Origin of the sequence: Bacillus sp. AR13-1 (assembly GCF_008042285.1) — a bacterium.
In the GTDB taxonomy this organism is placed as follows: domain Bacteria; phylum Bacillota; class Bacilli; order Bacillales; family Bacillaceae_G; genus Bacillus_A; species Bacillus_A mycoides.
Window position 1 is genome coordinate 1 of sequence record NZ_QNUA01000036.1, and the last position, 99,842, is coordinate 99,842.

The following is a 99,842-nucleotide window of genomic DNA, read 5'->3' on the forward strand; positions in this document are numbered from 1 at the left end:
CATCGCTATCAAGCTAAGCTTATGCAAAGTCAATTTTAGGCGAGATTGTTTCTTTTTCTAAAGGGCAAGTGTAGGTGATTGAAAGATTTGCATACGAAATAAACCCTAACGGGTTTCACTTTTTTGAATTAAGCGGCTTGATTATCAGACATGGTACAATTGTAAACGACACCTAATATATCAAAGACCGTTTTTTTCTCATATCGATGAGATTTCCGCCCGTTTTGCTGTAGGAGATTGAACAGGCGGAGTAACACCTTTGATAGCTCTTGGGTGTTTTTTTGTATAGTTTGGAATAGAAGAAGAAAATAGTCTTTAATCATATATATGGCTTTATACTCACTAAGCTCTCGTTTTTTCTTCATGAGGAGCAATTGGCGCATTTGAAACATGATAGAAGAACAGAGTAGAATGGCAATCAATTGGCCATATAAATGGCACTCCAATCGTTCTGATTTTATCTTTTTACAATGATGGATTTGAAAGAATGACTTCCACGTTTTAAATAAAATTTCGATTTGCCAACGCAAAGAATACCAGTCATGTACCTGTCCCATCGGGACAATATCTGTAGAAGTGTTTGTCATATATACATTGATACCACTGAGTCGTTTACTACGAGGAGAATACTTCATTCCTTTCTTTTTTTCTCTTACAGCTTGATCTTGTAATCGTTTTTGTTGCTGTTGTTTTGTTAATCGATGGACAATTACACGAGCTGACACTTTATCAATCATTCCTACATAAGCATTAGCTATTTCCCATGTTTGTCCTGGCTGAAGGGAGTTCATTACCGTCTCCATATCTAACTGTATATACTCTGTACCTTTCTTAATTCTTCCATCTTGAAAATAATCAGGGTTAGGATTTTTTTGATAAATACGTGTATTCGACTTGATACGAGAAATATAGTAGGCCTCTTGATCTTGTATATATTGAAGGTCTTTTAAATGAAAATAACCTAAATCTCGGATACATAAATCATTCGCTGCCACAGTTGGGGCACACAGAGAGCCGTAAGTGCGATCATGTTGTTTACCTGGACCTGTATGAATATGTAGGAACTGTCCGCTTAACAAATCATACTCAAGCTGAATTTTTATCCCAGCTGTATGGCTGCATCCTCCTGCACCTGGATAAACCGATGAAAATATATCCGGGAGTTGAAATGCAGTTGAATCTAAGATACGAATACGCTTGAAAATAGAAGTATATGGAGAAGAAATTAGCTTAGCTGAAGATAACTTTTGGTTTAGAAGTTTGGCTAAAACTTGTTGTAGAAACTGGACGGCTGCGGCGTTAAATCTTTGATTTAGTCCTTCAGGACTGATGAGTACTTCTGTTGATACTTCTAAACAACTACATAACTGGGTTAAGGAAGTTTTTGCTACACTTTGGCTTAGCCATACGCATAAAGCTACTAACTCTTGTGCTTGATACTTACTTGTTCGCTGTACAAATCCAACATCTCTAGCTAGATTCTGTAAGGTATTTGGGGATAAAAGACTCTTTATCTCCTGTGCAAATAATTGTAAGTCGTCAGATACAGAATTAGACATACAAAAAACGCCATCCTTTCCTATAATTCTACAGTAAGAATAACGTCTTTTTTGCTTAATGAATAGTGTGAAACCTTAGCTTTATGGTAATGTGACCGTACCTCATGTAGTCACAGTTTTTATTTGTATTAAGACATTCGAAATGATTTGCCACGTAAAGCTGCTATGTAGCAAATAATAACTACTAAGCATAGGCTAACCATCACCAAATACAATTGTGGTGCAAAATGGATAATCAACCAGCCACCAAGCACTGGGCCTAAGAAGCCACCTAAGTTTTGAAATTGCATAAAACCAAGATATGTTGCTTTTTGATGCGCGGGTGCAATCATTTCGACTATAGCACTCGTCATTGGGAAAACAAAAATTTCACCAAGTGAGAACACAACCATACCGACAATAAAAAGTGTCCAATTATCAGCGAAGTGGAAGATTAACATACCAAGTGCTAATAGTCCGCCCCCGAAAATAAGACTTGTTTTGATTGCTACTTTTTCGCTTAAAATGCCGAGTGGCAATTGAAGAATTACGATTGTTGCAGCATTAATCACAATTAGAACTGAATATAATGCTACTCCGTCTGCCATAGTTAAATTAAGCAATTGTGGCATTGTTGCCTCTGTTTGCATATATACGAAATTGCAAATAACACTCGCAATAATGAGCAACATAAGTGTGCTATCTTGTAAAAGAACACGCATCAAGTCGCCAATATCTTGCGTAACATTGACCGTATTCTGCTCCTCTATACGTCGTAAAGTGATGACTAAGAAAATCGCATACAATAAGTACATCGTTGCAGTAATAAGGAATGGAAAACTTATTGATGATGCTTTTGAAATGACAATACCGAGCAAAAGGCCGATCACAGCTGATAAATTGATGGCAGTATATCGAATTGAAAATAGGCGACGACGCCTATCTTCGTCAGTATAGTCAATCATCAAAGCTTGTGAAGCTGGTTCAAAAAATGCACGACAGATACCGTTGAGAGCATTGCATAGAACGAATATCCAAACAGAGTTTGCGAATGCAAAGCCATAAAAGACTATACTCCAACAGAACATCGATATGATGATAATTTTTTTTCGGCCAAACCGGTCAGTAAAGAAACCACCGAAGAAGCCACCAAATGTCGCAGTCAATTGTGAAATACCGACTGCTAAACCAATCATAATTGGTGAGGCATGTAAATCATTTTGTAAATAAAGTGCTAAAAATGGTATCGTCATAAAGCTAGCTGTGCGGGCGAAGGTCGTACCACCGAGCAGCTGCCAGACGAGGGGGTGAAAATAATCCATAATAAAAACCTCCTGTATTAACATGCGTTTGCTTATGCTAGTATGAAGTGTGGAGTTAGTCTATAGTCAAGAGGAGTTTTTAACTTGGAGAGAAAAAACCTTAAAACCTTAAGTACAGGAGAATTTGCTAGTTATTTTGGGGTGAAAAAAGACACCTTGTTTTATTATGATAGAATCAATCTTTTTAAACCTGCCGGTAAACTTCCCAATGGTTATCGATATTATACCTACGATCAAATTAATACATTCTCAACACTCCAATCTCTTCGGAAAGTGGGAGTTTCGATTGAGGAACTAAAAGAATATCTTAATTCTCCCAACACTTACAAACTTGTTGAAATGGCAAAACAGCAGACAGTTCTGGTGGAAGAAGAAATTGAGAAATTAATTCAAATTCGTCGTTTCTTTAAGGGTATTATTTCAATGGAAGAAGAAAGAAAAAACGTTGAAGTTGGGAAGGTTTATATCCAAAAGACACAGAAAAAATCTATTTTCTTAAGCGATGTAAATTCGAAAAATAGCATGACCGATTTCGATTGGGTAAAACATTTTAGCAAGCAAATAGGCTTGTTTGTTCCTGCTCCTATTGGATCTGTGATAACAAGAGAGAGCCTGATTCAAGAAAGATATGAGGAGGTAGATCACTTATTTTGTTATAGTGATTTAGAAACAGGTCAATCAAAACCAGGAGGAATTTATGTCATATATTATCACCAAGGATCTTATAAAGATATTGAATCCGCATACCACAATATCACGGAATTTATCAAATCAGAGGGCTATGTTATTGAAGGAAATGCCTATGAAGATTACTTCTACAATCCATTAAGAACTAATAATAAGGAGGAATATCTTACTAAAATTAGTATACAGGTAACAAAGTGTTTAAAGAGTTAAAGCTATAATGTTATCTTTGTTTAGTAAAAATTAAAAATAGGAAAAACAATTGCAGCGAGTACTTTTAAAAAAAGTGATAAAAAGAGAATCGAACTTTATGTTTAGTAGGGCATACCCCATCATCAAGTTGAAATTTTAAAATACCCCCAAAACGAGAAAATTGTACGTTTTAATCTGGAGACGTCAATTTTCTCATTTTCGGGTATTTGCTTTTCTTAGCTTGATGGTGATGGGGTACCGCCACATGTCCATCAACTTAAGAATTCCGAATTACCCCAAAATAAAAAAATGAGCTTTTTTGCTACAAGTTAGCACAAAATTTCGTTCTGGGGGTATTTACTTTTCTTAGCTTGATAGCGATGGGCTTGTACCAGCTCAAGAGTTACCAAGTGGATCTTATATTCTTCATATGAAAGAATGGATTTTGAATAAACAAATAGGCTTTTATAAAAATGAAACTATTAATACCATTGTCAGTGTTTGGACATCGGTACTTATGATTCATTTTATATGGGCGATGTCTTACATTCTTTTTCCGAAAAAGAAACGTAGCTCTTCAAAACAAGAAATGCGACAAGAGGTAAAAGAAGAAGTGAAAAAGAAAAAGGAGATTAGTACAAATAGGGCGTGGCTGTATTTAGTATTTGGAGGCTTAATCGAAATATATTGGGCAACAGGATTAAAAACAAATTCGATGAGTATTTTGACACTTATTGCAATTTTATCTAGCTTTCATCTATTAATTGAAGCAACTAAAAGAATCCCAATTGGAACGGCATATGCAGTATTTACTGGAATTGGGACAGTGGGAACGATAGTAGTAGATATTTTATATTTTAAAGAGCCATTTTCGTTTATTAAAATTTTCCTTGTTTGTTTATTAGCATTATTTATTATCGGATTGAAATTTAGTGGCGACAAGGAAGAGGTGAAATAAAATGGCATGGATGTATTTAATTATAGCTGGGCTCTTTGAAATTGTCGGTGTAATTGGGATAAAGAAAGTAGCAAAAAATAATAGTTGGACGAATAATATTATTTTAATAGGTGGTTTTATTATTAGTTTTCAATTTTTAACGATGGCGCTTCAAGAAATTCAGTTATCCATCGCATATGCAGTTTGGACTGGAATCGGAACGCTCGGGGCAGCAGTTGTCGGTATTTTATTCTTTCAAGAACCTAAAAACGCTTTTCGGATTATTTGTATCGTTGGGATTATGGGGACGATTATTGGATTGAAAGTAGTGAGTTAAAGAAGAGCAAAATCTGCTCTTCTTTTTTTATGAAAGTAGACTAGACACCCCAACATATAAAATAAAGGCAGAACCGAGAAAATAAACAAATGCTTTTGCTTTTTGCCGCTCTTTTATTTCATCAATTCCAAAAAGGATAAACATAATACTTAAAAGGATAAATACGAATGGTAAAAGCATAGAGAAGTTTGAAAAGAGGCTAAATAGGGCGAGAATAAGAGCGATAGTCGCTAGTATAATTCGAATGTTTTTTAACATGAAATCCTCCTTTAGAAGAACAGTATAAATGGAATGACAAAAATAATGGTAAACATACTTAAACCGATGCTAATAGCTCCAATTTGCTTTTACTGCTTTTGAATCATCTCAATTCCTACTAAAATGCCATACAAATGGTAGGTGAAAAGATTTGTATGGCATTGTAAATGTACTGTATAAACATAGAATCAAAGTAATAAAAACGATGATTAGTTGTATTTGTTTTATGTGCATTTTAGCCCCTTTTAAGTAGAAAGAGTTAGTTACCTGGAGATAATAATTATAATAGCGACGATTAAAGTAAATACGCCAGAAAAGAAGGAGAGTGTACTATGTACTTTCTTTCCTTTCTGTTTTTCTTCTGCGCTCATGATGAAAGTCATAATAGATAAGGCAATAAGCATATAGGGCATCGTAACAAGCGGGTTTGTAGATATTCCATATAGAGCGAGAGAGATGACAATAAGAGCGGATATGATGCGAAATGTTTTTAGCATACTACCACCTATCTTCTTGTAGTTTTAAATTAGCCTTCAATGTAATAACAGTTCGTAGTTGGTATTTAAAGTTTCATTCTACATGTAACGAAGGTAGTTCGATATTACAATGAAGAGCATAAGAATAGAAACGAAAAAATGCGAGATACCCATTGATTTTCTTCCGGATTTCAGTTCATTAATTCCTAGAAGAATAAAGAAACAACTGAGAGCAAATTGCATGTATGGGAGAAGTGTGAAATTATCGGTAGCAAGAGAATAAGTGCAAAGAGAGATTGTGAGAAGCATGAAAAAATAGCGTATTCCAGTTAGCATCGAATTCCTCCTTTAAAGAGACTATTTATCGAAATATTTCTGAGAAGCCAAGAAATAAAGCAACAGCTCCTGCTAACAGAGCAAGTATGCTACCACCTTTTTGCTGTTTTAAGATTTCCTCTATACTAATAATGAAAGCCATCCCCCCTAAAAAGATGAACATATAAGGCATGATTTCCCGATTACCAGTAAAAAAGCTATAGATTGCTATAGATAAAGCAATAAGTGATAAAGTAATCCGTAATCCTTTCAGCATAAAAGACCCTCCTCTATTTTATGTAGGTAATGATAAAAACAAGCCAAATGAAAGCACCAGCAACAATGCAAATAAATCCGGTTCCTGAATCCTTCTTTTTTATTTGCTCAATTGCGATGAGAAACATTAAAGCTCCTAATAGAAATTGTGAAAGTGGTAGAAAGTTATTTTGACCTGTCAGTAAACTAATAGCGGATATGATGATGACACTGAGTGCGATTAAAATGCGTAGTATATTATGAATGCTCTTTACTGTTTTTTGTATAAGGGTTATCTTCTGGTTTATCAATCGAATGTTTGTAAGAATAGCCTTTATTAATCGTCATAACGGAGAGTACTAATACGATCAGTACGATTATAATGCCGATAATTAATATTTTGAGCATGAAATCCCTCCTTTTCTTTATTTTACATAATTTTGTAATTGATGAAAACAATAGAAATTAAAAGGATGAAAGAAGGGTGTTACATGGAGAATAAAAAAACATATTATATATCAGTTGGAAATGGTCAAATTTCGCAAGTGAAGACGGCGGATACGTATAATTTTGAAATTTATGCAAATGACGAAGAGATTACGGAGTTAAGAGAGTATTTTGATCAAGCGTATGAAGAGGACTTAGGTTCGTATGTACGCTCTCACGTTCCATTCGTTGAGTATCATCACGATTCGAATAATGATCGATATGATGAACAACTACAAAAAGCATATAAAATGATTTATGATCTAGGGAATCATGAAACGAAAGAATTAGTCGCACAAATGGGAATAATCAATGGATTGTAATTGGATAATATTATGCAGAAAAGCGAGAATATGCTACAATTTGTGGTAGGAAAAACTTGTAATCATCAATAGGGGAGTAATGGCATGTACAAATTTAAAGATTATTACCACAACACTGTACAATTATCGTTTGAACGTTACCCATTTTCTCCTGAGCCAAAGCATGTTTGGGTTGTATGCCGGTACGGGGATCAATGGTTATTAACGCATCATTTACGCCGTGGTCTTGAATTTCCAGGTGGTAAAGTAGAACTCGGGGAAACACCGGAAGAAGCGGCAGTTCGAGAAGTTCATGAGGAAACCGGCGGCATAGTTTCTGATTTAACTTACTTAGGGCAATACAAAGTATCCGGAAAAGACAAAATAATCATTAAAAACATTTATTTTGCAACAATTAGTGCGGTAGAGCAACATACGCATTACGAAGAAACGAAAGGGTCTGTGTTATTAAAAGACATTCCTGATAATATTAAAACTGATAGAAAATTTAGCTTTATTATGCGCGATGATGTATTAGCGCGTACGATGAAACATATAGAAGAAATCGGCTGTTTTACGAAGTAAAATGGCCGGTTTCTTTTTTTATGTTCAAAATGTAAATATATCTTTATATTATTTTGGGTATATTATACAATTTTGTAAAGATATATTTACATTTTAGGAGGTGAAAAGGTGGATAACAGAAAAGAAACAACTGTCTCTGTTTCAATGGTTAAATTAAATATTTATTCATTTTTTATAATATTTGCTCTGGCGATTGGAATTGGTTATTTACATGCGCTTTTTTCAGGTGAGTTTCAAATTGAAATTACATTGCCGATTATGTTTCTTTTGATTATTGGAATGATTATTCTCGTTTGTATTCATGAGGCAATACATTTAATTGGATTTCGTTATATCGGAGGTGTTCCGTGGAGTGAACTAAAATGGGGCGTCAATTGGAAATTAGGTGCTGCATATGCTCATTCTAAACAGGTGATTACAGTAAAGAAAATGAAGACAGTGTTAATGCTTCCGTTTTTACCAACTGGAATTTTACCAATTGTATTGGGATTAGCTATGAATCTGGAGCCACTCTCATTTTTAGGGATTCTACTAACAGCAGGTTGTATCGGTGACATTGCTTTATATAAAAAAGTTTCAAAGTTTCCAGATGATGCGCTAGTTAAAGATCATCCGAGCAAACCGCAGTTTACAGTATATGAATAATAAAGGAAGAGGAGGCATTTTTGAAAAATGGCCTCTTTTTTGTTTGTCAGCTTTTGTCGGTAAGCCGATGTTTCTTGTTGAATCGCTGATAAAGTGAAATTTCATTTACTATCGTCTTGTTTTTCTCTCCACCTCTAAAAACGAAAGCACCTCTAACAAATCATCCACCACACGTGAATGTTCAAAGTCACCCCAAAATGAATCTCTCTTCCAAACGCCAAGAATCCCTACTTGTTCAGAACCAAGCACATCATTTTCTGGATGGTCCCCAACGTAAAGGCATTCTTCTGCTTTTACGTTTAGCTTTTGTAAAGCCCGTTCGAAAATTTCAGGGTGAGGCTTTTTAATTCCTTCTGCTTCTGAAACAAGAATCGTGCTTGTATACGTATGTATGTTTAGTGCTCGAAGGTTGCTCATCTGAAATTTAGTAAAGCCGTTTGTAATAATACCAATTTTAATGTTTCGCTGTTTTAATTGTTGAAGTAGTTCATGCATGTTTTGGAAAGGAATACAATGATGTTGGAAGTTTGTAATGTAGTCGTGCAGCAGTTGCTCTTGCGTTAAAGTGGTAATGTTGTATTCGCAAAGGAGAGTGGAATATACCTTATCTTTCCACGTGTAACCATTATTGTCGAGTTCGAGAAAACGAGAGCAATACTCGAATTTTTCTATGTTTATCAAATGAAAGGCGAAGCGATTATATTGATCACGAATAAATTGCTCTAAAGATTGACGACGATCTAATAGTGTTCCATCTAAGTCAAATAAGACTGCTCGAATCATGGGAAACCTCCATACAGTTTTTATAATTAATTATCGCATATTCGTTAAAAAATGATTATGATATTTTTGTAGAATGGAATAATGGAGGGACGTATGAAGAAACTGTATGGCAAGTTAATGTGTTTTATGATTTCAATGGGCTTAGTAGCTGGATGTGATATGTCGGAGCAAACTTCGAAAAGAGAGAAAAAAGATGTGTGCGAAACGACAGAAGAATGCACACAAATAGGTGATAAAACACTTCAAAAAGTATATAAAAAGATAGATGGACTTTCAGAACTTGAAGTACTAGAGGATTATGATTTAGAAGGACATTCAAGTAACGATATGAAAGAAGCAGAAATGAAAAAAAAGGATGATGAAAATTATTTCTTTTTAGCTTCTTATTATATTGATGGTGATGAAATTGTAGATCCTTATTTCGATAAACTAGATCGCAAACGATTGAATAAGGCTTTTGCGGAGGATAAGGACGCGAAAGAAGAAGTATTAAAGCAACGTCAAGATAGGGATTATCATGAATCGTTATGGGAGATGTATAGCACGCTTATTCCTGCTAAGTATCGCACTGACATAAAAGAGTTTGATATGGTAACAGATGGATACGATGGAATTGTCGCTCATGTTATGCCGAGTATGGAGTATCCGAAAGAGTGGACCATTAGCTTAGATACGCTTGATTCTGCAGTAAATATCGATCAAGTGATGAAAACATTAATACATGAGACGGCTCACGTATTGACACTGGGACATAAACAAATACCAGTAAATGAAAAGTACTTAAAGGCTTTTGAAGAAGATAAAGATATTTCATCATACCAAAATAAATGTAAATCTCTTTTCTTACAAGAAGGATGTGCGAAGGAGAGCTCTTATATAAATCAATTTTATAATTCTTTCTGGAAACCAATTGACCAGGAGTGGACAGAAAAGAAAGTGGAAGAAAGCGAAGAAGCTCAAATTGAATTTTTTAAGGAAAAGCATGGTGAGTTTGTTTCACTGTATGGGACGACAAATGTAGCAGAGGATATTGCGGATACATTTACAGCGTTTATTTTACAAGATTCAAAAAAGGTGAAAGAAGGAACAGAATTAAAATATAAAAAAATTGCCTTCTTCTATCAATTCTCCGAGCTTGTAAAAATGAGAGCGGAAGTGTTAGCTGGGTTATATAATGTGTCGAAAACGATGGAACAACCAAGTGGACACTAATGCGAATTATGTGTTCGATATATTTTAGCCAAGGGAAAACGTGAAGAATTGTAGTTCTTTGCGTTTCTTCATGTTGATAAAATTGAAAATTCTGTCTTTTTTAAAAAAAGAAGAAGGAACTGAATCATTAAAATAGAATTAGTATAAAAACGTCACAAATTAGACACAATTATAATGCGCATAGTATAGGGGCTATAAGTTTACTCTCGAGGAGGTAATGAAACGTATGAAAACGATTCTTGCTGTTGCTGGTCTCATTTGGGTAATGTCTCACGGTTTTCCGATTTTTGAAGGGGAGCAAATTCGTAGTGCATTAAATAAAGAGTTTAATGATTATCATATTATTGATCGAAAAGATAATGTCGTTACGGTGCGTGTGAAAGATTGTTTCCATACAGTTACGGTTGCTAATGGGAATATTGCAGATGATTCGAAAATGTGTGATAAAAGGTAGAAGAAAGAAGCTGACTCTAGCATATCGCTCTAAGTCAGCTTTTTTTTCGTTTTCCAATAAGGAGTTTTTCAAATGCCTCGACAAATACATACATAAGAGTTGCGAGGACGCAAGTGAGCAATACACTGAGCAAGACGAGTGTGAAGTTAAAGACTTGGAATCCGTAGCTAATTAAATAGCCAAGTCCTTGTTTAGAAACGAGGAGTTCCCCGAAAATAACACCGACCCATGATAAGCCAACATTCACTTTTAACGTTGAAATAATTGCAGGGAAAGATGAAGGGAGAATAACGTGCTTATAGCATTGCCATTTATTTGCGCCAAATGTGTCCATGACCTTAATATAGTTGGAATCGACTTCTTGAAATGCGCTGTAAATAACGAGAATGGTAATGATGATAGAGATGATTACCCCCATTGCGATAGAGGATGAAATATTTGGACCGAAAATAACAATGATGATTGGACCGAGTGCAACTTTTGGCATTGCATTTAGGACGACGAGATAAGGATCAAGTACGCGGGCCAAAAGTGGCATCCACCAAAGGAGAGTAGCAATAATAGCTCCAAGTACAGTTCCGAGAATAAAACCTACTCCTGTTTCAAGTAATGTCGTCCATATGTGGACCAAAAGTGAACCGTCAATCCATTTCGTTAAAAAGAGATCCCAAATACTTGAAGGAGAACTAAAGAGTAAAGGATCAATCCATTCTTTTTTACTAGCTATTTCCCATAGTGCAAAGAAAAGAACAAGAAGTACAAGTTGTAAAGAGCGAGCTAACCATGCATGTTGTCTTTCTTTTTTTCGAAACTGTTCATGTAGTTGTTTTATATTATCCAAGTCGTTCCAGCTCCTTCCATATTTCTTGGAAGAGGGATGGGAAGTCATGGTGGTGGCGTGCTTCTAACGGCGATAAGGAACGGATACTTTCTGGGACGATGAATGTTTTTGCGATTTTTCCAGGGTTCGCCTGCAGTAAATAAATACGATCACTCATCGCAATTGCTTCTTCAATATCATGTGTCACAAGTAGGGATGTTTTCTTATAGTTACGTAGTAATGTGAAGACGAGATCTTCTAGTTTTAATTTTGTTTGATAATCAAGAGCGGAAAATGGTTCATCTAACAATAAAATTTTTGGGTCGGTCGCTAATGTTCGAACGAGTGCAGCACGTTGGCGCATACCACCGGATAGTTCACGAGGGTATTGCTGTTCTATATCATATAGGCCGACTTGTTTTAAAAGCTTTAATGTATGTTCTTTCGTATTTTCATCATAAACCTTCCGAATATGAAGTCCGAGCATAATATTTTCTTCAATTGTTTTCCACGGAAACAAGTAATCTTGCTGGAGCATATAGCCCATAGAGGGGGTCTTACTTGTAATCGGTTCACCATCTAAAAATACGATACCTTCAATTGGATCGAGTAGACCTGCGATGATGGAGAGGAGCGTTGTTTTTCCGCAACCACTTGGACCAAGGATTGAAATAAATTCGCCTTCGTCTACTTGCAAACTCATATCTTCAAGAATAAGTTTGGCATTTTCTTTTGCAAAAAAGCAGTGAGAAACGTTACGTATTTGTAAAAAGCTCATACACTTCGCCTCTATTTCTTAATAACGCTTTCGGCAATTTTTGTATTGACGAGCGCTTCATGTGGAACTTCTTTTTGTAATTCACCAGATTCTTTCATAATCGTTTGGAGTTGTTTCCATTCTGCATCATCTAATAATGGATTTGTCGCATAAGAATGTTGTTTTTTGTAGCGCTCAATTACTTTTACTGAAATGTCTTTTGAAGTGTCTTTAAATAGTGGTGAAACGGCATCGGCAATCTCTTCTGGACTATGTGTATCAACCCATTGCTGTGCTTTATATAGTGCGCGCGTGAATTTTTCTGCAGCAGCTTTATCTTTCTTTAAGAAACTTTCTTTTGCCATAAACGTTGTATAAGGGACAGTACCAGATTCAGCTCCGAAAGACGCGACGATATAACCTTTTCCTTCTTTTTCAAGTATACTTGCAGTCGGTTCAAAGAGCTGTACAAATTCTCCCGTACCAGATGCAAAGGCATTTGCAATATTAGCAAACTCGATATTTTGAATTAAGTTCGTATCTTTGCGAGGGTCAATGCCATTTTTCTTTAAAACGTATTCACCAACCATTTGCGGCATGCCGCCTTTACGCTGTCCTAAAAACGTAACGCCTTTTACGTCGTTCCAATTAAAAGAGTCTAATTTTTTACGGGAAACTAAAAATGTGCCATCTGTTTGTGTAAGCTGTGCAAAATTAATGACAGGATCTTTTGCTCCTTGTTGATGAACATAAATAGACGTTTCTGAACCAACGAGAGCAATATCAATTCCGCCAGATAAAAGGGTGGTCATCGTTTTATCTCCGCCAGCTGTTGTTTGTAAGTCAATATTTAAGCCTTCATCTTTAAAAAATCCTTTTTCAATTCCAACATATAATGGTGCGTAGAAAAGAGAGTGTGTAACTTCGCCAACGCGAATTTTTTGAGCTTGTTCTTTCGTACTTTCCTTTGTACTACTACAAGCAGCGAATGTGAAAACAGCTAGTAACATGATGCAAAAAACGGTTATTAATTTTTTCACTATATGACACCTCCTAGAAGTCAATCTACAAGCATAATATGTAGGTAAGTGCCCATATGTGAGTATATATAGCAGGAATTTTTTGGGTAGTAAAGAAGTACAAATATAAGGGGTGATAAAATGGATTACGAATACGATGATAGCGTACATTTACATCTTGATTATTTCGGAACTGAATGTGATATGGAATCGATTGCTTATAAGAGGAAGCATGAAGACGTGTGGGATGTGTATTTTAATTTTGGAGTATACGGTCTTCAGAAAGAGGAGATAGAGACAGGTCGGTTTATGGACGAATATGCTGGTTATTACGTTTTTTCTGTACATGCTCGTGATTTGAGCTGGGAATTTGGAAGTGCTCAGTTTGAGGAATGGGTTTTGAAGAACCGTATAGTAGAAAGAACGCTTCAAAAATAGGGAGGAATTTTGTATTTGAATTTCTCATCTTATTGCTTATTTGCGTAATTGGAATTTACATCATGCGAGTGCTTACTTACCGATTCGCAAAGAAAAATATTCATAAATATAAGGAAATGAAATGGATTTATATGTGGCTAGACATGACTATGAAAAAGGGTCCGAGATTAGATTTGTTTGATTTTGTACTTATAGTAATCGTAAGTATCATATGGAAAATATGGATGCTTCCTCTTGTATAGTAAACATGCTAATCATCGTATCCTAATAAATAACGAGAAGAACCTGTCACACGACAGGTTCTTCTCTATTTGGAGCATGTAGTGTTACATGGAAAATCCAATATATACGACAAATTACGACAAAGGGATTCATACATATTTGTTATTCTATTAAAGGTCATTATTTGTAATGTATATATAGGAGGATTTTTTAATGTTAAAAAAATTATTATTATTTTTACTTACGGGCTTATGTGTAGTTGTTTTAACAGCTTGTAAAGATGAAGAGGAAAAGCTGAAGGTAGCGGAAGAACAGAAAATAGATGAGAAGAAAGTTGAAGAAGATAAGAAGGTAGAAGAGGAAAGCAAACAAGAAGAGCAGCAAAAGGAAGAGGAAGAAAAACGTAAGCAGGAAGAGCAGCAAAGAGTAGAGGAAGAGAAACGTAAGCAAGAAGAGCAACAAAAAATAGAAGAAGAAAAGCGTAAGCAAGAAGAGCAACAAAGAGTAGAGGAAGAAAAACGTAAGCAAGAAGAGCAGCAAAGAGTAGAGGAAGAGAAACGTAAGCAAGAAGAGCAGAAGGCTCAGCAACAGCAGTCGGCACAACAAGAGAGAACACAGAAACAAGAAAAAACAACAGAAGCAAGAGGTGGGAAACCGACAAGATCACAAATTTCGGTTGGTTCACATGTAGTTATTCAATTAGATAAAGATTATAGTAAAACAGTGAGCGGTGTTGTGAAAGATATTTTAACAAACACGGAAACACATACGTACGGAATTAAAGTCCGATTACAAGATGGACAAATAGGACGTGTTCAAAGTGTTATTGGACGACCTCTTTTTTTATTATGCTTGACTAGTGCGGAAAAATGGAAGCTTCTGCACAGCGTAAACTAACCCGTATGCAAGAATTAAGCACATAAGAGGGTTAATGAAAAATCCGTAGCGATTAATCGCTAAGAATAAGTTTGAGAAGATGATGTAAATAACAGAACTTGCTACTAGCATCATAACGCGTTTATGTTTAAATGAATTTAGCATGCAGCAGAAACTGCTCAAGAATGTGCCTATGATGAAGACTTTATGACACATTTGCATAAATTTATGAATATGGTATTGGTCTACAGCAGGAGCTGTTTTGAATAATTCAATTGTTTTACCAACAGTGAACCACGAGAACCAATATGTGAAGTCCGTTTTAAATCCATTTTTGATTAAATCTTTTGCGTATGCATTTTTATCTTCTAAACCCTGGGCCTTCATTTGGTTAACTACATTTTCATAGCCGATTTTGTTAAATGGATCCGCACCGGCAATTAATGGGTCCGCACCTTGCGTTGAGAATAAGATAAATTGATTGAACGCTAAATAGTTACGAACAACCCAGGCACCGATAATAAAGAACGGGCCAATGAGCCATAATAATCCAATTCGAATTGAGTCTTTAAATCCATATGTGAACAAGACGACAAGAACAGGAATGAGCATCATTGGAGCTGGATTTGGACGGAACATAAGTAAAATGGAAACGACAATTCCGAACCATATATGGAATTTCACTTTATTATATTTCCATGCGAGAACAAATACATATATACTTAACGTTAATAAGAATATTGAAGGAACTTCGGTTAATAACGTACGGAAGTATGTATAGTTACTTGGATAAATAGCATATAAAATACTTGCGACAATTCCATAAATATTCTTTTCAAATAACTCTTTTCCTATTAAGAATACTAATAACACTGTGCCGAGGTTCAGTATCATATTAATGACGGTTGCCACGTAATAGTAAGGAAGTGATGTAACATCAGAAATAATCATAGCGCCAGCTAATAATAGTGGCTGACCTGGTGTGATGTATGCATTTTTTCCAGGAACTTCACTAGGCTCCAAATAAACATATCCAAAGACACCGTGTTTTAATAGCTGTTCAGCTGTTAACGAATAGTTGAACGCATCATATGCACCATATGTTACTTTGACTACTTCTCCATTTAATCCTGGCTGTTTTACTAGACAAAAAACATGCAACAGGAAAGAAAGTGCCAAAATTACATATACCGCTTTAGGCAAATTTTTAAACTTATTTAACAAAAATGAGCATCTCCCTTTTTATTATTTCCTTCGTATTTTCATGATAAAACCATATTAGTATTAAGGTTTTCCAAAACATAGTTATTATATCATAAAGTGGAATGAAGGAATTTAGTTTTTTAAGAATGAATAGTTGGTATTCCAAAAATTAACTGTTGATTAAGGGAGAATTAAGAAACTACAGTTATAGTAGAATCCAGTGTGAAGACGAAATGCATGAAGTATGTTATCTTAATAGCAACTGTTTTTACGGTGCGGGGTGAAATTAATAAACAGAAAAGAGGGAGTGAATTGAGGGATAATTATTCATTTCATCAGCCAAGAAGAAGTATATTAATTTCAGCGGTTTTAAGTGGTTTAGTAACCTTATATGTTGTACCCACACTTTTCTTGATTTTAAAATATTTTAGTTTAGATGCGATGAAAGATATGTTAAATCAAAAAATTGTTTTAAGTATAATGACAATTTTGATGTGGGTTGCACTACTATATGTTGCGTATTTAAATAAAGGTATAGTTAATAAATTTAAACCGATTATTCGGATTTATATTAGAATGTTTTTAGTAGCTCATGCGGTTACTTTTCTTTTTATTTTTATGCAAAATAATATGAATCTCGTAAATACACTGAATTGGATTTACAATTATAACGCACAGTTTATATTTAGTTTAATTGTAATTTATGCAATATATGTTTTGGTGTACAACGTACTTGGAAAAGTTTTTTTGAGTACTATTTTGACAAGCATTTTGCTAATCATTTTGGCTATTGTAAATCACTTCAAAATTGTTTTTAGGGGAGACCCACTATATCCTTCTGATTTTACACAGATTGGACATATGCAATCTGTTATACCGATGGTGATGGAATATTTTAGTTGGAGTTATATTTTTGTCGTTATCGTAAGTATTGTAGCTTGTATTATAGCGGGGATATATATTAGAAAATATATTCAAAGTGTAAAGATTCATCCAGGAGTAAGAGCCTTATTAGTAGTAGGATCCGTTTTTATATTATATGTGTATGGTAATTTTACGAATACGTTTATGAATAAATGGTTTCAAAAGTCAGGTATAGAGTTCGTTTTGTGGAATCAAAATGAAAATTATGCTTCAAATGGTTTTGTGCTAGGATTTATAAGTAATTTAGATACGACAGTCATTGAAAAGCCGAAAGATTATTCAAAAGAAAATATGCTTCAAATAGCAAACGATATAAAGAAACAATATAGTAGCAATATAGGGGCGCAGAAGCAAAAAGAGAAACCGAATATTATTTTTGTAATGAGTGAATCGTTTTGGGATCCAACGAAGTTAACGAACCTGTCCTTTAGTGAAGATCCTTTACCTAATTTGCATCATTATATAGAAAGTTTTCCTGGTGGACAAACTATTTCTCCTGCATTTGGAGGAAATACTGCAAACGTTGAATTTGAGGCATTAACGAGTTATTCAATGAGTTTGTTAAAACCAGGCTCTATACCATATCAGCAAGTCGTTACAAATAAGAAAGAAATTCCATCAATTCCTCGAGCATTGAAAAAAGAAGGGTATTATACAAGTGCAATTCATTCGTTCGGTCGCTCATTCTTTAAACGGGATGATGTATATAAAGTGTTAGGATTTGATAAGTTTAATGCACAAGATACGATGGAAAATGTAGAAGTTGATGGAGATTATATTAGCGATCTATCTATGAGTAAAGAGATAATAGCTGAATTAGAGAAGCAAAAGAAACCTACGTTTGTTCATGCAGTTACGATGCAAAATCATTTTCCATTTACAGAAGGAAGATTTGGTGAAAATCAAATAGAGATTAGTGGATTAGAAAATGAAGAGTCGAAGGCTGAATTAGAGACTTATACAGAAGGGTTAAGACGTTCAGATGAAGCTCTTCAATATTTAATAGAGGAGCTAGATAATTTAGATAGACCTACATTATTAGTATTCTTTGGGGACCATCTCCCATCACTAGGAACAAATAAATCTCTTTATAAAGAGACTGGTTATATAACAAATGAAAAAACGCCAAGTGAACGATTAGCGATGGCGCAAACGCCGTTATTAATGTATGCAAATTTTGATATGCCAAATGACAATTTAGGTTTAGTAAGTCCAATCTATTTTTCAAATCTTGTCTTTGATTATGCTGGATTAAATAAGGTACCGTTCTATCAATTTTTATCGAAGTTATATGGAGAAATTCCCGTACTTCGTGATGAATTGAAGATAGGAAAAGACGGAGAAGCAATAAAAAGTTTAACAGAAAAACAAAAAGAAATGTTAAAGCAATATGAGTTTATTCAATATGACTTACTCATCGGAAAGCAATATAGTAAGGATATATTATTTAAATAGGCGACAAAAAAGAACTTGTATACGATACAAGTTCTTTTTTCATAGTATTTAACGGGATAACCAGACAAGCTAGGTTTAGGGAGTATTACTTGTACATTTAGTATAAATTAAAATAGAGTCGTTTTAATAATTGATTTGTGAGAAGTATGTGAATTTTTCATCTAGTATATAATTGGACAATTTGTTTAATTTTAATAGAATCAGTTCCAGATTTGTTATTAATTTTTAGTTTGCAATTATTTGTTGTATGGATTTATAAACAAACAAGATTTCGAGTTGTTAGTATTTATACGTTTAACGATGAGCGTGTTTATTTTTTATCTATTCTTTGTATGACTATTGTTCCAACTCTTCATTTTTTCCGCATTATCGTTTTATTTTTAATGGAAGAGAAGAATAAGTCATATGTGGAATTTGCTCGTGCAAAAGGTAGTTAAGAAAAAAGAATTTGCCGTAAGGGAAAATTCTTTTTTTACTGTAAAGGAACTATGAATTTAAAAATTTTATCAGTTCCTTATTTAATTCATCCGCTTGATCGATTGGAGAGCCGTGGCCACTATTTGTAAGAGGATATAGTTCAGAGTTTTTAATTCGCTCTTTTGTTAGCTCAGCACTTTTATAAGGGATGAGTTGGTCGTGAACACCGTGGAATATTTTTGTTGGGACGTTAATTTTACTTAAGTCTTTCGTTACGTCTTCGTTTGCAGCAGCTTGCAAAATTTTGATGAGAGCATAAGAAGCGGACTGCATACCGAGATAAGAAAACCATTCTAACGTGGCAGCGCCTAAGTTTCTATTAAAAAATGATAAAGATACATCACTTAGAAACTTAGGTAAATTTACATACATTTGAGCAATCAGAGCATCTGCTTGTTCTTTCGTTACGCCGTAAGGGGATTCTTGGTTTTTCACGAAAGAAGGAGAGACAGCATCCACTAATGCAAGTTTGGAAATACGACGCCCATTATATCGTGACATATACCGAATAGAGAGAGCGCCACCGACTGAGAAGCCGACTAACGTAGCATTTTCTATTTGAAGTGCATCTAATACAATTGCGATATCATCAGCTAAACGATCATAAGTGTAACCAGTCCATGGTTTATCAGACTGTCCGTTTCCTCGTATATCCATGGCGATGCAGCGGAAACCATGTTGTGGTAAGATATTAAATTGATATTGGTACATTTGATGATTTAAAGGCCAGCCATGAACGAAGAAGACAGGTTTACTTCCAGGGCCTGGGTTAATATCCTCAACAAAAATGTGTACATCTTTTTCCACTGTAACGAACATGATGTATCCTCCTCATGCATTTTAGTAGGCTCTCTCCCAAAATCGCTGTTTTGTCATTGCCTGAATAAATTCATTCGCAAGTAAGATAGGATTTTGTTCTGTTATAACGCCAGGTTTTCCTTCGATGTTTAAAGATTGAACAATAGTAGTTCCATTTTGGAAAGCGCCAATTGGCTTAAAGTGATTATACGATTCTACGACGAATGAACTTGCCTTGTTAAGAAAATGATCATTAATATTTCCGCCAATAAGAAGTAGCCCATCATAAAGAAGTGGTGATCCTGTTAAGAAAGTATCATTCACTTCCCACTGTCCATTTTGAGAGCCTTGCACAAAACCTAATCGTTCGGAAATAATAACGGGCTGAAGACCGGCTTGTTTGAATTGATTTATAATATATTGTGCGTTTTGACCGTCATATCCGTTTGCGACAATGACGCCTACTCGTAATGTATTTGGGCTGAATGTTGTATGTTCCATACTTAGTGCTGGTGAAGATTTTGTAACATTTGATTCTTGAACATTTGGCACTGTTGCCCCGACTGCTTCAGCTACTAAAGTAGCTAATTCTGTACTTATATGACCAATCATACCTACGACTTGTTGGCGAACTGATTTACTTTTTACTTTTCCTAATTCAAAGGAAAAGGCCTGCATAATATGGATTTTTTCGACGTGGCTCATACTATTCCAAAATAAACGGGCTTGTGAGAAATGGTCTTTAAAACTAGCGGCTGTTTCTCTTGTTTTATGTCCAGAAACAGTAGAAGGATATGTAACGAAACCGCCTTTCGTACCAGGTACAGTAAAGGGAGAGTTATTAGCTAAAGAGTTATTATGGTAAGCGACTTTTCCTTTATCAATTATATATTTAGACGCACCATCTCTTTGATTGTTATGAAAAGGACATACCGGACGATTAATCGGTAACTCTTGATAGTTTGTACCGACGCGTGCTAATTGTGTATCTGTATAAGAAAAGAGTCTACCTTGTAAGAGAGGATCATTTGTAAAATCGATACCGCGGACGATGCTTCCAGGGTGCAGTGCGACTTGTTCTGTTTCCGCAAATACGTTATCAACGTTTCGGTTTAACGTCATTTTTCCGATGATCTTAACAGGGAAGTCTTCTTCCGGCCAAATTTTTGTTGCATCTAATATATCGAAATCGTATTTAAATTCATCCTCTTCTTCTAAAATTTGAACGCCAAGTTCGTACTCAGGGTAGTTTCCGGCATTAATATTTTCCCATAAATCACGGCGATGATAATCTGGATCAGCGCCGCCTAGTTTTTGAGCTTCATCCCAAATTAACGAGTGAACGCCAAGCTTTGGCTTCCAGTGGAATTTTACGAATCGTGACTTCCCATGTTTATTAACTAAACGAAATGTATGAACGCCGAACCCTTGCATCATTCGAAAACTTCTCGGAATTGTGCGATCCGACATAATCCACATCATCATCGCAGCTGATTCTTGATTATTGGCGATAAAGTCCCAAAAAGTATCGTGTGCTGTTTGTCCTTGGGGAATCTCATTATGTGGCTCTGGTTTAAGAGCATGAATAAGATCCGGAAATTTAATACCATCTTGAATGAAGAAAATCGGAATGTTATTACCCACTAAATCGAAATTTCCTTCCTCTGTATAAAACTTAACAGCGAATCCTCGTACATCTCGGTTCGTTTCATTTGCACCTTTTGATCCAGCAACTTCAGAAAAACGAATAAAAATAGGTGTCTTTTTAGATGGGTCTTGTAAAAAATGAGCCATTGTTAAGTCTTCTAAAGAATCATATAGCTCAAAAACACCATGTGCTCCGTAACCGCGGGCATGAACGACTCTTTCAGGAATTCGTTCACGGTCAAAATGAGCGAGTTTTTCTCGCATCAGGAAATCTTCTAAAAGTGTAGGACCACGATCGCCGGCGGTTAAAGAGTTTTCATCATTTGAAATTTTGACACCCGTATTCGTTGTCATCTCTTTTCCTTCATTGTTTTTCGTAAAGGATTGTAACTGTTCTATCTTCTTATTTTCACGACCGTCCATATAAAGCACCTCCCATATTATACGTATTATTGTTCATGGTTTTTATGCTTACATATGGTATGGGGAAGTATATTATCTATGGATTGATTTTCCTCATTTGTTCAATTTATCTTTGTTTGTCTATGAAAATCATTTATTATAATAAATGGTATTCTTTTGAAGGGGTGTTGAAGTGGAAGAGAGTTTTCTATCAGCTAAAGAAGAAAAGAAAAACGCTAAGATTTTCTTATGGGTAATACATGTTATTTTAATTGTATACGAGGTTGCATACGCGATTATATTAGAAGATACAATGCCTTTAGCAAATTGGCATAAAGGGATATGGAAGCTTGCATATATTATGGCTATATTAGGTATTAGTGTTTACTTATTTGAGAGAGAAAAAGCATATTTAGTTAAATATACATATTTATTTGCATACATGATCGCAGAGACTTTTAATATTGGATGGTATGCTTTTCATAATACAATAGCATTTGATGAAGGGAATGTAATTGAATATATTTTCATTTTCTTCGTACCGATCTTTTTGAGTAAAAGATATTTATTTGTCTTAGCGCCATTCCTTATAGGGAAATATATGATATACCTATTTGTATTTGGAGAACTTAACCTGTTTATGTCTCTTGTTATAAATATGGTGTTACTTTTCGTGTCATTTATTATTTTAAATCGATTTTTACAATATCTTTCAGCAGTAAAGGGACGTATTGCAGAGGCAAGTCAGTCACAAAAATTGGCGGTTATCGGAAAAATGGCAGCGACAGTCGGACATGAAATTAAAAACCCACTTGCTTCATTAAAAGGGTTTACGCAATTACAAAAAGAGAAACATGAAAAAGATGCAACATATGAACAAATGATTCTCGAAATCGAAAATATGAATAATATGATTAGTGAATTAATGGAGGTTGCTGCATGTAAACCTTCTGTTTATGAAAAACACATTGTAAGTGATGTTTTAGTACAAGCGGTAGAAAACATGCGCGGAAAAATGAACGAGTTAAATATAAATTGTACCTTTAATGAAGAGCAAAATAGAAGCGAAATTGAATGTGATAAACGCAAATTAAAAGGAGTATTTTTGTATATTATTAAAAATGCTTTAGAGGCAATGGAACATGGCGGAACATTAAAAATACAAGTTGAAAATAAAAAAAGAGATTATGTAATAGTAAGTATAGTAGATAGTGGTTTTGGGATAAAAAAGGATAATTTAGGACGAGTTAAGGATGCTTTTTATACAACGAAGCAAGATAGAATTGGATTAGGTCTTACGGTAGCAGAGCGAATTGTGACAGAGCACCTTGGAGAATTACACATTTCTAGTGAAGTAAAGAAAGGAACGAGAGTAGAAATACTGCTCCCGAAAAAATGTGAGCGCAATGTGACACAAGATTAAGAGGTGTTGTTAAAGGAGTTATCATATGGAAAAAGGAAATATATTTGAAAAAGAAGAGATAAAGGCATTAATAATATTTTTAAGCTTATTCTTCGTTATATTTTTTGCGTATGATTTTGCTGAAAAAGCTATTGTCCTTTTATCAGATAAAAATCAAAAACTAGCAGATGCTTTTGGAGAAGGATTAGGTTTATGGCTATATAGTTTTATGGTTGGATTATTCTTTATAGGACTTTATTTTATGAAATGGAAAAAGCCGTATATTGTGAAGTATATTATTTTAATTGGCTATAATATATTGGATTTTATTAATAACTTCATTATTTATTACGGAAGTGATGCGGAATTTGATGGTGGGAATATAGTAGAAGGATTCTTTATTTTATTTGCACCAATATTTGTGAATAAGAGGTACTTTTGGTTAGTTGCGGGAACTATTGTTGGAAAATATGCACTTATGGGATTCGTTGTTCAATCCTTTATTGTTCTTATCCCAATAGCATTATATAGCGTGTTTGTTATTATATGTTGGATTATATTTTTAAGATTCCAATCTTACGTTCGTACACTTGAAATGATGGATAAAGAAATACGAAATGTAGAGAAATTAGCAATGGTTGGAAAAATGGCGACAGTAATTGGCGATAAGATTAGAAGACCGTTAGAAAAATTGAAAAAACTTGTGAATAAGCAAGCGAAAAAATATCCAGAAGATAAAATTTATAGTGAAATTATGAGACAGGAAGTAGAGCGAATTCATACAATTGCTACAGAACTAAATGGGTTTGAGAAATCTAAATCGGTAGAATCCGAAACGTATAATATTAAAGAAATCATCTCTTATGTTATCAGGGTTATGGAAAAGCCAGCTTTAGAACAAGGAATAAAAATGCATGCTATTTATAGTAAAGATATACCATCAATTACATGTGAGGAAAAACGATTGAAACAAGTATTTTTTAATTTAATAAAAAATGCGATTGAAGCAATGTCAGTTGGCGGAACTATTACTGTAAAAGTTATAGTGGAAGATGTGATCATTGTTCAAATTATAGATGAGGGATGCGGCATTCCGAAAGATAAAATTCCGAAGCTAAATGAAGCTTTTTACACAACGAAAGAAACTGGAACAGGCTTAGGATTAGTAGTTACGGAAAAAATTATTAAAGATCACCACGGTAAATTGAACTTTGAAAGTGAAGTTGGAGTTGGAACGACTGTTGAGATTATGTTGCCGATTTAATTATAGTGGGATATTTTAAAAAGGGGAAATCACTTTCTTTAGAGTGATTTCCCTTTTCAGTGTGGAAGGAAGTACGGAATTTTAATAAACGGGATGTTTACAACATTGACAAACTGTACAAATTCACAATCCAAAATATGGGTGTTTTAAAGCGAGAGTATATAATAAATTTGTCTGTTATTTGTTTTAATTTATTTGCAATTTTTTTGGCCTCGGCATCGAGGTCCTTTTTGTAAATGAATGATTTGTAAGTGTGGATTATATATCAGTGATTAGAAAAATAGAATATACAGAACTTGCCGTAATCCCGGGGGTAATATAAAGAGATATCGCATCCCCCCTCGAAAACAGGTTTCCGGTTGTAATACTAGTCCAAGTTACAGTGGCAGGTCCAGGTGCTGGAGTAGGGTTATACACTTGAGGTTGTCTAGAGCCAATATCCGTAGGTTTAATTGAAAATGTCATAGTTCCCGTAATTTTATCTGTAGTAGTTAAAGTAATAGTAGATAGGATGTAACTAGAGGTCGGGGCAGAGAGGTTTGTTGGGACATTCCTGCAAATATCAATCGTATAAACAGCAGCGGGTAAGTTATTAATATTTATAGATGTAGCAAAACCAACTATATTTCCAGCTCCAGCAGTTACATATGGAATAACGTTAGAATCAATTCCTGGAGAACCTGCTATACGTTGAAACCCAGCATTCGTCCCTTGAAAAACAATACTTTTCGCTGTTGAACTACCAGCAGGTCCAGTAGTCCCGGTAGAACCAGTGGCACCAATAGTTCCGGTAGCTCCGGTAGAACCAGTGACTCCAGTAGAACCAGTAGCTCCGGTAGAACCAGTGACTCCGGTAGAACCAGTGACTCCAGTAGTTCCGGTAGAACCAGTAGTTCCGGTAGCTCCGGTAGAACCGGTAGAACCAGTAGTTCCGGTAGAACCGGTAGAACCAGTAGAACCAGTAGAACCAGTAGAACCAGTAGATCCGGTAGGACCACCTTCTACCAATACGATATAATCTTGAGACACATTCGGAAATCCTTGAGGTGCATCTTTTTTTACAACATAGCCGCTACTCGTGTAAGTGACAACTTGTCCCTTTTTATAGTTAGGAGCGGCTGCTAGACTAAAAGCGGTAGTACTTTGCAAACCGGCCCCGGTAGGCCCGGCATTGCCAGTAGGTCCAGTAGCACCAGTGGGTCCAGTAGCACCAGTGGGTCCAGTAGCTCCAGTAGGTCCAGTACTGCCGATAGAACCGCTGTTGCGTCTACCGTCACAACTAAAGCAATTGCGTTGGTACATATATTATCTCCTTTCTATATTTTTGAAAATCTAGTTTTAAAAGTAGAACTACTATATATATATTGTAGATTCTATATTTTGTGTGGTGGATCGTATTGTGTATATAGATTTTAAAAATAGGGGAGGTGTTATTAGTTTTATAACCACCAGGTCTCCTGCGGAATCAACTACATCAAAATTCTCTTTAAACCAATCATACATCAATGTCTCTTTCACTAAATATTCAGAGGCAGAGTGTGACAAACCGATGAGTGACATATTTGTTTCTTCGCATAATCCATAATGAGTGAGTATTTATGCCTACCATAATCATTGTCGATATGGCAATGGATTTCTCCTGTAATAAATGATTAAGTTATTGTTCTATTTCTTTTAAGGCTGGCATATTTGATAATCCTCCTTAAGATAGTTCTTACTTTGTTAGTTGTTTTTGTTTTTTATGGAAAAATAAGAAGCGGATAGGAAACAAATAAAACCTAGAATCCAGCCAATAGAAGGAGAATAGGGAAGTATATGTTGTAATACCATTCCGCTAGAAATAAAAAAGCTACCTAATAGACCTAAGAAAATGAGATATCGTTGTAGTTTGAACATCAGTGATACAACCTCCTTTATCACGCATTAACTACCCGTAAAAGCCTGATTGGCGAGGGCTAATAATCAGAAGGGGATGGATACCTCCCTGATTAAAGTTTCACTTTATCACATATATTTTATAGTAGTCTTAATTTTCCGCATATAAAATTCAAGAAAAATGGTGGTACAATATATAAATGATACGAGAAGAGAGGATGTAGGTTAACACATGTACGTTACTGTAACAGAGGCAGCATATAAAAAGATTATGGATACGATTCCAAGTGAAACGAAATATATAAAGTTATTTTATGATAATGAAGGTTGCGGTTGTGTTATGAGCGGGATTATTGATTTAGTAGCCGTTTCAGAGAAAGATGAGCGCGATGTAGATATCGAATCAAGCGTACTAAACTTTATTGCAGATCGCACAAAGCTTGTATTTATGGATGATAAATTAACAGTTGATTGGCATGAAGTTGGAGGAACTTTCCAGCTGAAGAGCCCAAGCCAGTTTTATAATCCGAATATGAAGTTACATGTTCGAGTATAATGAAGAGAGAAGGAGTATATAATATGCTCCTTTTTCTTATGGATTTTTTCACATAATGAAATGTACATATAGTTGAATTTTCTGTATAATTCTCTTTGCGGAGGGGGTTGCGCATGAAAAGATGGGGAATTGAGTTATCAATTTTAAGTGTCGTTATTATTTGGGGGATTAACTATACGATTGCGAAATATGGACTTTTAGAATTTACAGCAATTGAGTTTACTGCAGTTCGAATGATGACAGCAGCACCACTACTGTTATTACTTACGTTCTTTATCGAAAAGTCACTTTATATGGAGCGAAAAGATATACCAAGATTAATCATCGTTAGCGTTGTAGGTATTGTACTGTATCAAACGTTATTTATGGAAACTGTAAAATACACATCCGCTACAAATGCTTCTTTACTCATATCTATTTCACCTATTTTTACAACTTTATTTGCGATTTTCTTGAAACAAGAAAAATTTTCTTCTCGAAAGTTAGTTGGTTCCATGATTGCCTTTATTGGTGCTACATTAGTTTTAGTAGCGGGGCATTCACTCGCTAGTTCTTTCTACGGAAATGGGATTGGACTTATTACATCAATATGTTGGGGACTTTATCCCGTTTTAGCAGGGCCGCTTATTAAAAAATACTCAGCATTACGTGTTACTGCATGGTCGACATTAGTTGGAGCGATTCCGCTCTTATTGTTAAGTGGTCCACATGTATTTGTCATGCCATTTCACATTACACACGGAATGACATTGTTTGCTTTACTATATTCTATTTTCTTTGTAACAGTATTCGGTTTAGTCATGTGGTATGTAGGTGTTCAAAAAATTGGTGCGTCACATACGATGGTATATATGTATATTACGCCGCTTGTAGCTGTTTTATTTGCAGCTGTATGGGCAAATGAATATGTATCGTTTCAACAAATAATTGGTGGAATCATCATTTTCTTCGGTCTATGGTTTGTGAAATCAGAGAAAGTAGAAGCTAATTCTATCGTGCAAGAACCTATATCAAAATAGGAAAACAGATCACCTATGATCTGCTTTCCTATTTTTTTATTTTTGGTAAAAATACGAGGAATAAAATGGCAGTAATAAGTGGGATTAAATTAAGAAAAGGAATGCGGAAGAGTGTAATTAGAATAATTCCTGGAAGAAGAACACCGAGGACAGCATAGAAAATACTATGTTTTTTCATGTACCAATATAATGAAAGTCCAATAAGTGCAGGAACAATGAGATGAATGAGAGCCATTAAAAAATAAATCATTAGACGCCCCCTTTATTTATGTGCTTATTACATCATATCCGTATGTTCATAGATTGATATCAATTTTTTCATAATTGGACGAAAATGTTTTGAAAAACGTCACATTTACGAGGGATTCTATATTAGAAATCTTGTATAATATTATTTCCTAAAAGCATTTAAAAAACATAAACATACTGTTTATGTTTTTTAAATTTAAGTGAAATGAATTTTTAGTAGTATGGACTCGAAAGAAATGAGTTATATAGCTTTGGTTGGATAGATAAAAACTATTGAAGGGGAGTACAACATGATTAGTATGTCATTAAGGTCGTTTAAAATTCAATCGTATTATCTACTAGGTATTCTGTTATTAGGCTGGATGTTAACACCGTTTTCAGCACATTTTCTAGGTGCAGGAATTGGACTTATTGTAAGCATGTATTGTGTTTGGATTTTAGGAAGGCGTATCGAAAAGCTTGGAGATAGTATAGTAAAGAAGACGAAAGCGCCGACGCTTGGTATGTTTAATCGCTTTGCAGCTGCAATTTTGGGTGCTATTATCATGTACGAAATTGAGCATCATATGGTAATGTGGGCATTTGCAGTAGGTATTCTGGGTGGTTATTTCTTAATCGTTATTAATTTAGGGTATTATAGTATGAAGGATGAGGAAGAATTAACGAAGGGCTGAGAAAGATAAAAAGATGAAAAGCCTCTTTTTAGATGGAATAGAGGATCCAGCGGTGGATAGAAGCGGTCAGAGCCTTTTTTAGCCCCATGCGGTGTGAAACCAGAGCGAGGTAGTGAGCAGGAATATAATTTATATGTTCGAAGCCGTAATTTGTATATATGAAAATCTGGTTATTTAAATTGAAAATTGGCTTACTCTGGAATAAGGGATCCGGCGATGGATAGTACAACAGGAAGCGTAACTTTGTATAAAATATAGGTTTCCGCTTCCAATAAGTTAATATGAAATCACTTAGTAGTATGACTCTTAGGTTCTTTAAAAAGTTGGATATAATACAACAAACTATTCCGGTAATTAGAATAATGTATTTTATCGTTTCACTTGTATGCTCAAATAAATTAACGTTAAGCATTACAAGTCCCCAAAACATTTGAATCGCTCCATAACTGAATAAAATTTTTCCTGTACGAGAAAAATTTTTCATGGGTCTCACCCTTTCCTTTATATGTAAAATATATCATAGGAAACTACAAACGAATGATTATAAAATGAATTTTCTGTAAGTTTATGGGTATTGGTATGCAATAGATGAAGAGATTAAAGTTTCACTTTATATAAGATATAGAAAGAAGCTTACGTTTTTAACGTAAGCTTCTTTTTTATGTAAGTGTGTGTAACCGTTAAGCCGCATTGGGTTTTGTCGGTGAGTACGCGGAACTTTACGGTTACACGACACTTATTCATATGAGTAAAAGGGTTATTCCAACAGAAAATTTGTAATTAAGCGATTGGACCGCCTAAGTTAATAATAGCTTCAGAAACGCTGTCGAATTTTTTGAAGTTTTCTTTAAATTCGTTTGCAAGCTCAATTGCTTTCGCCTTGTAAGCATCTTTATCAGCCCAAGTTTGTTCAGGCATTAATACTTCATCAGGTACACCTGGAACATGACGAGGTACTTCAAGGCCAAAGATGTCGTGTTTTGCAGTTTCAGCTTTAGCAAGTTCACCGCTTAGTGCTGCTTGAATCATTGCACGAGTGTAACCTAAGTTCATACGTTTACCAACGCCGTATTCGCCACCAGTCCAGCCAGTGTTTACTAAGAATACTTTCGCATCATGTTTCTCGATTTTTTCACCAAGCATTTCAGCATAACGAGATGCATCAAGCGGTAAGAACGGTGAACCGAAGCAAGTAGAGAATGTAGCTTGCGGAGATGTAACACCGCGCTCTGTTCCTGCTAGCTTACTAGTGTAACCGCTTAAGAAATGGTACATGGCTTGCTCTTTTGATAACTTACTGATTGGAGGCAATACGCCAGATGCATCAGCAGTTAAGAAAATAATTGTATTTGGATGTCCTGCAACACTTGGCAGTACGATATTGTCAATCGCATGCATAGGGTATGCAGCACGTGTATTTTCTGTTAAAGTAGTATCGTTATAGTCAGCGATGCGTGTTTGACCATCAATGACAACGTTTTCTAAAACTGAACCAAATTTGATTGCATCGAAGATTTGTGGTTCTTTCTCATGAGAAAGGTTTACACATTTTGCATAGCAACCGCCTTCAATATTGAATACACCGTTATCAGACCAACCGTGCTCATCGTCACCGATTAATTTACGGTTTGGATCAGCAGATAATGTTGTTTTGCCTGTTCCAGATAAACCGAAGAATAGTGCTACGTCGCCTTCTTCGCCTACGTTTGAAGAGCAGTGCATAGAAAGAATGTCTTGTTCAGGTAGTAAGAAGTTCATAATAGAGAAGATTGATTTTTTCATTTCTCCAGCATATTCTGTACCACCGATTAGTACGATACGTTTTTCGAATGAAACCATAATGAATGCTTCAGAATTTGTACCGTCAATTGCTGGATCTGCTTTGAAGTTTGGTGCAGAAACAATTGTGAACTCTGATTCGTGAGTTGCTAATTCTTCTTCATTTGGACGAATAAATAATTGATGTACGAACAAATTATGCCATGCATATTCGTTAACAACTTGAATTGGTAGGCGATAGTTGCGATCAGCGCCAGCAAATCCTTTGAAGATGAATAACTCTTCTTTTTCTTTTAAGTATTCTAAAACTTTTATATATAATTTATTAAAATGTTCTTCAGAGATCGGTTGGTTCACGGCTCCCCAAGCAATTTTGTCAGCAACCGATGCTTCCTTCACAATAAATTTATCCTTAGGAGAACGTCCTGTGTATTTTCCTGTTGAAGCAGAAACGGCACCAGTAGAAGTTAATTTCCCTTCGTTTCGCATTAATACTTTTTCCACTAATTGCGGAACACTTAATTGAATCTGTGCATTGCTTCCGTTCAATAATTCATGTAAACCAATTTGGACATTCACAGTACTCATATTTATATACCATCCTTTTCATTTAATGAAATATTTCTCGTAATCCCCATCAATAGTATAACACAATTATATAAATAATGTATACTATTTATTTATTTTTGTTTGTGTGAATGTATCATTTCCCTATTAATATTTCATTCTATGGGTATTGAGAAAAACTTTCAGGAAAATGTGAATATTAATTGACAAATGAATATCATTTCTTTAGTATAGGTTGGGACGGATACTCTCTTATCCCGAGCTGGCGGAGGGACAGGCCCGATGAAGCCCAGCAACCTCATTTGTAGTGGTAAATACAGGTGAATAGGTGCTAAAACCTGTGCGAGGCTAACGGTCTCGAACGATAAGAGCAAAGGGCAAAAAGCAGTATGCAAGTAGCAAATTAAACCTTTCCTCTATGTTAAGTAGGAAAGGTTTTTCTGTATGCTTGTGTGGGAGAATAAATGTATGTCGCAGTTTGTGGCAAATTAAGGATGAGTTCCGTACAATATATACAATTACTGTAGGGAGGTTTACCACATGACAAAAAAACGTCATCTGTTCACATCTGAGTCTGTAACTGAAGGACATCCAGATAAAATTTGTGACCAAATTTCTGATTCAATTTTAGATGCGATCTTAGCAAAGGACGCAAATGCACGTGTAGCTTGTGAAACAACTGTAACAACTGGTTTAGTATTGGTAGCGGGGGAAATTACGACTTCTACTTACGTAGATATTCCAAAAATCGTTCGTGAAACAATTCAAGGCATTGGTTACACACGCGCAAAATACGGATTCGATGCAGAAACTTGTGCAGTTTTAACATCTATCGATGAGCAATCTGCTGACATCGCTATGGGTGTTGACCAAGCACTAGAAGCACGCGAAGGTCAAATGACTGACGCTGAGATTGAGGCAATTGGTGCGGGAGACCAAGGTTTAATGTTTGGCTTCGCATGTAATGAAACACAAGAATTAATGCCACTTCCAATCTCGCTTGCTCACAAATTAGCTCGTCGTTTAACTGAAGTACGTAAAGATGACACATTAACATACTTACGTCCGGATGGAAAAACGCAAGTTACAGTTGAGTATGATGAAAATGGTAAACCTGTACGTGTGGATACAATTGTAATTTCTACACAACATCATCCAGATGTTACGTGGGAAGAAATCGATCGCGATTTAAAAGAGCACGTAATTAAAGCTGTAGTTCCAGCAGAATTAATGGATGGAGAAACGAAATTCTTCATTAACCCAACTGGCCGCTTCGTAATTGGTGGACCACAAGGTGATGCTGGTTTAACAGGACGTAAAATCATCGTTGATACTTACGGTGGATACGCTCGCCATGGCGGTGGTGCATTCTCTGGTAAAGATGCAACGAAAGTTGACCGTTCTGCAGCATATGCAGCTCGTTATGTTGCGAAAAACATCGTAGCAGCTGGTCTTGCTGACAAAGCAGAAGTACAACTTGCATACGCAATTGGCGTAGCACAACCAGTATCAATTTCAGTTGATACATTAGGCACTGGTAAAGTATCTGAAGACGTATTAGTAGAACTAGTTCGTAACAACTTCGATCTTCGCCCAGCTGGTATTATTAAAATGCTAGACTTACGTCGCCCAATTTACAAACAAACAGCAGCTTACGGCCACTTCGGACGTACTGATGTAGATCTTACATGGGAACGTACAGACAAAGCAGCTACTTTAAAAGAGCAAGCTGGTCTATAATATATGAAAAAAAGCTTTGCGCTGTGTGCGCAAAGCTTTTTTTATTTGGTTTTATCCCGCATTAACTGCCCGTAAAAGCCCGATTGGTTCAACTAATAATCAGTGGGGAAGAACAAAATCCCCACTGATTAAAGTTTCACTTTATTTACTACTTGAATGCAAGAACTACAATAAACTTCCACGTCTAGCTCAATATACTTCTTCATATTTGTCATACCACTTGCCGGAAATGGCATATGAATCCACGCTTTTTCATACGTTTGTATTTCCTTTTCACATGATTTACAAAGGATTGGTTTCTTACGGAACATAGACGGTCAGCCTTTCAGTTGACGTGCTTTTCCTGCGCAAAAAGCACTGCTCATTAAAAATAGCGTTGCGAATATAATACTCACTAATGTAGCGTATGGAATCGCGCCTTTTAAGGAAAAGCCGACAGTGATGGAAGCAACAAATAAGAGGATGAATGTTGTTGTTAATTTTTTGTATAGTTCCATAGTGAGTGAACCTCCAAATTATTTTGTAATTTAAAATGAAATCTACTATGTAGAAAATATAAGGGGATTTAAAGAGTAGCTAATGGTGTGTAGTCCAGGCGTATAAGAAAGTATATTTTCCTTTTTGTGGTCGTATATACTTATATTGTATCACGGTGCATCATTGGCTTCATACATAATTGTGTAAAGATATGTATGATAAAATGAAGAAAAGTCTTTAAGAAAGGAAAGATGAAAAATGAGCGTAACTGAACATAAAAAACAAGCTCCAAAAGAAGTGCGTTGCAAGATCGTGACGATTTCCGATACACGTACGGAAGAGACGGATAAGAGCGGACAACTATTACATGAATTATTAATAGAAGCAGGACATAAAGTGACCTCTTATGAAATTGTGAAAGATGATAAAGAGAGTATTCAGCAGGCTGTTTTAGCTGGTTATCATAGGGAAGATGTTGATGTCGTGTTAACGAATGGCGGAACTGGTATTACGAAACGTGATGTGACGATTGAGGCAGTTTCAGTGTTATTAGATAAAGAAATTGTTGGATTTGGTGAGTTGTTCCGTATGATAAGTTACTTAGAAGATATCGGAAGTAGTGCGATGTTAAGTAGAGCAATCGGCGGTACAATCGGGCGTAAAGTTGTCTTTTCGATGCCAGGGTCTAGCGGAGCGGTTCGTCTTGCGATGAACAAGTTAATTTTACCGGAATTAGGTCATATTACATTTGAGTTGCATCGTCAATGAGTAAGTGTGCTGGAATTGTATTAGCAGGAGGTATGTCGAGCCGATTCGGTGAGCCGAAAGCGTTAGTAGGCTGGAAAGAGAGTACTTTTATTGAGCATATTGTGAAAGTAATGGAAAGCGCTGTGCAAGAAATTGTAGTCATTAGTCATTCTGATATAAAAGAGAGAGTAGAGCAATTAGTACAAGTTCCAGTTATAGAAGATATGTCGCACTATAAAGGAAATGGGCCGCTTGCTGGAATTGTATCAGGAATGGAATATATAGAAGCAGATTGGTACGCTATTATGCCTTGTGATGCACCGAACGTTTCAAATGAATGGATTACCATTTTATTAGAGCAAACGAGCGATGAATATGATGCTGTTGTCCCTATTATTAATGGAAGAAAACAACCGTTACTTGCAGCGTATAATAACCGCGTGAAAGAAAAGATTTATGCTTTGCTTCAAGAAGAAAAAAGAAGTATGGGCCAGCTTTTATCACAATGTAATGTGAAATATATTGCTGGTGAAGATGTACAAGCGAATGTAGATTGGTTTATAAATGTGAATACGAAAGAAGAATATGTGCAGGCTCAAAAAGACCTTTCAAATGAATGAAAGGTTTTTTGATATACAGAAATTGGGGAACAATTGCTGTATAAAGGTATGTGAGTAAGTTGATTTTAAGGGGATTTCGTGAACTACCCGCCACTTAACGTCCTAAAGGAGTGTTTGAAGTGAGGGCTTCTCGGTTAATCATTACTTCTGATAGCTAACGAATTCGTCCTAAGACAGCCGAGCTAACTCCCTTGTTCCAAAGGTTATTTTATTACAATTTATGCTGACGCTAAAAGACGTATTGCTTCATTTTTGATATTGATGGCTGAGTTATAATCTCTATCGAGATTTACACAGCATATACAAGAATAGATTCGTTCAGACAATGTCAGACTTTTCACATTTCCACAGCTACTACATGTTTTTGTTGATGGAAACCATTTGTCTATTTTCACAAGTTGTTTTCCTTGTTCGTTTAGTTTATAAGTTAAGAAAGAAGTGAACATACCCCACCCATTATCAGCGACACTTTTTCCAAAATGAAGTGCTTGCGATATTCCTTTCATGTTTAGATCTTCAATAGCTACAACATCAAAATTGGCAGCTAACTTTTTAGACTCATGATGAAGAAAATTCTTACGTTGGTTAGCTACTTTCTCATGTAACGTAGCTACACGAATACGTTGTTTATTCCAACGTTCAGAACCTTTATTGCGTCTTGATAATACTCGTTGCGCCTTTGTTAATCGGTCTAACATGTTACGATAGAACTTAGGATAATTGGCTTTCTCATCCTCAGAACTGACGTATAATCCATCCATTGCAAAGTCTAATCCAACAACTGTTTCTACTTCTTTTTGTACAATCTCTTTTTCGTATTCAGTCAAGATTGACACATAGTATTTACCAGTAGGTGTCATAGAAATCGTACAAGACTTGATCATATAATCTTGTGGTATCTCTCTATGTTTTTTGATACGTACCATTTTCAGTTTTGGCAATTTGATATGACCATTAAGCAACAGAATATTACCGTTTACTACATTCGTTGTATAAGACTTTCTGTCCTTTTTACTTTTGAATGTTGGGAAGTTATTTTGACCACTAAAGAAATTCTTATATGCAGTTTGCAAGTGTAGTTGAGCATTTGCCAAAGCTAATGAATCAACTTCTTTTAACCACTCAAATTCTGCTTTATATTTCGCAGGGGTTGGAGGCTTTTGTTTCTTTAGTTGTTCCTTATCATCTTTGTATTTTTCGTACGCTTCTTTTCTCTCAGCTAACATTCTATTGTACACGAAACGTACACAACCGAAGGTTTTACGTATAAGATTTGCTTATTCTTCTGTTGGATACAACCGGAATTTATATGCTTTATTCTGCTTTGTCATATCATTTCACCTCACTTTTTACCTTGATTTTCAATATATTTCTTTACTACGTCTATTGGCGAACTACCAGTAGTTAGTAAGCAAAAACTTCTTGACCAAAACATTTCTTTCTGAAGTTTTTTTCACTTGTGGAAAGTCTTTTTTGATTAGTTGAGAACTTGCACTTTTATAAGCATTAATAAATTTTGTCATTTCTTTTTAAGCGAGTAATTCTGATGCAGTGTGCTGAAGGACTTCTTCATATTGGTCAAGTAAGCCACGAAAGATCTCATCCCAGCTTTTTGATTTAGCATAAGACGAAGCTGCTATGCCCATTTGCATAAGCAGCTCTTCATTTTGCAATAAAGAATGGATGGAGGATAGAAAGGAATCTGTATCTTTTGGCGGACAAAGAATTCCCGTTTTTCCATCTGTAATAATATTTTTAACCCCGCCACTATTTGCACCAATGACAGGTGTACCGCATGCAAATGATTCAAGTACGACATTTCCAAACGTTTCAGTAGCTGATGGAAATACCATCATATGAGAAGAAGCATATGCTCCAGCTAAATCCGTACCTTGTAAATATCCAGTAAAAGTGACATTTGTTTTCGGAACAGCTTCACGTAAATTTGTTGCTAGAGGCCCGTCTCCAGCGATGAGCCAATGAATATCGTCACGTTCTTTGTTTGTCGTTTGAATAAGTGTTTGAAGAGTATCGATATCTTTTTCAGGAGCAAGGCGCCCGACGTAGGAAAGAATATATTTCGCTGTAATATTATATTTTTTTCGGAATAGGTCTTTATTGTAAGTTGGATGAAAGAGAGTACAATCTACACCACGTCCCCAAATATAGAGCTGTTGAAATCCTTTTTTCTTTAATTGATGTAATGTTTCAGGAGAAGGAACAAAGTTTTTTTGCATATGACTATGAAACCAGCTTAAATAGTTCCATAGCATATTGGAGAGAAATTCGATTTTGTAATAGCGTAAATAGGCGTCAAAATCAGTATGATAAGAACCGACAACTGGGATATTTAACTTTTTGGCATAATATAACCCACAAAGTCCCATATTGAAAGGCGTAGCGATGTGAATGATATCAGGTTTAAAGGCAAGAAGTTCCCGCTTAATGCGCGGAGTAGGAAAGGCAAAGCGACATTCTGGATATAATATTGTTAACGGGATACTTCTCATTTTGTTCACATTCGCTACGAAATTATCTTCTGCCGTATGCTGAGGGGCGAAAACAGAATAGGCGATATTTTCTTTTTGAAAATATTTAGTTAAACGTTCCAAAGTTTTCGCCACACCGTTGACTTGTGGTGTAAATGTATCGGTAAATATGGCGACTCTCATCATATCGCTCCTTTACATGAGTGGAATGAGTTGATAAAAAGAGATGATGCCAGAGCAAGTGCCAAGGCACATGCCTACAAATACATCTGACGGATAATGAAGCCCTAAATAAATACGGGAAATACCGACGCATAATGCTAACGGTAATAGAAAAGCAAGCAAGTTTGGATTATAGCAAATAAATGGAATGAGGACAGAGAAAACAGCCGTTGTATGTCCGGATGGAAAAGAATGATCTTTTAAAGGCTGTACTGGATATTTCGCATCTTGAATTGTTAAATAAGGACGTTTTCGTGGATACCATCTTTTTAATATTTGCACAGGAATATGGCTAATTGTTAAAGAAATAGCAGTTGCAATTGCAGCTTGATGCAAATTCCCTGTTGCGAAAATTAAAAAGAATAGGGTAAGTGCAATGGAAAAACTTGCACCACCGATATGGGTAATATTGCTGAAAAAGATGTTTAATGTTTTTTGATCAAAGTAGCGATTAATTCCTTTGAAGATGTAACATTCTATTTTATATAGTCCACTGACCTTCATGAGATTTTTCCTCCCTCATTTACATATATATGGAGTTATTAACTTCTATTTTAATAAGATTTTATTGAGGGGATAATAAGGTTTTGTAAAGAAAAAGTTAGATTTTTTCATAAAAAAAGCTGCCAGTCTTATGGCAGCGATAAAATCACTTTTGTAACGATTTATAATATTGTCCTTTTTCAACGTATTGTGTGCGGATACGTTCCATATCTTTACGGTCTTCTTCTGTTAATTCGCGAATGACCTTCGCAGGGCGACCGAAAGCTAACGTATTAGGAGGGATTTTCTTTCCTTGTGAAACGAGACTACCAGCACCGATGAAAGCTCCTTCACCAATTTCAGCGCCATCTAATATGATAGATCCCATTCCGATTAAAGCATCTTTTTCAATTTTGCAGCTATGTAAAATAACTTGATGCCCAACGGTAACGTCATCTTCTAAAATAAGAGGATACTGGGGGCTTTGGTGAAGTGTACATTGATCTTGTACATTTACTCTATTTCCAATTATCGTTGGTGATACATCACCGCGGATGACTGTATTAAACCAAATGCTAGATTCTTCGCCAATTGTCACATCGCCTGTAATGGTAACATAGTCAGCGATAAAAGCACTACTCGCAATTTTTGGATTTTTTTCTTTGTAAGGATATATCATGTAAAGCCTTCCTTTCCTAGAGACTAGTTTTAGTGTATCAAATTATGAGAAAGAGTGAAATGGAGGAGGTCCGTATGTGGAATTATGAAGCAGAGGAAGCGAAAGCTGTAGTCGTTATCGTGCACGGCGCAATGGAATATCACGGACGTTACGAAGCTATAGCAGAAATGTGGAATCATATCGGCTACCACGTTGTGATGGGAGACCTTCCATCACATGGAACGACTTCGAGAAATAGAGGACATATTGATTCATTTGATGAATACATAGAGGAAGTTAAATTATGGGTGAAAGAGGCAAGGAAGTATCGATTACCTATTTTTATATTTGGTCATAGTATGGGTGGTCTTATTGTCATTCGTATGATGCAAGAAACGAAGAGAGAAGATGTAGATGGTATTATTTTAAGTTCACCATGTTTAGGTGTATTAACTGGACCTTCTGCTCCGCTTCGAGCTGCCTCAAAAATATTAAATGTTGTTGCTCCAAAATTGCAATTTGCAACGAATCTTACAGTGGAAATGTCAACTCGTAATCATGAAGTGAGAGATGCGATGGAGAATGATTCATTGTTCTTGCGCAAAGTATCAGTACGTTGGTATAGTGAATTGATTAAGTCTATCGAAATTGTGCATAAAAAAATAGGCGATTTTCCAGACGTTCCACTCTTGCTAATGCAGGCTTGTGAGGATAAACTTGTAGATAAAACACGTGTCCGTACTTGGTTTGATAATGTTAAAATAAGTGATAAGGCTTTTAAAGAATGGCCGAATTGTTATCATGAGTTATTAAATGAGTATGAGCGTGATGAAATTTTGAATTATATTCAGTCATTTACTGAAATACGCATCAATAACATAATAGAAACAAATAAGTAAATTATTTGTACATTGAATAGAGGAGATGAAGGAAGAAGTGAACGTACCGAGTAATCCCATAACGCTCATGGCGAAAGTATACCGTGATGTGTTTCCGGTAGTACACCATGAGCTAGCGATGTGGAAAGAGCGTGCCTACCATATTCCGAATGACGAGCTTCATAGTCAGGCAATCGCAAGTATTGAGAATAAAACGTTTCATTGCGAGGGCGGTGGCATTTTAGCGCTACTAGCAAATGAACATCGTGAGGAATGTATTCGTTTTATCGTAGCTTATCAAACGATTAGCGACTATTTAGATAATTTATGTGATCGTAGTACATCACTTGACCCGAAAGACTTTGCGGCTCTTCATGAGTCGATGGTAATGGCATTAAGCCCTGAAGTTGAAGGGGGCGGTAACTATTATCGTTATCGTGATGATCAAGATGATGGTGGTTATTTAGATGAGCTTGTTGAAACATGTCAGGATGTTTTAAAGAAAACGAAGCATTATGATAAAATTGCTCCAATTCTTCATGAACTTGCTTGTTATTATTGTGATTTGCAAATTCATAAACACGTGAAGTTAGAAGAAAGAGAACCACGCTTAAAAACATGGTTTGAAGCGCATAAAGAAAATTTACCACCGATGAGTTGGTTTGAGTTTTCAGCATGTGCAGGTTCTACGCTTGGAATTTTTTGTCTTGTAGCATATGCATTTCATGATGAGTTACATGAAGAAGATATTGTGAAAATTAGACAAGGGTATTTTCCATACGTACAAGGACTTCACATTTTACTTGATTATTTCATCGATCAAGAAGAAGACCGTATCGGCGGAGATTTGAATTTCTGTAGTTATTATGAAAACGAGCAAGCTATATTAGATCGTATGAAACATTTTGTAGAAGAAGCAGAGAAGAGCATTGGTGATTTGCCTCATGCGAAGTTTCATCGTCTCATAAGCCGAGGATTACTTGGTATTTATTTATCAGATCAAAAAGTATCAGCGCAAAAGAATATGCACAAAATGGCACGGCGCATTGTAAAATACGGAGGGCTCACTTCACGATTCTTCTACTGGAACGGGAAGATGTACCGAAAGAAAATGGCGCAGTGATGAAAAAAACCACTCTTGTAGAGTGGTTTTTTTATTATGATCGTATTTGTGAAAATATGTATATGAGAAGTTCAATTGCGAGAATAACTAAAACAGATAGTCCGAATAAAGGCATGACAGCGCCTAGTATAACCATCATGATAAAGAAAACGAATGTGCTTTTCTTATCTCTTTGCTTAGGAGGTGCTGCTAATTTTCCTTTCGGTTTTCTCGCTAACCACATTTTTACTCCGTAATAAATAAGAAGTAATAAAGATAACGTCGTTAGTAAGCATAATATTTTATTTGGCCATCCGAATAAATGTCCTTCGTGAAGTGGGATACCGTAAGTAAACCATTGTGCAAATAATCCATAATCACGATAGTCCGTTTTGGAAATAAGTTCTCCGCTATATTGATCAAAATAAGCTGTTATTTCTTCATTTGGTGCGACATGCATACCCGTAATACCGGAACCGCTTGATTTCGAAACGGTGAATACACCTTTCGGATCAGCCGGTAGTGAGATAACATATGGCTTCTTTATTTCAATTCCTTTTTGTAATTCATCGACAGAAATTGCTTTTGGCTCATTTGAATTCGATTCAGGAGGAGCTTCTTTTCTAGTTGCCCACGGTAATTCTTTTACCTTCGATTCAGGCGGTGCCATATACAATGTCGGATATCCAATCGATTCATTCGACGATGCGATTTTATAAATTTGGTTCCCCATAAATCCTGACCATGGTAATCCAGATGCGACTAACAAAACGAGTGGAATTGTAAATATAATACCGATAATAGAATGACGTCGTTTTGCTTTTTCTCGCTTAGTGGATGCGGGTGTGTTTTTGAATTGGCGTATACTCATATACAATCCAGTCACAATTAAAAAGATTGTCCAGCATGCCGCAAGCTCTACAGTATAGTTGACGACAGTACCACCAACTAAAAGAGAACTATGTAATTCCCGCATTATATTGGCAAAAGTTTCACTTGCATTTTGATCTCCAACAATTTGATTATTGCTATCTAAATACACATATTTTTGCTTTCCTGTATATTCATTTGCAATAGTAAGCCTCGTATTATAATCCCCATTAAACTCACTAATTTTCGCCACACTATAATGTGGATATTTTTTCTCTGTTAAGAAAAGCGAATCAGCCATCGAAATAGACTCTGTTTGGGCGCTCTTCCCAAAATATAAATCTTTATAGATGAAATCTTCAACTTCCTCCCGAAATAAATACCCAATTCCGCTCAGTGACAATGTAATAAGAAGCGGCGTAATAAAAAGCCCGGCGTAAAAATGCCACCTCCAAAAAATATAATGAAGCGAACGATTTACCTTCATACTTCAGTTCCCCTAACCTTCCCTATATGAATAAACTACTTATTTAATATAGCGAGATTAAGTGTGATTACTTTGAAATAATTGTGAAAAAAGTTAAAAGTTTTGGTTGTTTTTATCAAACATAAAACACATTTTAAAAAGGATGTGTTCTATGTTTATGGAGACTTTTTTATATTTGATGCATAGATCCTAACAACTGCTTTCGCAAGACATTGAGCGGAATCAACAAAGTCCTCACTCACCACCACATTCAAATCGGTACATGCGATAATAGCGGTATCTACTTCGTCTTTTAACTGTAAAACGAGCAGACTCCATAATTTACGAGCTTCCTCAATTTCTCCGCCTTTAATACAAGTAATAATTTGATTAATCATTTCTTGCCATTGTTCATTATGAATGTACTCTATATCACGTTTTGTAATTCCATCTTGGTAAATACTTGCTTGAACAGTCGCTTCTGTTGCAAGAAGAGCGACTCTTTTTGTATTTTCAGGAATTGCTTTTAACGTCTCATCGACTATATTCAAAATAGGAATGGTAATAGAACGCTGTAATTCCTCGAAATAAAGATGCGCTGTATTACATGGCATTGCGATGAAATCTACACCAGTACTTTCAAGTTTTTGCGCTCCTTCAATAATCGCTTTTTTCATCGCCGCATGATCAATAGGGCGATCCATATAAAACGGTGTTGGGCACGAATAAATCATCATATGAGGAAAGTCCATATCATGCTTTGCTCCATAAATTGTTTGGCACTCTGCTACAACTGTATCGACGAATGGTCCGGTTGATTTTGGACCCATTCCTGCTAGTATTCCAATCATTGTTTAGTCCCCTTTAATATGTAATCAAAAACGTTTTCTGCGAACGAGAAAAAGAAATAAAGTAAGTAATAAAAATGAATATACGATAGCCCAAGCTGTAAGCCATAGAGTATGAGTAAGTATATTATATTTGTATTGTCCAAGCATTATAAAGCTTTCGACAGGTGGTAAAAACCATAGTAACTCTTTTTTTAACCGGATTGAGGCAATCGTCATAAGTAATATAAATGTAAGACTAAGCCAAGCGGTGCTTGCTTTTTGAATAATATTTCTAGTAAATAATGTTGCGATTGAAATTCCTAGTATAGATAAAGACATGTGAGCGAGAAATCCGACTAGAAATAAAGAAGCTGTCATTTTTTCATTAAACATTTGCAAAATAATTGGATAGATTACGGATATAAAAGATAAAACAGTACAAATAAGAAGAGCCGTAATATATTTACCAACGTATAATGCTGAAATATTATTTGTATGTGAAATAGTGATTTGTTCTTGTACAGGATCTTCAGTATGAAAAATTGTGACTGTAATCCAGGCAGATAATAAATAAAGTGCGAGTGCTGTTTCTAAGTATGTTGGTACAATGGGAGTTGGTTTATATGTATATACAAAAAGTAAGCTTATGCAGTACATCGCAATAGGAGGAATGTACTTATACGATTTCGTGTAGTCGAGAAAATGGTAACGAATAAGCGCAAACATAATAAACCTTCTTTCGATTTAAAAATTAGGCTGTAGCAGTGTGATAGATGCTTTTTTATGTAATAAAAACTGAAGCATTTCGTTTGCATATTCCTTTTCGATTTGTAATTGAATGAGGTTTTGATTTGAATTGTGTGTAACTTGTATAAATCCTGATTGCTTTTGTAGTTCTATAGCTGAAAATGTTTCGTGAACAATTGCCTCAATATAGACCTGTTCTGTTGATTTTTGCACAGAGGTATCTTCCGCAATTGTATGATTTGCTAATGTCACAATTCTATCGGCGAAGTTTTCTAGTAGTTGTTTTTCGTGACATGTGAAGAGTATAGATATGCCTTGTTGTTTTAATGAGAGTAAAATATGCTCTAATTCTTGCTGAGAGTTAGGGTCGAGTCCAGAAAGAGGTTCATCTAGAATTAATAAATGGACGTCCGTAAGTAATGCTTGCATAATGCCTGTTTTTTGTTTCATACCTTTTGAAAAGTTTCGTACAACGTAATGCTTTGCATGATGTAGATGAAAAGATTCAAGGAGCATCGGAATTTTATTTCTTAAATATTTTGTTGATAAACCGTGAATGTGGCCGAGATGATATAAATAATCCTCTAATGTAAAACGAATTCCTTCAGGAAAATGTTCAGGGACATAACTGATTTGTATATGTTCTTTTCTTTGAAGTGTCCCTGCCGTAGGTGGAATAAAGCCTGCAATTATTTTGAGTAAAGTACTTTTTCCAGTCCCGTTCCCACCAATAATAGCGAGTGCTTCTCCTTCTGGAATGGATAAATCGATGTTGTCTAGTATAAGTGATTTGCCATACTTCTTTTGAATTCCCCTTAGTTCTACTAGCAAAGTTCTATCCTTCTTTCTTCAAATATTGTATACATCCATTATATAGGAGAATAAGAAAAAGACGTGCAATGAATGCACGTCTTTTTTTGTTATGTTTTGTCGAATGATCGATATATCTGAAAAATCGTTGATATAATTATCCTGCTATTTGCCGGACAGTAAACCTCACTGATTAAAGTTTCACTTTATCGCTTCTCAATCGCCACAATAAATGGCGGGTTATTTTGCTGGTTAATGAAGCCGTATCGCAAAACGTGAGCTTCTTTTTGATCTAGTTCTTCTGCAAATTTAAGTACAGCGTCGCGTTCTACTTGTCCTTCTGGATGTCCGTGGTAAATGACAAGGACGATGATTCCTTCAGGTGCCATTACTCCTAGTAATTGTTCAATTGCCGAGAGTGTTGAGTTCGGTTTTGTAACGATATGCTTGTCACCACCAGGAAGGTAACCTAAGTTGAAGATAGCGCCTGTTACTTTTCCTTTTGCATCTTCTGGTAGTACGGATAGAAGCGTATCGTGACTATCGTGAACTAAAACAGTACGTTCAAAAAGCTCTTTTTCTTTTAGGCGGATAGTAGAGCTTTCAATTGCTTCTTTTTGAATATCAAATCCAAATACTTTGCCATTATCTCCAACGATTTCAGCTAGGAAGCAAGTGTCATGTCCATTTCCTAAAGTTGCATCTACAGCGTAATCGCCTTCTTTAACAGCCGTTTGCAGCAGCGAGCGAGCAAACGGTAATACACGTTCTAATTTCATTTTTGTTTCTCCTCATTTGCATATTTTCCTTGCCAGCTTCCGCGGCGTACAAATTCTGCATCGATGGAATTTAATACTTCCCATTTATTTAAGCTCCACATTGGGCCAATCATTAAATCAGGCGGACCGTCACCTGTGATGCGGTGCACAATTACATCTTCTGGAATAATTTCAAGTTGGTCAACAACGAGACTTACGTAATCTTCAAGAGAAAGGAACTCGAGTTGTCCTTTTTCATATTGCTTCACCATTGGCGTTCCTTTTAATAAATGAAGTAAATGAATTTTAATTCCTTGTACGTCAAGCTTCGCTACTTCACGAGTTGTTTCCATCATCATGTCGTAATCTTCAAGTGGAAGACCGTTAATAATATGAGAGCAAACTCTAATGCCATGTTTGCGTAATTTATTTACGCCTTCCACATAAGATGGATAATCGTGAGCACGGTTAATAAGATTTGCAGTACGTTCATGAACAGTTTGTAGTCCGAGTTCAACCCAAAGGTACGTACGTTTATTTAAGTCCGCTAAATATTCAACGACATCGTCTGGTAAACAATCTGGACGAGTTGCGATAGAAAGACCGACAACGTCTTTTTCTGCTAGAAGCGGTTCGAATTTTTCTTTTAACACTTCAAGTGGTGCATGTGTATTTGTGTAAGCCTGAAAATAAGCGATACATTTTCCGTCTTTCCACTTTGAGTGCATTTTTTCTTTCATTTCATGATATTGCGTTATAACATCATCGCGGCGATCGCCAGCGAAGTCACCAGATCCAGCAGCACTACAAAACGTGCAACCACCGTAAGCAACTGTACCGTCACGGTTCGGGCAATCGAAGCCAGCATCTAATGAAACTTTAAAGATTTTTTCACCAAATTCATTTCGTAAGTGGTAATTCCATGTATGATAACGTTTATTGTCATTTGTATATGGAAAAGGGTTTTGAACCTTCATTATTTTCCCTCCTAAGACGAGTCAAAATGAAACAAAATCCATTATAACATACTCATAAGGTTCATATGGAAGGGACACACTAAAGGGGAATTGAAGCAAGGAGGGACAATTATGGCAGAGCGTCAATCACTTGAAGAGTATATTACACAGGCAGAACAAGCGGTGGAATATGCGAAAGAACAATTAGACCAAGGCATGAGACAAGAGCATTACAATACGATGGAGTATTCGGATGCTCAGTTACAATTAGAACAAGCATATAACGACTTACAAACTATGCAGCAACATGCGAATGATGAGCAACGTGAGCAATTAAATAGAGCACGTATGGCAATTCGCCAATTGCAACATCAAATGATTATTACACCGCACTAATAAGGAGTGAATGTAATGGCGAAACGTTCAGATCAAAATAATCCAGAGCAAAAAACGCAAAATGGACATAACGCTGAATTTTCAAATGAACTTGATCCAGTTGTTCAAGTGAAACAGCGTAACAGTAAAAAAGGACAACCTCAAAGATCGAAGCAATCAGAGTAAACCAGGTCGAAATACGACCTGGTTTTATTTTATTACAAAAGTGTAAGGTAATTGTAATGTTAACAAATAGCAGTTCACCTCCAAAAGGCGCAAAATAGGTAATGGAAAAACAAGTGTAGGAGGATATATATGACGAAACCAGTTGTAGACGTGAAAAACGTTCAAAAAGTGTACGGTAAAAAAGGTGAGAACCAATCACACGCGTTAAAAGGTGTTTCATTCTCAATTCAAGAGGGTGAGTTTGTTGGAATTATGGGACCATCTGGTTCTGGTAAAACGACATTGTTAAATGTAATTTCAACGCTTGATAAAGCAACGGGCGGCGTTGTTGAAATTGCGGGTACGGACATTACGAAAATGAAGCAAGGTGAGCTTTCTGATTTCCGTTCGCAAAAGTTAGGATTCATTTTCCAAGACTTCAACTTATTAGAGAACTTATCTATTTATGAGAACATTGCACTTCCACTTTCACTTCAAGGTGTTTCATCACGTAATATTGGACCGAAAGTAGAGAAAGTAGCGGATATGTTAGGGATTACAGAAATTCTTCAAAAGTATCCAACTGAAGTATCCGGTGGACAGAAACAGCGTTCAGCAGCAGCACGCGCACTAGTGCATGAGCCGGCAATTATTTTAGGAGACGAGCCAACAGGAGCTCTTGATTCGAAAAATGCAGCAAGTTTACTTGATGCGATGACAAACTTAAATGAAGAACAAGGCGTATCTATTATGATGGTTACGCATGATCCATATAGTGCAAGTTACTGTCAGCGTATTTTATTCATTCAAGATGGTGAGCTATATAAAGAAATTCATCGCGGTGGTACGCGTGAAGAGTTCTACAAAGAAATTTTAGATGTACTTGCAGATTTAGGTACACAAAAAGCGTAAGAAAGGAGGTTCCAGTATGTTATTTAAACTTTCCATGTCAGGGCTAAAGAGTAAGCTGAAAGATTATATTGTCTTACTTGTTGGTCTTGTCATGTCAATTTCAATTTTTTATATGTTCCAAACGTTAGCGCTGAATAAAGCGTTTATCGAATCCAATTCTGTTATTAAGTCTATTGGTTTCGTATTCCAAGCAGGTTCATTTTTATTAGCAATTATAACGTTCTTCTACATTTTATATGCAAACTCTTTCTTATTATCTCTTCGTCAAAAAGAGTTTGGTATGTACATGATGTTAGGTGCAAAAAAGCATAAAGTTACATTACTTATGTTTATTGAAACGATTGTATTAGGTGCTGCGTCTCTTGCGATTGGACTTACAGTTGGTGTAGGACTTGCAGAAGGTATCGGACAGTTATTAATGAAACAATTAGAATTTGCTGGTGAAGGCTATAAGGCATTTTATCTACCATCTATGACTGTTACTTGCATTTTCTTCTTTGCATTATTTGTATTATCAGCAATTATGAACAGTATTAAGTTATCACGTATTTCAGTACTGCAACTTGTACATGCAGATGCACAAACAGAACGTGTTGCGGTAAAAGGAAAAATGACAGGTGTCGTTGCAATCCTTGCTGTTATTTTATTAGGAATTGGCTATGCATCAATGATTTACATGGAAAAACTAAGAGGAATGGGAATCCTTATTGCATTAATTACAACAACAACTGGTACTTACATGCTATTTGGATCACTTCTCCCAGTTATCATTAGAAAGTTAAAGAGTAATAAAAAGCGTAGTGAAAAAGGACTTAATGCTTTTACGTTTGCACAATTAAATTTCCGTATTAATAGCTTAACGAAAGTACTTGCAACGGTAGCGATGTTAGTTGCTCTTGGAGCGGGTGCAATTTCAGGTGGTATGGCGTTTAAAAATAACGTTATAAAAATGGTTGATGGTTTAGTAATATATGATTCAGTTATTCATAACCCAACAGCTGAAGAAAAGAAAATTTTAGATGGTATTACATTTAAAGAGAAAAATGAATATCGTTACAAAGTTGATAATAAATACGTTTATTATGTAAAAGAAGATTTAGAGAAAAAACCTCCTTTCGTACAAGATACAAAACAGATGGAAAGTATGAAGGATTTAGGAAAAATAAAGAAAGTTTCAGAGGAACTACCAGTAGGTGCAGTTTCTAGAGAAATGAATGAAAAAGATGCGAGTGCTAAAGAACTTCCAGAAGAATGGAACGAGGCTTTCAGAACAATTCAGCCATTTTATCTATATGAAGATCATGCAATTAAAATTGTAGATCAGAAAATGTACGATACTGTAAATGGTAAAGAAGGAATCGTAGTTACTGGAAAAACAGACGATTTTGTAGCATACACAAAAGAATGGAAAAAACTTGACGAGTTGCAGCTAGTTAAATATAAAAATGTAAAAGCTGAAAGATTAGATAGTAAATATCAATCTTACAATGGATTCTACGGCATTGCGAGTGGAACAGTATTTATGGGATTCTTCCTTGGAATTGCGTTCTTAGCAATGATGGCAAGTTGTTTAATGTTTAAAATTCTTTCTGGTGCATCAAAAGATATTACGCGTTATCAAATGCTTCGCAAAATCGGTGTGCGTCGTGAGTTATTAACGAAATCGATTTATAAAGAATTATTCTTAGTATTCTTATTCCCAGCAATTGTGGGGATCGCTCACGTATTAGTTGGTATGAATATTTTCGGATTTATTTTAATGGATCCTTACTTCCGTATTTGGGTACCAATCGTAATTTTCGTAGTTATTTATGCGATTTATTACTTCATTACAGTTCAATTGTATAAAGGAATTGTTCTTCCAAAAGAAGATTAATAGGTAAAAAGCCGAGTGAAAGTGCTCGGCTTTTTGTATTTTCAGAAAAAACACTTTAATGTTACTGAAATATATAATATAATGTAAATAAGTAACATAATATGAAAGTATCAGCAACCGAAAAATGAAAGGAGGAATCCGATCTGTAGAAAGAAGCTGAACTTGTACTCCCCCTATTTTTTCTACCCACACCGTATTTGTACAATCATAAATTTCCAAATGAAAAATTGTCGTAAGAGTATATTGTGAAAATAATGGATAATACATGGAAATCTCATAGCATGATAAGGTAAAATGGACAGGATAATGAGAAAATTACCGTTCATAAGATGAGGAGATACATGTATGGAAGTTGTAGAGGCATTAAAAGATATAAGCCAAATTGAGGCTATGAAAAAGTACTTAAAAGAGCACTCGCAGCGAGATTATCTTTTATTTGTTATTGGAATTAACACTGGATTAAAGATTACTGAGCTACTTAGTATGAAATTTGAAGAGGTATTAAATGAAGATAAGACTGTTAAAGAGTTTTATTCTCTTCCTGTGAAAGATGAAAAATTTAAACAAGATATTTATTTAAATACAAAAGTAAAAGAAGCCCTTTTAGAGTATGTAAAATCTATTGATGCTCAAAGAGAAAACTACGTATTTCAATCTAATAAAACGACAAATTCAATCTCACGCCAACAAGCATATCGTGTTATCCATAGCGCAGCTGAAGCGGTTGGGATTGTTGGAAAGATTGGAACGAATTCAATGCGAAAAACATTTGGATTTCATGCGTACAAAAGAGGAATAGCGATTGCGCTATTGCAAAAGCATTTTCATCACGCAACTCCATCAGAAACGCTCAAGTATTTAGGAATCTCAAAAGATGAGAAGTTTAAAACAGAGATTGATGTAGATTTGTAAAAGCCGTAACTAAAAACTTTAGGAGGCGGAAAATATGAATATTAGAGAGAGTGAACTACCGGGCATTGGATGTAAATTCGAAGTGATAACAAAAGGTGATGAAAAAATGGTTATCGTTATTCATGATGATGGCCGAAGAGAAATGTATCATTTTGATGCGGATCACGATGAGAGTATTTCAAGCATTTCTCTTCGTGATTCTGAAGCGAGACAAATTGCGGCTATATTAGGCGGAATGGTATATAGGCCGCAAGCGCTAGACACAATTGAGATGGCTTTTGAAGGATTATCAATTGAATGGTTTAAGGTGGAGAATAATGCACCAGTAGTACAACAAACAATTGGTAGCTTACATGTCAGAAAAACGTATAACGTAACGATTATTGCTATTTTGAAAAAGAATATGAAGAAATTCTTTAATCCAGGTCCAGACTCTATTATTGAAGCTGGCGATATGCTCGTATTGTCGGGTGAAAGACATGAAGTGAAAAGAATTATTAATGAATTGCTTTCAGCAGGAGGTGATTCCTAATCGATGGATACTTTAATTTTTGAAGTTGGAACTGCGTTAGTATTAGTAGCTTTTGCAGCTATCCTCGCTGCGAAGTTAAAGTTCTCGATTATTCCGTTTCTCATTATACTCGGTATGTTAGTGGGGCCTCATGCCCCAGATTTAGGACTTATCGATTTAAGGTTTATTGAAAGCGGAGAAGTTATTTCCTTCCTCGGCCGTGTAGGCGTCATATTCCTCCTATTCTATTTAGGCTTAGAATTCTCAATAAAAAAATTAATTAAATCAGGAAAGTCGATTGCTTTTGGGGGTAGTGTTCATATATCGCTTAATTTCATATTAGGTTTACTTTATGGATATGTTATGGGCTTCCCCTTACTAGAAACATTAATTATTGCTGGAATTATTACAATCTCATCGAGTGCAATTGTAGCGAAAGTAATCGTTGATTTAAGAAGATCTGGTAATAAAGAGACAGAGCTAATTTTAGGAATCATTATGTTTGATGATATCTTTTTAGCTGTATATTTATCAGTTGTTTCAGGATTAGTACTCGGAGGTGCAACATCATTTGTAGGTGCTCTTACATCCGTACTAATCGCAGTAGGATATATGTTACTATTCTTTGTAATCGTTAGAAAAGCTACGCCGTTCCTAAATAAAGTATTAGATATTTCGTCAAACGAAATTTTTATTATCGTAATATTCGCTATTTTATTCTTTGTAGCAGGATTTTCAGAAACAATTCATGTTGCGGAAGCGATTGGGGCTTTATTGTTAGGACTCGTCTTTTCAGAAACAGAGCATAGTGACCGGATCGAGCATCTCGTCGTCCCGTTTCGTGATTTCTTTGGAGCTATATTTTTCTTCAGCTTCGGTTTAAGTATAGATCCGTTTTCGCTTGGAGGAGCAGTATGGTTGGCATTAGTAGCAGTTTTCATTACTCTCATCGGTAATTTTACAGCTGGAATGATTGCAGGGCGTAAAGCCGGGTTATCGCATAAGGCTTCTACGAATATCGGTTTAACACTTATATCACGTGGGGAATTCTCCATTATTGTCGCGAATCTCGGAATAGCGGGTGGCTTAATGGCAACGATTAAACCATTCTCAGCTTTATATGTTTTAATATTGGCGTCGCTAGGGCCATTATTAACGAAGGAGTCTGGGAGAATATACTCTCTACTAGACAAAATATTTAAATGGAGTGCGAAAGAAAGTGCAAAACGTAAAAAGGAAGTTGGATAACCTTTCGCGAGGGAACGATTCCATTATTTATAGATTAATATTTTACAAAGACGATTAGAATACATTCTAATCGTCTTTGTGCTATTATCTGAATTTCATCAACTATTAATCAGTTGCCTTCCTATTTAAAAACGACTACAATTTTACTGTTATATATATGAACGAAAAAAAGAGAATAGGAGGGGAGACTATGCCAAGGAAAGTATGGCTATTAGTAGCTGGGATGATTATTAATGTCACGGGTGCTTCTTTTTTATGGCCTTTTAATACAATTTACTTACATGATAGTTTAGGGAAATCTTTATCAGTAGCCGGAATGGTATTAATGATCAACTCGCTTACTGGTGTAATCGGAAACTTGCTCGGCGGTGTTTTATTTGATAAATGGGGCGGTTATAAATCAATTTTAGTAGGGATTGTCATTACACTTGTATCGATTTTAGGTCTTGTATTTTTCCATGGTTGGCCATTATATGTTGTGTGGCTAGCATTAATCGGATTCGGTTCTGGAATGGTGTTTCCATCGATGTATGCGATGGTCGGTACGGTTTGGCCAGAAGGCGGGAGACGAGCGTTCAATGCAATGTATGTTGGACAAAACGTTGGGATTGCGATTGGAACAGCGTGCGGTGGATTAGTTGCGTCTTATCGTTTTGATTATATTTTCTTAGCGAACTTTATTTTATATTTTATTTTCTTCTTAATTGCGTTTATTGGATTTCGTGGTATGGAAGCAAAAAAAGAGCAAGAGGTACAAAAAGAAGCCGAAACGAAAAAAGGTTGGTCACTTACACCTGGCTTCAAAGCGCTTCTAATCGTATGTGTAGCATATGCTTTATGCTGGGTTACATACGTACAGTGGCAAGGGGCAATTGCGACTCATATGCGAGAATTAGATATTAGCCTCCGCCATTATAGTTTATTATGGACGATAAACGGAGCGATGATTGTTTGTGCGCAGCCACTTGTTAGTATGTTAATTCGCTGGATGAAGCGTTCTTTAAAACAACAAATTATGATTGGAATCGTCATTTTTGCGGCGTCGTTTATTGTTTTAAGCCAAGCGCAGCAATTTACGATGTTTCTCATTGCGATGGTGACATTAACAATTGGTGAATTATTCGTATGGCCGGCAGTTCCGACCATCGCAAATATACTTGCACCGAAAGATAAGCTAGGATTTTATCAAGGTGTTGTAAATAGCGCAGCGACTGTAGGGAAAATGTTCGGACCGGTCGTTGGCGGAGCGATTGTTGACTTATACAATATGGAAGTATTGTTTATTGCGATCATGGTAATGCTTGTAGTAGCGCTTATAGCAACGAGTATTTATGATAGACGAGTAAAAGTAGAAGAAACAGTTGAAGAAAAAATTGCAGTTTAGTTTGACGGAACATGCAACATGTTTTAGAATATATTTAAATAAATAGTAATAAAATATCCTTTGGAACAAGGGAGTTAGCTCGGCTGTCCTAAGACGAATTCGTTAGTTAGCAAGAGTAACGATTAACCGAGAAGCCCTCGCTTCAAGTAAGCTCTTAAGAGATACTAAGTGGTGGGTAGTTCACATTAACTCATATTTGTAATAACAGTGAGAAGGAGTAGTAGTAATAGAAGCTGGTTTAGAGAGTTGACGGTCGGTGCAAGTCAATCCACGTTTCGTTATGAACTCGCCTTTGAGTTGCAGTTGTGAAATCATTAGTAGCAATTGCCGTTAATCCACGTTACGGATCTAAGCGAATGTATTTATTACATTAATTTAGGGTGGTACCGCGGGAATCTATAACCTCTCGTCCCTTTCTAGGGATGAGAGGTTTTTTGTATTTTGGGCGGTGAAAATAAATAGAATTTCAAGGAGGGTATCTCATGAGCTTTAATCATCAAGAAATTGAGAAGAAGTGGCAAGGGCATTGGGAAGAGAATAAAACATTCCGTACGCCAGATGAAACAGAAAAACCAAAATTTTATGCACTAGATATGTTCCCATATCCATCAGGTGCAGGCTTACACGTAGGTCATCCAGAAGGTTATACAGCGACAGATATTTTATCTCGTATGAAGCGTATGCAAGGATATAACGTTCTTCATCCAATGGGATGGGATGCATTCGGTCTTCCAGCAGAGCAATATGCACTTGATACTGGGAACAGCCCGGCTGAATTTACAGAGCTTAATATTAATACGTTCCGTAATCAAATTAAAGCATTAGGCTTCTCTTACGATTGGGATCGTGAAGTAAATACAACAGATCCAACCTACTACAAGTGGACACAATGGATCTTCCTAAAACTATTTGAAAAAGGTTTAGCTTACGTTGATGAAGTACCTGTAAACTGGTGCCCAGCACTTGGTACAGTACTTGCAAACGAAGAAATCATTGACGGTAAGAGTGAGCGCGGTGGACATCCAGTTGAGCGTCGTCCGATGAGACAGTGGATGTTAAAAATTACAGCTTACGGAGATCGTCTATTAGAAGATCTAGATGAGCTTAATTGGCCAGAAAGCTTAAAAGACATGCAACGTAACTGGATCGGTCGTTCTGAAGGTGCAGAAGTACACTTCAACATCGACGGTACAGATGAGAAGTTCACAGTTTTCACAACGCGTCCTGATACACTATTTGGAGCAAGCTACTGTGTACTGGCTCCAGAGCATGCACTTGTTGCTAACATTACAATACCAGAACAAAAAGAAGCTGTAGAAGCTTACATTAACTCTGTTAAAATGAAGAGCGATTTAGAGCGTACAGAACTTGCGAAAGAAAAAACTGGTGTATTTACTGGTGCTTACGCAGTTAACCCAGTAAACGGTGAGAAATTACCAATCTGGATCGCTGATTATGTTCTTGCAACTTACGGAACAGGTGCTGTAATGGCAGTTCCAGCTCACGATGAGCGTGACTATGAATTCGCATCAACGTTCAATCTTCCAATGAAGGAAGTTGTAAAAGGCGGAGACATTTCGAAAGAAGCATATACAGGTGATGGTGCGCACGTAAACTCAGCATTCCTTGATGGTTTAAATAAAGAAGAAGCAATTGTAAAAATGATTGAGTGGCTTGAAGTAACAAGCGCAGGAAATCAAAAAGTAACGTACCGTCTACGTGACTGGTTATTTAGTCGCCAACGTTACTGGGGTGAGCCAATTCCAGTAATCCATTGGGAAGATGGTACAATGACAGCTGTGAAAGAAGAAGAATTACCATTAGTTCTTCCGAAAACAGAGAATATTCGTCCTTCAGGTACAGGTGAATCACCACTTGCAAACATTGAAGAGTGGGTAAATGTTGTTGATCCTGAAACTGGTAAAAAAGGTCGTCGTGAAACAAATACAATGCCACAATGGGCTGGTAGCTGCTGGTACTACCTACGCTACATCGATCCAAACAACAGCGAAGCACTTGTAGACCCTGAAAAAGTAAAACAATGGCTTCCAGTTGATATTTATATCGGTGGAGCAGAGCACGCTGTACTTCACTTACTATATGCTCGTTTCTGGCATAAAGTATTATATGATATCGGTGTAGTTCCAACGAAAGAACCGTTCCAACAATTATTCAACCAAGGTATGATCTTAGGTGAAAACAACGAGAAAATGAGTAAATCAAAAGGTAACGTTGTAAATCCTGATGATATCGTAGCAAGCCACGGTGCAGATACACTTCGTCTATACGAAATGTTCATGGGACCATTAGATGCTTCAATCGCTTGGTCTGAAAATGGTCTTGACGGAGCTCGTCGCTTCCTAGACCGCGTATGGCGCCTATTCATTCAAGAGAACGGTGAATTGAGTGAGAAAATTACTGATGCACCAAACAAAGATCTTGAAAAAGCTTACCACCAAACAGTGAAGAAAGTAACAGAAGACTATGCAGAGCTTCGCTTCAACACAGCGATTTCTCAAATGATGGTATTCATCAACGATGCATACAAAGCTGAAACACTTCCGAAAGAATATGTAGAAGGTTTCGTAAAAATGATTGCACCAGTTGCACCTCACATCGGGGAAGAACTATGGAGCAAACTTGGATACAGTGAAACAATCACATATGCAAGCTGGCCAACATTTGATGAGTCTAAACTTGTAGAAGATGAAGTTGAAATCGTTGTTCAAATTATGGGCAAAGTTCGCACAAAACTAACAATGAGTAAAGACGCATCAAAAGAAGAAATGGAACAACTTGCACTTGAGGCAATCAAAGAACAAATTGAAGGAAAAACAGTTCGTAAAGTAATTGTTGTTCCTGGAAAACTTGTTAACGTTGTTGCAAACTAATTAATTATTAATAAAAGCTCAGAGCGTTTATGCTCTGAGCTTTTTTGCGTGAAAAATAAGCTCAGGATCACCTTCATCTAAGTTTTCGATCATTCCACTACGCATAAATCCATTTGCTTTAAAAACTTTTTGCATATTTGTATTCGATTTGTTCGTTGAAGAAAATATTTTTTGAGTAGGAGAATGTCTTAACATATATGAGATTAATGAGCTTGCATGACCTTGTCTTCTTTTCGTTGGCGAAACAATGATTAATGAGAGGAAAGTATAACCAAAGAAATTTGTATCGTATGTTAGAAAACCAGAAATGGAATTGTCCTCTTTTGCAATGATGCAGGTTCCTTCATCAATAGCGTGTTTAATATAATCTCGTCTACTATCGTCTCCGATTACATCAACATCTATATGTAAGATTGAATCTAAATCGTCGATGGAAGCTTTTGCTACGTTCTCCAACGAAAACGCCTCCTTTGGAAAAATCAGTTAATTCAGTTTATCATGAATGAAGAACGAAGAAAAAGGCGCGGAATTCCCATATAGACAAACACCTATTCTTCTATAGAAAATATGATAAAAAAGGTAGGTTAAATTGAACAGAAGAGGTGAAAGGAATGAAAGGGATGGACAATAATGCACCACATGGCTTCTTCGGAGGTGGATCGGATAGTTATGGACAAATGATGTTCATGGGAGGAGATGGTCAACACGGATATGGCGGAATCCCAAGTTGGATGGGAGGAGCAGCTGGAGGATTTCCGACGTCAGTGGCGGGTGCACAAACAGGATTTCCAACGTCAGTAGCTGGAGCGCAAACAGGATTTCCGGCACTAGTAGGAGGTGCACAAGGAGGAGTTCCTGTAGGTATGCCAACTACATTCCCATCTTTCGTTGGCGGTGTACAAACAGGATTTCCTGTACCTGGCGTTGGTGTTGTAACTGGTGGGATCGGCGGATTCCCTCAAGGTGTTCACGGTCATCATGTGCATCATGAGCATCACGGCCATCACGGTCAGCATGTACATCATGAGCATCACGGCCATCATCAACACCACGGCCATCATCAACAACAAGTACATCATCATGGTCATCATCAAATTCATCCGCAGGCTGTCCTTTATCAAACACACCAAGGTCAACATCAACACCATGGTCACCAAGGCCAGCATCAACACCATGGTCATCATGGTCACCAAGGCCAGCATCAACACCACGGTCATCATGGTCATCATCAACACCACGGCCACCATCAGCAACAAGTACATCACCAAGGTCATCATCAAATTCACCCGCAGGCTGTCCTTTATCAAACTCATCAAGGTCAACATCATCACCAAGGCCAACATCATCACCAAGGCCAACATCATCACCAAGGTCAACACCATCACCAAGGTCAACACCATCATCAAGGCCAACAGCATCATCAAGGCCAACACCATCACCAAGGCCAACAGCATCATCAAGGCCAACAGCATCATCAAGGTCAACAACAGCATCAGGGTCAACAACAATACCAACAGTATCAGCAGCAACAACAGCCTTGGGCAGGTGGAATTGGAGCAGGGACGGCAGCAGGAGCAGCAGCTGGTACTGCAGGAGCAGCAGGACACGCGGGACACGTGGGTCATTAATAGACCAAAGGAAAAAAGACATAATAAAAAACTGCTAGGAGATCCTAGCAGTTTTTTTCTGCCTCTTGACGTTGGCGTTCGATTTCCGCACGAAGTTGTGGTTCCGGTGCTTGCCATCCTTCTGGTTTCATAATTTTGCCGTCGCCCTCGCGGAATCGAGGCTTTCCATCAGGGAATAGTTTTGCCATGTTAGCATTGTTTACAATTTCGAATCCTTTATCTGGACGTACGCCCATTTCTGCAAACGTTCCGAATGCAAAGTAAATAAGGTCAATAAGTGCATCATATTGATCTTCAACAGTTGTTGCTTCTAGAAATTCTTCTAGCTCTTCTTGCATAAAGCTAGCACGAATTTTTGCACGCTCTTCTGTTAGTTTTGTTGGAGTACTTGTCACAGGATGTCCGAATTCTTCATGCATTTTTGCAACAAGTTCGTATCCTTTATCTAAACCTTTTTCGTTTGTCATGTTGTTTCATCCTTTCTTACGTTATGCCGAATTTTATTGTAACATAAGGTAGTTATTAAATAAAAAGAACATCTTATGAGAAATAAGATGTTCGCTCGTTATTCTTCTTTCTTAATTAAAACGGATAAAATAAGATCGATGCCAAACATTCCGATGAGTAGCATTGGTATAACTACAAGTAAATAACGTGTGAAAGAAACATTTTTTAAGTATGTATGAGCAAATAAAAAGACGCCGAGAAATAAAATACCATTTAAAATAGGTTTTACTAATTTTTTAGACATAAGCTCCCCCGTAAATATCCCTTTTCTCTATTTAAAAATAAAAACTCCTCTTTCCGTTGTATCATGCTGGAGAGAGGAGTTCAATCATTATCATTCAATTACACCAGAATTTGTAATGTTGACAGTATATTTCACTTGAATTGGAACATCTTTATACATTCTTCGCCACTCTTCTAATTTGAATGAGCGATAATGTTGTCTATATTTTGCCCCCAGTCCAAGAGGATCAACATTTAGAGATTTAAATTGTTTAATAAGTTTTGTAGCTTTCACGTCTAATTGCTTTTCGACTGACTTAGCTATTTTTGTTGTATTTTTTTTGTTTTCTAAATTAAATTTTCTAGAGAGCTCCTGAATACGAGCTTCCATTTTCACATGAATATAGAAAGAAGGTTTTCCGTTTTTTATGTTTACTTCGTAGGTAGGGACGGAACGGATATTATTAATCATTGCATAGCCAGGATTGGTTTTAAATTCATGTGAGTCTAAGCGGTGCTTTTCTAGTAGTCCTTTGAAAACAAACATATCTTGGTACTTGATTGTTCCAACTAACTTATCCTTTTTTAAGAGACCGATACCAGTAATTTTTATTTTATCTCCATGTTTTTTCAGGATAGGCATATAAGAATCTTGTCCTTCACGGTAGTACCGAAAAGCACCTAAATATAAATTGTCAGTTGGTAAAGGGCCGGTTTCCATATTATGTTCTAACATTTTTTTTATATAAATTGCAACATTATAAGATGTACTGTATTTTCCTTTAAATAGTTCAGTACCACTTCCTTCTAATAGTCCCACATACAGTGAATTACCAATATTCACATCACGAATTAATGTGTCAAAGGAGGTGGATAATCCTTTTTTAGCAACCTTTGTTGTGAATAAGGCAACACGCATTTGACCGCTTGCGAACGGTTGCGAAGATTCTAAAGATGTATCTGCCTTTACTTGTTTTACTGCGTTTCCTGTTCCCTCATAAACTTGAACTTTATTGCCCTTTTTTTGTATAGGACAAACAAATGTAACTTTTACTTTATTATCTTTTGCTGTATCGAAGACAGTTCCTTGAATGAGTTGAACATCATCAATAATATTTTTTTGTAAGCAACCAGTTAGACTGAAGATACTGATGCAAATAAGAAGTATTAATTTTCTTTTGGTTTTTTCCATTTTCTTTTCACCCACACAATAATAAATAGAATTGGGATGTATACATATATAAGCCAAAAACTAACTTTAGATGTATTGCTAATAAAATCATTAATATCATGCCTGTTCGTTAAAAGTTGTGAAACAACTAAGGTGATAAGCATAAAGGCGATTAAAATGCTACGTTGCTTAACACGAAAGATTTCATGAGTTCCTCTAGTAGCAGCCCATAAAGGTAGAATAAAGCTCGTAACAATAACGAGAGCATAAGCGGAAATAGCAATATACTCAAGTCGCTCTATAAAAGGAAGCTTAATAACTTGTGTCATTGAAAGTTGAGACCAAATTGTTTTGAGTAGTTGTTTTTCACTAAAGAAAGTAAAAGCGAGAATAGTACTAAACAAATATAAGCAGTTAGAGAATAATGCCCCATATTGTGCGAATTTATGGGACTTCTCTGGCTCTTTAACAAACGGATAAACCATAAGAAAAATTTCAAACCCTGTCATACTATAAATAGATAGTTTGGCCGCTTTCAAAATATCGGTAAAAGAATGTGAAAACATCGGAAGTAAATTATCCCAATGTGCGAATTTCAAAATAAAAAGACTTAGAAAAAGATATCCTAAGGTCCCGCCAACAGAAATGACACAAATGCCTGTAATGACGCGGAAGCCTGATGAAATAATGTAATAACTTATTAAGCATAAAAAGAATGTGAGCATCCAGGTGGATGCACTAGGAAACATCCATACTTGAATAATTTCGACATATGTTCTAACTACAGAAATACTTACAATAAAAAAATAAGCCATAAAGATGATACTAATGCCGTTTCCTAGCCATTTCCCAAATGTTTGCCGATGTAAATCAATTAAATTTCCGTTTGTTTCTTTTAATAAGAAATACATCATCCATATAAGAATATGGATACCGATTCCTGTAATTAAAACTCCCATCCAGCCGTCGTATCCAGCTGCCTTTGCAATGATTCGAGCGAATCCGAGAACACCAGCACCAAATTGTGCACCGTGAATTAAAAAGAAAACGAAGACGGGTGATATTTGGTGTTCTGCTTTAATTTTACTCATCGATGCACCTCATTTCTTAATCATCAAAATCTGACGTATGTTTTGTAGAAATTCCATTAGTTGCTTTCTTTACGTGTTGCGGTCTTGCTTGAACATCTCGAGTATCAATCATTGTTAATGGAAAACGAATCCAAGAATCTTTAAAGGATTGTTGTCTCGTTGGATAAAAGAGAGCGTACGGCTTACGTAAAGAAGTAAGTCTAAACAAATGGGTAAATAAAAAGATAAATCCAAGAGATATACCGAAGAGCCCACCTATTTCTGCAAATGCGAGAAATGGGAAACGTAGTAAACGAACAGCGTTACCCATTTTATAAATGGGCGTAATAAAGGAAGCTAACGCTGATAAAGCAACGATAATTAATAAAATATTACTCGTTAAACCAGCTTGTACAGATGCTTGCCCAATTACAATACCGCCTACAATACCTAGTGTTTGTCCAACTTTCATTGGTAATCGCGCGCCAGCTTCTCTTAATAAATCAATCGCAAGTTCCAAGAAAAGTGCTTCTATTAAAGGGGGAAATGGTACTTGAGCCCTTGATAAAATCAATGTTTCAAGTAAGTCACTCGGAACCAATTCATAATGATAATTCAAAACTGCAACGTATAATGGAGTTGCACAAATTGAGAATAGAACAGCGATCAATCTTAAAATTCTTGAGAATGTAGCGTACAGCCAAGAAACGTTATAGTCTTCTGGTGAAATGAAAAAATCGAAATATGATACAGGCGTTAATAGGACACTTGGAGAACCATCAACAAAAATAGCGATTTTTCCATCAATAAGTGCTTTTGTGACTCTATCAGTGCGTTCTGTATTTATATAGAGAGGAAAAATTGACTTTTCACCCATTAATTCCTGTATATAAGCACTATCGTTAATTTGATCATATTCAAGAGCTCGAAGTGATTCTTCTAGAAAGTCTACATTATCTTTTTCGGCAAGGTTGTCTAAATACATCATGACAACCTTTGTTTTTGAAAACTCTCCAATAATCATCTCTTTTGTGTGTAAATCTAAAACAGGAAGACGTTTTCGTACTAAATTAATATTCGTATCAATATCTTCTACGAATCCTTCTTGTGGCCCGATAACGGTGGATTCATTTAATGGAGGAGTTGGTGCACGATAATTATCAATTGCAATGTTTGCAAGCATACATTTTTGATCTTGCTGATTTAATTGAATAATTGCATGTCCCTTTAAAACCATGTCCTCAATTTTTTGTAAGTCGTTCGTAATCGTTATACCACTCATTGGAATATGTTCTTTTAATTCTTCTAATGGAGCGCAAGGACGTTCCAAAAGAGTAGGCATTAAATACTTTTGCAATTTCTCACCATCAAGTGAAGGACGATAGTAAGAAATCCAATAAGGCATCGTGTCATCGTCAGATGTATGGTAATTAACAAAGTCACTAGACTGTTTCATCTTCTCTATTAAATCTTGTAGAGAATGAATATGGTCACTTTCTGGTTTGCTAAAGTCATAAATGCTGTTACTTCCTGAGCTTTGCTGTTTGTTTTGAGAATTATCATCTTGCTTAGAATTTTGCTGTTTGTTTTGAGAATTATCATCTTGCTTAGAATTTTGCTGTTTGTTTTGAGAAGAATCACCTTGTTTAGAACTTTGCTGTTTGTCTTGAGAAGAATCCTCTTGTTTAGAACTTTGCTGTTTGTCTTGAGAAGACCTTGCTGTTTGTTTTGAGAATTATCCTCTTGTTTAGAACTTTGTTGCTTGTTTTGAGAAGAATGCTCTTGTTTAGAATTTTGTTGTTTGTCTTGAGAATTATCATCTTGCTTAGAATTTTGCTGCTTACCTTGAGAATTATCCTCTTGTTTAGAACTTTGCTGCTTGTTTTGAGAATTATCCTCTTGTTTAGAATTTTGCTGCTTATTTTGAGAATTATCCTCAGTTTGTTCCGTACTTTTTGGCTCGCCATTCTTATCTTTGTTATGTTCCTTTTGATCATCTGGCTGTTGTTTCGAATCATCTGTCTCTTTTGTATTTGAGTTTTTTTTCTTACGTAACCAATTCCAAATCATATGTATGCCCTCTTTGATCTTGTAATATAGTGCTATTTTGTGGCTAATTTTGTATATTATTCATTTATTTATGAAAAGAAGGAGGAGATTGGTTTGTATAGAAAAAATCCTTTAGTAAGCAGTTCATAATATGACGGGAAGAAGGCGAGTCTGTGCAAATTGTAAAAAAGGAGAAGTTTGTTTTAAAAGAATTTGTGTTTGAAAATGGTAGGGGAATTCCTGTTCAAATGGGGTATGAGACGTATGGCACTTTAAATAGAGAAAGATCAAATGCGATTTTGGTTTGTCACTATTTTAGTGCAACAAGTCATGCGGCAGGAAAATATACAGAGCATGATGAGGAAGCTGGTTGGTGGGATGGATTAATTGGACCTGGAAAAGCAATTGATACAAATAAATATTTCGTTATATGCACTGATAACCTTTGTAATGTACAGGTGAAGAATCCCTACGTAATTACAACGGGACCAAAATCGATAAATCCGATGACTGGTTTTGAGTATGCGATGGATTTTCCAGTTTTCACATTTTTAGATGTAGCACGTATGCAATATGAGTTAATAAAAGATATGGGGATTGCTAGGCTACATGCTGTAATGGGACCGTCGGCAGGTGGGATGATTGCGCAGCAATGGGCTGTTCACTATCCTCATATGGTAGAGCGAGTGATTGGAGTTATTACGAATCCACAAAATCCAATTATAACGTCGGGAAATGTAGCGCAAAATGCGATTGAAGCAATTCAGCTTGATCCAAACTGGAAAGGTGGAAAGTATGGAGAAGAGCAGCCAACGAAGGGTCTTCATTTAGCAAATCGAATGATGTTTATGAATGCGTTTGATGAACATTTTTATGAAACGGCATTCCCGCGGAACAGTATAGAAATGGCACCTTATCAGGAATTTTCTGCATTAACATCATTTGAGAAAGAGATTAATAAAGTGACATGCAAAAGTATAGATTTAGTAGATGCAAATTCGTGGATGTACACTGCGAAAGCAGTCTTATTACATGATATTGCGCATGGATTTTCTTCTTTAGAAGAGGCTCTTTCTAATATAGAAGCGAATGTACTCATGATTCCGTGCAAACAAGATTTACTTCAGCCACCTCGTTATAATTATAAAATGGTAGACATTTTGCAAAAGCAAGGGAAGTACGCAGAAGTATATGAGATAGAAAGTATAAATGGGCATATGGCAGGAGCGTTAGATGTTCATTTATTTGAAAAGAAAATTTATGAGTTTTTAAACCGGAAAGTATCTAGTTTTGTGTAGGAAATAATTAATGTGGAAAGGTGCATGATTTATAGTAGGCACCTTTTTTTACATGATTTGCAGACGGAAAATATATGAAGCGATTGATAAACCGAAGAAAGCTATACTAAGTAATAGAAATAAGAATGACATTTCTTGAGGGGATTTTATCTTTTTATTATTTTTCATACTAAGAGCAATAACTGCAAAAACTAAGAAAATGATGCCCATAATGAAAAGAAAAAGTGTCATTTTAACTGGCTCCTTTCATCAAACAAGTATATTGAGGATACAATGCGTCAGTTATGTTTGTAAAGAATAAGTTTTGCTGGAAAATTGAGAAATAAATGTTCCATTCTTTGCGTTCCTTCCTTCGCGTGCTAAAATTGATGAGAAATGATTGTTTAAAGAAGAAACTGAAGGTTTTATTGTATATAAGGAGGAACTACATATGACAGAAGTAAAAACAATTACTACAGAAGAAGTGCAAGAGCGTTTAGAAAATGGAGAAACATTATTTTTAGTAGATGTAAGGGAAGATGAAGAAGTAGCGGCAGGGAAAATTCCAGAAGCTGTACATATTAAAATGGGCGATATTCCAAATAAAGTGGATTTCTTTGAGAAAGAGAATGAATATATCTTTATTTGCCGTTCGGGAATGCGTAGTGAAAATGTATGCCATTATTTAAATGAGCAAGGGTTTAAAACGGTGAATATGGTTGGCGGTATGCTTCAATATGAAGGCGAAACTAAATAAGTAGCTGCAAAAACTTGAAACGTGTTTGTTTCAAGTTTTTTTCTTTTGCATACAGTATACAAAAGGGGGAGGCGAAATGGGAATTAACATGCGTAAAGTAAAAATTATAAATAATACAGGAGCTGTTAATGTTGGCGACTGTTATGATATCTCACCTTTAGCTGTGGCAAAAATATATGCTGGTGCTGGAGGATCGAGTGCGGCTGTTTTTTTAAATGGGAAACGACAGCCAGAAGCTGTGATTAGAACATCAGTGTTTCTTCCACCATTAGCGACGAGTACACGTACATTAGGTGCATAAAGGAAAGGTAGAGTGTAAGTATGCCTGCACGTATTAAAGAATTTATTATCGTTAATAATACTGGGAATATATTTACAGGGGATAATTTGAGTGATACTTCATTTACTGCTTCGAAATCGTATAGTGGTTCAATGGGGTGCACTTGGATTGACGTTGTTACAGTAATAGGGACGGAGACGAAGCTTTGTTTACAACCGGGAGATTCGGTGACGACAACCTATACACGAGGTACCCCTGCTGGTACTGTAACGGGAACAAATATGGGGCAAGGTGCAAATGTGTCGAGTATATCGCAAGCTGTCCCTAATACAGATAATATGGATTCAGTTGCTGGACTCCCTTAAGGAATTAAGGGAGTTTTTATTATTTAGAATAAAAATAGTCTTTGAGATTGTTTTTGTAAATACATATTAAGAAGAAGAGGTTTGTTTAAAGTAAAAAAGATGGTGTGTAGGTGGTGAAAGTGTGAAAGAGCGCGATAGACAAAATTCATTAAACTCTAATTTCAGAATTTCACCGAATCTTATTGGACCTACTTTTCCTCCCGTTCCAACGGGATTTACTGGCATTGGGATTACTGGTCCAACCGGTCCACAAGGCCCGACTGGCCCACAAGGACCAAGGGGATTTCAAGGTCCGATGGGGGAGAAGGGCCCGACAGGACCTCAAGGAGTGCAAGGGATTCAAGGACCAGCTGGACAAATGGGTGCAACAGGACCAGAAGGACAGCAGGGCCCACAAGGATTAAGGGGACCACAGGGAGAAACTGGAGCGACAGGACCTCAAGGAGTGCAAGGGTTACAAGGTCCAATTGGTCCGACCGGAGCGACTGGGGCACAAGGTATACAGGGGATACAGGGATTACAGGGGCCGATTGGAGCTACCGGGCCAGAGGGACCTCAAGGAATTCAAGGAGTGCAAGGGGTACCGGGTGCAACAGGTTCACAAGGAATACAAGGAGCTCAAGGGATACAAGGCCCACAAGGACCGAGTGGAAATACGGGAGCAACAGGAGCGACTGGTCAGGGGATTAGTGGTCCGACTGGAATAACAGGTCCAACAGGGATAACTGGCCCATCTGGAGGACCTCCAGGTCCGACTGGAGCAACTGGTGCGACAGGGCCAGGAGGTGGACCGAGTGGAAGTACAGGTGCGACGGGAGCGACTGGAAATACTGGAGTAACTGGAAGTGCGGGAGTGACTGGAAATACAGGTCCGAGTGGAAGTACAGGAGAAACAGGAGCACAGGGCCTGCAAGGAATACAAGGGGTTCAAGGGCCAATTGGACCAACGGGTCCAGAAGGTCCGCAAGGTATTCAAGGTATTCCTGGTCCGACAGGAGTAACTGGTGAACAAGGAATCCAAGGGGTTCAGGGAATTCAAGGGATAACGGGGGCAACTGGAGATCAAGGTCCGCAAGGTATACAAGGGGCCATAGGACCTCAAGGTATAACAGGAGCAACAGGAGATCAAGGCCCACAAGGAATACAAGGGGTACCTGGTCCAACCGGGGACACAGGCTCACAAGGAGTCCAAGGAATTCAAGGGCCAATGGGTGATATAGGACCAACAGGCCCAGAAGGCCCAGAAGGACTTCAGGGTCCGCAAGGAATACAAGGAGTGCCAGGACCAGCTGGAGCAACAGGTCCAGAGGGCCCACAAGGAATCCAAGGAATTCAAGGACCAATAGGAGTAACAGGTCCAGAAGGCCCACAAGGAATTCAGGGAATACAAGGGATTCAAGGTATAACAGGAGCAACCGGAGCACAAGGAGCAACTGGAGTTCAAGGTGTTCAAGGGAATATAGGAGCAACAGGTCCAGAGGGCCCGCAAGGAGTGCAAGGTACTCAAGGGGATATAGGTCCAACAGGTCCAATGGGTCCACAGGGAGTTCAAGGTATCCAAGGAATTCAAGGACCGACGGGTGCGCAAGGAGTGCAAGGCCCACAAGGAATTCAAGGAATCCAAGGGCCGACAGGAGTAACTGGAGATACGGGTACAACAGGGGTGACAGGGGAAGGGACTACAGGAGCAACTGGAGTAACTGGTCCAACAGGTGTAACTGGTCCATCAGGAGGCCCAGCCGGACCGACTGGCCCAACAGGTCCATCAGGTCCGACGGGAGTGACAGGTCCATCAGGTGGACCACCTGGTCCGACAGGAGCGACAGGTGTAACGGGAGGAGTAGGAGATACGGGAGCAACAGGGGCGACGGGTGTGACCGGAGCAACTGGAGTAACTGGTGCAACCGGAGCAACGGGGCTGCAGGGTCCACAAGGAATACAAGGAGTACAAGGAGACATAGGCCCAACCGGTCCGCAAGGTGTTCAAGGTCCACAAGGGATCCAAGGTATAACGGGAGCAACGGGAGATCAAGGGCCGCAAGGAATTCAAGGCCCGCAAGGAATCCAAGGTCCAACAGGTCCTCAAGGAATCCAAGGAGGTCAAGGCCCACAAGGGATACAAGGGGCAACAGGTGCAACCGGAGCACAAGGCCCACAGGGAATTCAAGGGATACAAGGAGTGCAAGGTCCGACTGGTCCACAAGGCCCAACCGGAATACAAGGTGTGCAAGGAGAAATAGGTCCAACAGGTCCGCAAGGAGTGCAAGGTTTACAAGGTCTACAAGGCCCAACCGGGGACACAGGTCCAACAGGCCCACAAGGCCCACAAGGCCCACAAGGAATTCAAGGTCCAACGGGGGCAACAGGAGCGACAGGTTCACAAGGAATTCAAGGTCCAACGGGGGCAACAGGAGCGACAGGTTCACAAGGAATCCAAGGTCCAACGGGAGCAACGGGAGCAACAGGAGCAACAGGAGCGACCGGGGTGACTGGAGTTAGTACAACTGCAACGTATTCCTTTGCAAATAATACTTCAGGAAGTGCTATTTCCGTGTTGTTAGGCGGTACGAATATACCATTACCGAACAATCAAAATATTGGACCGGGAATAACAGTTAGTGGTGGAAATACTGTGTTTACCGTTACAAATGCAGGTAATTATTATATAGCCTACACAATTAATATAACGGCAGCTTTACTTGTAAGTTCGCGTATAACTGTAAATGGAAGTCCGCTAGCAGGAACAATAAATTCACCGGCAGTGGCTACAGGTTCATTTAATGCGACAATTATTAGTAATTTAGCTGCGGGCTCTGCTATTAGTTTACAGTTATTTGGATTACTTGCAGTGGCTACATTATCTACGACAACGCCAGGAGCTACTCTAACTATTATTAGATTAAGTTAATAAGCAAAAAAACCTTGGAACTTTTATGTTTCAAGGTTTTTTATCCCTCTATTTGTGGGCTAATAATCAGTGGGGATGGACAAAACCCCCACTGATTAAAGTTTCACTTTATTCACTTGAGCAAAAACATCGCGGTTCAAAAATATATTATAATAGAATGAAGAGAGGTATAAATTTGGCAGAAAGGGAGAGTGGCGATGCAGGAGAAGGTTAAAGATTTTTTCGGACGCCCACTTCAAGATTTACGCATCTCTGTCATTGATCGTTGTAATTTACGGTGTACGTATTGTATGCCAGCCGAAGTGTTTGGTCCTGATTATGCTTTTTTGAAAGATGAGTTTTTACTGACATTTGATGAAATAGAGCGATTAGCAAAAGTATTTGTTAGCATCGGTGTACGGAAAATTAGACTTACTGGTGGCGAACCCTTGCTCCGTAAGGACTTAACAAAACTTATCGAACGTCTCGTGAAAATTGACGGTTTAGTAGATATAGGATTAACGACAAATGCGATTCATTTAACGAAGCAAGCGAAGGCGTTAAAAGAAGCTGGGTTACACCGAGTAAATGTTAGTTTGGATGCGATAGATGATAATGTGTTCCGCGCAATTAATGGCCGGAATATGAATACGAAGCCAGTGTTAAAAGGAATTATGGCAGCGAAAGAAGCAGGCCTTGAAGTGAAAGTAAATATGGTTGTGAAAAAAGGAATGAATGATCATCAAGTACTTCCGGTTGCTACGTATTTTAAAGAACAAGGAATCACGCTTAGATTTATTGAGTTTATGGATGTTGGCAGTACGAATGGATGGAATTTTGATCAAGTTATTACGAAACGAGAATTAATTGATATGATTCATGGGGTGTATCCAATTGAGCCAGCTGAAGCTCATTATTTTGGTGAGGTTGCGAAGCGGTATCGATACGTTGGAACGAATGTAGAGGTTGGTTTTATTACCTCCGTTTCTGAGTCATTTTGTTCTTCTTGTACGAGAGCAAGAATTTCGGCAGATGGAAAGTTTTATACTTGCTTGTTTGCGACAGAAGGAATGGATTTAAGGAAACTTCTCAGGGAAAGCCTTTCGGATAATGAGTTATTAAAAGCTATACAATATGTATGGGAGAATAGAAAAGATCGATATTCAGATGAACGGACAGAAGAAAGTGCGAAAAATCGTCCGAAAATTGAAATGTCTTATATAGGAGGATAAGAAAGGGGGATGTCGTATGCAAGAGCGATATTCAAGACAAATGTTATTTTCTGGTGTTGGGGAAGAAGGGCAACGGAAAATAAGAGGGAAGCACGTGCTCGTCATCGGTGCTGGTGCGCTCGGAGCAGCGAATGCAGAAGCAATTGTTAGAGCAGGTGTTGGAAAAATTACAATTGCGGATCGTGATTATGTAGAATGGAGTAATTTACAAAGGCAACAATTATATACAGAAGAAGATGCGAAGCATTATAAGCCGAAAGCAATAGCGGCAGCAGAACATTTAAAGGCAATTAATTCCGAAGTAGAAATTGTACCGGTTGTGACTGATGTAACGGTGCAAGAAATGGAAGAGTTAATTAAAGGTGTAGATTTAATATTAGATGCGACAGACAATTTTGAAACGCGCCTTCTTATTAATGATATATCCCAGATGTATAACGTTCCATGGATATACGGAGGATGTGTTGGAAGTTACGGAGTAACTTATACAATCTTGCCAGGAAAAACGCCGTGTTTTCGATGTTTAATGGAACATCCGGCGAGCGGAGCGACATGTGATACGGCCGGTATTATACAGCCAGCAGTGCAATTAGTAGTTGCACATCAAATAACGGAAGCCTTGAAAATATTAGTAGAAGATTTTGAGGCACTTCGTGAAACGATGCTATCATTTGATCTTTGGAATAATCAACAGATGGCATTTAAAGTGAATAGGCAGAAAAAGGATACATGTTTATCCTGTGGAAAGTTACGTACATATCCGAGTTTAACATTTGAAGCACAAACGAAAACAGAAGTATTATGTGGGCGAAATACAGTTCAAATCCGTCCAGGTGTGCGTCAGGGTTTTAATTTAGAAGAAATTAAAAAGCGCTTACAAAAAAGTGTGGATGTAAAAGCAACGCCGTATTTATTATCATTTCCAGTGGAAGAATATCGTTTTGTTTTATTTACAGATGGCAGGGCGTTTATTCATGGTACGAATGATATGAATGTTGCGAAACGACTATATGCAAGATATATAGGTTGAACCTAAAGGGGAATCCTTTAGGTTCAAATGGAAAAGGTAGGATTAAGAATTTCTAATATAATCTCCATTTTTTCCGCCCGTTTTTTCAAGTAAGTACGTTTCGCCAATAATCATACCTTTATCAACGGCTTTACACATGTCATATACAGTAAGAGCGGTAGCGGAAGCGGCTGTTAAAGCTTCCATCTCAACGCCGGTACTACCTTCTGTTTTAACTTTTACTTCAATAAGTAGCCGATACTGTTCTTCTGACTGTTTCCAATCGAAAGAGACGTCAACACCTTTTAATAATAAAGGATGGCACATTGGGATAATATCAGAAGTACGTTTTGCAGCCATAATACCTGCGATTTGTGCGACGGCTAATACGTCACCTTTACCAATTTCATTGCGTGAGATTTTATCAAAAATTTCTTTTGTAACGAGAATGCTAGAGCATGCTATTGCTGTTCGAACGGTTATTTTTTTGTCACTTATATCAACCATTTTAGCGCGCCCTTGGTCGTTGAAATGTGTGAATGAAGACATGGAATTCCTCCTTGAAGTAATTGCGATTTAATATATAAAGTGTAATCGAGATTAGATATTTTGCAAATATGAGGTGAGAAACAATGGTAGAAAAACGAATCCCGATTCAAGTTGCTGAGGCTGTAGAGCGGGTTATGAAATATGCTAAGCATGGTGAAGTAGAAGAAGTTTCTATTACAGAAAGTTATGGGAGGATTCTTGGAGAGGATGTTGTCTCAGATCACGACGTTCCTCACTTTGATCGTTCTCCTTACGATGGTTTCGCAATTCGAGCAGAAGACACGAAGGAAGCGAGTCAAGAGCAGCCGATTGAATTTGAAGTAATAGGAGAGATCGGAGCAGGATCTGTTTTTACAGAAGAAGTAGGGGCTTTTCAGGCGGTTCGTATTATGACAGGAGCAGCTATTCCAGAAGATTGCAATGCAGTCGTAATGCTAGAACTGACGGAAGGATTCGAGAGGAACGAAAGTACATATATGAAGCTAAAACGTCCTTTCCAAAACGGTGACAATGTGTCATTTAAAGGAGAAGATATAAAACAAAATCAAGTCCTCGTTAAGAAAGGTGTTGTAATCAATCCAGGTGTTGCCGCATTATTAGCGACGTTTGGATATAGCACTGTGAAAGTTGTAAAACAGCCTGTTGTCGGTATTGTAACGACAGGAAGTGAATTACTAGAAGTGCATGAGGCGTTAGAGCCAGGGAAAATTAGAAATAGTAACTCTTACATGATTGCCGCTCAAATTATGAAAGCTGGCGGGAAAGTGCGTTACTATGGACAACTTGCCGATGAGTTAGATGCATGTTTTACAGCTGTTAAATCAGCGATGGATGAGGTTGATATTTTAATTACAACGGGCGGTGTTTCAGTAGGGGATTACGACTATTTGCCAGCTATTTATGAAAGGTTACAGGCGAATGTACTCTTTAATAAAATAGCGATGAGACCGGGGAGTGTAACGACAGTAGCTGAAGTTGATGGAAAGCTACTCTTTGGTTTATCAGGTAATCCGTCAGCTTGTTATGTAGGTTTCGAATTATTTGTGCATCCAATTATGAAAACGTATTTGCATGTGAAGGAGCCTCACGTATATAGAACTGATGCTATTTTACAAAAAGATTTCCCGAAACCAAATCCGTTTACTCGTTTTGTAAGAGCAAAAGCGAGTATTGTTAATGGGGCACTACAAGCGATGCCAGTCGGTTTAGATAAATCGAGTGCAGTCTCTTCACTTGCGGATGCAAATGCTTTTATCGTGCTGCCTGGAGGAACGAGAGGATTTGAAGCAGGAATGAAAGTGTCTGTATTATTGTTAGAATGCTCTGAGGGAAGTGATTGGCCGTGGACAAAGCCTCTTCAATCTTACAAATAGTAGGGTATCAAAATAGCGGGAAAACAACACTTGTAGAGAAGATGGTGCATGCATTAACTGACAGAGAAATGAAGGTTGCTACAATTAAACATCATGGTCACGGGGGCTTTCCTGAAGTAGCGCAAAAAGATAGTGAAAGACACAGAAAAGCTGGTGCTGTAGTAAGTAGTGTAGAAGGTGCCGGATTACTATCTTTGTCCTCTTTGCGAGATGAATGGTCCTTGCAAGAAATTATCCGCTTGTACGAATTTTTTGAAGTAGATACGATTTTAATAGAGGGCTATAAAGCTGAGAACTATCCGAAAGTAGTGTTACTTCGTTCTGCGGAAGACGCTGAACTTTTACATAAAGTAGAAAATATAGCGGCAGTTATTACGTGGTATGATGCTTCGTCAAATGTACGAGAAGAATATAAAGTATTTCATATAACAGAAGAAAAATTGTATATAGACTGGTTTTTACAAACGGCTAGGGGTGCAAAATGATAAATACGTATTATGAAGTAATTGATACAGAAATCTCGATTGAAGAGGTGACAAAGAAAGTAGTTCGCCGTGAATGTGGTGCTGTTACAACATTTATCGGGACAGTTAGGGAGTTTACGAAAGGGCGTCGTACACTATACTTAGAGTATGTAGCTTATAAGACGATGGCAGAAAAGATGCTACAGAAAATTGGGTCAGAAGTGAAGGAGAAGTGGCCCGGTACACATGTTGCGATTACGCATCGCATCGGCACGCTGCAAATTTCTGATATAGCGGTTGTTGTTGCTGTATCAACGCCTCATCGCAAAGAGGCTTATGAAGCGAATGAATATATTATGGAGCGTATTAAGCAAATTGTTCCAATTTGGAAAAAGGAGTTTTGGGAAGATGGTGACTCATGGATTGGTGACCAATTAGAAAAAACACCATATCCAGCAGGAGAGCCTGGGAAGGAGTTATAAATATGATTCGAGTATTGTTATTTGCGAACTTGCAAGAAGAAGCAGGAACGAGTGAATTACAAATAGAGAAAGAAAATATTACTGTTGCAGAGTTAAAAGATATTGTTGCGAAAGAATATAATGTACCAGTGTCAGCGCCAATTATGGTTGCGATTAATGAAGAGTACGCAAATGAAGATGACACGATACACACTGGTGATGTAGTTGCACTAATACCACCAGTGAGTGGTGGTTAATATTGGATTTATGCTATAAAAAACGACTTTCCTAAATAGGGAAAGTCGTTTTTTTATGGCATTTTGGAGAACACTATCTTATAGGAAAAGGAGGAAGTTATGAAAAAGATATGTGTAATGATTGCAATGATATGTTCTGTTTTTTTCTTTTCTCCAAGCAATTCTTTGGCAAAGGAATCGACGGAACAGCTTTTAGAAAGTGCGTTACTGAATCGATATTACTCGGTTATAAGGCAAGTGACAGAAGATCAATATGAATGTGACTCAGTTACAAATATAAAGCGTCTAGGCAAGAAAGATGAGTTTGTTCCTAGGTTTGAAGTTACGATACAATTTCTTACATTTCAAGGGGCACATAATCCGCCGAATGATAAAGTTACACTTACTTTGGAAGACAATTTAGATCACATAAAGATAAAGAAAGTGGAGCGAGAAAAGAATGTTTCTGGTGCTATTGTAGAAAAGATTTGTGCACGAAAAAACGAAAAAATAAAAGCTCACTCTAATGATTTAGAGCGATAACCTATGACATTTTGTAGAGAAAGGTAATGAGCGATGGATATACTTTTAGCGATTTTACCAGCTATATTTTGGGGGAGTATTGTGCTATTTAACGTGAAACTGGGTGGGGGACCGTATAGTCAAACGCTCGGTACAACGTTCGGTGCACTTATCTTCTCAATTGTTGTTTATATTTTTATGAAGCCGGTATTAACTCCGACCGTTATTGGAGTTGGAATTGTATCTGGCTTATTTTGGGCACTTGGTCAAGCGAATCAATTAAAAAGTATTGATTTAATGGGTGTTTCTAGAACGATGCCGATTTCAACAGGGCTTCAATTAGTCGCAACAACATTATTTGGGGTTATCGTGTTTCATGAATGGTCAACGACGATATCGGTCGTTCTTGGAGTTTTGGCGCTCGTTTGTATTATTATCGGGGTTATTTTAACATCGCTTCAAAGTAAAGAAGAGAAGAATGCAGAGCAAGCAGGAAATTTTAAAAAAGGAATTATTATTTTATTAATTTCAACAGTCGGTTATTTAGTTTACGTAGTAGTTATCCGGTTATTTAACGTGAACGGTTGGTCGGCTTTATTACCACAAGCGGTCGGTATGGTATTAGGCGGGATTTTACTCACATTTAAACATCATCCATTCAATAAATATGCGATTCGAAATATTCTTCCAGGATTGATTTGGGCAGCTGGAAATATGTTTTTATTCATTTCGCAGCCAAGAGTTGGGGTCGCAACAAGCTTTTCCCTTTCACAAATGGGAATTATTATTTCGACGCTTGGCGGGATTTTTATATTAGGTGAAAGGAAAACGAAGCGTCAATTAATTGGGATTGTTATTGGTATCGTTTTTATCATTGCAGCTGGAATTATGCTGGGGATTGCGAAAGGTTAAGGAGGTATTAAAATGTATAGCGATTTAGAAGGGAAAGTCGTCGTTATTACAGGATCAGCAACTGGTCTTGGAAGAGCCATGGGAGTAAGATTTGCTAAAGAGAAGGCGAAAGTTGTTATTAACTATCGCTCAAGAGAGTCAGAAGCGAACGATGTATTAGAAGAAATAAAAAAGGTAGGTGGAGAAGCGATTGCTGTAAAAGGTGATGTGACGGTCGAGGCAGATGTTGTGAATCTCATTCAATCTGCTGTGAAAGAGTTTGGTACGCTCGACGTTATGATTAATAATGCAGGGATAGAAAACGCGGTACCGTCGCATGAAATGCCGTTAGAGGATTGGAATAAAGTAATTCATACAAATTTAACAGGTGCTTTTTTAGGAAGTCGTGAAGCGATTAAATATTTTGTGGAACACGATATTAAAGGTTCGATTATTAATATGTCTAGTGTTCATGAGAAAATCCCGTGGCCATTATTTGTGCATTATGCGGCTAGTAAGGGAGGGATTAAGCTTATGACAGAAACGTTAGCGTTAGAATATGCACCAAAAGGTATTCGGGTAAATAATATTGGTCCTGGTGCAATTAATACGCCAATTAATGCTGAAAAATTTGCTGACCCGAAAAAACGTGACGACGTAGAAAGTATGATTCCAATGGGGTACATTGGAAAACCTGAAGAAATCGCAGCAGTAGCAACGTGGCTCGCTTCAGCAGAGGCAAGTTACGTAACTGGAATTACGTTATTTGCAGATGGTGGAATGACTCTATACCCATCGTTTCAAGCGGGGCGTGGGTAATATGAAAGGCCAAAGAGATTTAACTCTTTGGCCTTTTTTACGCAAAAAAAAATAGCGGTCGGCTATTTTTAAAATTAATGATTGATTGTATCTTGAAGAAATTCTGTTGCTTGATGTTCTGAAACATTCTGTACGAGCGCAACTTCACTAATAACCATTTTACGCGCATTATCTAGCATTTGTTTTTCGCTCGCATTTAATGCTCTTTCTTTATTGCGACGAAGTAAATCACGAACAACTTCTGCACTATCTTGAAGATTGCCGTTCTTCATTTTTTCCATATTCATTGTATATCTTTGTTTCCAAGAGAGTGAGGGGTCTGATTCCCCATGATGAAATTCAAGAAGTATACCATCTAACGTACCTTTATCGACGATATAACGTATACCTGATTTTTGTAATTGATTCATCGGAAGCATTACTTGCATATCTTTACTAATGATGCGTATAACACAATATTGACGCGTAGTGCCTAATATTTCTTTCTCTTCAATTGCTTCGATGATTCCTGCACCGTGCATTGGATAAACGATTTTATCACCAATTTGAAACAAATCATCCACCTCCGTATGTGGTAACTACTTTTAATGATAACATACTAGGATAAAAATGTCAAATTTTATATAATATCACATCTGATATGTTGTAGTCAATATATAAAAGTCGTTTTTTTGCTCTTATAAGTTGAATAAATAGGGGGAATTTTTTTAGAAAAATAGTACAGGCGCAGAAAGAGGGCATATCCACTTATTTTTAAGCATAAAATATAAAATCGCTAATACAATATACCTAAATCCGTTCTTTGCAAGGGAGGGATAGAAGGTGGGGCGCACAATTAGAATTGATATTACAAATAAAGTTGTAGCTAAATTTAGGCAAGATTATTTGGAATTATATACGAGTAAGTTTATGATAGGTAAGTTTTATGTCTATACTGAAGATAAACAATATGTGTTAGAAGACGGATATATATATGAAGATGGAAAGTTTTATCGCATCATAGATACGCACCGTGGCAATAAACAAGTGGCGGAGGGCTGCGATCTAGGATGGTGTTAACATGATTCGTGTGAAAGTGTTTGATGAAAGTCATGAAAAAGACTTAGAAGACGCTGTAAATGTATTTTTGAAAAAAATTGATGATAGTAACTTTGTAGATATTAAGTACCAAGTCGGTGTTTCTATTAACGATGACGAAAACCAAATTTATTGTTTTTCAGCAATGATCGTTTATAAAGCATAAAAAAGAGCTGGGTGAGCCAGCTCTTTTTTATGTTTTATGTTGGGACAACATGTGTCGGTAATACGTTCATAATAGATTGAGTTGTGCCTAATTTCTTTGTCGCTAAAAGAGGCGCCCCTGTTTCATGGTTTTGGGCATCTATACACATACCAAGGTGATAACGATCACCTAAAAATGGATCAATATAAAAACCGTTTTTAAAAACTTTATCATTCGGGTGTTTTTCATGGTGAATTTCAGAACAGTTAATGCAATAGAACATAGCTTTCATCTCCTTTTTATTTTTGTTTGAAAAAGTGGGTCGGTAGTCATTTCGCTCCTAAGGAAATGTTGAGGAGAAGAGAAATAACTACCTACCCAAATGGCGGGCATACTCCTTCTGATTTTTACATATCTCGCGTATTGTCCCCGAGGGAAGGAGGAGAGACGAAGTACAGATGAGATAAGTTAGGCGCTTCTCTCAATAGGAGTGATAGAGTTTCATATTGAGGGAATTTTCTATTTTTCATTGCCTTTGTGAGTATATTATGAAGGAATGGTGAGAGGGTGTTTGTCCTGTTGAAAAAATGTTGAGAATTTCTCAACAGTGAAAAAGAGTCTTTCTTGACATGAAACCAAAAGGTGTTATATTGTTAATGTGAAACTAAAAGGTGTTATATTTTAATGCCGAATAAAGGAGATATAAAATGGAACAACAAAATACATTAAATGATATTAAACAAACAATCGTTTTTAACGCGCCTATTCAAAAAGTATGGAATGTAGTATCGACTGCAGAAGGAATTGCGTCATGGTTTATGCCAAATGATTTCGAATTGGCGGTAGGACATGAGTTTCATGTGCAATCACCTTTCGGACCATCACCATGTAAAGTGTTAGAGATTGATGAGCCGAATTATCTATCTTTCTCATGGGATACAGATGGCTGGGTTGTTTCATTTAATCTGAAAGACTTAGGAGACAATAAAACAGAATTTACGTTAATTCACGGCGGCTGGAAACATCCTGATGAAATTCTTCCGAAAGCGAATGCGAAGAGCTCTATTATTCGCGATAGAATGAGCGGCGGCTGGGTAGCGATTGTAAATGAAAAACTGAAAAAGGTTGTCGAAGGCTAAGTGGCCTCATCAGCAGCGAAATATGACGTATTTCAAGCAATTGCTGATCCAACCCGCCGAGAAGTAATACGGTTATTAAGTGACAAGGAGTTACCGATTTCCAAAATCACGGATCATTTTCCGATGAGTCGTACTGCGGTTGTAAAGCACCTTCATATTCTTTCAGAAGCGAATTTAGTGAGTGGAAGAAAGAGCGGAAGAGAGAAGATATATCGTTTGCATCCAGAACCATTAGAGGAATTACAGCAGTGGCTCTCGTACTATGAACGATTTTGGGATAATAAATTGTCCGTGCTTAAACATATTGTGGAGAATGAAGAGTAGATTTTATGCAAAAAGGATGACCAAAATGGTCATCCTCTTTTTATTGCTCACTTGTTTGTGTAGCTGGCTTTAATAAAATCCAAGCGATAATTAATGTAAATACCGCTAATACGAAAGTGCTCATATAAATGACGTGTACACTTGCTGCTAGTGCCTCTTGAGACTCTGTTGCTACGTTTGCTGTAGCTCCTCCATGTCCGCCAGAAGAAACAAGATCAAGGTTTTTAATGCCACGTGCATGAATCATCGTATTGAAGATCGTTCCGAAGATTGCAGCTCCTAGTGTTTGACTAAAAGTATTAATAAATGTGTTCAAACCGACTGCTGTTCCGCGCGTATGAGCTGGTACGGCTGCTTGAATTGTTACCATGTAAATTGGTGTAACAAGCCCCATTCCTAAGCCGAATAATCCGACTGCAACATAAATGAGGAATGATGGTGAATCTGTTGATAATGTAAATAATAAGAAAGTAGCAACTGATAAAATGCTAGCTCCAAGTAAAATAATTTGTTTCGTTTGTAACTTGCCAACTAAGTTACCGGAGAACATAGCACCGAATGTCCACATAACAGGAATCGGCATTAAAATGAGTCCAGCCTCTGTCGCATTTTTTCCTAAAACACCTTGGCTCCAAATTGGAAGATACACTGTAATACTAATAATCATTGCGCCAGCAATAAGAGTTAGTATGTTTATTGTAGATAATGTACGGTTAGAGAAAAGTGCTAGCGGAATTAATGGTTCCGGAGACTTTTTCTCGATGTATAAGAAAATAATGAATGAAACAGCGGCAAAGATTAATAGGCCGATAATTGAAATGTCTCCCCAGTTTTGCTTACTGCTACCTGTTAATAATGCGTATAGTAAAGCAATTGTACTTAATGAGAAAACTGTCGCACCAAGATAGTCGATATGTTGCTTAGCGGCGGACTTAACAGATTCCTTATAAGAAGTGGCAAACATTAAGCAAGCGATAATTCCAAAAGGAACGTTTAAGAAGAAAATATAGCGCCAAGAAAGAGAATCGACTAAAAATCCACCTACTAACGGCCCAATAACACCAGATACACCCCAAACGGCACTCATCCAGCCTTGTGCTTTCGCGCGGTCTTTAGCTTCGCTATATAGATCTCCAATAATCGTCATTGTGATCGGCATAACAGCACCAGCCCCTATACCTTGAAGAGCACGGAAGAAGATTAATTGTTCCATTGATGTAACGACTCCGCAAAGTGCAGAACCGATTAAGAAGATTGTTGCTCCGATGAGCAGAACTTTTTTACGGCCGAATAAATCAGCTAGCTTTCCGTATATTGGAGTCGAAACAGCTGTTGCAAGCATATAGATTGCATATACCCAACTAACAAGTTCGACACCTGACAAATCACTCGTTATACGAGGGATCGCTGTACTAACAATCGTTCCTTCTACCGCAGAAAGAAACGTCATTAGCATTAAAGACATCATGACTTTTTTTCTCATTTGTTTTCCCCTTACCCTTTTTCGAATATTCAACAATATAAAATATAAAGGTACTAAGGTATATAAAGCAACAAAAAAGCAATGGGGAGTTAGGAGGAAGGGATATTTTTGAAGAAACGGTCGACATATTTAAAGTATCGCCGATATAATTTCGTGTATTACTTTGCTATTTCAACATACTAAAAAAAGAAACAGGAGTCCCTGTTTCTTCTTTAATATTGCATTTTTGAATTTTGTCCTGCTGTTGTTCCGGCAATTCGGCCAGTAACAAGGGCAGATGTAATGTTATAGCCGCCAGTATAACCGTGAATATCAAGAACTTCTCCACAGAAGTATAAACCATTCGTGAATTTCGAAGCCATTTCTTTCGGGTTAATTTCTTTAACGGATACCCCTCCGCCAGTAACGAATGCTTTTTCAATTGACTGCGTACCATTTACATGGACGGTCAATTCTTTAAAATCTTTCACAAGTGCGCGAATCTTCTCATGAGAAATTTGTCCAGCTTGTTCGCTACCGTCAATTTCATTTTTTTCTAATAAGAATAGGAAGTAACGTTCAGGAACATAGCCTTTTAAAACGTTTTTAATTCCTTTTTTCGGATCTTCTTTCATTTGTTTCAGCATGCGTTGGAACAGTTGCTCACTATTTTCTTCTGGCAATGCATCGATACTCATGTGCACTGTGTTCGTTTTAAACTTTTTCATCGCTTTCACAACGAATTGGCTACAGCGAAGAGCAGCAGGACCAGATAGGCCGAAGTGAGTGAAAAGCATGTCCATTTTATGAGAAATGATAACTTTTCCTTTCGGGTTTAATACACTTAAGTTTACATCTCGTAAAGCAAGACCTTGTAATGTGCGGTCACGAATAAACGGTTCGTTTGAAAGAATTGGTACTTCTGTTGGGAAAAGTTCTGTAATTGTATGCCCAGCTTTTTCAGCCCAAGCGTATCCGTCTCCAGTAGAACCAGTTTGAGGAACAGATTTTCCGCCAACAGCGATAACGACGTGATTCGTTTCTAACACTTCACCTGTTTGCAGAATAACAGCCTTCGTTTGACCGTTTTCATACTCAATCGTTTCGACAGGCGTATTCGTACGTATTTTCACACCTAAGTCTTTTAATCGTGTTAACAGTGCATCTACAACAGATTGCGCTTTATTTGATACTGGGAACATGCGGCCATGATCCTCTTCTTTCAGTTGTACACCGAGATTTTCGAAGAATGTAATAATATCTTCATTACTGAAAATAGAAAAAGCACTGTATAAGAAGCGACCATTTCCAGGTATATGTTTAACGATTTCATCAAGTGGTAGACGGTTCGTTACGTTACAACGACCACCACCAGAAATCGCAAGTTTACGTCCTAGTTTATTTCCTTTATCAAGAAGTAAGACGCTTGCGCCTTCTTCAGCAGCACCGATTGCAGCCATTAGCCCTGAAGGACCGCCGCCGATGACAATAACATCATAATGCATAATATATCGACCTCATTTTCTACATTTCCTGCCTAAAAGAATAGCATGTTTTCCCTTAAAAGAAAAATAGAGTGAAGTACTGCTTAAGAGGAGAATTGTGGTACAATACAAAAGTTAGAGTTCAGCATTATCCTGCTATTTATGGGCAATAAGACTACTACCTTAAGATTTTGGAGAAGTAAAGAGGGAGTTAAAGCAGCCTGTAAATGCTTGAATGGTTAGTAGGAGGAGAGTCTCCCACTAATTATAGTTTCACTTTATGTAGATGTAGGAGGATTTTCGTATGTCCGATTCAAAATTTCTGCGCGGAACGCTTATTGTGACGTTAGGGACATTTTTAGTAAAGTTCTTAGGCATGATTTACGTTTTTCCGTTTCATGCATTAGTAGGCACAGAAGGCGGAACGCTCTATACATATGGATACATTCCATATACGATATTTTTAAGTATCGCAACGGCAGGAGTGCCGCTTGCTGTTTCTAAGTTTGTTTCCAAATATAATGCACTTGGAGATTATAAAACGAGCCGGAGAATGTTCCGCTCGGGAATGGTTATGATGATAGTAACAGGAGTTCTTTCCTTCTTAGTACTGTACATGACCGCACCATTATTTGCAGAAGCAATGCTTGGTAAACAAAGTTTACAAAATAAGATAGAAGAAGTTACGACGATTATTCGCCTCGTAAGTTTTGCGCTTATTGTTGTGCCGGCAGCAAGTTTGATTCGTGGTTATTTCCAAGGCCACCAATCGATGGGACCGACTACGGTTTCACAAATTATTGAGCAAATTATTCGTATCGTCTTTTTATTAGCGGGTAGTTTCATCGTTATTAAAGTACTTGGCGGTACAGTAGCAACGGCAGTTGGGGTTGCGACATTCGCTGCGTTCGTTTCAGCAGTTGGAGCACTTGGCGTATTAATTTGGTACTGGTTAAAACGTAAAAAATATTTGGATCAATATTTAATTGAGCAAACTGTACCAGAATCGACGGTAAGTACCGCTCAATTGTTTAAAGAGTTGTTTGCATATGCAATCCCTTACGTTGTAATTGGATTAACAATTCCTTTATATCAACAAATTGATACATTGACATTTAACTCTATTATGCAGGCGATTGGTCAAGGAGATATCGCAGAGCGAGCACTCGGTATTTTCACGATGTGGACGCATAAATTAATTATGATTCCAGTATCACTTGCAACAGCGTTTAGTTTAACGCTCGTGCCAGCGATTACAAAGTCGTTTACTGAAAAGCAATACCGTTATTTGAAATTACAAATTACACAAACATTCCAGGCGAATATGTTTTTAACATTGCCAGCAGTTGTCGGTATTTCTACACTTGCATATCCGATTTACACTGCTTTCTACGATTCAGACCCACTAGGTGGACAAGTATTAATGTGGTATGCGCCAGTTGCATTGTTATTCGCTTTATTCACAGTAACAGCAGCAATTCTGCAAGGGATTAACCAGCAGAAACATGCGATTGTTGCGCTTGTGATGGGTGTTATTTTGAAATTTGCATGTAACGTAATCTTTATTCGTTATTTCGGTACAGTTGGGGCGATTTTGGCTACTGCAGTCGGCTTCTTAGCTTCCGTATGGTATACGAATAGACAAATTAAAAAACACGCACACTATTCATTTGGTGTTGTATATAAGAGAACATTCCAAATTGCAGTCTTAACACTTGTAATGGTTATTGCTGTAAAACTATCACAATGGCTTCTATCCTTCATGATTTCGCCTGATGGCCGTATTGGTGCTCTTATTACAGTTGCGATTTGTGCAGGGATTGGTGGTCTTGTTTACGGATTGTTAGCGATTCGCACAGGAGTACTAGAAAGAGTATTTGGCGGAGAAGCTTTAGAGAAAATCCAGCGTAAACTTGGTAGTAGATTCAAAATAAAGTTGAAATCAAAAGGGGCGTAAATACGTCCCCTTTTCTATGATAAATAAAGAAGGTGAAGAACATGAGATTAGATAAATTATTAGCGAATATGGGACACGGAAGTAGAAAAGAAGTAAAGAAATTACTGAAAGACGGCGTTGTGAAGATTGATGGAACGCCAGTGAAAGATGCGAAGTTTCATGTGAATGTAGAAGAGCAAGAGGTTATGATTCACGGTGAAGTTGTGGAATATAAAGAGTTTGTTTATTTAATGATGCATAAACCACAAGGTGTTATTTCAGCGACAGAAGATGATAACCACGAAACAGTAATAGATTTATTAGAATTAGAAGATGCGATTTTCGATCCATTCCCTGTTGGAAGGCTCGATATTGATACAGAAGGTTTCTTATTAATCACAAATGATGGGAAGTTAACGCATCAACTATTATCTCCGAAAAAGCATGTGCCGAAAAAATATTATGCACACATTTCAGGTGTTGTAACGGAAGAGGATGTAATAGAATTCGCTAAAGGTGTTATTTTAGAAGATGGCTATGAAACGAAGCCAGGCGAACTTACAATTTTAAAAAGTGATGATATTTCTGAGATTGAACTCGTTATTACAGAAGGAAAATTCCATCAAGTGAAGCGTATGTTTGAAGCGGTAGGGAAAAAAGTAGTTTATTTAAAGAGAACAGAGATGGGACCTTTAATGTTAGATGAAGAGTTAGAACTTGGGCAATATCGTGAATTAACAGATGAAGAAGTAGAAATGTTAAAGACGTATCAAGTAGATAACGAAAAGTAACGCCAATTTCAGAGCATAGAAAAGACCCCTTTCTAATGAGTTAGAAAGGGGTATGTATTTATTTACATACAATTATTTTTTATTATGAGGTCATTCTCACTTTCTTTCCTGTCGTTGTCCACTTGCCGCGGCAAGGGCTATACACGAGTTCATTAAACTGCAACACATTTAGATCACGTTGTATTGTTCGCGGTGTGATCCCGAACTCATCTACAAGGTCTTTCGTTGTTACCGTACCGTTTTCATTGATGTACATATAAATCGATTTAATGCGTGTTAGCATACGAGTAGTTGTAGGTTTCAAGAGAAAACCGCTCCTCTACTAGTTTTTTTGACCCCATTCAGGAAAGAAGGTCGTTACTACCATTGTACTCTACATGATAAAATTCATGCTTTAACTTACTTAAATTTTACAAAAGTTTAACAAATATTCATATAGAAAAATATTGGTAGTTGACATTGTATGTCTGGTCAGTCAACTAACTCATAAATTTCTACGTAAAACGCCAAATTCCTGCAAATTTTTTTAAAAAAATAAAAGAAAAACTAATAAGAAATATCTGAAATATTACAATTGTCCGTTATTAGTTTTTCATGTATGGCATAAGAGATTTTCGTTTGCTATGATGAAAGAGACAATATAGTGAAGGATGGATGCGTGATGTCGACGATTAATTGGACAGAAGAAGTTACAAAACGAAAAGATGATTTAATTCGTGATACACAAAATTTTTTACAAATTAAAAGTGTATGGGAAGAAGAATCTGCGAAAGAGGGCGCACCATTTGGTGAAGGTGTAGAAAAAGCCTTATCTTTCATGTTACATAAAGGAGAAGCAGAAGGTTTCTGTTCTAAAAATTTAGAAGGATATGCAGGTCATCTTGAAATGGGACAAGGAGAAGAATTAGTAGGTATTCTTTGTCACGTTGATGTTGTACCAGAAGGAGATGGCTGGACAACGCCTGCGTATAGTGCGGATATTCGCGACGGGAAGATTTTTGCACGCGGTGCAATTGATGATAAAGGGCCGACGATGGCAGCTTATTATGCGATGAAAATCGTTAAAGAATTAGGCTTACCTCTTTCAAAACGTGTTCGTATGATTTTAGGAACAGATGAGGAAAGTAATTGGAAGTGTGTAGATCATTATTTTAAAAATGAAGAAATGCCAACAATCGGTTTTGCGCCGGATGCAGATTTTCCGATTATTAATGCGGAAAAAGGAATTTCTGACATACAAGTTGTGCAAAGTGGTGGGGAAGAGAAAGAAGGCACATTTAAGCTTATTTCATTTGAGTCAGGTCGTCGTTTAAATATGGTTCCTGATTTTGCAGAAGCAGTTATTACAGGAGAAGATGTAAATACACTTACAGTAGCATATGAAGAGTATTTACAAACTGCTAAAAAAATAGGTAAAGCAATTGTAGAAGGAAAGACGGTGACGTTGCAAATCAAAGGAATTTCAGCTCACGGATCTACTCCGGAAAAGGGAGAAAATGCAGGTTTATTATTGGTAAACTTCTTAACGAAAGTTTCTCTTGATGGAAAAGGGGCTTCATTTGCCTCGTTTGTAACAGAAACATTTACAGGTGATATTATTGGAGAAAAAGCTGGTATTTCTTATAAAGACGATATTAGCGGGCCGTTAACAGTGAATGTTGGTCGCCTGTCTTACTCGCAAGAAAACGGTGGTAATTTAGGATTAAATGTACGCTATCCAGTTACAACTAACTTTGAAGAAACAATTGCAAAGTTAAAAGAATATGTTGGTACTCATGGATTTGAAGTAGCGGATTATTCTAACTCTCGCCCGCATCACGTTGACAAAGATCATACGTTAATTCGTACTTTGCAACGTGTATATGAAGAACAAACTGGTGAAAAAGCTGAATTGTTAGCAATTGGCGGTGGTACTTATGCTCGTTCATTGAAAGCTGGTGTTGCATTTGGCCCGTTATTCCCAGGAAAAGAAGAACTTGCGCATCAAAAAGATGAGTACATTGAAATTGAAGATTTATTAAAAGCGACAGCGATTTATGCTCAGGCAATTCATGAATTAGCGAAATAAAAGATATTTAAATAATGACCGCTCTCTACTTTAGAGGGCGGATTCTTTTTAGCTGAATGAGATAAGGAAGAAAAGCAACAATAACATAAAGGAGACGATGTAGATGGTGCCGCATTATTTTGTCGCAGTAACTTTACCACGTCATATAAAAGAAATTCTTTCTAATTATAAAGAGGAAATGAAGGATGAATTACCATTTCGCTCGTGGGTACATGAAGAAGACTATCATATTACCCTTTCATTTTTAGGAAGTGCGACAGAGGAACAGTTAGAAGGAATAAAGAATGGATTACAAACATTTACAGAAAAAACGGAATTATCGTTCACGTTACAAGGACTTTCTACATTCGGACAGGTGGACCAGCCGCGTATATTTTGGGCGGGGATAAGTGATAATCAAGATTTGTTTAGTTTACAAAAGCAAGTGCATACAATTTGTGAAGAAAATGGCTTCTCTCTAGATACACGTCCTTATCATCCACATATTACTGTTGCGCGTAAATGGGTAGGAGAAAAAGTGTTTGATCTGACAAATGTAAAAGAGTTACCTGTAACATCATTTCAAGCAGATACGATTACTTTGTATGAATCTCACGTTAAGGAAACGCCGAAGTATAAATCGATTACTGAAATAAAACTACAAAAATAGAATGTATGAAAACGTTTTTTATACAGGTGAATATACTATAGGGAATAATGTGTTACTGTATAGAGCTTCGCTGATAAGAAAACCCTTATCACTTACAGCTCGTTTCACCCCCCTATTTGCGGGCAGTAAGACTCCCATCTCCAAATTAGGATGAAGCAAAGAAGTTAGGTGGGAGATCTACTGCCCATAAAGGCCCAATTGGTGAAGGCTAATAATCAGTGGGAGTAAAGCGTTCCCATTGATTAAAGTTTCACTTTATTTTAATTTTGAGAATGATGGTGATTTTTTATGTTGAAAGTAAAACGTCCATTTGATGCCTATTTAGATGAAATGAATAAAATTACAATTTTGCTCCCGCATGCGTATGGAACAAGCCGGACATTTCGTTTACAAGAAGGAAGCAATGTGAAAGAGTTACCGATTGTTCATACTATTGCTCTTCCAGATGCAACGAAGTATGAATGCTTTATAGAAGAGCCGATAGATGTGGGGAAGTATTATACAGTACGGGATGAACGGAATGAAGAAACAGATTTACAAATAGGCGCTGTGATTCGAACAGTAGTTTTCGATGAAAAATATTATTACGAAGGTACCGACTTAGGTGCTGTGTATAAAAAAGAAGAAACAATATTTAAAGTATGGGCTCCGACTGCAAGGCTTGCGAAAGTACGGATTTATAAAAGTGATAAAGAATATATTGATTATGAAATGTACAGAGAAGAAAACGGAGTGTGGATTCATACATTACAAGGTGATCATGATGGAGCACGATATACATTCCTTGTTTGTATTAATTTAATATGGAACGAAGCGGTTGACCCTTATGCAAAGTCTGCGACGATAAATGGAAAATACGGCGTCGTTATCGATTTGGAAAAAACGAATGTGACAAAACGAGTAGAATTATCACCATTACAGTCAATGACAGATGCCATATTGTATGAACTGCATATTCGTGACGCTACTATTCACCCAAACAGTGGAGTGAATAAGAAAGGGACATATAAAGGGCTAATGGAAGAGGAGACAGTAGGGCGAAATGGGACATTAACAGGATTGTCTTATATAAAAGATTTAGGCGTTACACATGTTGAACTATTACCTTTACATTGTTTTGGTGGTATAGATGAAGTGAATCCTGCTTCCGCATATAATTGGGGCTACAATCCGTTATATTACAATATACCAACAGGATTTTATGTTACAAACCTTTCTGATCCATATAACAGGATAGTAGAGTGTAAACAACTAATTGAAACATTTCATGATCACGGCATCAGGGTGATTATAGATGTTGTATATAATCATGTTTATGAAAGAGAATTATCATCATTTGAGAAGCTTGTCCCGGGATATTATTTTCGTCATGGGGAAGACGGTATGCCTTCTAATGGGACGGGAGTTGGAAATGATATAGCATCTGAACGGAAAATGATGAGGAAATTTATTATAGAATCTGTTTTATATTGGCTTACTGAATACAATGTTGATGGATTCCGATTTGATTTAATGGGAATTTTAGATGTTGAAACGATGAATGAATTAGAAAAAGAAGTACGAAAAATAAAGCAGGATGCGCTGTTATTAGGTGAAGGATGGGATTTGCAAACACCGCTTCCTCTTGAAGAGAAAGCGACGTTAAATAATGCGAATAAAATGCTATGTATCGCACAGTTTAATGATCAATTTCGTGATGGAATAAAAGGAAGTACTTTTAATATAAATAAACGTGGCTTTGCATTTGGTGGGCATGTAGACTGTAATCATTTGCAGTATATAGTAGCTGGTAGCCTTTTAAGTATGAAAGAAACAGGATTGTTCCTAGAGCCAGTACAAAGCATCAACTATGTAGAATGTCATGACAATATGACGATGTGGGATAAACTAGTGCAAAGTAATCCAGAATCAGAAGAAATTTTGAAAAGGCGTCATCGTTTAGCAACCGCAATGGTTATTCTTTCACAAGGGATTCCTTTCTTACATGCGGGGCAAGAGTTTTATCGTACGAAGCAAGGGAACGAAAATAGCTATAATGCAAATGATGAAATTAATCAATTAGATTGGGATCAAAAAGAGAAAGAGATGGAGACCGTTAACTATATAAAAGGGTTAATTGCGATTCGCAAAGGGCACGGGGCATTCCGATTACAAAATGCGGACCTTATAAAAAAGCATATGACTTTTTTGCAAACATCTACAGAAGTACTGGCATACCACCTAGAGCATGTAGAATTATTTGGACCGTGGAAAGAGATTGTAGTTTTATTTAATAGCGGTTTAGAAGCTAAAACGGTGCAGCTTCCAAAAGAAGAAACGTGGCATGTGTTAGTAAACGAAAAGCAAGCGAAAATAGAGCCAATTTCTTCATTTAGAGGAAAGGAACTTCAATTGGCTCCAATTAGCACGTATATATTGACGATAATGTGACAAATCGCTACTTGACGATGAGAATGTAATAAATGTAGAATTGACAAAGGTGACGATTTTCATAAGTTGTCATTCTATGATTGATTTTGTAAAATAAACTAGAAGAACAGGTGATTTATCCTGTTTTCGGCTTATGCCAAGTTTTTTCATTCAAATACAGTAAAATATATGAATCCACAACATGCGTAGAAATGTTGCGGTTTTTCTTTTCATAACTATAAAAGATAAGGATTTGTTAACGGGTAATGAATATGGAATGGTTGGAACAATTATTAGGAAAAGAGTGGAGTCTTATACCGGCTGGTGGAGTAACGGGCGATGCATATATTGCGCAAAACGGACAACAAAAGTTATTTTTAAAGCGGAATACATCGCCCTTTTTAGCGGTATTGTCAGCAGAAGGAATTGTTCCAAAATTACTTTGGACAAGAAGGGTAACGAACGGTGATGTAATTTCTGCTCAAAAATGGCTTCCGGGACAGAAGTTAGAGCCAGAGGATATGAAACTAGAGCGTGTTGCGAAACTTTTGAAGAAAATACACTCCTCTAAAGCGCTTGTGCAGATGATTCAAAGGCTAGGAAAGCAGCCGCTTCATGCGCAAGAGTTATTACAACAATTACAGCTCGTTTTAAGAGGAGATATAAGAGTTGATGAAACAATTCAGCAAGGCCTGCAATATTTAACGGAGTCATTAAAAGATATTGAGTACAATGAATTCGTTGTATGCCATTGTGATGTAAACCATAACAATTGGATATTGTCGGACGAAGATGAATTGTTTTTAATTGATTGGGATGGGGCTGTTATTGCTGACCCAGCTTTAGATCTTGGTATGTTATTATATTGGTATGTTCCGCGCCATGAATGGAGTGAGTGGCTCGGATATTATGAGATTGAACTAGATGAATCATTGCTTAGGCGTATGAGATGGTATGTGATAGCACAAACGATTTTATCTATGCAATGGCACACAACAAAAAAGCAGCAAGCAGAAGCTAAATATTGGCATCAATATTTACAGCAACTACTTGCTTCAGAATAATACTTAAGAAAAATTGTCCATTCCAGCAATCCACTGAGTAAGTTGTTCTTGATTATTGGAAATATGGTTGTCCAAATTAGAGGAAGATTTACCCGATTGACTATAAGAATATACATCGTTTAGCATTACTTTAGTGTCACTACTTATACTATCGTTTGCGAGTAACGATTGAATGAGTCGCTCTAATTGCTCGCATTCAGAAACTGTCCCGCAGCAATCACTTTGATGGTTGATTAAAATATCTTTTAACACTTCTAATTGATGCTGTTGATTAATTGGCATGAACGGATCATCCTTTCGAGTGTTTTTCTCTCCCTAGAAATGTAAGAGAAAAAGCTGTTTCGTCATGGAATGTTTAATGCTTTATGTAGTTTTTATCAAAATGGTACATCTTATACTTGAAAGAAACGGACCGAGTGCTCGTACGTACTTGGTTTTTTGTTTGATAGATTGATTAAAACAGAAAGAAGGAATTTTTCCTTTAAAATAGTTTTGTAAAGAGAGGGAGACATCTATGCGTTTAAGACATAAGCCTTATGCAATGGATCGAATTAATGAGTATTCACATATCGTAATTGGAAACCCAGAGGAGAGCGCTGGTAACTGGAAAGAAATATTTGGAAATGAACAGCCAATTCATATTGAAGTAGGTACAGGACGTGGCCGCTTCATGTATGATATGGCAAAAGCAAATCCGCATATTAACTATATTGGAATTGAAAAATTCACAAGTGTTGTTGTAGATGCACTTGATAAATTAATTGAAGAAGAAGTACCGAACTTAAAGTTAATTAATAAAGATGCTGAAGATTTAACAGTTTTCTTTGCGAAAGGTGAAATTGACCGCGTTTATTTAAACTTCTCAGATCCATGGCCGAAGAATCGTCATACGAAGCGTCGTTTAACGTATAAAACATTTTTACGCAATTATGAAGAAGTGTTAGTAGATGGTGGAGAAATTCATTTCAAAACTGATAACCAAGGTTTATTTGAATATTCTATTATGAGTATGGCTGAGTATGGTATGTTATTAACTTACCTTAGCCTAGATCTTCATAATAGTGATTATGAAGGAAACATTATGACAGAATACGAAGAGAAATTTTCTAGTAAAGGTCATCGTATTTATCGAGTGGAAGCAAAATATCGTACGGAGCCTATGCAGTAATGCATAGGTTTTTTATATGAAAAATAATCGGAATATTATGTTAAAATTAAATGAAAAAGGGGGATGGGATATGGAACAGTTACAAATTGGAAATATAAAAGTGACGTGGCTAAAAGGTGGGAATACACATTTAGATGGAGGCGCGATGTTTGGAGTTGTGCCAAAAATACTTTGGTCACGAAAATATAAACATAATGATACAAATCATATTTATTTACGAACAGATCCGTTACTCTTACAAACGAAAGAAGGAAACATACTTATTGATTCAGGGATAGGGAATGGTAAATTGAATGAGAAAATGAAGCGAAATCAAGGTGTAACAGAAGAATCATCAGTTAAGGAATCTTTGGAAAAATTGGGACTGCATACTGAAGATATTCATTACGTCTTAATGACGCATCTTCATTTTGACCATGCATCTGGTTTAACAAAATGGGAGGGAAATCACCTTGTTCCGGCGTTTCCGAACGCAACGATTTATGTAAGTGAGACTGAATGGAATGAAATGAAAAATCCGAATGTTAGATCGCGTAATACATATTGGAAGGAAAATTGGGAGCCAATCGTTGATAAGATTGTTACGTTCAGGAAAGAAATAGAAATTACGGATGAAATAAAGATGGTGCATACGGGTGGTCATAGCGATGGACATGCCGTTGTCGTCCTTGAAAGTCAGGGTGAAACGATGCTTCATTTAGCGGACATTTTACCGACGCATGCACATCAAAATGTATTATGGGTAATGGCATACGATGACTATCCAATGACATCGATTGAACATAAACAAAAGTGGATGAAGTATGGTGCTGAAAAAGAGGCGTGGTTTACTTTTTATCATGATGCATATTACCGTGCAGTAAAGTGGAATGAGGAAGGGCATATAGTGGAGAAAATAGAGAGACAAACAAATATAGAAGCTTAATATTAATAAGAGGAAGGTGTCCAAAAATATTTATTGGAACAATCTCCACTTATTATGTATTGCTGTTATTATCAGCTTTTGTTGGTAATTCTAAAAAAAAAAGAGGTTCACCTAATGGGAAACCTCTTTTTATGCTGCTATAACCTCTAAAACAGTACCTGTTTTAGCATCAACTAAAAATTCAAATCGTTCTTGTATTTCATCTAACATCGTTGTAAGACCGCCGCGATAAACTTCGTACGCGACATCATATTTTTCAAATGCCTCTGGAACCATATGTACCCAAGAGCCAGTAATTTCACCTTTATGACTTAATGCTTGTTTCACCATTTTCAATGCTTTTTCTGAAGAAATATGGGATTGTTCTTGTACTTTGTTTGCAACGAAATAACCAGCTGCGAATCCAACGCCAAGACCTGTGACTAAACCTTTCCAGCTCATATATTCACCTCAATTCTGTAAAATAAAAATAGTGTACCAATAATAATTATAATGCAAATGCAACTAAAAAAGAAGAAACTAGAAACATTTCGAAAATTTCGTTACAATAAAAGAGGTATTCTACTAAGGTTTGAAAGAAGGGGACTTCGTGAATAAAGAGACATTACAATTATTTCGTACGTTAACAGAATTACAAGGTGCATCAGGTTTTGAACATGATGTGCGCAGTTTTATGAAGCAAGAATTAAGCAAATATGCTGATGAGATTGTGCAAGACGGTTTAGGTAGCGTATTTGGTCTGAAAAAAGGGGACGAAACTGGCCCGCGCGTTCTTGTAGCAGGTCATATGGATGAAGTAGGTTTCATGGTTACGCAAATTACGAAAAATGGGATGCTTCGTTTTCAAACGTTAGGTGGCTGGTGGAGCCAAGTACTATTAGCTCAGCGTGTACAAGTTATGACGAAGAATGGTCCTGTTATTGGGGTTGTTGGTTCCATTCCTCCTCATTTATTAAGTGATGCGCAACGTGCAAAACCGATGGATATAAAAAATATGTTAATTGATATAGGTGCAGATAGTTATGAAGATGCGATTGAAATTGGCATAAAGCCAGGGCAACAAATCGTTCCAATCTGCCCATTCACGCCAATGGCAAATGAAAAGAAAATTATGGCGAAAGCTTGGGACAACCGCTATGGATGTGGCCTTGCTATCGAATTGCTAAAGGAATTAAAAGATGAAACATTACCAAACACATTATACTCTGGTGCGACTGTACAAGAAGAAGTAGGTCTTCGCGGAGCACAAACTGCTGCAAATATGATTCAACCAGATATTTTCTATGCGCTTGATGCAAGTCCAGCAAATGATGCATCTGGTGATAAGACGCAGTTCGGTCAATTAGGAAAAGGCGCTCTTCTTCGTATTTATGACCGTACAATGGTAACACATAGAGGAATGCGTGAATTCATTTTAGATACAGCAGAAACACATAACATTCCGTACCAATACTTTATTTCACAAGGTGGTACAGATGCGGGCCGTGTGCATACAAGTAACTCTGGTATCCCATCAGCAGTAATTGGTGTTTGTGCACGCTACGTTCATACACATGCTTCTATTTTACATGTTGATGATTATGCGGCAGCGAAGGAATTAATTACGAAGCTTGTGAGAGCAACGGACAAAACGACGTTAGAGACAATTAAGAATAACGCGTAAAGAGGAAGGGTGAAAAACCCTTCTTTTTTTAGGTTGAATAGATGACCCAGCGATGAATGGGAGCGGCCAGTGCCTAGTTGATGCTCGAGCGATGTATTAAGACTACGGATAGGAAGAGAGAGGAAGGCTGTTTTTGGAAAACCTTTTCTTTTTTTAGGTGGGAGAGATGACACAGAGATGCGTGTGTGCGGTCAGGCGCACTACGGTATAAATCTCAGTCATGAAGACTGATTTGGTGTTCGAGGCTAGTATTAGGATAGAATGATGAAATTATATAGAGGTGAATGAAATGAAGGTAGTAGTTGGATCGAAGAATAAGACGAAGGTTGGGGCTGTGGAGAAGGTTTGGGAAGATGCTGAAATTACATCTCTTTCTGTTCCATCAGGAGTAGCAAATCAGCCATTTTCAGATGAAGAGACGATGCAAGGAGCAGTAAATAGAGCGAAGAGAGCATTGCAGGAAGGTGCAGCTCATATCGGCATTGGGCTAGAAGGCGGCGTTATGAAAACGGAGCATGGGTTATTTATGTGTAACTGGGGTGCTTTAGCGACGATTGAAGGTAAAACATTTGTTGCGGGCGGGGCGCGTATTAAGTTACCAGACGATTTTTTAGCACCGCTTGAAGAAGGAAAAGAGCTAAGTGAAGTGATGGAAGAGTTTGTAGAGCGAAAAGATATTCGTAGTCACGAAGGTGCTATCGGTATTTTTACAGATGATTATGTCGACCGAACGGAATTATTTGTACACGTTGTTAAGTTACTTGTTGGGCAATATAAGTATGATGAAAAGCAAGCATAAACCTTGCACCATGCGCGATGTATGGTAGTATAAAGAAAAGATTATAGTGTGAAAAAGTGCACTCGTTAGAGGAGGAAATATAGATGAAATCATTAGAAAGCATGGAACAATTCCAAGAATTAAAAAATGAAGAGAATGTAGTCTTCATGTTCTCAGCAGAATGGTGCCCAGATTGCCGTTTCGTTGATCCATTTATGCCAGAAGTAGAAGAGAAGTATAGTGATTTCTCATTTTACTATGTAGATCGTGATGAATTTATTGATTTATGCGTGAAAGTAGACGTATTTGGCATTCCAAGCTTTGTAGCGTACAATAAAGGTGAAGAAACTGGACGCTATGTAAATAAAGATCGTAAAACACAAGAGCAAATCGAAGAGTTTATTGAAGGTTTAAAATAAGACAATTAGCCAATTGAATTGTAAAAACAACCTCTACCTTCGCGGGGGAGGTTATTTTTTTGGAAGGGAGGAAAAAGAGATGAAAATGACAAGTAAAAAGATGAAAGACGAGTTAATGAAGAAATTATCTCGACCAGAATGGGACTTTCATTATGATAGCGAGAAAGAAGTTCTTCGTATTGAACAAACAGACTCGAAAAAAGGTATTAACGTATCACTTCCAGGAGTAGTTGCAAAATGGGAAGTGAACAAAGAAAAAGCAATTGAAGAGGTCGCTTATTACGTACAAGAAGCGCTAATTGCAATGCATAAAGAAGAAAATAGCACGGCGAAAATTTTACCTGTTATTCGCTCTACTTCTTTCCCGAAACAATCAGAAGAAGGAAATCCGTTTATTATGACGGACCATACGGCGGAAACACGTATTTACTATGCGCTAGATTCTAATAAAACGTATCGATTAATTGATGAGCGCTTATTGCAAAAATTAGAGCTTACAGAGGAACAAGTACGTGAAATGGCATTATTTAATGCTCGCTCATTAGGCTATGAATTTAAGCAGGAGACAGTAGCAGGTAATACATTCTACTTTTTAAACACAAATGATGGATACGATGCGAGTCGTATTTTAAACGAATCGTTACTACACTCGATGCGTGAAAAGATCTCTGGTGATATGGTTGTTGCAGTTCCTCACCAAGATGTATTAATTATTGCTGATATCGTCAACGAAATCGGTTATGATATTATTGCACAAATGACAATGAAATTTTTTGCCGAAGGGCATGTTCCGATTACATCACTTTCATTCGTATATGAAGATGGGGACTTTGAACCAATCTTTATTTTAGCGAAGAATCGGAAGAAGACAGATGGAAAAGAGAAAGGATGAACGAAGTGAACGTTTTTTACAACCTTGAAGGAATTGGTGACACTTTAATTGTTACCTTACAAGATATTACTTTAGAAAACCGTACATTTGACCGCAAAGGAGATGTTGCTCGCGTATACGATCGTGAAAGCAACGTAACAGCAGGATTCAACATCTTTAATGCGTCTTCTTATGTAGAAGTAACAGACAACGGAAACGTTACATTAACGAAAGAGTTTGTTGAAAAAATTAACGGAATTTTAGCGAAGAATGGCTTTGAAGAAAAAGTAGAAGCTGATTTCACGCCGAAATTTGTTGTAGGCTATGTAGCTGAAAAAGAGAAGCATCCAAATGCTGATAAATTAAACATTTGTACAGTAGAAATCGGTACAGAAACATTACAAATCGTATGTGGTGCACCAAACGTTGATGCAGGACAAAAAGTTGTTGTTGCAAAAATCGGTGCTGTAATGCCAAGTGGTATGTTAATTAAACCAGCTGAACTTCGCGGTGTTCCTTCTTCTGGAATGATTTGCTCTGCACGTGAATTAGAGCTTCCAGATGCTCCAGAAGAAAAAGGTATTCTTGTATTAGAAGATAGCTTTGAAGTTGGACAAGAATTTAAATTTTAATTGATGTTAGAAAAAGTAGTCTCGCATATGTGAGGCTATTTTTTTTTGTACGAAATTTCTAGGATTGTAACGTTTCCTCTCAAAATCTATATTGTATTTCAAAAATGGATTAGGTAAAATTTAGAAAAAAGAAGGGGGTAGACGTATGAAACAACAACCAAAAATTGCAGAACTTCTGAAACGAATTGAAACTTCAAAACAGCAAGATATCGAACTAGGTTCCTATGAAATATATGTGTTTAGCGAAAATGAATTAGAAAAAGGACAAATCGGTTATCGATATGATAAACATAAAAATTCATTAATAAGTGAAGAAAGTGGAAAATGGAAAGAGGAATGGATTGTTATCGGATATGAAACGGATATGGGGGATCCTGTTTTCGTAAATGTAGCTGATGATGCTTATCTAGTCTATACCGCAGAGCGTGGTACAGAAACGTGGCAACCCGTTCATATTGGAAATATGGATGAAATTATAAAACAATTATAAGAAAAACTTTGAGACCGGTGCAAAGTGATAGGAGAGAAAAATGAAGTATATAAAAATAATGAGCGCTATTGCAGTCATTGGAATATATATGGGAGGTTGTTCACAAGAAGAGCCGAAAAAAGAAACAACATCTTCTATACAAGAAAAAAACAAAGATAATAAGGAAGACGCACCGGTAGAAAAGCAGCAAGAAGAACAAGAAAAGAAAAAACAACCGCAAGCAATTCAAACGAATGAGCAAGTGGAACATAAGCAGGAGGAAGTGCCGGCCGAGGAAAAGAAAGAGGAAACTACGCCGCTGCAGCCAACTGAGCAACCAGTACAAAATAATGAACAAAAAGTAGAGAGTAATGAAAAACAAGAAAAGTTTCTCGTCGTTATTGATCCAGGGCATCAACAAAAAGCGAATTTAAATTTAGAGGCAATTGGTCCAGGAGCAACTACGCAAAAATATAAAGTAACAGACGGAACAGCGGGAGTTGTAACGAAAAAGAGGGAATCAGTTCTTGTATTAGAGATGGCTTTTATATTGAAAGAAAAACTGGAAGCAAAAGGTATACAAGTATTGATGACGAGAACGTCACATGAGGTTGATATAAGTAATAAGGAACGAGCAACATTCGCGAATGATCATAAAGCGAATTTATTTTTGCGCCTTCACGCAGATGGTTCTGAAAATCCAAATCAAAGTGGATTTGCTGTATTGACACCGGCAGAAGGAAGTCCGTATACGAAAGAGATTTATGCTGAAAGTCTTCAAATCTCTCAAACGATAGTAAATAAAATGAGAGAGAATCATCAAGTGAAAGTAAATGGAATTAAATTTCGGGATGATCTTTCTGGATTTAATTGGTCAAAAGTTCCAGGAGTACTATTAGAACTTGGATTTATGTCAAACCCTGAAGAAGACAAAAAATTATCTGACCCACAGTATGTAAATTCTTTATTGCAAAGTGTAACGGATAGTGTGGATGAATATCGGAAGGGTAAAGATTAAACGAGGTCTTACATGTAAGACCTCGTTTTTCTATATGAAAAACAATCGCGAATTAGAATATTATGGATAAAACTAATATGCTTAATTTTACCTGCACTTTTTGCCGAATGCTGATACAATAAAGGATGTTACTATTTAGTAGAAAGAGTGGTAAACATGTTAGATTGGATGAAAAAGCTGTTTAACAAAGAGGAAGAAAAAACAGTGATGAATAAAGAAGTACCGGCACAAATTGAAAGTCAGCCGAAAATTCCTCGTGTAAACCACTACACTGAAGCAAGAGAAGCACAAATGGCAAGTCGGAATGCAGGGAAATGTCGTTTTCCATTAATACCAGATAATGGCTTCGATGAGGAGGATGTAAGAGAACTGCCTAACTTTGAAGAACAACCTATTCAAAGAGGAGCATATGAAGAACAGCCTACTCAAAGAGGAATAAAAGTGGAAAGAAGCAGACGACCGTATGTGGAAACAGAAGCACCTACATATGAGGAACCGGAATTGCAATATGAACCAGAGCCTGTCGTAAAAAAAGCATTCGTACCGTCGCAAGAAAGTAACCGTAGACCATTTCGTCCAACAGAAATGATTTCTCCGATTTATGGATATAACCGTCCTTCAGTAGAAACGAAGGTTGTGCAGGAGGAAGAAAAGGTAAGAGAAGATCTTGAAATATCTGTTGAAGGAAAAGCTGTTGTTGACGCATGGTTAGAGAAAAAGGGATATACATTATCTGACTTTTCGGGAGTTCTACAAGGAAGTTCATCTGTTAAGAACGGAGTGAACGAACGAAGTAATAAAGTAGAAGAAAAATCGGTTGTGGATACATGGTTAGAGAAAAACGGTTACGAAGTTGAACGTCAAGCCCCTTCGTTAGAAGAAAGCCTAAGTGATGATTTGCTTCATAAAACAGTAGGACAGCATGTGGAAAAAGAGGCTACAATTGTACAAGCCTTGAAGCAGGAGCAAGATGTAGTGGCGTTATCATCTACAGAAGATAACGAAGAAACTTTACAAGAAGAGTCAATAGATTCTAAAGTAGAGCATGTGTATTCGATATTAACAGAAGAAAATGAATGTAATACAGAAATAGAAGAAACTGTTGCTGCAGTTGCAGCAAATCAAGTCGAAGAAGAAACCTTAGAAGATGTAGTGATTGTAAAAGCAGATGAAAAGCTTGAAGAAACAATTACTATAGAAATACCAGATGCTTTTGAAGAAGAAGCTAAGGAAGCAGAAGAAGTTGTGGAA

Annotated in this window: 108 protein-coding genes, 8 pseudogenes, 1 riboswitch and 1 other annotated feature; of the genes and pseudogenes, 68 read left to right on the top strand and 48 right to left on the bottom strand. The window is 36.9% G+C overall.

Annotation, left to right across the window (positions count from 1 at the left end; genetic code table 11):
* Positions 1-128: 128 nt before the first annotated feature.
* Together DN408_RS22970 and DN408_RS22975 are read right to left on the bottom strand one after the other, a co-directional pair.
* On the bottom strand, positions 129-1,559 hold the full coding sequence (locus DN408_RS22970) for an IS4 family transposase (RefSeq protein ID WP_147740406.1): 1,431 nt from the start codon (positions 1,557-1,559) through the stop codon (positions 129-131).
* 128 nt (positions 1,560-1,687) lie between these two features.
* Positions 1,688-2,860 carry an MDR family MFS transporter gene (locus DN408_RS22975; protein WP_000384374.1) on the bottom strand — a complete coding sequence of 391 codons (1,173 nt, stop codon included), beginning with the start codon at positions 2,858-2,860 and terminating at the stop codon, positions 1,688-1,690.
* Positions 2,861-2,944: 84 nt separating this feature from the next.
* On the opposite strand from DN408_RS22975, the gene DN408_RS22980 reads away from it, so the two are divergent.
* The 3 genes from DN408_RS22980 (at position 2,945) to DN408_RS22990 (ending at position 5,010) form a co-directional block, all read left to right on the top strand.
* Positions 2,945-3,757 carry a MerR family transcriptional regulator gene (locus DN408_RS22980; RefSeq protein WP_000440177.1) on the top strand — a complete coding sequence of 271 codons (813 nt, stop codon included), beginning with the start codon at positions 2,945-2,947 and terminating at the stop codon, positions 3,755-3,757.
* Positions 3,758-4,166: 409 nt separating this feature from the next.
* Positions 4,167-4,694: a DMT family transporter gene (locus DN408_RS22985; RefSeq protein WP_234816605.1), complete on the top strand. Its 528-nt coding sequence runs from the start codon at positions 4,167-4,169 to the stop codon at positions 4,692-4,694.
* A 1-nt stretch (position 4,695) separates the two neighbouring features.
* Positions 4,696-5,010 carry a DMT family transporter gene (locus DN408_RS22990; RefSeq protein ID WP_002129581.1) on the top strand — a complete coding sequence of 105 codons (315 nt, stop codon included), beginning with the start codon at positions 4,696-4,698 and terminating at the stop codon, positions 5,008-5,010.
* Between the two features lie 27 nt (positions 5,011-5,037).
* Here DN408_RS22990 and DN408_RS22995 read toward each other — a convergent pair whose 3' ends face one another.
* The 6 genes and pseudogenes from DN408_RS22995 to ytzI all read right to left on the bottom strand — a co-directional run bounded on the left by DN408_RS22995 (position 5,038) and on the right by ytzI (position 6,722).
* Positions 5,038-5,268, bottom strand: coding sequence for a YczI family protein (locus DN408_RS22995; protein WP_098636428.1), 231 nt, complete (start codon positions 5,266-5,268; stop codon positions 5,038-5,040).
* An 11-nt stretch (positions 5,269-5,279) separates the two neighbouring features.
* Positions 5,280-5,502 (bottom strand): annotated as a pseudogene (locus DN408_RS32550) (hypothetical protein).
* Positions 5,503-5,531: 29 nt separating this feature from the next.
* Entirely contained in the window at positions 5,532-5,765 is a 234-nt protein-coding gene (locus tag DN408_RS23000) for a hypothetical protein (RefSeq protein WP_002129577.1), read from the bottom strand.
* Between the two features lie 340 nt (positions 5,766-6,105).
* Positions 6,106-6,336, bottom strand: coding sequence for a DUF3953 domain-containing protein (locus DN408_RS23010; RefSeq protein WP_002089156.1), 231 nt, complete (start codon positions 6,334-6,336; stop codon positions 6,106-6,108).
* Positions 6,337-6,349: 13 nt separating this feature from the next.
* Positions 6,350-6,580: a DUF3953 domain-containing protein gene (locus DN408_RS23015; protein WP_048517047.1), complete on the bottom strand. Its 231-nt coding sequence runs from the start codon at positions 6,578-6,580 to the stop codon at positions 6,350-6,352.
* On the bottom strand, positions 6,573-6,722 hold the full coding sequence (gene ytzI, locus DN408_RS23020) for a YtzI protein (protein WP_002129575.1): 150 nt from the start codon (positions 6,720-6,722) through the stop codon (positions 6,573-6,575). Before ytzI ends, DN408_RS23015 begins: the two co-directional genes overlap by 8 nt.
* A gap of 83 nt (positions 6,723-6,805) precedes the next feature.
* On the opposite strand from ytzI, the gene DN408_RS23025 reads away from it, so the two are divergent.
* From DN408_RS23025 to DN408_RS23035, 3 genes are all read left to right on the top strand, one after another.
* Complete coding sequence (locus DN408_RS23025; protein ID WP_002089150.1) at positions 6,806-7,123, top strand: hypothetical protein; 318 nt, start codon at positions 6,806-6,808, stop codon at positions 7,121-7,123.
* Between the two features lie 84 nt (positions 7,124-7,207).
* Complete coding sequence (mutTA, locus tag DN408_RS23030) at positions 7,208-7,687, top strand: antimutator 8-oxo-(dGTP/GTP)ase (protein WP_002015736.1); 480 nt, start codon at positions 7,208-7,210, stop codon at positions 7,685-7,687.
* A gap of 108 nt (positions 7,688-7,795) precedes the next feature.
* Positions 7,796-8,332 carry a DUF3267 domain-containing protein gene (locus tag DN408_RS23035; protein WP_050000943.1) on the top strand — a complete coding sequence of 179 codons (537 nt, stop codon included), beginning with the start codon at positions 7,796-7,798 and terminating at the stop codon, positions 8,330-8,332.
* Positions 8,333-8,440: 108 nt separating this feature from the next.
* On the opposite strand, the gene DN408_RS23040 is transcribed toward DN408_RS23035, so the two are convergent.
* Positions 8,441-9,115 carry an HAD family hydrolase gene (locus DN408_RS23040; RefSeq protein WP_002143495.1) on the bottom strand — a complete coding sequence of 225 codons (675 nt, stop codon included), beginning with the start codon at positions 9,113-9,115 and terminating at the stop codon, positions 8,441-8,443.
* A gap of 93 nt (positions 9,116-9,208) precedes the next feature.
* Between DN408_RS23040 and DN408_RS23045 the strand changes: the two genes are divergently transcribed.
* Together DN408_RS23045 and DN408_RS23050 are read left to right on the top strand one after the other, a co-directional pair.
* Positions 9,209-10,327, top strand: coding sequence for a hypothetical protein (locus tag DN408_RS23045; protein WP_002129569.1), 1,119 nt, complete (start codon positions 9,209-9,211; stop codon positions 10,325-10,327).
* Between the two features lie 226 nt (positions 10,328-10,553).
* Entirely contained in the window at positions 10,554-10,781 is a 228-nt protein-coding gene (locus DN408_RS23050; protein ID WP_002129567.1) for a hypothetical protein, read from the top strand.
* A 34-nt stretch (positions 10,782-10,815) separates the two neighbouring features.
* Here DN408_RS23050 and DN408_RS23055 read toward each other — a convergent pair whose 3' ends face one another.
* Genes DN408_RS23055 through DN408_RS23065 form a run of 3 tightly spaced genes read right to left on the bottom strand, consistent with a single transcriptional unit; the run spans position 10,816 to position 13,398 of the window.
* Positions 10,816-11,622, bottom strand: a complete 807-nt coding sequence (locus DN408_RS23055) for an ABC transporter permease (RefSeq protein WP_002129566.1) — start codon at positions 11,620-11,622, stop codon at positions 10,816-10,818.
* Positions 11,615-12,379, bottom strand: a complete 765-nt coding sequence (locus DN408_RS23060) for an ABC transporter ATP-binding protein (RefSeq protein WP_002015726.1) — start codon at positions 12,377-12,379, stop codon at positions 11,615-11,617. The genes DN408_RS23055 and DN408_RS23060 overlap by 8 nt, the downstream gene beginning before the upstream one ends.
* Positions 12,380-12,390: 11 nt before the next feature.
* Positions 12,391-13,398 (bottom strand): ABC transporter substrate-binding protein, encoded by a 1,008-nt coding sequence (locus tag DN408_RS23065; protein ID WP_002089139.1) that lies wholly within the window; start codon positions 13,396-13,398, stop codon positions 12,391-12,393.
* Between the two features lie 120 nt (positions 13,399-13,518).
* On the opposite strand from DN408_RS23065, the gene DN408_RS23070 reads away from it, so the two are divergent.
* The 3 genes and pseudogenes from DN408_RS23070 to DN408_RS23080 all read left to right on the top strand — a co-directional run.
* Complete coding sequence (locus DN408_RS23070) at positions 13,519-13,815, top strand: DUF3986 family protein (protein WP_002089138.1); 297 nt, start codon at positions 13,519-13,521, stop codon at positions 13,813-13,815.
* The gene (locus DN408_RS23075) at positions 13,770-14,057 is read left to right on the top strand and encodes a hypothetical protein (RefSeq protein ID WP_147740407.1); all 288 of its coding nucleotides are present in this window, start codon (positions 13,770-13,772) and stop codon (positions 14,055-14,057) included. The genes DN408_RS23070 and DN408_RS23075 overlap by 46 nt, the downstream gene beginning before the upstream one ends.
* 193 nt (positions 14,058-14,250) lie before the next feature.
* Positions 14,251-14,862 (top strand): annotated as a pseudogene (locus tag DN408_RS23080) (YwbE family protein); the annotation flags it as partial.
* Between the two features lie 21 nt (positions 14,863-14,883).
* On the opposite strand, the gene DN408_RS23085 reads toward DN408_RS23080, so the two are convergent.
* A complete protein-coding gene (locus DN408_RS23085) occupies positions 14,884-16,137 on the bottom strand; it encodes a glycosyltransferase family 39 protein (RefSeq protein WP_050000948.1) in 1,254 nt (417 codons plus the stop codon).
* A gap of 291 nt (positions 16,138-16,428) precedes the next feature.
* Between DN408_RS23085 and DN408_RS23090 the strand changes: the two genes are divergently transcribed.
* Entirely contained in the window at positions 16,429-18,495 is a 2,067-nt protein-coding gene (locus DN408_RS23090) for an LTA synthase family protein (protein ID WP_002184787.1), read from the top strand.
* 188 nt (positions 18,496-18,683) lie between these two features.
* Positions 18,684-18,932 (top strand): hypothetical protein, encoded by a 249-nt coding sequence (locus DN408_RS23095; RefSeq protein WP_255449148.1) that lies wholly within the window; start codon positions 18,684-18,686, stop codon positions 18,930-18,932.
* 49 nt (positions 18,933-18,981) lie between these two features.
* Here the strand turns inward: DN408_RS23095 and DN408_RS23100 are convergent, their stop codons facing one another.
* Together DN408_RS23100 and DN408_RS23105 are read right to left on the bottom strand one after the other, a co-directional pair.
* Positions 18,982-19,791 carry an alpha/beta fold hydrolase gene (locus tag DN408_RS23100; protein ID WP_050000949.1) on the bottom strand — a complete coding sequence of 270 codons (810 nt, stop codon included), beginning with the start codon at positions 19,789-19,791 and terminating at the stop codon, positions 18,982-18,984.
* 21 nt (positions 19,792-19,812) lie between these two features.
* Positions 19,813-21,840 (bottom strand): catalase, encoded by a 2,028-nt coding sequence (locus tag DN408_RS23105; RefSeq protein WP_003193647.1) that lies wholly within the window; start codon positions 21,838-21,840, stop codon positions 19,813-19,815.
* Positions 21,841-22,012: 172 nt separating this feature from the next.
* On the opposite strand from DN408_RS23105, the gene DN408_RS23110 reads away from it, so the two are divergent.
* Together DN408_RS23110 and DN408_RS23115 are read left to right on the top strand one after the other, a co-directional pair.
* A complete protein-coding gene (locus DN408_RS23110) occupies positions 22,013-23,242 on the top strand; it encodes an ATP-binding protein (protein ID WP_002167513.1) in 1,230 nt (409 codons plus the stop codon).
* Positions 23,243-23,267: 25 nt separating this feature from the next.
* Positions 23,268-24,485, top strand: a complete 1,218-nt coding sequence (locus tag DN408_RS23115; protein ID WP_002143485.1) for an ATP-binding protein — start codon at positions 23,268-23,270, stop codon at positions 24,483-24,485.
* Between the two features lie 258 nt (positions 24,486-24,743).
* Here the strand turns inward: DN408_RS23115 and DN408_RS23120 are convergent, their stop codons facing one another.
* The gene (locus DN408_RS23120) at positions 24,744-25,787 is read right to left on the bottom strand and encodes a collagen-like triple helix repeat-containing protein (RefSeq protein ID WP_147740408.1); all 1,044 of its coding nucleotides are present in this window, start codon (positions 25,785-25,787) and stop codon (positions 24,744-24,746) included.
* A gap of 137 nt (positions 25,788-25,924) precedes the next feature.
* Positions 25,925-26,137 (bottom strand): annotated as a pseudogene (locus tag DN408_RS32205) (Nif3-like dinuclear metal center hexameric protein); the annotation flags it as partial.
* Positions 26,138-26,592: 455 nt separating this feature from the next.
* Here DN408_RS32205 and DN408_RS23125 point away from each other — a divergent pair.
* Complete coding sequence (locus DN408_RS23125) at positions 26,593-26,916, top strand: iron-sulfur cluster biosynthesis family protein (RefSeq protein ID WP_002089124.1); 324 nt, start codon at positions 26,593-26,595, stop codon at positions 26,914-26,916.
* A 113-nt stretch (positions 26,917-27,029) separates the two neighbouring features.
* Positions 27,030-27,935 (top strand): DMT family transporter, encoded by a 906-nt coding sequence (locus DN408_RS23130; protein WP_002129544.1) that lies wholly within the window; start codon positions 27,030-27,032, stop codon positions 27,933-27,935.
* A 28-nt stretch (positions 27,936-27,963) separates the two neighbouring features.
* Here the strand turns inward: DN408_RS23130 and DN408_RS23135 are convergent, their stop codons facing one another.
* Positions 27,964-28,185, bottom strand: coding sequence for a hypothetical protein (locus DN408_RS23135; RefSeq protein WP_002015710.1), 222 nt, complete (start codon positions 28,183-28,185; stop codon positions 27,964-27,966).
* 289 nt (positions 28,186-28,474) lie between these two features.
* On the opposite strand from DN408_RS23135, the gene DN408_RS23140 reads away from it, so the two are divergent.
* The gene (locus DN408_RS23140) at positions 28,475-28,858 is read left to right on the top strand and encodes an ATP synthase subunit I (RefSeq protein ID WP_002089121.1); all 384 of its coding nucleotides are present in this window, start codon (positions 28,475-28,477) and stop codon (positions 28,856-28,858) included.
* A 287-nt stretch (positions 28,859-29,145) separates the two neighbouring features.
* Here DN408_RS23140 and DN408_RS23145 read toward each other — a convergent pair.
* Both DN408_RS23145 and pckA read right to left on the bottom strand, forming a co-directional pair.
* Positions 29,146-29,342: pseudogene (locus DN408_RS23145) on the bottom strand (hypothetical protein).
* 296 nt (positions 29,343-29,638) lie between these two features.
* Positions 29,639-31,225: a phosphoenolpyruvate carboxykinase (ATP) gene (gene pckA / locus DN408_RS23150; protein WP_002089118.1), complete on the bottom strand. Its 1,587-nt coding sequence runs from the start codon at positions 31,223-31,225 to the stop codon at positions 29,639-29,641.
* A gap of 228 nt (positions 31,226-31,453) precedes the next feature.
* A riboswitch (SAM riboswitch) is annotated at positions 31,454-31,575 on the top strand.
* A 169-nt stretch (positions 31,576-31,744) separates the two neighbouring features.
* Here pckA and metK point away from each other — a divergent pair.
* A complete protein-coding gene (gene metK / locus DN408_RS23155) occupies positions 31,745-32,944 on the top strand; it encodes a methionine adenosyltransferase (RefSeq protein ID WP_002129540.1) in 1,200 nt (399 codons plus the stop codon).
* Positions 32,945-33,072: 128 nt separating this feature from the next.
* On the opposite strand, the gene DN408_RS23160 is transcribed toward metK, so the two are convergent.
* Both DN408_RS23160 and DN408_RS23165 read right to left on the bottom strand, forming a co-directional pair.
* Positions 33,073-33,255, bottom strand: a complete 183-nt coding sequence (locus DN408_RS23160) for a hypothetical protein (protein WP_003191952.1) — start codon at positions 33,253-33,255, stop codon at positions 33,073-33,075.
* A 6-nt stretch (positions 33,256-33,261) separates the two neighbouring features.
* Positions 33,262-33,441 (bottom strand): hypothetical protein, encoded by a 180-nt coding sequence (locus DN408_RS23165; protein WP_002034406.1) that lies wholly within the window; start codon positions 33,439-33,441, stop codon positions 33,262-33,264.
* A gap of 238 nt (positions 33,442-33,679) precedes the next feature.
* On the opposite strand from DN408_RS23165, the gene DN408_RS23170 reads away from it, so the two are divergent.
* Together DN408_RS23170 and DN408_RS23175 are read left to right on the top strand one after the other, a co-directional pair.
* Complete coding sequence (locus DN408_RS23170; protein ID WP_003191949.1) at positions 33,680-34,189, top strand: MogA/MoaB family molybdenum cofactor biosynthesis protein; 510 nt, start codon at positions 33,680-33,682, stop codon at positions 34,187-34,189.
* Entirely contained in the window at positions 34,186-34,788 is a 603-nt protein-coding gene (locus DN408_RS23175) for a molybdenum cofactor guanylyltransferase (RefSeq protein WP_002167518.1), read from the top strand. The genes DN408_RS23170 and DN408_RS23175 overlap by 4 nt, the downstream gene beginning before the upstream one ends.
* A 218-nt stretch (positions 34,789-35,006) precedes the next feature.
* On the opposite strand, the pseudogene DN408_RS23180 reads toward DN408_RS23175, so the two are convergent.
* From DN408_RS23180 to DN408_RS23200, 5 genes and pseudogenes are all read right to left on the bottom strand, one after another.
* Positions 35,007-36,119, bottom strand: a pseudogene (locus DN408_RS23180) (RNA-guided endonuclease TnpB family protein).
* Positions 36,120-36,130: 11 nt separating this feature from the next.
* Positions 36,131-36,314: pseudogene (locus tag DN408_RS23185) on the bottom strand (IS200/IS605 family transposase); the annotation flags it as partial.
* A 3-nt stretch (positions 36,315-36,317) separates the two neighbouring features.
* On the bottom strand, positions 36,318-37,460 hold the full coding sequence (locus DN408_RS23190) for a glycosyltransferase family 4 protein (protein ID WP_078177751.1): 1,143 nt from the start codon (positions 37,458-37,460) through the stop codon (positions 36,318-36,320).
* A gap of 12 nt (positions 37,461-37,472) precedes the next feature.
* Positions 37,473-38,003: a phosphatase PAP2 family protein gene (locus tag DN408_RS23195; protein WP_002167520.1), complete on the bottom strand. Its 531-nt coding sequence runs from the start codon at positions 38,001-38,003 to the stop codon at positions 37,473-37,475.
* Between the two features lie 145 nt (positions 38,004-38,148).
* The gene (locus tag DN408_RS23200; protein WP_002015678.1) at positions 38,149-38,661 is read right to left on the bottom strand and encodes a gamma carbonic anhydrase; all 513 of its coding nucleotides are present in this window, start codon (positions 38,659-38,661) and stop codon (positions 38,149-38,151) included.
* Between the two features lie 74 nt (positions 38,662-38,735).
* Between DN408_RS23200 and DN408_RS23205 the strand changes: the two genes are divergently transcribed.
* Both DN408_RS23205 and DN408_RS23210 read left to right on the top strand, forming a co-directional pair.
* Entirely contained in the window at positions 38,736-39,539 is an 804-nt protein-coding gene (locus DN408_RS23205) for an alpha/beta hydrolase (protein WP_147740409.1), read from the top strand.
* A gap of 37 nt (positions 39,540-39,576) precedes the next feature.
* Positions 39,577-40,641, top strand: a complete 1,065-nt coding sequence (locus tag DN408_RS23210; RefSeq protein WP_002089107.1) for a tetraprenyl-beta-curcumene synthase family protein — start codon at positions 39,577-39,579, stop codon at positions 40,639-40,641.
* 34 nt (positions 40,642-40,675) lie between these two features.
* On the opposite strand, the gene DN408_RS23215 is transcribed toward DN408_RS23210, so the two are convergent.
* From DN408_RS23215 to mnmL, 6 genes are all read right to left on the bottom strand, one after another.
* Positions 40,676-41,977, bottom strand: a complete 1,302-nt coding sequence (locus DN408_RS23215; protein ID WP_033731472.1) for a PepSY-associated TM helix domain-containing protein — start codon at positions 41,975-41,977, stop codon at positions 40,676-40,678.
* 155 nt (positions 41,978-42,132) lie between these two features.
* Positions 42,133-42,807, bottom strand: a complete 675-nt coding sequence (locus tag DN408_RS23225; protein WP_098632337.1) for an aspartate/glutamate racemase family protein — start codon at positions 42,805-42,807, stop codon at positions 42,133-42,135.
* 24 nt (positions 42,808-42,831) lie between these two features.
* Positions 42,832-43,512, bottom strand: a complete 681-nt coding sequence (locus DN408_RS23230) for a hypothetical protein (RefSeq protein ID WP_002067629.1) — start codon at positions 43,510-43,512, stop codon at positions 42,832-42,834.
* 18 nt (positions 43,513-43,530) lie between these two features.
* Positions 43,531-44,364 carry an ABC transporter ATP-binding protein gene (locus tag DN408_RS23235; protein ID WP_002034419.1) on the bottom strand — a complete coding sequence of 278 codons (834 nt, stop codon included), beginning with the start codon at positions 44,362-44,364 and terminating at the stop codon, positions 43,531-43,533.
* A gap of 185 nt (positions 44,365-44,549) precedes the next feature.
* A complete protein-coding gene (gene mnmM / locus DN408_RS23245; protein WP_002184797.1) occupies positions 44,550-45,122 on the bottom strand; it encodes a tRNA 5-(aminomethyl)-2-thiouridylate-methyltransferase MnmM in 573 nt (190 codons plus the stop codon).
* Complete coding sequence (gene mnmL, locus DN408_RS23250; RefSeq protein WP_002167527.1) at positions 45,119-46,078, bottom strand: tRNA modification radical SAM protein MnmL/YtqA; 960 nt, start codon at positions 46,076-46,078, stop codon at positions 45,119-45,121. Before mnmL ends, mnmM begins: the two co-directional genes overlap by 4 nt.
* Before the next feature lie 111 nt (positions 46,079-46,189).
* Between mnmL and DN408_RS23255 the strand changes: the two genes are divergently transcribed.
* The 9 genes from DN408_RS23255 to leuS all read left to right on the top strand — a co-directional run bounded on the left by DN408_RS23255 (position 46,190) and on the right by leuS (position 56,331).
* Positions 46,190-46,453 carry a YtzC family protein gene (locus DN408_RS23255; RefSeq protein ID WP_002089099.1) on the top strand — a complete coding sequence of 88 codons (264 nt, stop codon included), beginning with the start codon at positions 46,190-46,192 and terminating at the stop codon, positions 46,451-46,453.
* 15 nt (positions 46,454-46,468) lie between these two features.
* Positions 46,469-46,618, top strand: coding sequence for a hypothetical protein (locus tag DN408_RS23260; RefSeq protein WP_001129345.1), 150 nt, complete (start codon positions 46,469-46,471; stop codon positions 46,616-46,618).
* A gap of 129 nt (positions 46,619-46,747) precedes the next feature.
* Positions 46,748-47,509: an ABC transporter ATP-binding protein gene (locus DN408_RS23265; RefSeq protein WP_002129519.1), complete on the top strand. Its 762-nt coding sequence runs from the start codon at positions 46,748-46,750 to the stop codon at positions 47,507-47,509.
* Positions 47,510-47,525: 16 nt separating this feature from the next.
* Complete coding sequence (locus DN408_RS23270) at positions 47,526-49,385, top strand: FtsX-like permease family protein (RefSeq protein WP_147740410.1); 1,860 nt, start codon at positions 47,526-47,528, stop codon at positions 49,383-49,385.
* Between the two features lie 345 nt (positions 49,386-49,730).
* The gene (locus tag DN408_RS23280) at positions 49,731-50,297 is read left to right on the top strand and encodes a tyrosine-type recombinase/integrase (RefSeq protein WP_000454225.1); all 567 of its coding nucleotides are present in this window, start codon (positions 49,731-49,733) and stop codon (positions 50,295-50,297) included.
* A 34-nt stretch (positions 50,298-50,331) separates the two neighbouring features.
* Positions 50,332-50,829 carry a cation:proton antiporter regulatory subunit gene (locus tag DN408_RS23285; RefSeq protein ID WP_147740411.1) on the top strand — a complete coding sequence of 166 codons (498 nt, stop codon included), beginning with the start codon at positions 50,332-50,334 and terminating at the stop codon, positions 50,827-50,829.
* Positions 50,830-50,832: 3 nt separating this feature from the next.
* On the top strand, positions 50,833-52,056 hold the full coding sequence (locus DN408_RS23290; RefSeq protein ID WP_147740412.1) for a cation:proton antiporter: 1,224 nt from the start codon (positions 50,833-50,835) through the stop codon (positions 52,054-52,056).
* Between the two features lie 190 nt (positions 52,057-52,246).
* A complete protein-coding gene (locus DN408_RS23295; protein ID WP_002167529.1) occupies positions 52,247-53,440 on the top strand; it encodes an MDR family MFS transporter in 1,194 nt (397 codons plus the stop codon).
* A gap of 198 nt (positions 53,441-53,638) precedes the next feature.
* Positions 53,639-53,857, top strand: a binding site (T-box leader).
* 65 nt (positions 53,858-53,922) lie between these two features.
* A complete protein-coding gene (leuS, locus tag DN408_RS23300) occupies positions 53,923-56,331 on the top strand; it encodes a leucine--tRNA ligase (protein ID WP_016102930.1) in 2,409 nt (802 codons plus the stop codon).
* Between the two features lie 27 nt (positions 56,332-56,358).
* Here leuS and DN408_RS23305 read toward each other — a convergent pair whose 3' ends face one another.
* Positions 56,359-56,787 (bottom strand): GNAT family N-acetyltransferase, encoded by a 429-nt coding sequence (locus DN408_RS23305; RefSeq protein ID WP_002015699.1) that lies wholly within the window; start codon positions 56,785-56,787, stop codon positions 56,359-56,361.
* 155 nt (positions 56,788-56,942) lie between these two features.
* Here DN408_RS23305 and DN408_RS23310 point away from each other — a divergent pair, with 155 nt between their 5' ends.
* Positions 56,943-57,959 carry a VrrB protein gene (locus DN408_RS23310; RefSeq protein WP_147740413.1) on the top strand — a complete coding sequence of 339 codons (1,017 nt, stop codon included), beginning with the start codon at positions 56,943-56,945 and terminating at the stop codon, positions 57,957-57,959.
* A gap of 44 nt (positions 57,960-58,003) precedes the next feature.
* Here DN408_RS23310 and DN408_RS23315 read toward each other — a convergent pair whose 3' ends face one another.
* The 5 genes and pseudogenes from DN408_RS23315 to DN408_RS23335 all read right to left on the bottom strand — a co-directional run bounded on the left by DN408_RS23315 (position 58,004) and on the right by DN408_RS23335 (position 62,999).
* On the bottom strand, positions 58,004-58,426 hold the full coding sequence (locus tag DN408_RS23315) for a pyrophosphohydrolase domain-containing protein (protein WP_002034433.1): 423 nt from the start codon (positions 58,424-58,426) through the stop codon (positions 58,004-58,006).
* 98 nt (positions 58,427-58,524) lie between these two features.
* Complete coding sequence (locus DN408_RS23320; protein WP_002129504.1) at positions 58,525-58,710, bottom strand: hypothetical protein; 186 nt, start codon at positions 58,708-58,710, stop codon at positions 58,525-58,527.
* Positions 58,711-58,800: 90 nt separating this feature from the next.
* On the bottom strand, positions 58,801-59,880 hold the full coding sequence (locus DN408_RS23325) for a Ger(x)C family spore germination protein (protein WP_016095960.1): 1,080 nt from the start codon (positions 59,878-59,880) through the stop codon (positions 58,801-58,803).
* Complete coding sequence (locus tag DN408_RS23330) at positions 59,856-60,950, bottom strand: spore germination protein (protein WP_002015704.1); 1,095 nt, start codon at positions 60,948-60,950, stop codon at positions 59,856-59,858. Before DN408_RS23330 ends, DN408_RS23325 begins: the two co-directional genes overlap by 25 nt.
* Positions 60,951-60,966: 16 nt before the next feature.
* A pseudogene (locus DN408_RS23335) lies at positions 60,967-62,999 on the bottom strand (spore germination protein).
* A 152-nt stretch (positions 63,000-63,151) separates the two neighbouring features.
* Between DN408_RS23335 and DN408_RS23340 the strand changes: the two are divergent.
* Positions 63,152-64,276 carry a homoserine O-acetyltransferase family protein gene (locus DN408_RS23340; protein WP_002129495.1) on the top strand — a complete coding sequence of 375 codons (1,125 nt, stop codon included), beginning with the start codon at positions 63,152-63,154 and terminating at the stop codon, positions 64,274-64,276.
* 48 nt (positions 64,277-64,324) lie between these two features.
* Here the strand turns inward: DN408_RS23340 and DN408_RS23345 are convergent, their stop codons facing one another.
* Entirely contained in the window at positions 64,325-64,507 is a 183-nt protein-coding gene (locus DN408_RS23345) for a hypothetical protein (RefSeq protein ID WP_002129493.1), read from the bottom strand.
* 199 nt (positions 64,508-64,706) lie between these two features.
* Between DN408_RS23345 and DN408_RS23350 the strand changes: the two genes are divergently transcribed.
* The 7 genes from DN408_RS23350 to DN408_RS23380 all read left to right on the top strand — a co-directional run bounded on the left by DN408_RS23350 (position 64,707) and on the right by DN408_RS23380 (position 70,806).
* Positions 64,707-65,012 (top strand): rhodanese-like domain-containing protein, encoded by a 306-nt coding sequence (locus DN408_RS23350; RefSeq protein WP_000141214.1) that lies wholly within the window; start codon positions 64,707-64,709, stop codon positions 65,010-65,012.
* Positions 65,013-65,088: 76 nt separating this feature from the next.
* On the top strand, positions 65,089-65,313 hold the full coding sequence (locus DN408_RS23355) for a spore germination protein (RefSeq protein WP_000512595.1): 225 nt from the start codon (positions 65,089-65,091) through the stop codon (positions 65,311-65,313).
* A 20-nt stretch (positions 65,314-65,333) separates the two neighbouring features.
* Complete coding sequence (locus DN408_RS23360; RefSeq protein WP_002067673.1) at positions 65,334-65,657, top strand: hypothetical protein; 324 nt, start codon at positions 65,334-65,336, stop codon at positions 65,655-65,657.
* Between the two features lie 121 nt (positions 65,658-65,778).
* Entirely contained in the window at positions 65,779-68,565 is a 2,787-nt protein-coding gene (locus tag DN408_RS23365) for a BclA-related collagen-like exosporium protein (RefSeq protein WP_147740414.1), read from the top strand.
* Between the two features lie 25 nt (positions 68,566-68,590).
* A complete protein-coding gene (locus tag DN408_RS23370; protein ID WP_002089074.1) occupies positions 68,591-68,779 on the top strand; it encodes a hypothetical protein in 189 nt (62 codons plus the stop codon).
* The gene (gene moaA, locus DN408_RS23375) at positions 68,763-69,776 is read left to right on the top strand and encodes a GTP 3',8-cyclase MoaA (protein WP_016127545.1); all 1,014 of its coding nucleotides are present in this window, start codon (positions 68,763-68,765) and stop codon (positions 69,774-69,776) included. The genes DN408_RS23370 and moaA overlap by 17 nt, the downstream gene beginning before the upstream one ends.
* A 16-nt stretch (positions 69,777-69,792) precedes the next feature.
* The gene (locus DN408_RS23380; RefSeq protein ID WP_002067678.1) at positions 69,793-70,806 is read left to right on the top strand and encodes a molybdopterin-synthase adenylyltransferase MoeB; all 1,014 of its coding nucleotides are present in this window, start codon (positions 69,793-69,795) and stop codon (positions 70,804-70,806) included.
* A 42-nt stretch (positions 70,807-70,848) separates the two neighbouring features.
* On the opposite strand, the gene moaC is transcribed toward DN408_RS23380, so the two are convergent.
* Positions 70,849-71,334, bottom strand: a complete 486-nt coding sequence (gene moaC / locus DN408_RS23385) for a cyclic pyranopterin monophosphate synthase MoaC (RefSeq protein ID WP_002129484.1) — start codon at positions 71,332-71,334, stop codon at positions 70,849-70,851.
* 83 nt (positions 71,335-71,417) lie between these two features.
* On the opposite strand from moaC, the gene DN408_RS23390 reads away from it, so the two are divergent.
* The 7 genes from DN408_RS23390 (at position 71,418) to DN408_RS23420 (ending at position 76,100) form a co-directional block, all read left to right on the top strand.
* Positions 71,418-72,707 carry a molybdopterin molybdotransferase MoeA gene (locus DN408_RS23390; protein ID WP_002129483.1) on the top strand — a complete coding sequence of 430 codons (1,290 nt, stop codon included), beginning with the start codon at positions 71,418-71,420 and terminating at the stop codon, positions 72,705-72,707.
* A complete protein-coding gene (mobB, locus tag DN408_RS23395; protein WP_147740415.1) occupies positions 72,671-73,192 on the top strand; it encodes a molybdopterin-guanine dinucleotide biosynthesis protein B in 522 nt (173 codons plus the stop codon). Before DN408_RS23390 ends, mobB begins: the two co-directional genes overlap by 37 nt.
* The gene (moaE, locus tag DN408_RS23400) at positions 73,189-73,653 is read left to right on the top strand and encodes a molybdopterin synthase catalytic subunit MoaE (RefSeq protein ID WP_002129479.1); all 465 of its coding nucleotides are present in this window, start codon (positions 73,189-73,191) and stop codon (positions 73,651-73,653) included. The genes mobB and moaE overlap by 4 nt, the downstream gene beginning before the upstream one ends.
* Positions 73,654-73,655: 2 nt before the next feature.
* Entirely contained in the window at positions 73,656-73,889 is a 234-nt protein-coding gene (moaD, locus tag DN408_RS23405; protein ID WP_002089064.1) for a molybdopterin converting factor subunit 1, read from the top strand.
* A 99-nt stretch (positions 73,890-73,988) separates the two neighbouring features.
* Positions 73,989-74,411, top strand: coding sequence for a DUF3888 domain-containing protein (locus DN408_RS23410; protein ID WP_002089063.1), 423 nt, complete (start codon positions 73,989-73,991; stop codon positions 74,409-74,411).
* Between the two features lie 33 nt (positions 74,412-74,444).
* Positions 74,445-75,302 carry a glucose uptake protein GlcU gene (gene glcU / locus DN408_RS23415; RefSeq protein ID WP_002129475.1) on the top strand — a complete coding sequence of 286 codons (858 nt, stop codon included), beginning with the start codon at positions 74,445-74,447 and terminating at the stop codon, positions 75,300-75,302.
* 12 nt (positions 75,303-75,314) lie between these two features.
* Positions 75,315-76,100, top strand: coding sequence for a glucose 1-dehydrogenase (locus DN408_RS23420; RefSeq protein ID WP_078177741.1), 786 nt, complete (start codon positions 75,315-75,317; stop codon positions 76,098-76,100).
* 74 nt (positions 76,101-76,174) lie between these two features.
* On the opposite strand, the gene DN408_RS23425 is transcribed toward DN408_RS23420, so the two are convergent.
* Positions 76,175-76,654 carry a CarD family transcriptional regulator gene (locus DN408_RS23425; RefSeq protein ID WP_002089061.1) on the bottom strand — a complete coding sequence of 160 codons (480 nt, stop codon included), beginning with the start codon at positions 76,652-76,654 and terminating at the stop codon, positions 76,175-76,177.
* Between the two features lie 268 nt (positions 76,655-76,922).
* Between DN408_RS23425 and DN408_RS23430 the strand changes: the two genes are divergently transcribed.
* The gene (locus DN408_RS23430) at positions 76,923-77,159 is read left to right on the top strand and encodes a DUF2553 family protein (RefSeq protein ID WP_078177740.1); all 237 of its coding nucleotides are present in this window, start codon (positions 76,923-76,925) and stop codon (positions 77,157-77,159) included.
* A gap of 1 nt (position 77,160) precedes the next feature.
* Positions 77,161-77,343: a sporulation protein Cse60 gene (locus tag DN408_RS23435; protein ID WP_000621751.1), complete on the top strand. Its 183-nt coding sequence runs from the start codon at positions 77,161-77,163 to the stop codon at positions 77,341-77,343.
* A gap of 34 nt (positions 77,344-77,377) precedes the next feature.
* On the opposite strand, the gene DN408_RS23440 is transcribed toward DN408_RS23435, so the two are convergent.
* Positions 77,378-77,605, bottom strand: a complete 228-nt coding sequence (locus DN408_RS23440) for a DUF3973 domain-containing protein (RefSeq protein WP_078177739.1) — start codon at positions 77,603-77,605, stop codon at positions 77,378-77,380.
* Positions 77,606-78,029: 424 nt separating this feature from the next.
* Here DN408_RS23440 and DN408_RS23445 point away from each other — a divergent pair, with 424 nt between their 5' ends.
* A complete protein-coding gene (locus tag DN408_RS23445; RefSeq protein ID WP_061675328.1) occupies positions 78,030-78,461 on the top strand; it encodes an SRPBCC family protein in 432 nt (143 codons plus the stop codon).
* Positions 78,462-78,785: an ArsR/SmtB family transcription factor gene (locus tag DN408_RS23450; protein ID WP_002145325.1), complete on the top strand. Its 324-nt coding sequence runs from the start codon at positions 78,462-78,464 to the stop codon at positions 78,783-78,785.
* Between the two features lie 40 nt (positions 78,786-78,825).
* Here DN408_RS23450 and DN408_RS23455 read toward each other — a convergent pair whose 3' ends face one another.
* Together DN408_RS23455 and DN408_RS23460 are read right to left on the bottom strand one after the other, a co-directional pair.
* Positions 78,826-80,268, bottom strand: a complete 1,443-nt coding sequence (locus DN408_RS23455; RefSeq protein ID WP_078177738.1) for an MDR family MFS transporter — start codon at positions 80,266-80,268, stop codon at positions 78,826-78,828.
* Between the two features lie 212 nt (positions 80,269-80,480).
* Positions 80,481-81,752 (bottom strand): BaiN/RdsA family NAD(P)/FAD-dependent oxidoreductase, encoded by a 1,272-nt coding sequence (locus DN408_RS23460; RefSeq protein WP_078177735.1) that lies wholly within the window; start codon positions 81,750-81,752, stop codon positions 80,481-80,483.
* A 283-nt stretch (positions 81,753-82,035) separates the two neighbouring features.
* On the opposite strand from DN408_RS23460, the gene DN408_RS23465 reads away from it, so the two are divergent.
* Both DN408_RS23465 and DN408_RS23470 read left to right on the top strand, forming a co-directional pair.
* On the top strand, positions 82,036-83,688 hold the full coding sequence (locus tag DN408_RS23465) for a putative polysaccharide biosynthesis protein (RefSeq protein WP_002129465.1): 1,653 nt from the start codon (positions 82,036-82,038) through the stop codon (positions 83,686-83,688).
* A 41-nt stretch (positions 83,689-83,729) separates the two neighbouring features.
* Complete coding sequence (locus tag DN408_RS23470) at positions 83,730-84,458, top strand: pseudouridine synthase (protein WP_002034388.1); 729 nt, start codon at positions 83,730-83,732, stop codon at positions 84,456-84,458.
* 82 nt (positions 84,459-84,540) lie between these two features.
* On the opposite strand, the gene DN408_RS23475 is transcribed toward DN408_RS23470, so the two are convergent.
* On the bottom strand, positions 84,541-84,762 hold the full coding sequence (locus tag DN408_RS23475; protein ID WP_000805512.1) for a DeoR family transcriptional regulator: 222 nt from the start codon (positions 84,760-84,762) through the stop codon (positions 84,541-84,543).
* A 357-nt stretch (positions 84,763-85,119) separates the two neighbouring features.
* Between DN408_RS23475 and pepV the strand changes: the two genes are divergently transcribed.
* The 4 genes from pepV to DN408_RS23495 all read left to right on the top strand — a co-directional run bounded on the left by pepV (position 85,120) and on the right by DN408_RS23495 (position 90,648).
* The gene (gene pepV / locus DN408_RS23480) at positions 85,120-86,526 is read left to right on the top strand and encodes a dipeptidase PepV (protein ID WP_003191892.1); all 1,407 of its coding nucleotides are present in this window, start codon (positions 85,120-85,122) and stop codon (positions 86,524-86,526) included.
* Positions 86,527-86,629: 103 nt separating this feature from the next.
* On the top strand, positions 86,630-87,175 hold the full coding sequence (thpR, locus tag DN408_RS23485; protein WP_078177734.1) for an RNA 2',3'-cyclic phosphodiesterase: 546 nt from the start codon (positions 86,630-86,632) through the stop codon (positions 87,173-87,175).
* Positions 87,176-87,463: 288 nt separating this feature from the next.
* The gene (gene pulA / locus DN408_RS23490; protein ID WP_002129461.1) at positions 87,464-89,605 is read left to right on the top strand and encodes a type I pullulanase; all 2,142 of its coding nucleotides are present in this window, start codon (positions 87,464-87,466) and stop codon (positions 89,603-89,605) included.
* 245 nt (positions 89,606-89,850) lie between these two features.
* Complete coding sequence (locus DN408_RS23495) at positions 89,851-90,648, top strand: phosphotransferase family protein (protein ID WP_002034382.1); 798 nt, start codon at positions 89,851-89,853, stop codon at positions 90,646-90,648.
* Between the two features lie 3 nt (positions 90,649-90,651).
* Here DN408_RS23495 and DN408_RS23500 read toward each other — a convergent pair whose 3' ends face one another.
* A complete protein-coding gene (locus DN408_RS23500; protein ID WP_002015625.1) occupies positions 90,652-90,930 on the bottom strand; it encodes a YtzH-like family protein in 279 nt (92 codons plus the stop codon).
* A 232-nt stretch (positions 90,931-91,162) separates the two neighbouring features.
* Between DN408_RS23500 and trmB the strand changes: the two genes are divergently transcribed.
* Positions 91,163-91,816: a tRNA (guanosine(46)-N7)-methyltransferase TrmB gene (gene trmB, locus DN408_RS23505; protein WP_002015624.1), complete on the top strand. Its 654-nt coding sequence runs from the start codon at positions 91,163-91,165 to the stop codon at positions 91,814-91,816.
* 70 nt (positions 91,817-91,886) lie between these two features.
* Positions 91,887-92,741, top strand: a complete 855-nt coding sequence (locus DN408_RS23510; RefSeq protein ID WP_041867984.1) for a YtnP family quorum-quenching lactonase — start codon at positions 91,887-91,889, stop codon at positions 92,739-92,741.
* Between the two features lie 129 nt (positions 92,742-92,870).
* Here DN408_RS23510 and DN408_RS23515 read toward each other — a convergent pair whose 3' ends face one another.
* Positions 92,871-93,182, bottom strand: coding sequence for a PepSY domain-containing protein (locus DN408_RS23515; RefSeq protein WP_002015622.1), 312 nt, complete (start codon positions 93,180-93,182; stop codon positions 92,871-92,873).
* Positions 93,183-93,330: 148 nt separating this feature from the next.
* Between DN408_RS23515 and DN408_RS23520 the strand changes: the two genes are divergently transcribed.
* The 8 genes and pseudogenes from DN408_RS23520 to DN408_RS23555 all read left to right on the top strand — a co-directional run.
* On the top strand, positions 93,331-94,404 hold the full coding sequence (locus DN408_RS23520; RefSeq protein ID WP_002167551.1) for a M42 family metallopeptidase: 1,074 nt from the start codon (positions 93,331-93,333) through the stop codon (positions 94,402-94,404).
* Positions 94,405-94,693: 289 nt separating this feature from the next.
* On the top strand, positions 94,694-95,203 hold the full coding sequence (locus tag DN408_RS23525; RefSeq protein ID WP_002089045.1) for a DUF84 family protein: 510 nt from the start codon (positions 94,694-94,696) through the stop codon (positions 95,201-95,203).
* Between the two features lie 83 nt (positions 95,204-95,286).
* A complete protein-coding gene (locus DN408_RS23530) occupies positions 95,287-95,601 on the top strand; it encodes a thioredoxin family protein (protein WP_002015619.1) in 315 nt (104 codons plus the stop codon).
* 79 nt (positions 95,602-95,680) lie between these two features.
* Positions 95,681-96,493 (top strand): DUF1444 domain-containing protein, encoded by an 813-nt coding sequence (locus DN408_RS23535; protein ID WP_002129459.1) that lies wholly within the window; start codon positions 95,681-95,683, stop codon positions 96,491-96,493.
* Positions 96,490-97,104, top strand: coding sequence for a YtpR family tRNA-binding protein (ytpR, locus tag DN408_RS23540; RefSeq protein WP_002089041.1), 615 nt, complete (start codon positions 96,490-96,492; stop codon positions 97,102-97,104). The genes DN408_RS23535 and ytpR overlap by 4 nt, the downstream gene beginning before the upstream one ends.
* Before the next feature lie 145 nt (positions 97,105-97,249).
* Positions 97,250-97,594 (top strand): hypothetical protein, encoded by a 345-nt coding sequence (locus tag DN408_RS23545; RefSeq protein WP_002015616.1) that lies wholly within the window; start codon positions 97,250-97,252, stop codon positions 97,592-97,594.
* A gap of 40 nt (positions 97,595-97,634) precedes the next feature.
* The gene (locus tag DN408_RS23550; protein ID WP_078177731.1) at positions 97,635-98,591 is read left to right on the top strand and encodes an N-acetylmuramoyl-L-alanine amidase; all 957 of its coding nucleotides are present in this window, start codon (positions 97,635-97,637) and stop codon (positions 98,589-98,591) included.
* 156 nt (positions 98,592-98,747) lie between these two features.
* A pseudogene (locus DN408_RS23555) lies at positions 98,748-99,842 on the top strand (DNA translocase FtsK); the annotation flags it as partial.

Bases quoted from the DNA above. Each gene is read 5' to 3' on its own strand.
- ytpR (WP_002089041.1), top strand. From the start codon at position 96,490: ATGAACGAAGTGAACGTTTTTTACAACCTTGAAGGAATTGGTGACACT.
- mutTA (WP_002015736.1), top strand. From the start codon at position 7,208: ATGTACAAATTTAAAGATTATTACCACAACACTGTACAATTATCGTTT.
- DN408_RS23530 (WP_002015619.1), top strand. From the start codon at position 95,287: ATGAAATCATTAGAAAGCATGGAACAATTCCAAGAATTAAAAAATGAA.
- DN408_RS23355 (WP_000512595.1), top strand. From the start codon at position 65,089: ATGGGAATTAACATGCGTAAAGTAAAAATTATAAATAATACAGGAGCT.
- DN408_RS23295 (WP_002167529.1), top strand. From the start codon at position 52,247: ATGCCAAGGAAAGTATGGCTATTAGTAGCTGGGATGATTATTAATGTC.
- DN408_RS23165 (WP_002034406.1), bottom strand. From the start codon at position 33,441: ATGGAACTATACAAAAAATTAACAACAACATTCATCCTCTTATTTGTT.
- DN408_RS23535 (WP_002129459.1), top strand. From the start codon at position 95,681: ATGAAAATGACAAGTAAAAAGATGAAAGACGAGTTAATGAAGAAATTA.
- DN408_RS23230 (WP_002067629.1), bottom strand. From the start codon at position 43,512: ATGTTTGCGCTTATTCGTTACCATTTTCTCGACTACACGAAATCGTAT.
- DN408_RS22985 (WP_234816605.1), top strand. From the start codon at position 4,167: ATGAAAGAATGGATTTTGAATAAACAAATAGGCTTTTATAAAAATGAA.
- DN408_RS23470 (WP_002034388.1), top strand. From the start codon at position 83,730: ATGAGATTAGATAAATTATTAGCGAATATGGGACACGGAAGTAGAAAA.
- DN408_RS23345 (WP_002129493.1), bottom strand. From the start codon at position 64,507: ATGACACTTTTTCTTTTCATTATGGGCATCATTTTCTTAGTTTTTGCA.
- DN408_RS23000 (WP_002129577.1), bottom strand. From the start codon at position 5,765: ATGCTAAAAACATTTCGCATCATATCCGCTCTTATTGTCATCTCTCTC.
- DN408_RS23050 (WP_002129567.1), top strand. From the start codon at position 10,554: ATGAAAACGATTCTTGCTGTTGCTGGTCTCATTTGGGTAATGTCTCAC.
- DN408_RS23215 (WP_033731472.1), bottom strand. From the start codon at position 41,977: ATGAAGGTAAATCGTTCGCTTCATTATATTTTTTGGAGGTGGCATTTT.
- leuS (WP_016102930.1), top strand. From the start codon at position 53,923: ATGAGCTTTAATCATCAAGAAATTGAGAAGAAGTGGCAAGGGCATTGG.
- DN408_RS23325 (WP_016095960.1), bottom strand. From the start codon at position 59,880: ATGGAAAAAACCAAAAGAAAATTAATACTTCTTATTTGCATCAGTATC.
- DN408_RS23265 (WP_002129519.1), top strand. From the start codon at position 46,748: ATGACGAAACCAGTTGTAGACGTGAAAAACGTTCAAAAAGTGTACGGT.
- DN408_RS23105 (WP_003193647.1), bottom strand. From the start codon at position 21,840: ATGGACGGTCGTGAAAATAAGAAGATAGAACAGTTACAATCCTTTACG.
- DN408_RS23410 (WP_002089063.1), top strand. From the start codon at position 73,989: ATGAAAAAGATATGTGTAATGATTGCAATGATATGTTCTGTTTTTTTC.
- DN408_RS23495 (WP_002034382.1), top strand. From the start codon at position 89,851: ATGAATATGGAATGGTTGGAACAATTATTAGGAAAAGAGTGGAGTCTT.
- DN408_RS23390 (WP_002129483.1), top strand. From the start codon at position 71,418: ATGGTAGAAAAACGAATCCCGATTCAAGTTGCTGAGGCTGTAGAGCGG.
- DN408_RS23045 (WP_002129569.1), top strand. From the start codon at position 9,209: ATGAAGAAACTGTATGGCAAGTTAATGTGTTTTATGATTTCAATGGGC.
- DN408_RS23135 (WP_002015710.1), bottom strand. From the start codon at position 28,185: ATGATTTATTTTTTAATGGCTCTCATTCATCTCATTGTTCCTGCACTT.
- DN408_RS23525 (WP_002089045.1), top strand. From the start codon at position 94,694: ATGAAGGTAGTAGTTGGATCGAAGAATAAGACGAAGGTTGGGGCTGTG.
- DN408_RS23270 (WP_147740410.1), top strand. From the start codon at position 47,526: ATGTTATTTAAACTTTCCATGTCAGGGCTAAAGAGTAAGCTGAAAGAT.
- DN408_RS23440 (WP_078177739.1), bottom strand. From the start codon at position 77,605: ATGTTCTATTGCATTAACTGTTCTGAAATTCACCATGAAAAACACCCG.
- DN408_RS23040 (WP_002143495.1), bottom strand. From the start codon at position 9,115: ATGATTCGAGCAGTCTTATTTGACTTAGATGGAACACTATTAGATCGT.
- DN408_RS22995 (WP_098636428.1), bottom strand. From the start codon at position 5,268: ATGTTAAAAAACATTCGAATTATACTAGCGACTATCGCTCTTATTCTC.
- DN408_RS23420 (WP_078177741.1), top strand. From the start codon at position 75,315: ATGTATAGCGATTTAGAAGGGAAAGTCGTCGTTATTACAGGATCAGCA.
- thpR (WP_078177734.1), top strand. From the start codon at position 86,630: ATGGTGCCGCATTATTTTGTCGCAGTAACTTTACCACGTCATATAAAA.
- DN408_RS23115 (WP_002143485.1), top strand. From the start codon at position 23,268: ATGGAAAAAGGAAATATATTTGAAAAAGAAGAGATAAAGGCATTAATA.
- DN408_RS23460 (WP_078177735.1), bottom strand. From the start codon at position 81,752: ATGCATTATGATGTTATTGTCATCGGCGGCGGTCCTTCAGGGCTAATG.
- moaE (WP_002129479.1), top strand. From the start codon at position 73,189: ATGATAAATACGTATTATGAAGTAATTGATACAGAAATCTCGATTGAA.
- pulA (WP_002129461.1), top strand. From the start codon at position 87,464: ATGTTGAAAGTAAAACGTCCATTTGATGCCTATTTAGATGAAATGAAT.
- DN408_RS22970 (WP_147740406.1), bottom strand. From the start codon at position 1,559: ATGTCTAATTCTGTATCTGACGACTTACAATTATTTGCACAGGAGATA.
- DN408_RS23370 (WP_002089074.1), top strand. From the start codon at position 68,591: ATGTTTCAAGGTTTTTTATCCCTCTATTTGTGGGCTAATAATCAGTGG.
- ytzI (WP_002129575.1), bottom strand. From the start codon at position 6,722: ATGCTCAAAATATTAATTATCGGCATTATAATCGTACTGATCGTATTA.
- mnmL (WP_002167527.1), bottom strand. From the start codon at position 46,078: ATGAAGGTTCAAAACCCTTTTCCATATACAAATGACAATAAACGTTAT.
- DN408_RS23350 (WP_000141214.1), top strand. From the start codon at position 64,707: ATGACAGAAGTAAAAACAATTACTACAGAAGAAGTGCAAGAGCGTTTA.
- DN408_RS23435 (WP_000621751.1), top strand. From the start codon at position 77,161: ATGATTCGTGTGAAAGTGTTTGATGAAAGTCATGAAAAAGACTTAGAA.
- DN408_RS22975 (WP_000384374.1), bottom strand. From the start codon at position 2,860: ATGGATTATTTTCACCCCCTCGTCTGGCAGCTGCTCGGTGGTACGACC.
- DN408_RS23550 (WP_078177731.1), top strand. From the start codon at position 97,635: ATGAAGTATATAAAAATAATGAGCGCTATTGCAGTCATTGGAATATAT.
- metK (WP_002129540.1), top strand. From the start codon at position 31,745: ATGACAAAAAAACGTCATCTGTTCACATCTGAGTCTGTAACTGAAGGA.
- DN408_RS23280 (WP_000454225.1), top strand. From the start codon at position 49,731: ATGGAAGTTGTAGAGGCATTAAAAGATATAAGCCAAATTGAGGCTATG.
- DN408_RS23075 (WP_147740407.1), top strand. From the start codon at position 13,770: ATGGGTTTTGAAGAACCGTATAGTAGAAAGAACGCTTCAAAAATAGGG.
- DN408_RS23260 (WP_001129345.1), top strand. From the start codon at position 46,469: ATGGCGAAACGTTCAGATCAAAATAATCCAGAGCAAAAAACGCAAAAT.
- DN408_RS23500 (WP_002015625.1), bottom strand. From the start codon at position 90,930: ATGCCAATTAATCAACAGCATCAATTAGAAGTGTTAAAAGATATTTTA.
- DN408_RS23205 (WP_147740409.1), top strand. From the start codon at position 38,736: ATGTGGAATTATGAAGCAGAGGAAGCGAAAGCTGTAGTCGTTATCGTG.
- moaD (WP_002089064.1), top strand. From the start codon at position 73,656: ATGATTCGAGTATTGTTATTTGCGAACTTGCAAGAAGAAGCAGGAACG.
- DN408_RS23225 (WP_098632337.1), bottom strand. From the start codon at position 42,807: ATGATTGGAATACTAGCAGGAATGGGTCCAAAATCAACCGGACCATTC.
- DN408_RS23330 (WP_002015704.1), bottom strand. From the start codon at position 60,950: ATGAGTAAAATTAAAGCAGAACACCAAATATCACCCGTCTTCGTTTTC.
- DN408_RS23140 (WP_002089121.1), top strand. From the start codon at position 28,475: ATGATTAGTATGTCATTAAGGTCGTTTAAAATTCAATCGTATTATCTA.
- DN408_RS23160 (WP_003191952.1), bottom strand. From the start codon at position 33,255: ATGTTCCGTAAGAAACCAATCCTTTGTAAATCATGTGAAAAGGAAATA.
- DN408_RS23195 (WP_002167520.1), bottom strand. From the start codon at position 38,003: ATGAAGGTCAGTGGACTATATAAAATAGAATGTTACATCTTCAAAGGA.
- glcU (WP_002129475.1), top strand. From the start codon at position 74,445: ATGGATATACTTTTAGCGATTTTACCAGCTATATTTTGGGGGAGTATT.
- DN408_RS23190 (WP_078177751.1), bottom strand. From the start codon at position 37,460: ATGAGAGTCGCCATATTTACCGATACATTTACACCACAAGTCAACGGT.
- DN408_RS23285 (WP_147740411.1), top strand. From the start codon at position 50,332: ATGAATATTAGAGAGAGTGAACTACCGGGCATTGGATGTAAATTCGAA.
- DN408_RS23060 (WP_002015726.1), bottom strand. From the start codon at position 12,379: ATGAGCTTTTTACAAATACGTAACGTTTCTCACTGCTTTTTTGCAAAA.
- DN408_RS23380 (WP_002067678.1), top strand. From the start codon at position 69,793: ATGCAAGAGCGATATTCAAGACAAATGTTATTTTCTGGTGTTGGGGAA.
- DN408_RS23130 (WP_002129544.1), top strand. From the start codon at position 27,030: ATGAAAAGATGGGGAATTGAGTTATCAATTTTAAGTGTCGTTATTATT.
- DN408_RS23290 (WP_147740412.1), top strand. From the start codon at position 50,833: ATGGATACTTTAATTTTTGAAGTTGGAACTGCGTTAGTATTAGTAGCT.
- DN408_RS23515 (WP_002015622.1), bottom strand. From the start codon at position 93,182: ATGAGCTGGAAAGGTTTAGTCACAGGTCTTGGCGTTGGATTCGCAGCT.
- DN408_RS23360 (WP_002067673.1), top strand. From the start codon at position 65,334: ATGCCTGCACGTATTAAAGAATTTATTATCGTTAATAATACTGGGAAT.
- mnmM (WP_002184797.1), bottom strand. From the start codon at position 45,122: ATGAAATTAGAACGTGTATTACCGTTTGCTCGCTCGCTGCTGCAAACG.
- moaC (WP_002129484.1), bottom strand. From the start codon at position 71,334: ATGTCTTCATTCACACATTTCAACGACCAAGGGCGCGCTAAAATGGTT.
- DN408_RS23170 (WP_003191949.1), top strand. From the start codon at position 33,680: ATGAGCGTAACTGAACATAAAAAACAAGCTCCAAAAGAAGTGCGTTGC.
- DN408_RS22990 (WP_002129581.1), top strand. From the start codon at position 4,696: ATGGCATGGATGTATTTAATTATAGCTGGGCTCTTTGAAATTGTCGGT.
- DN408_RS23025 (WP_002089150.1), top strand. From the start codon at position 6,806: ATGGAGAATAAAAAAACATATTATATATCAGTTGGAAATGGTCAAATT.
- DN408_RS23545 (WP_002015616.1), top strand. From the start codon at position 97,250: ATGAAACAACAACCAAAAATTGCAGAACTTCTGAAACGAATTGAAACT.
- DN408_RS23200 (WP_002015678.1), bottom strand. From the start codon at position 38,661: ATGATATATCCTTACAAAGAAAAAAATCCAAAAATTGCGAGTAGTGCT.
- pckA (WP_002089118.1), bottom strand. From the start codon at position 31,225: ATGAGTACTGTGAATGTCCAAATTGGTTTACATGAATTATTGAACGGA.
- DN408_RS23125 (WP_002089124.1), top strand. From the start codon at position 26,593: ATGTACGTTACTGTAACAGAGGCAGCATATAAAAAGATTATGGATACG.
- DN408_RS23465 (WP_002129465.1), top strand. From the start codon at position 82,036: ATGTCCGATTCAAAATTTCTGCGCGGAACGCTTATTGTGACGTTAGGG.
- DN408_RS23120 (WP_147740408.1), bottom strand. From the start codon at position 25,787: ATGTACCAACGCAATTGCTTTAGTTGTGACGGTAGACGCAACAGCGGT.
- DN408_RS23310 (WP_147740413.1), top strand. From the start codon at position 56,943: ATGAAAGGGATGGACAATAATGCACCACATGGCTTCTTCGGAGGTGGA.
- DN408_RS23510 (WP_041867984.1), top strand. From the start codon at position 91,887: ATGGAACAGTTACAAATTGGAAATATAAAAGTGACGTGGCTAAAAGGT.
- DN408_RS23320 (WP_002129504.1), bottom strand. From the start codon at position 58,710: ATGTCTAAAAAATTAGTAAAACCTATTTTAAATGGTATTTTATTTCTC.
- DN408_RS23175 (WP_002167518.1), top strand. From the start codon at position 34,186: ATGAGTAAGTGTGCTGGAATTGTATTAGCAGGAGGTATGTCGAGCCGA.
- DN408_RS23315 (WP_002034433.1), bottom strand. From the start codon at position 58,426: ATGACAAACGAAAAAGGTTTAGATAAAGGATACGAACTTGTTGCAAAA.
- DN408_RS23100 (WP_050000949.1), bottom strand. From the start codon at position 19,791: ATGTTCGTTACAGTGGAAAAAGATGTACACATTTTTGTTGAGGATATT.
- moaA (WP_016127545.1), top strand. From the start codon at position 68,763: ATGCAGGAGAAGGTTAAAGATTTTTTCGGACGCCCACTTCAAGATTTA.
- trmB (WP_002015624.1), top strand. From the start codon at position 91,163: ATGCGTTTAAGACATAAGCCTTATGCAATGGATCGAATTAATGAGTAT.
- DN408_RS23255 (WP_002089099.1), top strand. From the start codon at position 46,190: ATGGCAGAGCGTCAATCACTTGAAGAGTATATTACACAGGCAGAACAA.
- DN408_RS23455 (WP_078177738.1), bottom strand. From the start codon at position 80,268: ATGAGAAAAAAAGTCATGATGTCTTTAATGCTAATGACGTTTCTTTCT.
- DN408_RS23070 (WP_002089138.1), top strand. From the start codon at position 13,519: ATGGATTACGAATACGATGATAGCGTACATTTACATCTTGATTATTTC.
- DN408_RS23445 (WP_061675328.1), top strand. From the start codon at position 78,030: ATGGAACAACAAAATACATTAAATGATATTAAACAAACAATCGTTTTT.
- pepV (WP_003191892.1), top strand. From the start codon at position 85,120: ATGTCGACGATTAATTGGACAGAAGAAGTTACAAAACGAAAAGATGAT.
- DN408_RS23010 (WP_002089156.1), bottom strand. From the start codon at position 6,336: ATGCTGAAAGGATTACGGATTACTTTATCACTTATTGCTTTATCTATA.